Origin of the sequence: Hymenobacter glacialis, assembly GCF_001816165.1 — a bacterium.
In the GTDB taxonomy this organism is placed as follows: domain Bacteria; phylum Bacteroidota; class Bacteroidia; order Cytophagales; family Hymenobacteraceae; genus Hymenobacter; species Hymenobacter glacialis.
Map to the genome: position 1 here is coordinate 56,494 of NZ_MDZC01000046.1, position 113,947 is coordinate 170,440.

101 protein-coding genes (2 of these 101 running past the window's edge) are annotated in these 113,947 nt (G+C 60.4%); 48 read left to right on the top strand and 53 right to left on the bottom strand.

The annotated features are described in order from the left end of the window. Positions 1 to 387, top strand: the 3' portion of a protein-coding gene (locus tag BEN48_RS04785; RefSeq protein WP_070733438.1) for a carboxypeptidase-like regulatory domain-containing protein. The gene continues 348 nt to the left of window position 1, outside the view; only the last 387 of its 735 coding nucleotides appear in the window; the start codon falls outside the window, past its left edge; its stop codon occupies positions 385 to 387. Between the two features lie 113 nt (positions 388 to 500). Here BEN48_RS04785 and BEN48_RS04790 read toward each other — a convergent pair whose 3' ends face one another. After that, positions 501 to 1,973, bottom strand: coding sequence for an APC family permease (locus tag BEN48_RS04790; protein ID WP_070733440.1), 1,473 nt, complete (start codon positions 1,971 to 1,973; stop codon positions 501 to 503). A 247-nt stretch (positions 1,974 to 2,220) separates the two neighbouring features. Here BEN48_RS04790 and BEN48_RS04795 point away from each other — a divergent pair, with 247 nt between their 5' ends. The 3 genes from BEN48_RS04795 to BEN48_RS04805 all read left to right on the top strand — a co-directional run bounded on the left by BEN48_RS04795 (position 2,221) and on the right by BEN48_RS04805 (position 7,044). Next, entirely contained in the window at positions 2,221 to 3,033 is an 813-nt protein-coding gene (locus tag BEN48_RS04795) for a hypothetical protein (RefSeq protein ID WP_070733442.1), read from the top strand. Between the two features lie 120 nt (positions 3,034 to 3,153). Continuing rightward, positions 3,154 to 5,925, top strand: coding sequence for a hypothetical protein (locus tag BEN48_RS04800; RefSeq protein ID WP_070733444.1), 2,772 nt, complete (start codon positions 3,154 to 3,156; stop codon positions 5,923 to 5,925). Between the two features lie 54 nt (positions 5,926 to 5,979). After that, positions 5,980 to 7,044: an AAA family ATPase gene (locus BEN48_RS04805; protein WP_070733446.1), complete on the top strand. Its 1,065-nt coding sequence runs from the start codon at positions 5,980 to 5,982 to the stop codon at positions 7,042 to 7,044. A gap of 115 nt (positions 7,045 to 7,159) precedes the next feature. Here the strand turns inward: BEN48_RS04805 and corA are convergent, their stop codons facing one another. Next, positions 7,160 to 8,368, bottom strand: coding sequence for a magnesium/cobalt transporter CorA (gene corA / locus BEN48_RS04810; protein WP_083320765.1), 1,209 nt, complete (start codon positions 8,366 to 8,368; stop codon positions 7,160 to 7,162). A 183-nt stretch (positions 8,369 to 8,551) separates the two neighbouring features. Here corA and BEN48_RS04815 point away from each other — a divergent pair, with 183 nt between their 5' ends. The 5 genes from BEN48_RS04815 to BEN48_RS04835 all read left to right on the top strand — a co-directional run bounded on the left by BEN48_RS04815 (position 8,552) and on the right by BEN48_RS04835 (position 14,865). Further along, on the top strand, positions 8,552 to 9,547 hold the full coding sequence (locus BEN48_RS04815) for a GNAT family N-acetyltransferase (protein WP_125932480.1): 996 nt from the start codon (positions 8,552 to 8,554) through the stop codon (positions 9,545 to 9,547). Between the two features lie 27 nt (positions 9,548 to 9,574). Then, complete coding sequence (locus BEN48_RS04820) at positions 9,575 to 10,945, top strand: MATE family efflux transporter (protein WP_158010100.1); 1,371 nt, start codon at positions 9,575 to 9,577, stop codon at positions 10,943 to 10,945. Positions 10,946 to 10,982: 37 nt separating this feature from the next. Next, complete coding sequence (locus BEN48_RS04825; protein WP_070733452.1) at positions 10,983 to 11,933, top strand: glycosyltransferase; 951 nt, start codon at positions 10,983 to 10,985, stop codon at positions 11,931 to 11,933. Between the two features lie 87 nt (positions 11,934 to 12,020). Beyond that, positions 12,021 to 13,715, top strand: coding sequence for a hypothetical protein (locus BEN48_RS04830; protein WP_125932481.1), 1,695 nt, complete (start codon positions 12,021 to 12,023; stop codon positions 13,713 to 13,715). A 184-nt stretch (positions 13,716 to 13,899) separates the two neighbouring features. Beyond that, entirely contained in the window at positions 13,900 to 14,865 is a 966-nt protein-coding gene (locus tag BEN48_RS04835; RefSeq protein WP_206599820.1) for an acyl-ACP desaturase, read from the top strand. Between the two features lie 116 nt (positions 14,866 to 14,981). On the opposite strand, the gene BEN48_RS04840 is transcribed toward BEN48_RS04835, so the two are convergent. Further along, a complete protein-coding gene (locus BEN48_RS04840) occupies positions 14,982 to 15,263 on the bottom strand; it encodes a DUF427 domain-containing protein (protein ID WP_070733455.1) in 282 nt (93 codons plus the stop codon). 163 nt (positions 15,264 to 15,426) lie between these two features. On the opposite strand from BEN48_RS04840, the gene BEN48_RS04845 reads away from it, so the two are divergent. Next, on the top strand, positions 15,427 to 16,533 hold the full coding sequence (locus BEN48_RS04845; RefSeq protein ID WP_070733458.1) for a vWA domain-containing protein: 1,107 nt from the start codon (positions 15,427 to 15,429) through the stop codon (positions 16,531 to 16,533). Positions 16,534 to 16,606: 73 nt separating this feature from the next. On the opposite strand, the gene BEN48_RS04850 is transcribed toward BEN48_RS04845, so the two are convergent. Further along, positions 16,607 to 17,566 carry a c-type cytochrome gene (locus tag BEN48_RS04850; protein WP_158010101.1) on the bottom strand — a complete coding sequence of 320 codons (960 nt, stop codon included), beginning with the start codon at positions 17,564 to 17,566 and terminating at the stop codon, positions 16,607 to 16,609. 287 nt (positions 17,567 to 17,853) lie between these two features. Here BEN48_RS04850 and BEN48_RS04855 point away from each other — a divergent pair, with 287 nt between their 5' ends. From BEN48_RS04855 to BEN48_RS04865, 3 genes are all read left to right on the top strand, one after another. Beyond that, positions 17,854 to 19,407, top strand: a complete 1,554-nt coding sequence (locus BEN48_RS04855) for a sigma 54-interacting transcriptional regulator (RefSeq protein ID WP_070733464.1) — start codon at positions 17,854 to 17,856, stop codon at positions 19,405 to 19,407. Positions 19,408 to 19,528: 121 nt separating this feature from the next. Further along, positions 19,529 to 21,064, top strand: coding sequence for a DUF6056 family protein (locus tag BEN48_RS04860; protein WP_125932482.1), 1,536 nt, complete (start codon positions 19,529 to 19,531; stop codon positions 21,062 to 21,064). Continuing rightward, on the top strand, positions 21,061 to 21,354 hold the full coding sequence (locus BEN48_RS04865; protein ID WP_070733471.1) for a hypothetical protein: 294 nt from the start codon (positions 21,061 to 21,063) through the stop codon (positions 21,352 to 21,354). Before BEN48_RS04860 ends, BEN48_RS04865 begins: the two co-directional genes overlap by 4 nt. 158 nt (positions 21,355 to 21,512) lie before the next feature. On the opposite strand, the gene BEN48_RS04870 is transcribed toward BEN48_RS04865, so the two are convergent. Together BEN48_RS04870 and BEN48_RS04875 are read right to left on the bottom strand one after the other, a co-directional pair. Next, a complete protein-coding gene (locus BEN48_RS04870; RefSeq protein WP_070733472.1) occupies positions 21,513 to 23,264 on the bottom strand; it encodes a M14 family metallopeptidase in 1,752 nt (583 codons plus the stop codon). A 111-nt stretch (positions 23,265 to 23,375) separates the two neighbouring features. Continuing rightward, positions 23,376 to 23,801, bottom strand: a complete 426-nt coding sequence (locus tag BEN48_RS04875; protein WP_070733473.1) for a DoxX family protein — start codon at positions 23,799 to 23,801, stop codon at positions 23,376 to 23,378. 158 nt (positions 23,802 to 23,959) lie between these two features. Here BEN48_RS04875 and surE point away from each other — a divergent pair, with 158 nt between their 5' ends. From surE to ligA, 8 genes are all read left to right on the top strand, one after another. Then, the gene (gene surE, locus BEN48_RS04880; RefSeq protein WP_083320767.1) at positions 23,960 to 24,820 is read left to right on the top strand and encodes a 5'/3'-nucleotidase SurE; all 861 of its coding nucleotides are present in this window, start codon (positions 23,960 to 23,962) and stop codon (positions 24,818 to 24,820) included. Positions 24,821 to 24,937: 117 nt separating this feature from the next. Next, complete coding sequence (locus BEN48_RS04885; protein ID WP_158010102.1) at positions 24,938 to 25,510, top strand: histidine phosphatase family protein; 573 nt, start codon at positions 24,938 to 24,940, stop codon at positions 25,508 to 25,510. A gap of 65 nt (positions 25,511 to 25,575) precedes the next feature. Then, positions 25,576 to 27,045, top strand: coding sequence for a M20/M25/M40 family metallo-hydrolase (locus BEN48_RS04890; protein WP_083320769.1), 1,470 nt, complete (start codon positions 25,576 to 25,578; stop codon positions 27,043 to 27,045). Positions 27,046 to 27,214: 169 nt separating this feature from the next. Further along, on the top strand, positions 27,215 to 28,990 hold the full coding sequence (locus BEN48_RS04895) for a S8 family serine peptidase (protein WP_070733475.1): 1,776 nt from the start codon (positions 27,215 to 27,217) through the stop codon (positions 28,988 to 28,990). Beyond that, positions 28,987 to 29,757, top strand: coding sequence for a hypothetical protein (locus BEN48_RS04900; RefSeq protein WP_070733478.1), 771 nt, complete (start codon positions 28,987 to 28,989; stop codon positions 29,755 to 29,757). Before BEN48_RS04895 ends, BEN48_RS04900 begins: the two co-directional genes overlap by 4 nt. A 141-nt stretch (positions 29,758 to 29,898) precedes the next feature. After that, the gene (locus tag BEN48_RS04905) at positions 29,899 to 30,513 is read left to right on the top strand and encodes a hypothetical protein (protein WP_070733480.1); all 615 of its coding nucleotides are present in this window, start codon (positions 29,899 to 29,901) and stop codon (positions 30,511 to 30,513) included. A 94-nt stretch (positions 30,514 to 30,607) separates the two neighbouring features. Continuing rightward, entirely contained in the window at positions 30,608 to 31,210 is a 603-nt protein-coding gene (locus BEN48_RS04910; RefSeq protein ID WP_083320770.1) for a DUF4920 domain-containing protein, read from the top strand. Positions 31,211 to 31,472: 262 nt separating this feature from the next. Then, positions 31,473 to 33,566 (top strand): NAD-dependent DNA ligase LigA, encoded by a 2,094-nt coding sequence (gene ligA, locus BEN48_RS04915; protein WP_070733482.1) that lies wholly within the window; start codon positions 31,473 to 31,475, stop codon positions 33,564 to 33,566. Between the two features lie 224 nt (positions 33,567 to 33,790). Here ligA and BEN48_RS04920 read toward each other — a convergent pair whose 3' ends face one another. Further along, a complete protein-coding gene (locus BEN48_RS04920; protein ID WP_070733484.1) occupies positions 33,791 to 34,705 on the bottom strand; it encodes a polysaccharide deacetylase family protein in 915 nt (304 codons plus the stop codon). A gap of 130 nt (positions 34,706 to 34,835) precedes the next feature. Between BEN48_RS04920 and dapA the strand changes: the two genes are divergently transcribed. Then, complete coding sequence (gene dapA / locus BEN48_RS04925) at positions 34,836 to 35,720, top strand: 4-hydroxy-tetrahydrodipicolinate synthase (protein ID WP_070733485.1); 885 nt, start codon at positions 34,836 to 34,838, stop codon at positions 35,718 to 35,720. Positions 35,721 to 35,869: 149 nt separating this feature from the next. Here dapA and BEN48_RS04930 read toward each other — a convergent pair whose 3' ends face one another. The 3 genes from BEN48_RS04930 to BEN48_RS04940 form a co-directional block, all read right to left on the bottom strand. Continuing rightward, the gene (locus tag BEN48_RS04930) at positions 35,870 to 37,147 is read right to left on the bottom strand and encodes an O-antigen ligase family protein (RefSeq protein WP_158010103.1); all 1,278 of its coding nucleotides are present in this window, start codon (positions 37,145 to 37,147) and stop codon (positions 35,870 to 35,872) included. Between the two features lie 103 nt (positions 37,148 to 37,250). Then, complete coding sequence (locus BEN48_RS04935) at positions 37,251 to 38,003, bottom strand: (Fe-S)-binding protein (RefSeq protein WP_070733487.1); 753 nt, start codon at positions 38,001 to 38,003, stop codon at positions 37,251 to 37,253. Between the two features lie 253 nt (positions 38,004 to 38,256). Next, on the bottom strand, positions 38,257 to 39,102 hold the full coding sequence (locus BEN48_RS04940) for a hydroxymethylglutaryl-CoA lyase (protein WP_070733488.1): 846 nt from the start codon (positions 39,100 to 39,102) through the stop codon (positions 38,257 to 38,259). Between the two features lie 230 nt (positions 39,103 to 39,332). Between BEN48_RS04940 and BEN48_RS04945 the strand changes: the two genes are divergently transcribed. Further along, a complete protein-coding gene (locus tag BEN48_RS04945) occupies positions 39,333 to 40,649 on the top strand; it encodes a M23 family metallopeptidase (protein WP_206599821.1) in 1,317 nt (438 codons plus the stop codon). Positions 40,650 to 40,747: 98 nt separating this feature from the next. Here BEN48_RS04945 and BEN48_RS04950 read toward each other — a convergent pair whose 3' ends face one another. Beyond that, complete coding sequence (locus BEN48_RS04950) at positions 40,748 to 41,563, bottom strand: TapB family protein (protein ID WP_125932483.1); 816 nt, start codon at positions 41,561 to 41,563, stop codon at positions 40,748 to 40,750. A gap of 186 nt (positions 41,564 to 41,749) precedes the next feature. On the opposite strand from BEN48_RS04950, the gene BEN48_RS04955 reads away from it, so the two are divergent. The 3 genes from BEN48_RS04955 to BEN48_RS04965 all read left to right on the top strand — a co-directional run bounded on the left by BEN48_RS04955 (position 41,750) and on the right by BEN48_RS04965 (position 43,064). Next, a complete protein-coding gene (locus BEN48_RS04955) occupies positions 41,750 to 41,998 on the top strand; it encodes a hypothetical protein (protein WP_125932484.1) in 249 nt (82 codons plus the stop codon). Beyond that, on the top strand, positions 41,991 to 42,329 hold the full coding sequence (locus tag BEN48_RS04960) for a hypothetical protein (RefSeq protein ID WP_070733492.1): 339 nt from the start codon (positions 41,991 to 41,993) through the stop codon (positions 42,327 to 42,329). Before BEN48_RS04955 ends, BEN48_RS04960 begins: the two co-directional genes overlap by 8 nt. Before the next feature lie 81 nt (positions 42,330 to 42,410). Then, positions 42,411 to 43,064, top strand: coding sequence for a cytochrome c oxidase subunit 3 (locus BEN48_RS04965; RefSeq protein WP_070733493.1), 654 nt, complete (start codon positions 42,411 to 42,413; stop codon positions 43,062 to 43,064). A 185-nt stretch (positions 43,065 to 43,249) separates the two neighbouring features. Here BEN48_RS04965 and BEN48_RS04970 read toward each other — a convergent pair whose 3' ends face one another. Further along, complete coding sequence (locus BEN48_RS04970; RefSeq protein WP_070733495.1) at positions 43,250 to 45,523, bottom strand: T9SS type B sorting domain-containing protein; 2,274 nt, start codon at positions 45,521 to 45,523, stop codon at positions 43,250 to 43,252. A 199-nt stretch (positions 45,524 to 45,722) separates the two neighbouring features. Between BEN48_RS04970 and BEN48_RS04975 the strand changes: the two genes are divergently transcribed. Continuing rightward, the gene (locus tag BEN48_RS04975; RefSeq protein ID WP_070733496.1) at positions 45,723 to 47,804 is read left to right on the top strand and encodes a M1 family aminopeptidase; all 2,082 of its coding nucleotides are present in this window, start codon (positions 45,723 to 45,725) and stop codon (positions 47,802 to 47,804) included. A 169-nt stretch (positions 47,805 to 47,973) separates the two neighbouring features. Here BEN48_RS04975 and BEN48_RS04980 read toward each other — a convergent pair whose 3' ends face one another. From BEN48_RS04980 to BEN48_RS04990, 3 genes are all read right to left on the bottom strand, one after another. After that, positions 47,974 to 48,459 (bottom strand): hypothetical protein, encoded by a 486-nt coding sequence (locus tag BEN48_RS04980; protein ID WP_070733497.1) that lies wholly within the window; start codon positions 48,457 to 48,459, stop codon positions 47,974 to 47,976. Positions 48,460 to 48,703: 244 nt separating this feature from the next. Continuing rightward, positions 48,704 to 49,144 (bottom strand): DUF2147 domain-containing protein, encoded by a 441-nt coding sequence (locus BEN48_RS04985; protein WP_070733498.1) that lies wholly within the window; start codon positions 49,142 to 49,144, stop codon positions 48,704 to 48,706. Positions 49,145 to 49,834: 690 nt separating this feature from the next. Then, positions 49,835 to 50,428, bottom strand: a complete 594-nt coding sequence (locus BEN48_RS04990; protein WP_070733499.1) for a C40 family peptidase — start codon at positions 50,426 to 50,428, stop codon at positions 49,835 to 49,837. A gap of 130 nt (positions 50,429 to 50,558) precedes the next feature. Here BEN48_RS04990 and BEN48_RS04995 point away from each other — a divergent pair, with 130 nt between their 5' ends. Then, positions 50,559 to 52,379 carry a M61 family metallopeptidase gene (locus BEN48_RS04995; RefSeq protein ID WP_070733500.1) on the top strand — a complete coding sequence of 607 codons (1,821 nt, stop codon included), beginning with the start codon at positions 50,559 to 50,561 and terminating at the stop codon, positions 52,377 to 52,379. Between the two features lie 125 nt (positions 52,380 to 52,504). Here BEN48_RS04995 and BEN48_RS05000 read toward each other — a convergent pair whose 3' ends face one another. The 10 genes from BEN48_RS05000 to BEN48_RS05040 form a co-directional block, all read right to left on the bottom strand. Beyond that, entirely contained in the window at positions 52,505 to 54,463 is a 1,959-nt protein-coding gene (locus BEN48_RS05000; RefSeq protein ID WP_070733632.1) for a KUP/HAK/KT family potassium transporter, read from the bottom strand. Between the two features lie 103 nt (positions 54,464 to 54,566). Then, positions 54,567 to 55,331 carry a hypothetical protein gene (locus tag BEN48_RS19035; RefSeq protein ID WP_158010105.1) on the bottom strand — a complete coding sequence of 255 codons (765 nt, stop codon included), beginning with the start codon at positions 55,329 to 55,331 and terminating at the stop codon, positions 54,567 to 54,569. A gap of 6 nt (positions 55,332 to 55,337) precedes the next feature. Continuing rightward, the gene (locus tag BEN48_RS05010) at positions 55,338 to 55,967 is read right to left on the bottom strand and encodes an FKBP-type peptidyl-prolyl cis-trans isomerase (RefSeq protein ID WP_070733502.1); all 630 of its coding nucleotides are present in this window, start codon (positions 55,965 to 55,967) and stop codon (positions 55,338 to 55,340) included. A 229-nt stretch (positions 55,968 to 56,196) separates the two neighbouring features. Then, positions 56,197 to 56,331 carry a hypothetical protein gene (locus BEN48_RS19935; protein WP_262490079.1) on the bottom strand — a complete coding sequence of 45 codons (135 nt, stop codon included), beginning with the start codon at positions 56,329 to 56,331 and terminating at the stop codon, positions 56,197 to 56,199. Positions 56,332 to 56,423: 92 nt separating this feature from the next. Further along, the gene (locus BEN48_RS05015) at positions 56,424 to 57,008 is read right to left on the bottom strand and encodes a pseudouridine synthase (protein WP_070733503.1); all 585 of its coding nucleotides are present in this window, start codon (positions 57,006 to 57,008) and stop codon (positions 56,424 to 56,426) included. A 28-nt stretch (positions 57,009 to 57,036) separates the two neighbouring features. Next, positions 57,037 to 58,125 (bottom strand): OmpA family protein, encoded by a 1,089-nt coding sequence (locus tag BEN48_RS05020; protein ID WP_070733504.1) that lies wholly within the window; start codon positions 58,123 to 58,125, stop codon positions 57,037 to 57,039. A 203-nt stretch (positions 58,126 to 58,328) separates the two neighbouring features. After that, positions 58,329 to 58,961: a chloramphenicol acetyltransferase gene (locus BEN48_RS05025; RefSeq protein ID WP_070733505.1), complete on the bottom strand. Its 633-nt coding sequence runs from the start codon at positions 58,959 to 58,961 to the stop codon at positions 58,329 to 58,331. 180 nt (positions 58,962 to 59,141) lie between these two features. Next, positions 59,142 to 59,930 carry an SDR family NAD(P)-dependent oxidoreductase gene (locus BEN48_RS05030; protein WP_070733506.1) on the bottom strand — a complete coding sequence of 263 codons (789 nt, stop codon included), beginning with the start codon at positions 59,928 to 59,930 and terminating at the stop codon, positions 59,142 to 59,144. A 135-nt stretch (positions 59,931 to 60,065) separates the two neighbouring features. Continuing rightward, entirely contained in the window at positions 60,066 to 60,491 is a 426-nt protein-coding gene (locus BEN48_RS05035; RefSeq protein WP_070733507.1) for a BLUF domain-containing protein, read from the bottom strand. Between the two features lie 225 nt (positions 60,492 to 60,716). Further along, the gene (locus tag BEN48_RS05040) at positions 60,717 to 61,346 is read right to left on the bottom strand and encodes a hypothetical protein (protein WP_070733508.1); all 630 of its coding nucleotides are present in this window, start codon (positions 61,344 to 61,346) and stop codon (positions 60,717 to 60,719) included. Between the two features lie 436 nt (positions 61,347 to 61,782). Here BEN48_RS05040 and BEN48_RS05045 point away from each other — a divergent pair, with 436 nt between their 5' ends. Beyond that, positions 61,783 to 62,079: an HPF/RaiA family ribosome-associated protein gene (locus BEN48_RS05045; RefSeq protein WP_070733509.1), complete on the top strand. Its 297-nt coding sequence runs from the start codon at positions 61,783 to 61,785 to the stop codon at positions 62,077 to 62,079. A 401-nt stretch (positions 62,080 to 62,480) separates the two neighbouring features. Here the strand turns inward: BEN48_RS05045 and BEN48_RS05050 are convergent, their stop codons facing one another. The 4 genes from BEN48_RS05050 to BEN48_RS05060 form a co-directional block, all read right to left on the bottom strand. Beyond that, positions 62,481 to 63,329, bottom strand: coding sequence for a M12 family metallopeptidase (locus tag BEN48_RS05050; protein ID WP_083320773.1), 849 nt, complete (start codon positions 63,327 to 63,329; stop codon positions 62,481 to 62,483). A 664-nt stretch (positions 63,330 to 63,993) separates the two neighbouring features. Next, on the bottom strand, positions 63,994 to 65,277 hold the full coding sequence (locus BEN48_RS05055; RefSeq protein ID WP_070733510.1) for a M20/M25/M40 family metallo-hydrolase: 1,284 nt from the start codon (positions 65,275 to 65,277) through the stop codon (positions 63,994 to 63,996). A 388-nt stretch (positions 65,278 to 65,665) separates the two neighbouring features. Next, positions 65,666 to 66,523: a hypothetical protein gene (locus BEN48_RS18635; protein WP_125932485.1), complete on the bottom strand. Its 858-nt coding sequence runs from the start codon at positions 66,521 to 66,523 to the stop codon at positions 65,666 to 65,668. 242 nt (positions 66,524 to 66,765) lie between these two features. Further along, positions 66,766 to 70,185 (bottom strand): methylmalonyl-CoA mutase family protein, encoded by a 3,420-nt coding sequence (locus BEN48_RS05060; protein WP_070733511.1) that lies wholly within the window; start codon positions 70,183 to 70,185, stop codon positions 66,766 to 66,768. A gap of 175 nt (positions 70,186 to 70,360) precedes the next feature. Between BEN48_RS05060 and BEN48_RS05065 the strand changes: the two genes are divergently transcribed. Beyond that, positions 70,361 to 70,645 (top strand): TIGR03643 family protein, encoded by a 285-nt coding sequence (locus tag BEN48_RS05065; protein ID WP_070733512.1) that lies wholly within the window; start codon positions 70,361 to 70,363, stop codon positions 70,643 to 70,645. A 112-nt stretch (positions 70,646 to 70,757) separates the two neighbouring features. On the opposite strand, the gene BEN48_RS20255 is transcribed toward BEN48_RS05065, so the two are convergent. The 4 genes from BEN48_RS20255 to BEN48_RS05080 all read right to left on the bottom strand — a co-directional run bounded on the left by BEN48_RS20255 (position 70,758) and on the right by BEN48_RS05080 (position 73,432). Beyond that, positions 70,758 to 71,084: an MDR/zinc-dependent alcohol dehydrogenase-like family protein gene (locus tag BEN48_RS20255; RefSeq protein ID WP_241502180.1), complete on the bottom strand. Its 327-nt coding sequence runs from the start codon at positions 71,082 to 71,084 to the stop codon at positions 70,758 to 70,760. Further along, positions 71,081 to 71,989: an alcohol dehydrogenase catalytic domain-containing protein gene (locus tag BEN48_RS05070; RefSeq protein WP_241502181.1), complete on the bottom strand. Its 909-nt coding sequence runs from the start codon at positions 71,987 to 71,989 to the stop codon at positions 71,081 to 71,083. The genes BEN48_RS20255 and BEN48_RS05070 overlap by 4 nt, the downstream gene beginning before the upstream one ends. A 90-nt stretch (positions 71,990 to 72,079) precedes the next feature. Then, complete coding sequence (locus BEN48_RS05075) at positions 72,080 to 72,487, bottom strand: GlcG/HbpS family heme-binding protein (protein ID WP_070733513.1); 408 nt, start codon at positions 72,485 to 72,487, stop codon at positions 72,080 to 72,082. A gap of 153 nt (positions 72,488 to 72,640) precedes the next feature. After that, entirely contained in the window at positions 72,641 to 73,432 is a 792-nt protein-coding gene (locus BEN48_RS05080) for a hypothetical protein (RefSeq protein ID WP_070733514.1), read from the bottom strand. 210 nt (positions 73,433 to 73,642) lie between these two features. Between BEN48_RS05080 and lepA the strand changes: the two genes are divergently transcribed. The 5 genes from lepA to BEN48_RS05105 all read left to right on the top strand — a co-directional run bounded on the left by lepA (position 73,643) and on the right by BEN48_RS05105 (position 79,998). After that, a complete protein-coding gene (gene lepA, locus BEN48_RS05085; protein WP_070733515.1) occupies positions 73,643 to 75,430 on the top strand; it encodes a translation elongation factor 4 in 1,788 nt (595 codons plus the stop codon). A 160-nt stretch (positions 75,431 to 75,590) separates the two neighbouring features. Then, complete coding sequence (locus BEN48_RS05090; RefSeq protein ID WP_070733516.1) at positions 75,591 to 76,502, top strand: bifunctional 5,10-methylenetetrahydrofolate dehydrogenase/5,10-methenyltetrahydrofolate cyclohydrolase; 912 nt, start codon at positions 75,591 to 75,593, stop codon at positions 76,500 to 76,502. 201 nt (positions 76,503 to 76,703) lie between these two features. After that, positions 76,704 to 77,285, top strand: coding sequence for a 7-carboxy-7-deazaguanine synthase QueE (locus BEN48_RS05095; protein WP_193408653.1), 582 nt, complete (start codon positions 76,704 to 76,706; stop codon positions 77,283 to 77,285). A gap of 8 nt (positions 77,286 to 77,293) precedes the next feature. Beyond that, positions 77,294 to 79,270, top strand: coding sequence for an OmpA family protein (locus BEN48_RS05100; RefSeq protein WP_070733518.1), 1,977 nt, complete (start codon positions 77,294 to 77,296; stop codon positions 79,268 to 79,270). Between the two features lie 449 nt (positions 79,271 to 79,719). Continuing rightward, entirely contained in the window at positions 79,720 to 79,998 is a 279-nt protein-coding gene (locus BEN48_RS05105; RefSeq protein ID WP_070733519.1) for a hypothetical protein, read from the top strand. A 128-nt stretch (positions 79,999 to 80,126) separates the two neighbouring features. Here the strand turns inward: BEN48_RS05105 and BEN48_RS05110 are convergent, their stop codons facing one another. The 5 genes from BEN48_RS05110 to BEN48_RS05130 all read right to left on the bottom strand — a co-directional run bounded on the left by BEN48_RS05110 (position 80,127) and on the right by BEN48_RS05130 (position 86,071). Next, a complete protein-coding gene (locus tag BEN48_RS05110; protein ID WP_070733520.1) occupies positions 80,127 to 81,416 on the bottom strand; it encodes a citrate synthase in 1,290 nt (429 codons plus the stop codon). Between the two features lie 144 nt (positions 81,417 to 81,560). Beyond that, positions 81,561 to 82,973, bottom strand: a complete 1,413-nt coding sequence (gene mnmE / locus BEN48_RS05115; protein WP_070733521.1) for a tRNA uridine-5-carboxymethylaminomethyl(34) synthesis GTPase MnmE — start codon at positions 82,971 to 82,973, stop codon at positions 81,561 to 81,563. Positions 82,974 to 83,029: 56 nt separating this feature from the next. Further along, a complete protein-coding gene (locus tag BEN48_RS05120) occupies positions 83,030 to 83,692 on the bottom strand; it encodes a metal-dependent transcriptional regulator (RefSeq protein WP_070733522.1) in 663 nt (220 codons plus the stop codon). A gap of 117 nt (positions 83,693 to 83,809) precedes the next feature. Further along, positions 83,810 to 84,811, bottom strand: a complete 1,002-nt coding sequence (locus tag BEN48_RS05125; RefSeq protein WP_094122932.1) for a 3-oxoacyl-ACP synthase III family protein — start codon at positions 84,809 to 84,811, stop codon at positions 83,810 to 83,812. A gap of 120 nt (positions 84,812 to 84,931) precedes the next feature. Continuing rightward, the gene (locus BEN48_RS05130) at positions 84,932 to 86,071 is read right to left on the bottom strand and encodes a glycosyltransferase (protein WP_158010106.1); all 1,140 of its coding nucleotides are present in this window, start codon (positions 86,069 to 86,071) and stop codon (positions 84,932 to 84,934) included. Positions 86,072 to 86,197: 126 nt separating this feature from the next. Here BEN48_RS05130 and BEN48_RS05135 point away from each other — a divergent pair, with 126 nt between their 5' ends. After that, positions 86,198 to 87,022 carry a 2,3,4,5-tetrahydropyridine-2,6-dicarboxylate N-succinyltransferase gene (locus tag BEN48_RS05135; RefSeq protein ID WP_070733524.1) on the top strand — a complete coding sequence of 275 codons (825 nt, stop codon included), beginning with the start codon at positions 86,198 to 86,200 and terminating at the stop codon, positions 87,020 to 87,022. 185 nt (positions 87,023 to 87,207) lie between these two features. Here the strand turns inward: BEN48_RS05135 and msrA are convergent, their stop codons facing one another. Next, entirely contained in the window at positions 87,208 to 87,744 is a 537-nt protein-coding gene (gene msrA / locus BEN48_RS05140; RefSeq protein WP_070733525.1) for a peptide-methionine (S)-S-oxide reductase MsrA, read from the bottom strand. Between the two features lie 204 nt (positions 87,745 to 87,948). Next, entirely contained in the window at positions 87,949 to 88,839 is an 891-nt protein-coding gene (locus BEN48_RS05145; protein WP_070733526.1) for a 3-hydroxybutyryl-CoA dehydrogenase, read from the bottom strand. A 188-nt stretch (positions 88,840 to 89,027) separates the two neighbouring features. On the opposite strand from BEN48_RS05145, the gene BEN48_RS18640 reads away from it, so the two are divergent. Beyond that, positions 89,028 to 89,186 (top strand): lmo0937 family membrane protein, encoded by a 159-nt coding sequence (locus BEN48_RS18640; RefSeq protein WP_125921607.1) that lies wholly within the window; start codon positions 89,028 to 89,030, stop codon positions 89,184 to 89,186. 119 nt (positions 89,187 to 89,305) lie between these two features. Here BEN48_RS18640 and BEN48_RS05150 read toward each other — a convergent pair whose 3' ends face one another. Together BEN48_RS05150 and BEN48_RS05155 are read right to left on the bottom strand one after the other, a co-directional pair. After that, positions 89,306 to 90,082: a porin family protein gene (locus tag BEN48_RS05150; RefSeq protein ID WP_070733527.1), complete on the bottom strand. Its 777-nt coding sequence runs from the start codon at positions 90,080 to 90,082 to the stop codon at positions 89,306 to 89,308. A gap of 92 nt (positions 90,083 to 90,174) precedes the next feature. Next, positions 90,175 to 91,797 carry an ABC-F family ATP-binding cassette domain-containing protein gene (locus tag BEN48_RS05155; RefSeq protein ID WP_070733528.1) on the bottom strand — a complete coding sequence of 541 codons (1,623 nt, stop codon included), beginning with the start codon at positions 91,795 to 91,797 and terminating at the stop codon, positions 90,175 to 90,177. A 290-nt stretch (positions 91,798 to 92,087) separates the two neighbouring features. Here BEN48_RS05155 and BEN48_RS05160 point away from each other — a divergent pair, with 290 nt between their 5' ends. Both BEN48_RS05160 and BEN48_RS05165 read left to right on the top strand, forming a co-directional pair. Continuing rightward, complete coding sequence (locus BEN48_RS05160) at positions 92,088 to 92,567, top strand: DUF4199 domain-containing protein (RefSeq protein WP_070733529.1); 480 nt, start codon at positions 92,088 to 92,090, stop codon at positions 92,565 to 92,567. 253 nt (positions 92,568 to 92,820) lie between these two features. Continuing rightward, positions 92,821 to 93,165 (top strand): hypothetical protein, encoded by a 345-nt coding sequence (locus tag BEN48_RS05165; protein WP_125932486.1) that lies wholly within the window; start codon positions 92,821 to 92,823, stop codon positions 93,163 to 93,165. A gap of 49 nt (positions 93,166 to 93,214) precedes the next feature. Here BEN48_RS05165 and BEN48_RS05170 read toward each other — a convergent pair whose 3' ends face one another. Beyond that, positions 93,215 to 93,637: a hypothetical protein gene (locus tag BEN48_RS05170; RefSeq protein WP_070733531.1), complete on the bottom strand. Its 423-nt coding sequence runs from the start codon at positions 93,635 to 93,637 to the stop codon at positions 93,215 to 93,217. Positions 93,638 to 93,755: 118 nt separating this feature from the next. Here BEN48_RS05170 and BEN48_RS05175 point away from each other — a divergent pair, with 118 nt between their 5' ends. Both BEN48_RS05175 and BEN48_RS05180 read left to right on the top strand, forming a co-directional pair. Next, a complete protein-coding gene (locus BEN48_RS05175) occupies positions 93,756 to 94,541 on the top strand; it encodes a murein L,D-transpeptidase catalytic domain family protein (RefSeq protein WP_083320775.1) in 786 nt (261 codons plus the stop codon). A 220-nt stretch (positions 94,542 to 94,761) separates the two neighbouring features. Next, positions 94,762 to 95,574 carry a M48 family metalloprotease gene (locus tag BEN48_RS05180; RefSeq protein ID WP_070733532.1) on the top strand — a complete coding sequence of 271 codons (813 nt, stop codon included), beginning with the start codon at positions 94,762 to 94,764 and terminating at the stop codon, positions 95,572 to 95,574. Positions 95,575 to 95,728: 154 nt separating this feature from the next. Here BEN48_RS05180 and BEN48_RS05185 read toward each other — a convergent pair whose 3' ends face one another. Then, entirely contained in the window at positions 95,729 to 96,364 is a 636-nt protein-coding gene (locus BEN48_RS05185) for an LON peptidase substrate-binding domain-containing protein (RefSeq protein ID WP_070733533.1), read from the bottom strand. Between the two features lie 155 nt (positions 96,365 to 96,519). On the opposite strand from BEN48_RS05185, the gene mtgA reads away from it, so the two are divergent. Both mtgA and BEN48_RS05195 read left to right on the top strand, forming a co-directional pair. After that, positions 96,520 to 97,284 (top strand): monofunctional biosynthetic peptidoglycan transglycosylase, encoded by a 765-nt coding sequence (mtgA, locus tag BEN48_RS05190; protein WP_070733534.1) that lies wholly within the window; start codon positions 96,520 to 96,522, stop codon positions 97,282 to 97,284. A gap of 2 nt (positions 97,285 to 97,286) precedes the next feature. Next, the gene (locus BEN48_RS05195; protein ID WP_083320776.1) at positions 97,287 to 97,772 is read left to right on the top strand and encodes a YybH family protein; all 486 of its coding nucleotides are present in this window, start codon (positions 97,287 to 97,289) and stop codon (positions 97,770 to 97,772) included. Between the two features lie 3 nt (positions 97,773 to 97,775). Here the strand turns inward: BEN48_RS05195 and BEN48_RS05200 are convergent, their stop codons facing one another. Then, a complete protein-coding gene (locus BEN48_RS05200) occupies positions 97,776 to 98,915 on the bottom strand; it encodes an App1 family protein (RefSeq protein ID WP_070733535.1) in 1,140 nt (379 codons plus the stop codon). A gap of 111 nt (positions 98,916 to 99,026) precedes the next feature. On the opposite strand from BEN48_RS05200, the gene BEN48_RS05205 reads away from it, so the two are divergent. Continuing rightward, on the top strand, positions 99,027 to 100,139 hold the full coding sequence (locus BEN48_RS05205; protein WP_070733536.1) for a DNA topoisomerase IB: 1,113 nt from the start codon (positions 99,027 to 99,029) through the stop codon (positions 100,137 to 100,139). Positions 100,140 to 100,486: 347 nt separating this feature from the next. Here BEN48_RS05205 and BEN48_RS05210 read toward each other — a convergent pair whose 3' ends face one another. Beyond that, positions 100,487 to 102,097 (bottom strand): hypothetical protein, encoded by a 1,611-nt coding sequence (locus tag BEN48_RS05210; protein WP_125932487.1) that lies wholly within the window; start codon positions 102,095 to 102,097, stop codon positions 100,487 to 100,489. A 317-nt stretch (positions 102,098 to 102,414) separates the two neighbouring features. Between BEN48_RS05210 and BEN48_RS05215 the strand changes: the two genes are divergently transcribed. Beyond that, positions 102,415 to 103,950 (top strand): hypothetical protein, encoded by a 1,536-nt coding sequence (locus BEN48_RS05215; protein ID WP_070733538.1) that lies wholly within the window; start codon positions 102,415 to 102,417, stop codon positions 103,948 to 103,950. Here the strand turns inward: BEN48_RS05215 and BEN48_RS05220 are convergent. After that, positions 103,947 to 104,663 (bottom strand): spheroidene monooxygenase, encoded by a 717-nt coding sequence (locus BEN48_RS05220; protein WP_241502182.1) that lies wholly within the window; start codon positions 104,661 to 104,663, stop codon positions 103,947 to 103,949. The genes BEN48_RS05215 and BEN48_RS05220 overlap by 4 nt on opposite strands. A gap of 171 nt (positions 104,664 to 104,834) precedes the next feature. Continuing rightward, entirely contained in the window at positions 104,835 to 105,347 is a 513-nt protein-coding gene (locus tag BEN48_RS05225) for a pyridoxamine 5'-phosphate oxidase family protein (RefSeq protein WP_070733539.1), read from the bottom strand. Between the two features lie 127 nt (positions 105,348 to 105,474). On the opposite strand from BEN48_RS05225, the gene BEN48_RS05230 reads away from it, so the two are divergent. Continuing rightward, positions 105,475 to 106,080 (top strand): acyl carrier protein phosphodiesterase, encoded by a 606-nt coding sequence (locus BEN48_RS05230; protein ID WP_070733540.1) that lies wholly within the window; start codon positions 105,475 to 105,477, stop codon positions 106,078 to 106,080. A gap of 115 nt (positions 106,081 to 106,195) precedes the next feature. On the opposite strand, the gene BEN48_RS05235 is transcribed toward BEN48_RS05230, so the two are convergent. The 5 genes from BEN48_RS05235 to BEN48_RS05255 form a co-directional block, all read right to left on the bottom strand. Next, complete coding sequence (locus tag BEN48_RS05235) at positions 106,196 to 106,708, bottom strand: FKBP-type peptidyl-prolyl cis-trans isomerase (protein WP_070733541.1); 513 nt, start codon at positions 106,706 to 106,708, stop codon at positions 106,196 to 106,198. Continuing rightward, positions 106,692 to 107,162, bottom strand: a complete 471-nt coding sequence (locus tag BEN48_RS05240) for a GxxExxY protein (RefSeq protein WP_070733542.1) — start codon at positions 107,160 to 107,162, stop codon at positions 106,692 to 106,694. The genes BEN48_RS05235 and BEN48_RS05240 overlap by 17 nt, the downstream gene beginning before the upstream one ends. An 81-nt stretch (positions 107,163 to 107,243) precedes the next feature. Then, on the bottom strand, positions 107,244 to 109,235 hold the full coding sequence (locus tag BEN48_RS05245) for an AAA domain-containing protein (protein ID WP_241502183.1): 1,992 nt from the start codon (positions 109,233 to 109,235) through the stop codon (positions 107,244 to 107,246). A 110-nt stretch (positions 109,236 to 109,345) separates the two neighbouring features. Continuing rightward, the gene (locus BEN48_RS05250) at positions 109,346 to 109,705 is read right to left on the bottom strand and encodes an Imm51 family immunity protein (protein WP_070733543.1); all 360 of its coding nucleotides are present in this window, start codon (positions 109,703 to 109,705) and stop codon (positions 109,346 to 109,348) included. Between the two features lie 61 nt (positions 109,706 to 109,766). Next, positions 109,767 to 110,348 carry a hypothetical protein gene (locus BEN48_RS05255; protein ID WP_070733544.1) on the bottom strand — a complete coding sequence of 194 codons (582 nt, stop codon included), beginning with the start codon at positions 110,346 to 110,348 and terminating at the stop codon, positions 109,767 to 109,769. A 157-nt stretch (positions 110,349 to 110,505) separates the two neighbouring features. Here BEN48_RS05255 and BEN48_RS19040 point away from each other — a divergent pair, with 157 nt between their 5' ends. Together BEN48_RS19040 and BEN48_RS05265 are read left to right on the top strand one after the other, a co-directional pair. Next, complete coding sequence (locus tag BEN48_RS19040) at positions 110,506 to 110,664, top strand: hypothetical protein (protein WP_206599822.1); 159 nt, start codon at positions 110,506 to 110,508, stop codon at positions 110,662 to 110,664. A gap of 288 nt (positions 110,665 to 110,952) precedes the next feature. Next, on the top strand, positions 110,953 to 113,947 hold the 5' portion of the coding sequence (locus BEN48_RS05265) for a DEAD/DEAH box helicase (RefSeq protein WP_070733546.1). The gene runs 527 nt beyond the window's last position; only the first 2,995 of its 3,522 coding nucleotides appear in the window; it begins with the start codon at positions 110,953 to 110,955; its stop codon lies off the right edge, out of view.

Sequence of the window (113,947 nt, forward strand, 5' to 3'; positions counted from 1 at the left end):
GCGGCCGCCACGCCCGGGGCCGCGCCCACAAGTGAGGTAGCAGCAGCACCAGCGCCCGCCGCCGCCGAAGAAGAAGAAGCCCCGGCTCCGGCTGCCCCAGCCCCCGTTGTCGCGCCTGCCGCCCCCGCCTCCATAACGCTTTCGGGCCGCATTGAGGACGAGAACGGCCGCCCCATGGTGGGCGCTACCGTGTTGCTGCGCGGCAGCACCAAAGGCACCAGCACCGATGGCAACGGCAATTACACCCTGGAAGTACCCGGCGGCAACGACCGCACCCTTATCTACGGCTACGGTGGCTACGAAGACGAACTGGTTCGCGTCAACGGTTCCAAGCCCGTGAACGTAACCCTAACGCCCCGTGCCAAGGCGGGCCGGAAGCGCCGCTAATGGTGCCGCGCCGTGCGGGTAGCCTCAAACGCCTGCTCGTGTAATTGCCACCAAAAAAGGCTTCCCCGTACGGGGAGGCCTTTTTTGGTGCAGCTGGTACGTCCAGACTGATGCTACGTGTGGCTGCCGAACCGGCGGCCGAAGAGGAAATACACGGGTATGCCAAAGGCCGTAAGGGCCAGGCCGCGACGTGAGAATTCGGCTGTATCAGGAGCAAAGAGCAGGATGATGCAGAAGGCGGAAGCCAGCAGCACGTACAGGCCCGGCACCAGGGGATAGCCCCAGGCGCGGTAGGGGCGGGGTGCCTCGGGGCGCGTGCGGCGCAGCACAAAAATGCCGATGATGGTGACCACGTAAAACAGGATAACCGAGAACATGACGTAGTCGAGGAGCTGCCCGTACTTGCCGCTCAAACACAGCAGGCAGGCCCACAGGCACTGGGCCCACAGCGCCCGGCTGGGTACGCCCGCGCCGTTGAGGCGGGCCAGGCCGGGGAAAAACAGGCCGTCTTTGGCCATGGCGAAGTAGGCACGGGCGCCGCTCAGAATGATGCCGTTGTTGGCCCCGAAGGTGCTCAGCATGATGAGCACGGCCATGACGTAGGCGCCGGCCCGGCCGAGCACCGATTCGGCCACGGCGGTGGCTACACGGTCGTCGGTGGCGTACATAATGCCCCGGCCGGCCAGCGTGGTGGCATCGGGCGTGCCTTCCAGCGGCAGCACCAGTAAGTATACCACGTTGATGAGAATGTAGAGCACCGTGACAATGGCCGTGCCAATGGCCATGCTGCGAACCAGGGTACGCTCGGGGTTCTGAATTTCTTCGCCGGCAAAGCCGATGTTGTTCCACGAGTCGGAGGAGAACAGCGACCCGGTCATGGCCATGCCAATGGCCACCACCAGCGTGGTGCCGCTGATGGGCACCGTGGGCAGCGAGAGGCCCGGTGCCGCGTGCCGGCTAGCCGACCACAGGTCGGTGAAGTTGGCAGCAATGGCGTCGGAGTTGAGGCCCAGCGCCACGCCGAGGATTATGAGCAGGCCCAGCGCCACCAGCTTGGTACTGCCCAGCACGTTCTGAATGAGCTTGCCGGTGCGCACGCCCTGCGCGTTGAGGGCGGTGATGCCCACAATGAGGGCAATGGCCAGCATCTGCACCGTGCTAAACTCAAACGAGCCCACCGAAAACAGGATGTTGCTCACGCTGAAATACGGCAGCAGCACCCCCGTAAACTTGGCGAAGGCCACGGCCACGGCCGCAATCACGCCGGTCTGAATCACGAGGAAGAGCGTCCAGCCGTAGAGGAACGCGGTGAGGCGCCCGAAAGCCTCGCGCAGGTACACGTACTGGCCGCCCACTTTGGGAAACATGCTGGCCAGCTCGCCGTAGCTGATGGCGCCGGCCATGGTGATGACGCCCGTGAGCAGCCACACTACCAGCAGCCAGCCCGCCGAGCCCACCTTGCGGGAAATGTCGGCCGAGACGATGAAAATGCCCGAGCCAATCATGCTGCCCGTGACGAGCATGATGGCATCGAAGAGGGTGATGGCCCGTTGGAAATGGGGTTGTGAGGGTTGAGATTCGGTCATATAAAACAGAGATTTTTGTCAAAGAAAAGCAAAAGACCCGCTGTAGGAGGCAGGTCCGGGTTAGCGGAGCCGTGATTAGGTCGGATTTCGGTCGGCAAGGCCCCAAGGTGCAAGCGTCTGCATTGAGCAGTTTTGGCGAGTCAGCCTCAATGTGGCGCTCCCCGAGAGAAAAGGCTGTCCGCTGTTGCACAGTACAATAAGGAGAAACCAAGCACGTTCTCCATACTTACAATAACTATTGTTATCTATGCGTATCCAGCTACTGCTGCTGCTTGTGGTGCTCGGCCTGCCAAAAGCCGGCCACGCGCAAAGCAAGCTCTACCTCGACCTGCGGGCGGGCATCAACCATAATTCTGCCGAAGGGGCTTATTTCGGCAAGGGAGAAGCTCCCTTCAAAGCCTACAGTAAACTAAGTTTTGGGGTGCAGGGCGTCGGAATGTTGCGGCTGCAACTGAGCGAAAAGCTGGGACTCGCAGCCGGGTACAGCGGAAGCGAATTGGGCTGGGCCTACAGCATCGAGCTTCCGAAGCAGTACAGGCCCAATCCGCCTTATACCGGATGGCGGGGCGCTGGCTCGGGGGTGTACATGCACCAGTTTCCACTTCTGCTTAGTAAAACAATCAAGGAATACAACATTAAAGAAATTGACACCGTCCGGCACACCTACCTGGCCAGCTTCCGGCTTGATGCAATATTCGGGGGCGGCCTGAACCGCATCGGTAATAACTGCCTGGACTGCGGCAGGCTCAGCAGCGGCGGATTCAACGATGAAATCGACTTTCTGGAAACCACTAGCGTGCGCCGCCAGTGGGGGCAGTTCCTCATCGGCGGCGTCACGGCGCGCTTCTACCGCCGGGGCAAGGAGCGGCTGAACCTGAGCCTCTACTACACCCAAGGCCTGACCGATATGCTACTCGTGCCGGTGGATTACCGCTACGGTCCGCAGCGCGGCGCTACCACACTGCATGTGCGCGGCTCGGGCTTCAGCGCCACGCTGGGCTACCCGCTACGCCTGGCCACCTTCGGGCGGGCCACGCCGCCGGGTAAGCCGCGCCCCTAACCCCGGTGGAGGCAGGCCCGAAAACCTGCGGGCCGGGCCGGCCGGGTGCTAGTAACATTGACAGCGGCACTAAACCGGCTTCGGCCGTACTTTCGTCGCCCGTCATCCGCTTTCTTTCGCATGTCCCGTAAGCTCCTGGCGCTACTCATCGCCCTGCTGCTCCTGCTGTCGCTGGCCACGTTCGTGTACTACCGGCGCACGCTGGCGGCGGCACCCGTCGACCCCTACAGCCTCGTGCCCGACGATGCGGTACTGGTGCTGAGCACGCACGACCACCCCGCGCTGGTGCGCCACCTGCAGGAAACCGAGCTGTGGGACAATCTTACCTCGGTGCGCTACTTTCAGCAGGCGGCCGGGCACCTGGCCTTGGCCGACAGCCTGACCGGCGGTGGCAGCCGGCGCCGCAACGGCGGCCTGCTGGCCCTGCTGGGCCGCAAGCTGGTCATCACCTCGGTGCACGTCACGTCGGCCCGGGAGTTTGATGTGCTTTACCAGGTGCCGCTGAGCCGGGTGAGCGAGCTCCGGCAAGTGCGGAGCCTGCTCGAAACCCTGGGCCGCGACAACCGCTACCGCCTTACTACCCGCGACTACGAGGACCATGAGCTGACCGTGCTCACCGAGCGCAGCAGTGAAAGCAGCATCACGGTATTCAATCACCGCAACCGGTTGCTCATCAGTGCCAATCCGGCGCTGGTAGAGGCCGTGGTGAGGCGGCTGGCCCACCCCAAAGCGCCCACGGTAGTGGCTGCCTTTGGCTCGGTCGATGTGCTCAAGCTGCGCGGCATGGACGCTTCCCTGTTGGTAAATTATCGCCGCCTGCCGCAGTTTCTGGACGTCATGTTTCGGCGTGATGCGCACGGACCCTTCGACCAGCTCACCGGCCTGGTGTCCAAGGGCCTGCTGGGCCTGAAGCTAGCTGGCAGCCGGGCCCAGCTGCAGGGCTTTTCCAATCCCGAAACGGCCCGGGGCACGCTCCAGCAGCGCATGCGCGGCCAGCAGCCCCAGGCCATGGGCCTGGCTTCCTTGCTGAGCAATCGCACGGCCCTGCTCATTCATTTGGCGGCCAATCCAGCCCGCACCTGGCCGGCCCCCGGCTTGGCAGTGGCCGACTCCTTGGGCCGCGGCGCGGCACTGGACAGCCTGCGGGCGGGTTTTGACGGGGAAATGGCCATCGGCTACCTGGCTACTACCACGGCCCGGGGCCAGCCGGGGCGGCTGGCGTTTGTGCGCTGCGTGGCGCCGGCCCGCACCGCGCAGTGGCTGGCCCGCCTGCGGCGCCTCTACGGCACCTCGCCGGCCTTCACCAAAGTGGGGCCCTACCAGATACACCCCGTGAGCTTTTCCGAGGCCGCGGCGCTGGGGCCTTTGCTCAATCCCTCGCAGCCCTACGAGGTAGAGGCCCGGGCCGGAGCTGCCGTGTTGGTGGGGGAATACCTGGTTTTTTCCGACCAGCTTACCCTCAACGGCTACCTGGCCGATGTGGTGGCCGGTCTCACCTGGGCCCAGACGCCTTCACAGGTTTCTTTTCTGCAGGAAACCCTGCCGCGTGCTCGCCTGAGCGTGTTCGTGGACACGCGCAATAGTTGGAACGCCTTGCTGGGCGTGCTCACCGAGGAGCGCCGGGCTGGCCTGCTGCGCAACGAAGGCCTGTTCAAGCGGTTCCCGCAAATAGCCTGGCAGCTGGCGCCCCCCACCAACGAAGGCGGCCCCGAAGCCCAGTACTTTACCCAAATGCTGCTGCGCCACCCGGACCTGGGCCCGGCCTCCGCCCAAACGGCCGGAGCAACCTCCAACGGCCGGGTTATCACCTTCAAGTACCCGCTCACGGGCTCGCCTACGCTGCTGCCGGCCGCTGGCACGCGCATTCCCGCCGTGGTGGTGCAGGACTCTGCCCGCGCGCTGCACTACGTGAGTGCCGATAACACCCTGCTCTGGTCTGATACCCTGACCGGGCCGGCCGTGGGGGCGCGGTTGGTGGCCGCGGGCAGTGGTGGCCCCAGCGGCCTGCTGGTGGGGGCGGGTCACCGGCTACACCTGTTTGGCAGCGACGGGGAGAATTTGTTGCCATTTCCGCTGAACCTGCCGGATACCGTGCGCGTGGCCGCGCTGGTGGCGGCGCCGGGCGCCACGCCGGCCACCGCCACCCGGCTGCTCGCCGTCACGGCCGGCAACGACTTGCTGCTGCTCGACGCCAAAGGCCGGCTCTTTCCCGGCTGGCAGCCCAAGCGACCCGATTTCCCGTTGGCCGGGCGGCCCGCTATGTTCAATGTGAACGGCCGCGACGCGGTGGTGGTGCCCCTGCAAAACGGATACGTATATGCCTTCGACGGGCTGGGAAGCCTGTTTCCGGGCTTTCCGGTGAGCATGGGCGCGCGCCTGGCCGGCGATGTGCTGGTGCAGGCCGCCAGCACGCTGGGGCGCACCCAACTCAAGGTGGTGAACCAGCACGGCGAGCTGGTGACCTTCACCCTGAGCGGCGACATTCTGACCCGGCGCCGGGTGGCTACCTGGAGCCGCACCGCGCGCTTCCACCTGGTGCCCGACGCGCAGGGCCGGACCTACGCGGTAACTCGGGAAGATGGCAACCGCCTCGATTTTTACCTTCCCGACCGAACCGCGCCGCTCATCACCCAGCGCTTCGTAACGTCGGGTGAGAAGCCGGTGCAGTACTTTGATTTTGGAAAAGGCCGCCGCGTGGTGGCCATCACCGAGCCCGGTCCCGGCCAGGTATTTTTGTACGACGGTCAGGGCCGGCTGCTGGGCGGAGCATCGCTACCCAGCACGGGCACGGGGGTTGGCCTGAACTACGACGCCACCACCGACACCTACCATCTGGTGCGTGTGGTGGGCCGCGAGTTGCGCCGCACCGAGCTTAAAGTGACGCTGCCGTAGCGTCGCCTATCCATTTCCGCCGGCGGGCCCTCACCAGCCTGCTTACAGCCGTTTATGACGCACTCCTTTGAGACGGGCCTTGTGGTAGGAAAATTCTGGCCGCCCCACCGGGGCCACCAGCTGCTGCTCGAAACCGCCGCGGCTCAGGTAACTGAGCTGCTGGTATTGGTGTACGCCAACCCCGATTCGGCCACCACGCCGGCCGCCGTGCGCGCCGGCTGGCTCCGGGAGCTGTATCGTGGGGATGATGTTGCAGACGGTCCCCGCATTGGCACCACGCCGCTCCGGATTGTAGCCCTTTCTGCCGATGCCGACGGGGTGCCGCCGGATGCGGCTGAAGTCGCCGTGCAGCGAGATTTTGTGCGCGAGTGGCTGGGCCGGCAGGGGCTGCGGGTGGGGGTGGTTTTCAGCAGTGAGGACTACGGCCCGGGCTTCGCGGCGCACCTGGGAGTGCCCCATGTGGCCGTGAACGTGGCCCGGGTGCAGGTGCCAGAGTCGGGCACCGCCACCCGCCAAAATGCGACGGCGGCCCGCTACCTGCATCCGCTGGTGGCGGCGCAGCTGGGCACGGTGCCGCCCGCCCGGGTGCCGCGCGTGGTGTTGCTGGGGGCCGAAAGCAGCGGGAAATCAACCGTGTGCCAAGCACTGGCTGAGGCGTACCACACGGCGTGGGTACCGGAATACGGCCGCACCCTGCACGAGCAGAAAAACGGCCACCTAGAATACGAGGACCTGCTCTACATTGCGCGCCGCCACGCCGAGCTGGAGGACGAAGCCGCCGCCACCGCCCGGGGCGTGCTGTTTTGTGACACCAACGCCGCGACCACCGCGCTGTATTCCTACTACTATTTCCATGCCTGTGACCCCGCCCTGCAAGCCATGGCGGCGGTGTGCGGCCAGCGCTACGCCCACACGTTTGTGTGCGCGCCCACTGTGCCTTTTGAGCACGACGGCTGGCGCGGTCCTGAGGCCCTGCGTAGCTTTCAGCACGGCATGGTGCTCATGCAGCTCGACCACTTCCACATTCCCTACACGCTGCTGCAGGGCACGGTAGCAGAGCGGGTGGCCCAGGTAAGGCAGCAGCTGGGGCAATGGGGTATGATGAAGGGTATTATTTAAAGACGTCATGCTGAGCTTGCCGAAGCATCTCTACCGCTTCGTTGGTTCGATTGAATTACTACTGCGGTTGAGATGCTTGGCAAGCTCAGCATGACGTTCTTCTAAATAGATTTTTTTACCGTTGCTTCGTCATCCAGCCTTTGCGCCAAAAATAGAAGAGCTGGCCTATCACCATGAGGGCCATGAGACTGAGCACGGCAGGATAGCCCCAGGGCTGGTAGAGCTCCGGCATGTTCAGCGGATTGGCGCCCGCGGGCGGGGCTTCGCGCTGGAAGTTCATGCCGTAGACACCGGCCACAAAGCTCAGGGGGATGAAAATGGCGCTGATGATGGTCAGCACCTTCATCACCTCGTTCATGCGGTTGCTTTGGTCCGAAAGGAACAGTTCGGTGAGGCTGGTGATGTTTTCCCGGTAGCTTTCGGCCAGGTCCAGCGCCTGCATGGCGTGGTCGTAGGCATCCTTGAAAAACACTTTTATGTCCTCCGGCATTACTTCATCCGGCATGCGCAGGATTTCACTGATTTTGTCCCGCTCCGGGTACACCAGCCGCCTAAAGCGCACAATGTCCTTTTTGATGCGCAGAATGCGGTTGAGCATGCGGCGCTCGCGGCGCTCCGAAAAAATCCGTTCCTCCAGGCCTTCCAGGTAGTCGCCGATGGCGGCCATGGTGGGGAAGTAGTGGTCGATGACCACGTCGGTGAGGGCATAGGCCAGGTAGAGCGAGGGCTTGCGCTTCATCTGGCTGAAGTTGCTGCGCAGGCGGTTGCGCAGCGAGTCGAGGCAATCTTCGTAGTCGTCCTGAAAGCTGAGCACGTAGTTTGGCCCGGTGAAAAGCGAGAGCTGGTCGTCGTCGATTTCGAGGCTGGAGGTAAAATCGGTCATGCGCGAGACCATAAACAAGCGGTTGTCGTCGAAAACGTCCACTTTAGCGCGTTGGTAGTCGCCAAGCACGTCTTCCATTTGCAGCGGGTGCAGGCCGAAATCCCGCATGATGCGTTCCATCAATTCCAGGTTGCCATAGCCGCGCACGTCCACCCAGTGGCGCAGGTCGGGACGCCCCTGGAAGCTGTCCCACAGCTCGTCGTAAGTAGCGTATTCCTTTTCGATGAGCGTGTTGGCATCGTAGGAAATCATGAACAGCCGCGGCTGAAGGGCGCCCTCCCGAATGACCAGGGCCCCCGGCCGCTTGCCCAGCGTTTCCGTCTGGTGCCGGGCCTGCAGAATGGCTTCGCGGTCGCTGATGCCAAATGCGGGCTCGTGCTCCTCGTTGGGGGGCGGCGGCAGGGCAGGTGCAGCTTTGGCAGCGGGGTTGGTGGGGTTCATGGGAAGAAAAAACAAGAAAGCCGGGCGGGCCACTGCGGCCTCCTATGCCCGTTGGCACCCCGAAGATGGTAACCGGAACGCAGGTTTACGTGCCGAGCGCCCCCCAAAGCTGGCTTTGCGTGGAAGCAGTGCCGTACTTTGCCCGCAGAGCGACGAAAATCAGGTTTGAAAATAACGCATTCTTTGGGCACAGCAATCCCGGGCGGCTCCGCCGCACCCGCCGGCTTGCGCGTGTGGACGGCCGAAAGCGCCGACGCCCCGGCCGCCCCCCGGCTGCCGCTGGCCTTCGAGTCGTTCCTGTACCTGCGCCCCGCTCACCAGGCCCTGGCCACCAGCCCCGATGTGGTGCTGAGCTTTTATCTGGAAGATGCCGCGGCCGGCCGCACTGTGGCGCAGCTGCACGTAACGCTTGCCCCCGGCAGCACTGTGGCGCGCAGCCCCGCCCAGGCGCCGTTTGGTGCCGTGCAGCTCGCGCCGGGCGTCAGGGGCCCGGCCCTGCACCAGCTGCTGGACGTGGCCGAAGCAACGCTACGCCAGCGCGGGCTGCAGGCACTGGCCATGCGCAGCTACCCCTTTGCCTACGACCCCACCGGAGCAGCCCTGCTGGCCGAAGCCCTGCGGCAGCGCGGCTATCGGGTGGTGCTGGCCGAGCAGAACTACCACCTCGACCCGGCCTGGGACTACGAAGCGCACCTGCACCCCTCGGAGCGGCGGCGGCTGCACAAGTGCCGGCGCCACGGCCTGCACGTGGAGCAGGAGCCGCCGTTTTTGCTGCCCGCTGCCTATGCCTTCATTGAGGCCTGTAGGCAGGAGCGGGGCCAGCAGCTTTCGCTGTCCCTGGCGCGGGTGCAGGAACTGTTTAGGCGCTTCCCCCAGGAGCATTTCCTGTTTTCCGTGCGCCAGCCCGATGGGGCGTGGGCCGCGCTCACGGTGGCCATTCGCGTAAGCGAAACAGTTCTCTACAACTTCTATCCGGCCAGTCCGCTGCGCTACAATGCCCTTAGCCCCGTGGTGCTCCTGAACGAGGGCCTGCACGCCTTTGCCCGGGCCAGCGGCCTGACGGTGCTGGACCTGGGCACGTCTACGCTCGACTCCGGGCCCAATGCCTCGCTGCTGCGCTTCAAGCGCCACCTGGGAGGTGTGGCCGGTTTGCGCCTGAGCTGGGAGAAGCAGCTCTGACCGCGGGTTCGGCTTCTAGAAAAACCAATGCTGCCGCTGCGACCGCGGGGACGTGCCGATATTTGCCGGGCCCATTCGCCTGACCCCGCGCCGCCCGTGCCCCAAGCCGCTACCACCACCCGTGCCGCCCAACTCACCATTTGGCGCGGCTTCGTGCGCAATTCCCTGGGCACGGGCGTGGCCGTAGTAGCCCGCGCGGCCGGGGCGCTGTTGCTCAATAAGCTCTTCGCGACCTATGCCCCAGCCGGTGGTCTCACGCTGCTCGCGCAGTTTCAGAACTTAATGGCCCTGTTCACCACCCTGCCCAACGACGGCGTGCACGTGGGCGTGGTGAAGTACCTGGCGCCGCTACGGCCTGGTAGCCCGCGCTACCGCCTGTGGCTGGGAGCCGCGGCCGGCCTCAACGCGGCGGCGCTGCTTGTGGGCACAATTGTGCTGGCTGTGCAGGGCCTGCTGGGGTGGGGGTGGGCCAGCTTGGGCGCTTTTGTATTGGGCATAGCTCTGCTCACGGCGCAGGGCCTGTTGGGCGCTGCCCTGCTGGCCGCTGGGCGGTTGCGGGCCTACATCATGCTGTCGGTAGCCCTGGCGGCGCTGGGCGCTGGCGCAGCCAGCATCACGCTGTTGCGGGGCTATTCGCTGGAGCTTGTGCTCCTGGCTTATTTGCTGGCCCAGGGCGCTACGGTGCTGCCGGCGCTTGCGCTCGCGGCCCGGGCGGGCGTGTTGCAGCACCTGCGTTGGCCGGCCCCAATCAGCCGCGTGGCGGTGCGTGGCCTCAGCCAGTTCCTGCTGATGGCGGTGAGCACCCTCGTCTTTGGCAAAGCCGTGGAATACGTGCTGCGCGACCACCTGATGGCCACGTATGGTGCCGCCCGCACAGACCTGTGGCAGGTGGTGGCCAAGCTCTCGGATAATTATACTATGGTGTTTGCGGCCGTGATGAGCAGCGTGTTCTACCCGCGGCTGGCGGCCCTGGGCGCGCAGCCGCGAGCGGCCCGCACCTACCTGCAAAGCGTGCTCCTGCTGCTGGCGCCGGTGTTGGCGCTGGGCTTAGGGGTAGTGTTTGCCTGTCGGAGCTGGCTGCTGCCGTTGCTGTTTGCCCCGCATCTGGCGCGCGCCGGCGAGCTGCTGGGGCCCCAGCTGGTGGGCGACTGGGCCAAGTTTCTGAGCTGGCTTTTTATCTTTCAACTGGTGGCTAAGGCGCGGACGGGGGCCTACGTGGCGGTTCAGGCGGCCTCGGCGGCCGGGTTTGCGGTGCTGCTGGTTTTGCTGCTGCCGCGCTACGGCTTGCCGGGCGCAGTGCTGGCCCATGCGGCCCGCTACGGGCTGGTATTGGCGGCTTGCCTGGGATTCTATTGGCGGGCAAAAGGTGCTTCGATGAGGCATGAAAACGCTGCATAAGCAATGTTTCTTAGTTTTAATTTGCGGCTTCAGTCTCATGTCTGTTTCTTCATCCCATCCTGCGCTATCGGTTTCTGGCACTGCGTCCCTGGTCACCATTGTGGCGCTGTGTCACAACCATGCATCCTTTCTACGGGAGGCTCTGGATTCAATACGTAGCCAAACTTACCCCAACCTGGAAGTGTGGCTCGTGGACGATGCCAGCACCGATGGCAGCGCCGCCATCCTGCGCGAGTATGCTGCGCGGCAGCCCGGCTGGCAGCTGCTGCTGATTCCCGAGAACGTGGGCAACTGCCGCGCCTTCAACCAGGCTTTCTTTCAGAGCCGGGGTGAGTTTGTGATTGATTTTGCGACCGATGACGTCCTGCTGCCCACGCGGGTTGCGCAGCAATTGGCCGCGTTTGCCGCCGCAGCCCCCGAAGTGGGCGTAGTATATTCTAATGCCGAGCTGGTGGCCGAAGACGGCAAGCTTCTGGGCCTGCACCACCGCCCCGATGCGCAAGGCAACCTGCTGCCGGCCCCCGCCAGTGGCTGGGTATTTGGGGAGGTATTGCGGCGCTACTTCATCAGCACGCCCACCATGATGATGCGCCGCGCCTGCCTGCAACAGGTAGGCGGCTACGACGAAACTCTGGCCTACGAGGACTTCGATTTCTGGGTGCGGGCCAGCCGGCAATGGCAGTTTCTGTACCTGAACGAGGTGACCACGCGCAAACGCATTCACCCGCGCAGCATGAGCAGCCGCGCTTACCGGCGCCACGACCCTTATCTGTCCTCCACTATCCAGGTGTGCCACAAGGCCCTGGCCCTGGCCACCGGCCCCACCGAACGCGCAGCGCTGGCCACCCGGCTCCGTTGGGAAATGCGCCAGGCCGCCTGGCGCGGCCGCCACGCCGAGGCGCGGGAGCTGTTTGCGCTGCTGCGCCGCACGGCCCGGCCCAGTGCGCTCGACGCGGCCCTGGCGGTATGGTGCCGCCTGCGCTCGTGAAATAGCAGCTAATTTTAGCCCGGCTAGCCGGGCCTGAACGCTGGACTTTTGCTGGTGCTTTTTTCGCAATTTCTATTCCTGACTCTTTTGCCTAACCAAACCCGTCGCGCCATTTTTCTTCGGGTGGTGCTGCTGCCGCTGGCGCTGGTGCTGGGCACGGTGGCAGGGCTGGGGAGTTACTATGAATCCAGCGACGACTCCACTCTGGCGTGGCTCTTTTCCGGGGTGCTGGCCCTGCAGCCTGTGCCCTCGGTGCCACTGTATTTCCATGGCTACGGGCACGTGTTGGCGGGCGCTTACACGGCCCTGCCGGGGGTGTCGTGGTTTGGGTGGCTGACAGGCGGCCTGTTGATTTGGGCCACAGTACTCACTTTTGCCGTGCTCGACAGATGGCTGCGGCCCCGGCTGCCACCGCGGCGGTTAGTGCTGGCGCTGCTAGCGTTTTTCCTGCTGGCCTGGCTGGAGCACGTGCTCTGGTTCAGCTTTGTGCGGGTGGCGTTACTGTTGGCAGGGGCTTCGGTGCTGTATGCTGCCCAACGGGCGGGGCGCCGGGGCGCGCTGCTGGTTGGGCTGCTGGGAGTGGGCGCGGCGTGGCTGATGCGGCCCAGCCTGGCCCTGGTGGCGGTGGGCGCGGTGCTGCCGGCGGCGGTGCTGCTGGCCGGCGGGTGGCGCCGGGCCGCCCCGCTGCTTGGGGGCACATTCCTGGGCCTGGCGTTGGCCGCGGCCCTGCTTTACTGGCAGCAAACGCCCACGGAAACGCGCATGCAGGTGCGCGACACCTACTTCGCTCAAATCCTGGATTTTGACCAACTGCGCCCACAGCCCTATACCCCCGCCGACAGCCTGGGCACCGCCGCCCTGAGCCTGTGGCTGATGGGCGACACCACCGTGGTAAACGCCGGCCTGCGCCAGCGGGCCTACCGCTTCGACGCGGCGTATTTCCTGCAGCGCGAAGTGCCGGCCAAATTGCTGACACGCGCCGAGCTGCTGGTGCGCGACTATTTTCCGCTCCTGCTTGCCCTTTTGCTCAGTGGAATAGTGGTGGTGCGGCGCGGGGAGGGGCGCGGGTGGTTCTGGCTGGTGCAGCTGGGGTTTGCGGCCGGGCTGATGGGGTTGGCCGGCTTCTACAAATTGCCGGCGCGCCTGGCCATGCCCTTGCTCGATTTCTGGTTGCTCACTAACCTGGCTTTTCTATTCAAAGCATCCAGCTTTTCCCAGGCTGAACCTTTCTCGGTACCACTTGCCGCCGTGCCAGCGTTAGGTGTCAATTTTTCCTTATCCGTTAGAGAACGGCGTGCGACACTGATGCTGGGAATGCTTGCGGTAGTCCTGTACGGTGCTAAAACGCTGCACCGCTACCAGGTGCTGAGCCGGGAGCAGTACCGGCACGAGCGGGCTTGGGTGCAGCTGGCGCAGCGCACGGCCGGCACCACGCGGGTATTGGCCGGCACCAACGACTTACTCAAAAGTCTGTCGCCGTTTCGCGTGTATACTCCTGGTCCTGGTCTGGTACTGGAGCTGTCCGGGTGGCAGTCGCACGACCCCTCGCAAGCCACGCTGCGAAGGCACCTCACCGGCGCGCCGGGGCAGGCCGAGTGCCTGCGCCGGCTGGCGCAGGCGGCGCCCGCTACAAGGTGGCTGTTGTCGGCCGAAACGGCGCAGTGGCTCAATCGGCGTTTTAGGTTTGAGGCTGCGGGGCAGCCGCCGGTTGTTACATTGGAAACGGTTGAGGTTTTTCCGGCCGATACTTCTCTGCATTATTATCGGCCGGTAGCGCGGTAAATTGGGGCTGAACTCGTATAAAGGCACGATATGCTCGTATTTCGGTTCGATTTATGCCAATGCATTTCAGTAATGCCATAATTTTATACCCGCCTCCGTGCCGCCTCAGCGGACCTTTGCTTCGCCAAAAGCGTTTCCTACTTAATTACTCACGCTATTGCGTCCTACTATGCTCTCTTCCACTATGACTTCCCGCTCAGAAGTCCTCCAGCACATGGAGGGTTTTCTGAAAGCCAACATGAACACCTTCCTCAAGAGCGTGGAGGAGAGCTGGCAGCCCGCCGACTTTTTGCCGGACTCGCGGCACGACACGTTTTTTGACGAGGTAAAAGAACTGCGCGAAAAGGCCGGCAACCTCAGCTACGACCTGCTTGCCGTGCTCATCGGCGACACCATCACCGAGGAAGCCCTTCCCAACTACGAGGCGTGGTTCCACGAGCTCGACCACCTGAACCGCGACCCCAACAACGGCTGGGCCGAGTGGATTCGGGGCTGGACCGCCGAGGAAAACCGCCACGGCGACCTGCTCAACCGCTACCTCTACCTCTCGGGCCGCGTCAACATGCGCGAGTTTGAAGTATCTACCCAGTACCTCATCAACGACGGATTCGACCTGGGCACTGCCCACGACCCGTACCGCGCCTTTGTGTACACCAGCTACCAGGAGCAGGCCACCAATATTTCGCACCGTCGCGTGGGCCAGCTCGCCCGCACCGCCGGCGACGACCAGCTTTCGAAAATATGCGGCATGATTGCCGGTGACGAAAACCGCCACGCCCGCGTGTACAAGACCTTTGTGGAGAAAATCTTCGAAGTGGACCCCAGCGAAATGATGCTGGCCTTTGAGGACATGATGCGCAAGAAAATTGTGATGCCTGCCCACTACATGCGCGAAATGGGCATCGAGATGGGCAAGACCTTCGGCCACTTCACCGATGCCGCCCAACGCCTGGGCGTGTACACCAGCGCCGACTACACCGATATTCTGGACTCACTCATTCACGACTGGAAAATCGAGCACATCACCGACCTCAACGGCCCCGCCGAAAAGGCCCGCGACTACATCATGGCCCTGCCCAACCGCCTGCGCCGCGTAGCCGACCGCATGCCCGTGCCCAAGCTGGAATACAAATTCAAGTGGATTTCGTAAGCACTGCGTGGAAATGAAAAAACGGCCGGCCTTCGTAATGAGGGTCGGCCGTTTTTCTATTGAGTTGTGCCGTAATGTAAGGCGTCGGTGCTCTTGGCTGTTTGCCAGCCTGCGCCTTATTTCTCCACTTTCACGCCTTTCCAGAACGCCACACGGCCCTTAACTTCCTTGGCGGCTTCCTTGGGCTCGGGGTAATACCAGGCGGCGTCTTTGTTCTTCTCGCCGTTCACGCTCAGGGAGTAGTAGCTGGCGCGGCCCTTCCAGGGGCAGGAAGTCTGGGCTATGCTGTCCTCAAAAAACTCTTTTTTGATGGCATCGGCGGGGAAGTAATGGTTGTTCTCAACGACTACGGTATCATTGCTTTCGGCGATGACGGTGTTGTTCCAGATGGCTTTCATTTTAGTGATTAATGGTTAGGGATTAAAGGGCAGTGACTCCGGAGAGAATGGCTGGGGGTGAACATTGAACCTGCGGCTCATGTTTGCCAGAGTGCGATTCAATTCCAGGTTGACTTCAACCCAGTCATTAACCACTAATCGTTAACCACTAACCACTACTTTTATGGCCGTTGGCTTCCGCTTCCGCGATTTTGTGCCCGAAGACCAGCCCGAGAAGGGCTTCGAATCGTTGTTTAAGCTGTTCATGCAGCTCGTTACCATTACTTCGGGCGACGTGGGCGAGGCCCTGCAGTGGCTCAATGAGCTCGATAAGCAGTACGGCCTCACCGACGATAATTACGGCATGGGCAACTTCATTGATGACCTGAAGAAAAAGGGTTACATCGATGAGAACGAGCAGCAAAAGGGCGAGTTCAAGATTACGCCCAAAACCGAGCAGGGCATCCGCAAAAGTGCGCTGGAGGAAATTTTTGGCAAGCTGAAGAAAAGCAGCACCGGCAACCACCGCACCCCCCACACCGGCCAGGGCGACGAGCAGAGCACCGACCTGCGCGAATTCCGTTTCGGCGACTCGATGGAGTCCATCCAGATGACCGAGTCCATCCGCAATGCCCAGCTCAACCACGGCATGGAAAGCGGCGAATTTATGCTGACCGAGGGCGACCTGGAAGTGCGCGAAAACGAGCACAAGTCGCAAACCAGCACCGTGCTGATGATTGACATCTCGCACTCCATGATTCTCTACGGCGAAGACCGCATCACGCCGGCGAAGAAAGTGGCCATGGCCCTGGCCGAGCTGGTGAAGCAGAAGTACCCGAAGGATTTTCTCGACGTCATCGTGTTCGGTAACGATGCCTGGCAGATTGAAATAAAGGACTTGCCCTACCTGCAAGTCGGCCCGTACCACACCAACACCGTGGCTGGCCTGGAACTGGCCATGGACCTGCTGCGCAAGCGCAAGACGCCCAACAAGCAGATTTTCATGATTACTGACGGCAAACCAACCTGCCTCAAGGAGGGCAACGGCTACTACAAAAACGCTTTCGGCCTCGACCGCAAAGTGGTGAATAAGACCTTGAACCTGGCTGCCGCCGCTCGCCGCGTTCACATCCCCATCACCACCTTCATGATTACCTCCGACCCGTACCTGCAAAAATTCGTGGAGGAATTCACGGAAGTGAACCAGGGCAAAGCCTACTATTCGGGCTTGAAGGGCCTGGGCCATTTGGTGTTCGAGGACTACAAGAAAAACCGCCGCAAGACGCTTTAAAATCCGTCGATGCGGCTTAACTAGGACTATTATCCTGTTTCAACTCTCTTCCACTACGAGCCACACTCCCGAATTACTTGGGGCTCCCGGCACCATCTTCGGGGGTGGCGTTCTTGATTTTGGGGACCGTTTTCAGGTAAGTCCACAGGGCGTGTACCTCGTCATCGGTTAGGGTAGAGAATTTGGGCATCGGCGCGTGGAGGATGCCGCCAGGAGCCATTCCAAACTTCACCGCCTTGCCGAATTGTGCTTCGGTCCACTTGCCGAGGCCGGTTTCGGGGTCCATGGTCAGGTTCCGGCTAACGCGGACCTTCAGGTCGTCGTCAAGCATTTTTTCGCCGCCACCCATAAAGCCCTTGGACAGTTCGGGCTGGGCTTCGTTGTTGGTGCCAATGCTCTGGGAGTGACAGAAATAACACTGGTAGCGCCCTATCGCCAGGTAGCGGCCCAACGCCACGGGCTGAGACGCGGGGGGCGCCTCGGCGAGGTGCTTCACCAGTGGGGTTGGTTGTAGCGCGGTGCCCATGAGGGATTTGGCCAGGGGCGAGAGTTCCTGCGGTGGGGTGGGCAGGGCCGTGGCTCGCGTCAAGGGATTGTCGGACCGCAGAAATGCTACCAAACTGGCCGCGTCCTCGTCGCTTAGGTATGCGAAGCGTGGCATGCCTAAGTGCAGGCGGCCGTCACGACCTGTGCCCGTGCGCATTAGGGTCACTACCTGCTGGTCGGTCCACTTTCCAATGCCGTACACTGGGTCTCGGGTGATGTTGGCAGAATACAGGTTGCCCAAATCAGTGCCCAGGTCGGGCATGGGCCGGCCGGCCAGGGTTTTAATGGACGGGTCGCGGTGGCAATGCACACACATGAGGGCCACTATCTTTTCGCCCTGGAGCACACGCTTTGGGGTGCTGGGCCTCACCGCTGCTCCGCCCGGCGCTTGTTGGGGGGGCACGTTTGGCTTGGCTGCAAATTCGGCAAAGCCAGCCACAGCCAGCAACAACAGCCCCATTACCATACTCAGGACGCGCAGGGACATTTTCATAGGAGTACCGAATAGGACGCGTGAGAAAATGGCATTTATTTATTAAAAAACAGAATAATTATCGATAAAAACAATGGACGAGCTTATGTTATTGTGTAGTTCCGGGCCCTGACTCTTTGGTGTATTGCAGCTGGCGGCCTTGCTGCTGCTGCGTGGTGCCAGGCCCAAGGCGAAGCAGCTAATGGGCTTGCTGCGTGGGGAGGCACGGGAACCGGCCTGAACCTCTGCCCGCCTAACACGGTTAAAGGAACCGGGAAGCCTGTTTCCCCTTACCAGTCTCCATGAAGCACGAAACCATCAATACCCTGGGCCAACTCCGCGCCAGTGGTTACAAGCCCCGTAGCGTGAAAGCCGAGTTGCGGGAAAACCTGATTAAGAAGCTCAAAAACAAAGAGGACGTATTCCCCGGCATCTTCGGCTACGAAGAAACCGTTATTCCGGAGCTGCAGCGCGCCGTTCTGGCCGGGCACCACATCAACCTGCTGGGCTTGCGCGGGCAGGCCAAGACCCGCATCGCGCGCCTGCTTATCAATTTACTTGATGAGTACATGCCGGTGGTAGCCGGCTCCGAGCTCAACGACGACCCCCTGCAGCCGTTATCGGTGTTCGCCAAAAACCTGATTGGTGAGCACGGCGACGACACGCCCGTGACCTGGATGCACCGCGACAGCCGCTACACCGAGAAGCTGGCCACCCCCGATGTGTCGGTAGCCGACCTCATCGGCGACGCCGACCCCATCAAAGCCGCCACGCTAAAACTGCCGTACTCCGACGAGCGGGTGATTCACTTCGGGCTGATTCCGCGGGCGCACCGGGGCATTTTCGTGATAAACGAGCTGCCCGACCTGCAGGCGCGCATCCAGGTGTCGCTGTTCAACATCCTGCAGGAAGGCGACATTCAGATTCGTGGTTTCAAGGTGCGGCTGCCGCTGGATATCCAGTTCGTGTTCACGGCCAACCCCGAGGACTACACCAACCGTGGCAGCATCGTGACGCCGCTCAAGGACCGGATTGACGCGCAGATTATCACGCACTACCCCAAGTCCATCGAAATCGGCAAGCGCATTACCAAGCAGGAAGCACGCATCAAAGACGAGCAAAAGGGTATGGTGACCAGCAACGAGGTTATCCATGACTTGGTGGAGCAGGTAGCCATCGAAGCCCGCGGCTCCGAGTTCGTGGATGCCAAGTCGGGTGTGTCGGCCCGCCTCACCATCTCGGCCTACGAGCAGGTGATAGCCGGCGCCGAGCGGCGCGCGCTGGTGAACGGCGAAGCCACCACCTACGTGCGCCTGGGCGACTTTATTTCGGCCGTGCCCGCCGTGACCGGCAAGGTGGAGCTGGTGTATGAGGGCGAGCAGGAGGGAGCCGGCATCGTAGCCGAGAAGCTGATGGGCAAGGCCATTCGCACGCTGTTCCTGAACTACTTCCCTGACCCTGACAAGAGCAAGAAGCTCAAAAACCGCCCCTCGCCCTACAAGGCCATTCAGGAGTGGTTCGGCAACGGCAACACCCTGGACCTGCTGCACGACTCCAGCGGCGCCGACTACCAAAAGGCCCTCGACCAAGTGCCCGGCCTGCGCGACATCGTGACCGAGCTGCACCCCAACGAAACGCCCGAGCACACCTACTTCCTCATGGAATTCCTGCTCCACGGCCTGAGCGAGCACAGCCTGATTTCGCGCAACCGCCTCACGGCCGGCGCGCAGTTCAAGGACCTGCTCTCCTCCATGTTCACCATGCCCAGCTTTGGGGAGGACGACGACGAGGACGAAGAGGAAAAGCCGCGCGCCGGCGGTAGCGCAATACAGCCTGGACTTTTTGTCCGCGAATAAAAACATAAATGCCCCGCGTGCCGAATGGTGCGCGGGGCATTTATGATACTGATAGGAAGTAGTGGCTGACCCCTGCCTCAAGAAATTACAAGCCTGCCACTAATGCATCTTTGTACCACTTATGTTGAACAATCAACGGTTCGTATATGCCCGCCCACTTTTGGTGGGATTATTATTGCTGGCAGTGGTGCCTTTTGTTGGGCTTCTGCTATTTGCCCAGCCAGCCATTGACGATTACGATAATGCAGCTACCGTGTCCCGGCTGGGCTACTGGGGAGCCCAATGGTACTGGTACACACAGTGGTCTGGGCGATTTGTAGCCATTACCTGCTCTACATTGTGCAATCCGTTGTCATGGGGACCACGCACGGGTGACGCGCCCACGGGGTTGTGGGTTTTGCGGGGAATGCTGGTGTTACTATTTGCCGCCTTTGCAAGTGTCGTTTATCTCCTGCTGCGTGTATTGCTGATAATGCTTCCTAAAGCAACAGACTCCTTGGGCCCTGATAACCGCCTAGCTTGGGGCCTCACCTTGGCAATTACTGCGCTGGGTATCAATGCACTGTCGGAACCGTTCACGCTGCTGTACTGGTACAGCGGTGCGGTTAATTATATGTTGCCGCTGATATTCACGGTGGCTTTTGCAGCGGCAGCATTGCGTGTGCTGGCCATGCCCAGAGCCACGTGGAGCCGCTACGGATGGGCTGGGGCCGCAACAGCGAGCTTAGCCTGTGCCGTAGGTAGTGGTGAAATAGCGTTTCTCTCTTGCCTAGGTATTCTGGCAGCACTAGGCACTTGGATGTACACCACGCCTCACCGGGGGGGCAATTATCGGATTTGGCTACTGTGGCTGGGTGTTACCGTTGTCGTTGGGGGAATATTGTTAGCCGCGCCCGGCAACTGGCAGCGGCTGGAAATGGCCGACCCCGATGTGGCTGGGCGCTATCATCGCTGGGTGCTGCTGCTGCCTCGCACGCTGCTCACGGCTGCACGTATGGCAGCGCGGCCTCCGGTGCTGGGAGCAATACTGGTGCTGGCCGTGGGCGTGGCGCTGACTGTCTCCGGCCCAGTGTTACCACGGCCTGCGGGCCAAAAGATATTATTAGTGCTGGCTAGTTATGCCGCGTTCAACTGCTTGGGAGTAGCTTTTCTCAAAGCAGCATTTATGCGCGACCTGTGGGTAGAAGCAATGCCTGCCCGTGTGGTAAATGTCCTGGTGCTACAATTATTAATGTCCACGGTAGTAGTGGCGCTATGGGTGCGACACTGGCTACCTAGTAGTAGGGGATTAAATTGGTTGCGGCAGCGTCCGTTGATAATGGTAGCGGCAGTTGCGGGAGTACTATTCAGCGGGCAGGCGCGGTGGGCGTGGCCTGAGTTGCTCCTAATGGCTCCCGCTTATGAAACCCAAATGGGGGCCCGCTACAAACTGCTGGCCGCCGCCTACCGGCAGGGGAGCCCGGAAGCAGTGGTGCCACCGCTGCATCTGAAGTACGCTGCTGGCTTGCTCGCTCCCATCCCATCAGCCCAGCAGCGGGCTGATGTGAATTTGGAATTGCATATTGACTGCCGCCAGAAAAATAATGAGTTACTGGCAAATTACTACAGCATACCTTGTGTGCGTCTGACGGAACCGCCTGTAACTCGGCAGCAATGATAAGGTCGTTTTTCGATGCCAGTATCGCCGACTACCGCAAGGCCCTCGACCAGGTGCCCGGCCTGCGCGACATCGTGACCGAGCTGCACCCCAACGAAACGCCCGAGCACACCTACTTCCTCATGGAATTCCTGCTCCACGGCCTGAGCGAGCACAGCCTGATTTCGCGCAACCGGCTCACGGCCGGCGCGCAGTTCAAGGACCTGCTCTCCTCCATGTTCACCATGCCCACTTTTGGGGATGACGAGGACGACGAGGACGACGAGGAAAAGCCGCGCCGCCGGCGGTAAATAGCGTGACCTGTTAGTCCGCTACCAAAAAAGCAGAACGCCCCGCATACCGATTGGTGCGCGGGGCGTTTTTGCGTGGTGGTCAACCTCGGCGTTCGCCTCACCCCCTGACCCGTGCCCGGCAGGAGGCAGGGGGTGAGGCAAACTATTGCTACGCCCTATAACTGCCCCGTGCCCAGCCAGCGCGCCACCGGGTAGCGGTTGAACCCTTTTTCGTGGTAGGGCGAATTGAGATACACCCACTCCAGCTGCGCGGCGCCGTTGCTGGCGAAGGCAGGGTTTTGTTTTTTCAACGCTTCCAGCCGTTCGCGCAGCGCGGGGGCGCGGCGGAGCAGGTCGGCGGCAAGGTCCTCGAACACGTAGTCGGAGAAATGCTCCTTCTGCTGCAACACGCTGTCAAAGAAGCCCCAGGCGAAGAAGGAGTCCGTTGCCTGGGGCTCCAGGGTTTCCATAAGGTAGCGGACGGGTGCACCGGCACGCAGGTACACCACGTAGTCGCCCCGACGGAAAGCCACCGATTCGGTGGCAGTGCGCAACTTCACCTGGCTGTGCAGGTAGTGGCCTTCGTAGGCCCGCGGACTGGTTTTGTAGTCTTCCAGATACTGCACTTCCACGGGCAGGGTCATGTCGGCGGCCAAGGGTTCCAGCGTCGCGCCGTTGCGCCGCAGAATTTCCACCACTTCGCCCCAGGCCTGGGGGATGAGGTAGGCCGTGGGACGGGTGGCGGTAGCGGTGGGCTGGTAGGTGTTGTAGTGTTTCACGGGCCGGGTAAAGGGCGCCGTACGGTCGTAGTAGAGGCGGGGCTGGCCGCTCACGTCGCTGGGTTTCATACGACCCTCGTAGCCGCGGAACTGCACAGTTTCGTGCTGGCTCTCGTCCAGGGTCCAGGCCAGGGGGAAGGTGGTTTGGGCAGCTTGGTCGGCGGTGGCCTGGGCGCGGGCAGCGGCCAGTAGGTCCGCCTGCTGGCCCACGGTTTCGAGCATGGTTTTCAGAAAGTCATAGGTGGCGTGCACCCGCGGCGCAAAGGCCTTCAGCATGTGGGTTTCGGGCATGAACCCAATGGTGTTGAACAGCGCCGCGTAGCCGGTGGAGTAGCGCGGCGTTTCCAGAAAAGCCCGCAGGCCGCTTTCCGGCGTCTGGCCATTGAAGTCCACATAAGGAGTCATGGGCCACTTCTTCTTGTCCATGCCCTTGTAGAGAGCCGGCAGGAGCTGTTGCTGTAAGTAGCGGCTCAGCGCCGGCGCCAGCTTGCTGTGCTGGGTGGGAATGAGCGTCATGGTATACTGGTAGTCAGCGCCATTGGACGTATGCGTTTCCACAAATACGTCAGGTTGCCATTTCTGAAACAGCGCCGCAAACGAGCGGGCATTGCGCGAGTCCTGCTTGATGTAGTCGCGGTTCAGGTCGAGGTGGCGGGCGTTGCCCCGGAAGCCGTATTCGGCGGGGCCGTTCTGGTTGGCGCGGGTGGTGCTGTTGCGGTTTAGGGCGCCGCCCACGTTGTAGATGGGCACAATGACCACCGTCACCGTGGCCAGCAGCTTTTGCAGCTTGGGCTGCTGCATAAGGTCGCGGGCCAGCATCATGCTGGCGTCGATGCCCTCGGGCTCGCCGGGGTGAATGCCGTTTTGAATGAACAGGATGCGGCGGTTTTTCCGGCGCACGCTGGCCGGGTCGGTGTCGCCGTCGGGCGAAAGCACCACCTCATGCAGGGGCAGGCCGGAGTCGGTGGGGCCGGCCTCGCCCAGGTGCAGCCGCGTGGGGTAGGCCGTAGCCAGTTTTTGGTAGTACGCAATGCACTCGGCGTGGGTGGCCGTGGTATTGCCCCCGCCGGTTTCAAAGGGGGTGCGCCATTCCGGCGCCGGAGCGGTGGGAGAAGTCATCAGCAGGGCAGCGAGAAGTAACGTGAGCATGGACGAAAGTAGCGCGCAGCCGTGCTTCGCGTCTGCCACCGGCCCGAACCTACTTCCCGATTACAACGGCGTGGCCGGTGCGGCCCTGCCCCGTTTCCTGGTGCCTGCCAACTACCGCAGGCGGTTGCCCGAGAGCCGCGCATCGAGGCTGTACTTGCCCGGCCCGGCAAACAGCAGCCCCAGAAACACAAACGCCGACTCCAGCGCGTGGGAATAGCCGCCGAAGCCGTCGCCCTTGCTCACGTGCATCACCGTGGCCATCACCATGGTCAGCAACAAAACCACGCACGCAGCCCGGAACCACAGCCCCACCGCCAGCAGCAGCCCGCCGCCAAACTCGGCAATAGCCGCCATAAAGCCCCAAAAAGTGGGCGCGAAGCCCAGTCCTACCTTGCCCATGACTCCGCCCAGCCCCGCCCAGGCTTCCGGCCCGCCCGCTAGCTTCGGAAACCCGTGTACCATAAACATGACGCCCAGCCCCACGCGGAGCAGCAGCAAACCCAGGTCGTGAAAGCGGTAGCGGTTGGTGAGATTCATAAGATGAAGGCGCAAACGGAATGGTTTCGGGACGCTAGTTACGATTGCGCCACGAGAAACACCCCGGCCGGGCCCCAAAACAATTTCCTGCGGCCCACAGTAGGAGGGAGCCTACCTTTGTGTCCGGTGCCGGCTCGCACCTGTTTTTTCCTTGCCCCATGACCCCAACGCGTCCCCTTATTCTGGTATCAAACGACGACGGCATCACCGCCCCCGGCATTCGCTGCCTGGTTGAAACCGTGCTGGCCCTCGGCGCCGAAGTAGTGGTAGTGGCGCCCGATGCCCCGCAGTCCGGCATGGGCCACGCCATCACCATCGGCCACCCCCTGCGCTTGTCTAAAAACCCGATTTTCGGCCCCGACGTCGAATCCTACGAGTGCTCTGGCACTCCGGCCGACTGCGTGAAAATCGCCAAGCATTACGTGCTGAAAGACCGCACCCCCGACCTTGTGGTGTCCGGCATCAACCACGGCTCCAATGCCTCGGTGAACGTGCTGTACTCCGGCACCATGTCGGCCGCCATCGAAGCCGCCATTGAAGGCCTGCCTGCCGTGGGATTTTCGCTGTGCGAATACGGGCCCAACGCCGACTTCTCGCACGCGGCCGAGTGGGTGAGCCAGGTGTGCCGCCACGCGCTGGAGCACGGCATTCCCGCCGGCACGGCCCTGAACGTTAACATTCCCAAAAACTCGGATACGCCCATTGCCGGCCTTCGCCTGGCCCGCCAGGCCCGGGCCAAGTGGCAGGAGGAATTCGACCGCCGCCTCGACCCCTACCAGCGGCCGTACTACTGGCTTATCGGTTCCTTCATCAACCTCGACCACGGCACCGATACCGACGAGTGGGCCCTGGCCAACAACTATGTTTCCGTAGTGCCCTGCCAGTTCGACCTTACGGCCTACGCCGGCCTGAAGCAGCTCAGCGCCGACTGGCAGCTGCCCATGCCCGTGGCCGCCGAAGTGGCTGCCCCGCCACAACCAGTGCCCTCCGGCGACTACGGTCCTGCCTCACTGGGCTAGACCAAATATATTCATCGCCCCGGCCCTTTCCCTACAAGTTCGTACTTTGCTATAGCATCGACTCACTACTTTCCATTCTGAATAAATATGTCTGCTCGTATATCTTTTTGGTTGTTTTTGCTGACTGGGTTAGCCGTGTTGATGGGCAGCTCGGCCTGCCAGGCGCAGATGCCGGCTGCTGCCGGCAAGGGCAGGGCTAAAGCCAGCCTGACCACCATTTATCTGATGCGTCACGGCGAAAAGGACACCATCGGCAATCCCGCCGACCCGGCCCTGACGGCCGTGGGGCAGGCGCGGGCCCAGGCCCTGCGGCAGCTGCTGGCACGCAAGCGCCCAACCGCCATTTTTACCACCGATACCAAGCGCACCCGCGCTACCGTGGCGCCGCTGGCGGCCGCCGTTAAAGTAGAGCCCGAGGTGTACAACGCCCGCGAAACCACGGCCCTGGCCCAGCGCCTGCGCCGCGACTACCTGGGCAAAACGGTGGTCGTGGTGGGCCACTCCAACACCTTGCTGCCCCTCATCGAGTCGCTGGGCGGCACGCCGCCGGTGGAAGAAATCGGCGACAACGAGTACGACTACCTGTTCACGGTGCGCATTGCCGAAGGCGTGCTGCCCGTGGTGGAAGTGCGCGGCTACGGCCCCGAGCGCAAGGTAGAGGTTGCGCCCAAAGCCTCGCGCCTGCGCTAGCCACGGCCGGCCACGTACTTTCGCAGCATTGTCTTCGTATTCCGAGGCAACTATTAACGACTTATATGATTGATTTTCGTTCCGGGGCCTGGGGCCGCCGCACCGCTTTGGCTGCCGCTACTGTGCTGGTAGGCCTGGCGCCCGCCCACGCGCAGCGCGCTTCCAAAGCCAGCAAAAACAAGGCTGCTGTGGCCGTTGCGGCCACCTCTTCCCGGGTAGACCCCACGGACTCCGTGGCCCTGCGCAAAATTTACGACGAAGCCCTGCTGCGCGGCCAGAGCTACGAAAACCTGCGCTACCTTACCGGCACCATTGGGGCACGGCTTTCGGGCTCACCCCAGGCCCAGCAGGCCGTGGAGTGGGGCAAGCTCACCATGGAAAAAGCGGGCTTCGACCGCGTGTACCTGCAGGAGGTGATGGTGCCCCATTGGGTGCGCGGGAAAAAGGAGCGCGGCGAAATCGTGGGCAATAAGGGCAAGGAAGTGAAAGTGGCGGTATGCGCCCTGGGCGGTTCGGTGGGCACGGGCGGCAAGCTCAAGGCCGGTGTGGTGGAAGTTCGCAGCTTCGAGGAGCTGCGGGCCCTGCCTGAGGCGGCAGTGAAGGGCAAATTCGTGTTCTTCAACCGACCCTTCGACGATGCCCTTATTGAGCCTGGCACTGCCTACGGCCGCGCCGGCGACCAGCGCCGCAGCGGCGCCATTGAGGCCGCCAAGCGCGGTGCCGTGGGCGCCCTGGTGCGCTCCCTTACCAGTGCCCGCGACGACAACCCGCACACGGGCACCATGAGCTACGACCCGGCCGTGACCAAAGTGCCGGCCGCCGCTCTCAGCACCAATGCTGCCGACCGGCTCAGCCTCCTGCTCAAGGCCAATTCCCAGCTGGAGTTTGAGCTGGAAATGGCGTGCGAAACCCTACCCGACGTGAAAAGCTACAATGTGGTCGGCGAAATCAAGGGCAGCAAGCTGCCAGAAGAAATCATCACCGTGGGCGGCCACCTCGATTCCTGGGACCTGGGCCAGGGCGCTCACGACGACGGCACGGGCGTGGTGCAGAGCATAGAAGCCCTGCGCCTGCTAAAAGCCACCGGCTACCGGCCCGAGCGCACGGTGCGCGCTGTGCTGTTTATGAACGAGGAAAACGGAAACCGCGGCGGCATGGAGTACGCCCGCCTGGCTGCTCAGAACAAGGAAAACCACCTGGCCGCCATCGAGTCCGATGGGGGAGGATTCACGCCCCGCGGCTTCAATATTGAAGCGGACCCCGCCACCGTGGCAAAGTTCAACAAGTGGAGCCCCCTGCTCGAGCCTTACCACGCCGGCGGCGTGAAGGCCGGCCATGGTGGCACCGACATTGGCCCGCTCAAGGACGCCGTGAAGCCCAAAGCCCTCATCGGCTTCGACGGCGACTCCCAGCGCTACTTCGACATTCACCACACGTCGGAAGACACCTTCGACAAGGTGAACCGCCGCGAGCTGGAGCTGGGCGGGGCCGCTATGGCGTCGCTCATTTATCTGCTGAGCAAGTACGGGCTCTAAGCCAGGCACGCCCCGGGCCGAATGGGTCCGGGGCCTGCCATCTCGGGCTTAGAGCATAATCCCTGTATCGTTACCATTCGGGCCGTCCGTTTTCCTGCCCTTCGCTACCACGCAACAGATTTTGACCAGATTTTGGGGCCGTTTTTGGGGCGCAACGGGAATCTTTCTCGTGCTGGGGCACCACGCCCCGGCCCAAACCCGGCCTGCTGCCCCATTGGAGCGCTACGTGGTGTTGCTCCGTGATAAAACTGGCGTTCGCTTCAACGCTGCACTATACTTTTCGCCTGCGGCCCAGGCCCGTCGCCAGCGCCAGCACCTGCCCGCCTACGACGCCACCGACCTGCCAGTTCGGCTTGATTATCAGCAGGCCATCAGTGCACAGGTCGATACGGTGACGCTGGTGAGCCGCTGGCTCAATGCCGTGGTATGCCGGGCCACGCCCGCGCAGGCTGCTGCAGTGCGCTGCCTGCCGGGGGTGTTGAGCGTGGCCGCGTGGCCAGTGCCTACTGGTGGCGTGGCCCGGCGTGGCAAACCCCTGCCAGAGCGTAAAGAAATAATAGAACAGCCGCCCAAGCCCATATCGGCCAACGACTATCTGCTGGCCCGCCGCCAAACTGCCCACCTCGACGGTGCGGCCCTGCGCAACGCCTCCCTGGATGGCATGGGCCTGCGCATTGCGGTGTTCGACGTCGGTTTTCGAGGCCTGCCTTCGCACCCAGCTTTTAAGGAGCTGGTGGCCAATAAGCGCATTGTTGCCACCCACGATTTTCTCCGCAACACTCCCGACGTGTACCGCGGCGGCAGCCACGGCACCGAGGTAATGGGCTGCCTGGCCGGCCGCCTGCCCGCCGGGCCGGGCAGCACATCGGGTCCCGCCCTGGGCCTGGCTCCCGGGGCCGAGTTCCTATTGGCGCGTACCGAGCAATCGGCCCGGGAGCGGTATGCTGAAGAGGAAGCGTGGTTGGCGGCCGTGGAATGGGCCGACCGGCTGGGCGCCGATATCATCAACTCCTCGCTGGCTTACACCGAGCAACGGTATTTTCCGGAGCAAATGAACGGGCGCCTGAGCCTGATTTCGCGGGCCGCCAACATGGCAGCCCGCAAGGGCATGCTGGTGGTGAGTGCCGCCGGCAACGACGGCGACAACGACTGGGTCCGCATAGGCACCCCAGCCGATGCCGATTCGGTGCTGGCCGTGGGGGGGCTCGACCCTGAAACCGGCCTGCACGTCGACTTTAGCTCCTACGGACCCACCGCCGACCGCCGGGCCAAGCCCAACCTGGCCGCTTTTGGCGTGGTTCTCACCACTACCACCAACAGCTACGAGCGGCTGGAGGGCACCTCGTTCTCGGCACCACTGGTGGCAGGATTTGCCGCCTGCATGTGGCAGCAAAACCGCCAGCTCACGGCCATGCAGGTTTTTGGCCGCCTCGAAAAATCAGCAGAGCTCTACCCTTATTTCGACTATGCGCACGGCTACGGCCGGCCCCGGTTCCAGCAGTTTGCCGGGTCGGCACAGTCTCCGGCAGCTGTGGCGGCCACTTTCGATTTTGTGCCGCACGATAGTTTGGTGGCGGTTGTAATTCGCACCGAAGCCGCCACCCGGCCCGCCGAAGTGCTACCGCTGATGCTTGACCAGAGCGAGGTAGGGCTTTATTTTTCTTCGGCGGAAGCCGATGCCAACATGCCTGCCGCAGGCGCGGTGCCGCTGGTGGGCCGCCAGCAGGCCCTGTCCGCCAGGCCGGAGCCCTTGGCGCCCATGCCAGCGCCGCATTACCCCGATTACTTATACTGGAGCCTGGCCGACCGCCGGGGCGTGCTGCGCCGCTACGAAACCCGCGCCGTGACCCAGCGCCTGGTGGTGCAGGTACCACGCCGCCTGCTGCGCGGGGGCGATGTGCTGCGGGTCCATTTTAAGGGATACACAGGTTCTTATTCAGAATGATGCACCGTCCCGCGCCCGAGGCTGGCCGTGGCCTACCGCCCCATTTTCAGAACCCAAAGGTTCTGTGGAAGACAGCGCTGGTGCTGGCAGGGCTGGCTAGTGGGCCAGCGGCCCATGCCCAACAGGTGCTGGTGCAAGCCAATGTGGCCAATGATACCCTGAAAGCATCTCTGGGACCCAACCGGCGCTATTTTGGCCATTTGTACGCCGGCTACGGGCTGGTGGCGGGCCGGAGCGAAGAAGGCGCGGCCCTGCGCCACGGCCACGCGTCTTCGGAACTGCGGGCAGGAGGGCGGCTCAAGTTTCGCATCAACCAGGCGCTGGCCCTGAACCTGGACCTGGGGTACGCGTATCTGCGCTACGACCTGCGACAAGACAACAGGAAAGTGGTGCCGGCACCCGTGCAGCACCGCCGCGAAAGTCTGGGCCTTCACCAGCTGTACTCGGAGGCCAGCCTGCGGCTGAACGTGGGGCGGCGCGGCAATTCCGTGGGCAGCTACCTCGACTTGCTGGGCGGCGGCGGCTGGGTAGCTGCCACCAGCCACGTGACGGAAGACGTGCCCAGTGCCGGGGTGCGCTCTGTAGAAACCACCGAACGGGGCTTGCCCTACCTGCGCCGCTGGACCGGTGCCACCGGCGCCCGCCTCGGCATGGACCGCTATGCGCTGGTGGGTCGCTACCGACTCACCCGGGCCTTCGAGCCGGAACTTCGAGCCTGGCCCGAACTGCCCCGTTGGGTGGTTGGACTGGAAATAGGCCTCTTTTAACTGGCTTACCCAAATAATCTAAACCTATAGTTAAGCCTTTGCCGTAAAATCCGCAAAACTGCCGGCTCTGGAAATAATACCGGCATCCTTTCCTTCCCGCCTTACCTTTGGGTGGCAATTACTTATTGTCGCTTACCTACTATGAAAACCTCTTCGCTTAAACTTGTTGCCCTTGCTTCTGCCGCTGCCGTGCTGCAGCTCACTTCTTGCGTAAGTACCGAACGCGAGGTGAGCACCTCCACCGTAGACCCGCGGTCTACTTATACGCCGCCACCCGCCGGCAGCCGCAGCCGCGTGACCAGCAAAACGGTGCTCAACACCGTGAGCGTGACACATTCCTTTTCGAGCCCCGATACCAAGGATAATTTTATTCTGCAGCTGCGCGGTCCGCGTGTGCTCACGGCCCAGGCCCACCTCATTGTGACTAGCAGCACCGGCGATACCCTGCGCCACGAGGTGCTGCCGGCCCGGGCCCTTATCAACGATAAGTCTCTGATTGACCCGCAGGCATCCACCTCCAGGGCCCAGGAGATTGCCATCTTGGAAGGCATGAATAACTTCTTTGCCGATGGCCGTTTCAGTCAGCCTGCGGTGCCCGTCGGGGCTGCACAGCCCGCCGAGATGGACACCAAAACCTGGGCTGCTTTGCGTGAAGACGCCAGTGCCGTGGGTTTCGACTACATCGGAGCCGGTGGCGAAGAGCGCCGCATGACCTATGCTCGCAAGCTAGGTAAAGCAGTTGTAATCAACCAATAAATATGGTTTGCTTTAAGTAGCAAAGCAAGTTAAGCGTAGTATCCCAAACAGGTATTTTGCTTGCCTTTATTCACTAATTCTCTCCTCCTGAAATATGAAATACATACTCTCTTTTGCGGTTGTACTCGTTGCCATTTTGCTTTACATCCGCTTTGTGCCCTCGGCCCCAATCAACCCGGTGCTGCCCGTGGAAGGTTCGCAGAAGGAGGTGAACGGCCACAATGCCGAAGTGCCCCCCGGCGACGAGAGTAATACCACCGAGAGCGTGGAAGAAGGCCCCAGCACCCTAGTGGCCCCGGCCGCCGCCGGCCAGACGTTCGGCACCGTTATCACGGCCGATGGCGCCCTGCCCATCAGCGCGCTCAGCGTGGCCTTGGGCTCGCGCGACTCGGCGCAGGTGAAACTGGTGGGCAAGGCCAAGGCCGTGTGCCAGGCCAAAGGCTGCTGGATGACCCTGCCCACTGCCGATGGCAAGGAAATGCGCGTCCGCTTCCGGGACTATGCGTTTTTTGTGCCCAAAGACCTCAGCGGCCGCACGGTGGTGGTGAGTGGTTGGGCGCACCGCAGCACGGTGCCCAAAGCCGACCTGCAGCACTACGCCAAAGACGCCGGCAAATCCGGCCAGGAAATAGCGGCCATCACCCGGGATGAGCAGCAGCTCACGTTCATGGCCGACGGCGTGCTGGTGCGGGACTAGTTTCCAAGACCTTATTCAAGCTGTTGCCGTCTTGGCGAAATTCTTCAGCGGCAGCGAATTGAATGATATAATTTTCTAGCGATAAAAGCCACCCGTCCAGGTGGCTTTTTCTGTTTTTAAACTCGTTTTAGCCGGCAGGTGTAGCTTGCGGTATAAGTTTAAATCGGGTTCTTTGGTAGCTGTTCTGCCAACGCCTCCCTGATTGCTTCCTCCATTATTTTGACCGGGCCCTCAGCGGCCCGATACGCCTGCCAATCAACCCATGCCTGAAACTTCTGCCGTTCAGCAACGCATTCTGGCCCTCACCGAGCGGCTGCATCACCTCAACCACCAGTACTACCAGCTCGATGTGTCGGAGGTGCCAGACCAGGAGTTCGACCAGTTGCTGGCCGAGCTCACCCAACTGGAAGCCGAGCATCCTGGCCTGGCGCTGGCCAACTCGCCCACGCGCCGCGTGGGGGGCACCATCACCAAGCAGTTTCCCACGGCGGTGCACCGCTACCCCATGCTGAGCCTGGGCAATACCTACTCCGAAGACGACCTGCGCGAGTTTGACGAGCGGGTGCAGCGCGGCCTGGAGGGCGCCCCGTACTCGTATGTGTGCGAGCTGAAAATTGACGGCGTGGCCATGAGCCTGCGCTACGAGCACGGCGAGCTCACGCAGGGCGTGACTCGCGGCGACGGCACCCAGGGCGATGTGGTGACGGCCAACGTGCGCACCATTCGCACCGTGCCACTGGCCCTGCGCGCCGCCCCCGACCAGCCCCAGGAATTTGAGGTGCGGGGCGAAGTATTCCTGCCCCTGCCGGTGTTTGCGGAGCTAAATGCCGAGCGCGAGCAAAACGGCGAAGCCCTGCTGGCCAACCCCCGCAACGCCGCCAGCGGCACCCTCAAGCTGCAGAATTCGGCCCAGGTAGCGGCCCGCAAGCTGCGCTTCTTCGCCTACTCGCTGCTCACGCCCGCCCGGCACTTCTCCAGCCACAGCGCCGCTCTGGAGGCATTGGCCCAATACGGCCTGCCCGTGTCGGATACGTGGCGCCGCGCGGCCACCATCAGCGAAGTGCTGGATTTTGTGCATTATTGGGCCAAGAAGCGCTATGACCTGCCGGTGGCTACCGACGGCATTGTGATTAAAGTAGATGACTTGCGGCAGCAGGACCAGCTGGGCTACACCGCCAAAAGCCCGCGTTGGGCCATTGCCTACAAGTACCCCGCCGAAGCCGCCCGCACCCGCCTCAACGAGGTGATTTACAACGTGGGCCGCACCGGGGCCGTGACGCCTGTGGCCCTGCTCACGCCCGTGCCCCTGGCCGGCACCGTGGTGAAGCGCGCCACTCTGCACAACGCCAACCAGATTGAGCTGCTGGACCTGCGCCTGGGCGACCTGGTGTACGTGGAAAAGGGTGGCGAAATTATTCCCAAAATCACGGGCGTGGACTTGTCGGCGCGTCCCGCTACGGCTGTGCCCATTCGCTACCCCACCGAATGCCCGGCGTGCGGCACCGCCCTGGTGCGCCCCGAGGGCGAGGCCCATTTCCGCTGCCCCAACGAGCGCGGCTGCCCGCCCCAGCTCAAAGCCCGCCTGGAGCATTACGTCTCGCGCAAAGCCCTGAACATCGACGGGCTGGGAGCCGAAACCGTGGGCCGGTTCTCAGACCTGGGACTGGTGGCCACGCCGGCCGATATCTACGACCTGCCCGCCCGCCGCGCCGAGCTGGTGACGCTGGAGCGCCTGGGTGAAAAAAGCATTGATAACCTGCTTGCGGGCATTGAGGCCAGTAAGCAGGTGCCCTTCCCCCGCGTGCTGTTCGGCCTGGGCATTCGCTACGTGGGCGAAACCGTGGCCCAAAAGCTCGCGGCCCACTACCGCACCGTTGATGCGTTGATGGCGGCATCGGCCGAGGAAATGGCCGCCGTGCCCGAAGTAGGCACTGTGATTGCCGAGGCCGCCGCGCACTGGTTCCGCCAGCCCGAAAACCTGCTGCTCATTGAGCGGCTACGCCAGGCCGGCGTGGCGCTCACCGTGACCGGGGAAGCGCCAGTACCGGCTTCGGACCGCCTGGCGGGGCTCACCTTCGTTCTTTCGGGGGTGTTTGAGCAGCACAGCCGCGACGAGCTGCAGCAGCTCATTACTTCCAACGGCGGGAAAATAACCGGTTCCATCAGCAAGAAACTCAGCTACCTGGTGGCCGGCGACAACATGGGCCCCGCCAAACGCGAGAAAGCCCTCACCTTCAAAGTGCCCATTATTTCAGAAACCGAGTTAATGAACATGCTGCCTGATACGGCCCCGGTGCCGGAAGCGGAAAACGGAACGCCACCCCCTGCATCGGGCCAACAGATACCGCTGTTCTAACGAGCGGATACAGCCTCCAATGGCCTAAAAACTTGTACAGTTGAATACAAAAATAGCTCCCGGCCAATCAAGGCCAGGAGCTATTTTTTGTAAGTGGTTGTCATGATAACGGAGGAACTACACTATCAAAGAGCAGTAAGTTCTTCGGCGAGAAACAGGCAGTTCTGCGGGGTAAGATGCCCCCTTCTTCAGCATGACAGGTTTCATGACAGACTGTTCCTGGTTTAGAACGACTGCTTGATGTTGTTGTGCAGGGTGCGCGGCGTCCAGTAGCCGCTGGCGATGATGCGGCGAATGGTGAACATGGGGTCGTTCTGGTCGCGCTTTTCGGCCAGCGAGAAGGCGGCCACGAAGCCGCGCTTTTTTAGCTCGGGGAAAGCCTGGGGGTTCCACAGGCCGAAGGGGTAGGCGAAGTAGGTGATTTTCTTGCCGGTGATTTCCTCCAAAGTTTTAGTGGGCTTTTCGATTTGAATTTCCCAGTCCTTGCCCTGGTATTTCTTCACGTTGTGGTGGTCCCAGGTGTGCGAGCCGATGACGTTGCCCTCGTCGGAGAGCTGCTTCACCATGGCCTTGGTCATGTAGCGGGGGCGGCCCAGGCTCACGGTCATCACGAAGTACATGGCCTTGAAACCGTGTTTCGCCAGAGTGGGGCGCGCCACGGTGTACTGGTCCAGGTCGGTGTCGTCGAAGGTGAGCATGATGGGCTTGCTGGGCAGCTTGGCCCCCGTGGTCATGTAGGCGTAGAGCTGGTCGGGCGAGATGGTGTGGTAGCCCGAATCGGCCAGCATCTGCATTTGGGCCTTGAACTGGGCCACCGGGATAATGTAGTCTTTAGCGCCTTTGGAGTCGCGCGCGGTCCAGTCCCGGATTTGGTGGTAGCAGAGAATGGGCACCTGCGGCCGGGCCAGAATAGCGGCGGCATTGCCGGAGCTGGCGGCCGGAATGGTGCTGGGGTCGGGTGCGGGGGCCGCGTTGGCCTCGGCAGTGGCAGTAGCCTGGGTGCCCGAAGTGCCCGCGGCGGCGGGAGCAGCCTCCAGGGTGGCGCTGCTGGTGGCAGTTTCGCCCAGAGTGGCGGTTTTGGATTCGCAGGCAGCCATGGCAAGGGCGCCCAGCAGGAGGGAAGCAGAAGAAAATTTCATAAGAACTGAGCCGCGTCGCACGCGTCTGCCGGAAAGGTCAGCTATAAAATGGGGTGGAGGCCTACGGCGGCGAACCGGGCGCGTGCGACGCGCCCCTACCTTTACACAAAACTAACCCTTAACCAACTGCATGAACAACTCTGGCTCACATCTTCCGGCGTTTCACGGCACGGGCGTCGCACTGGTCACGCCGTTTTCTTCAGATTTTTCGGTGGATTACGCTGGCTGGCGCCGCCTGCTCGACCACTGCCTCGACGGCGGCGTGGAATACCTGGTGGTGAACGGCACCACCGGCGAATCGCCGACCACGACCGCGGCCGAGAAGGCCGAGCTGCTGCGCGTGGCCAAGGAGCACGTGGCCGGGCGCGTGCCGCTGGTGTACGGCATTGGCAGCAACGACACGGTGGCGGCTGAGGAGCTGTTCCGCAGCACCGACCTCAGCGGCATTTCGGCCGTACTGTCGGCCAGCCCAGCCTACAACAAGCCCACCCAGGCCGGCCTGGTGGCGCATTACCAGCGCCTAGCCGATGCCAGCCCGGTGCCCGTAATCCTCTACAACGTGCCCGGCCGCACGGCCTCCAACGTCACTGCCGACACCACGCTGCGTTTGGCGCAGCACCCCAATATTATCGGCATCAAAGAAGCCAGCGGCAACATGGACCAGTGCCTGGCCATCGCGGCCCGCAAGCCCGCCGACTTCCTGCTGCTTTCCGGCGAAGATGTGCTCACGCCGGCCCTGGTGGCCTGCGGGGCCGAAGGCATTATTTCCGTCATGGCCAATGCCTATCCCAAGCGCTTTGCCGAGATGACCCGCGCCGCCCTAACCGGCGACTTTGCGGCCTCGCGCGCGGAGTTGTTTCACCTGTTGCCACTCAACCCTCTCATGTACGAAGAAGCCAATCCCGTAGGCGTGAAGGCCGCGCTGGAAGCTCTGGGCGTGTGCGGGCCCGCTGTTCGGCTTCCGCTGCTGGAAGCTACTCCGGGGCTGAAAGAACGGATTCGCAAGCTGCTGTAATCCGTTATTTGCGGGTCAATAAACTGTTGAACAATATGGCAGTAATGGACAGACAATCAATTTTTTATTACAAGAAAAAATTGATTGTCTTGTGCTGATAGATTTATAATTCGCAGGGGCTCTCAGCTTTTCTTAATGGGTAATAAAACCTACTGAGAACCGTTGAGAGTCCGCTGCTTTTGCTGGTGTGCTGCTTCTGCCGCCACCACCAAAAAGGAGTAGCCGAAGATGAGCAGGTGGCGTCCGATGTGCAGGGCCGTCACCGAATCGACCAGCATGGCGGTGGCTTCCACCAGTAGAAAAAAGCACACGTACGGGTTGCGTCGCAGGTGTGCCTGCGTCAGGGGCCACACCAGCAGGGCCAGCAGCAGCCCCAGGCCCACCACCCCGCCCCCCAGCAAGGCCAGCACGTACTGGTTGTGCACCTCCACCCGATTGGCGGGGCGGAGGCCAAAATCCTGCCATTGGTACTGCTCCCGCATGGCGTCCTGTGTGTCGGCCGGACCTACGCCCACCAGCCAGTGCTGCTCAATAATGGCCCCGGCCGTTTCGAAGGCTGCCAGGCGGCGGGCCAGCGAATAGTCGTTGATGTCGTGCCCGAGGGTGTATTGCTGCACGTCCCAGATGGAGGAGCTGACCCGTTCCCGCACAGTGGGCAAGGCAACGTAGGCAGCCAAGGGAGTTGCCACCACCAGCACCAACAGCGCCATTCCCAGGGCCATGTGTTTCTGAAAAATTAGTCGCAGAGCATACGCCAGCAGGCCCGTGTAGAGCACCAGCAGCCCCGTGCGATACGCCAGAATATGAAGCGTGGCGGCTGCCGCGATTGCGGCGGCAAGCAGCACACGGCGCAGCCACTTTGGCGCCTGCGCCGTGCGCCGCAGCAGCAGGGCTCCGAAAAAGGTCAGGGCCAGCATCGCGCCGAACGTGATGTGGAAAATGGGCGTTACCGGAGCCATGTTCTGGCCCATGCGAATGGCTTCGGTTGCGCTGCCAATGTCCAGAAAATACTTGCTGAGTGTAGCCACTCCCAGTACGGCCGTGCCAAGCACAAAAAAAGCTCCCACCGATAGTCGTTGGCGTGGGGCTAGCGGCACGGCCACGGCAAACGCCAGCGGCACGGTCACCCAGGGCAGGTACCGCACCAACTCGTGCCGCCAGCCGCCCAGGTCACTGGTGTACAGACCCGTAATCAACAAAAAGATGAACGTAGCCGCGGGCCAGAGCGCGGCCCTGTTGCGAAAATAATTGCCGATATCGCGCTTCAGGTGGGGGTTGGCGAGAACGGCCAGTACCCCGATAATGGGGGCAAAAGACACAAATACCCGCACAGCCAGCAGCCCCAGCACTCCCGCCAGGCAGGCTCCCCACAACAGGGCCTGAGAAAGGCGACCGGATAAATAATACTGCTCAAACAAGGGCGTCAAATAGGAAGTGTAAGTGGCTTGAAAACTCAGTGCGAACAGAAGCGCGCTCACAGCTTGGGCGTAGGAGCCGGGTGCTGCCTGTGTACGGAAGCTCTCCGCGTTGCTACCAGCCGCTGGCCAGGGCATCGGCCACGTGCAGGCAGCGCAGGGGCAGCTTTTCCTTCTTGATGTAGGCTTCCAGATGCATCAGGCAGCTCACATCGGTGCTGATGATGTACTGTGCCCCGGTGTCGAGGGCATGTTCCACTTTTTGCTGGGCCATGGCTACTGAAATGGCTTCAAACTTTACCGCAAAGGTGCCGCCAAAGCCGCAGCAAGTGGTGGTTTCGGCCATTTCAACACGTTCCAGGCCCGCCACACCATCAAGCAACTGGCGTGGGGCGGCCCGAATACCGCACTCGCGCAGTGCCGCACAGGAGTCGTGGTAGGTGTATTTGCCGGCCAGTCTGGCGCCCGGAATGGCCGTAATGCCCAGCACGTCCACCAGAAATTCGGTCAGCTCGTAGGTGCGGCCTTGCACCGCCTGGCAGGCAGGGGCTTGCGGCGCACCGGCAAAAAGCTCGGAGTAGCTGTTGCGCACCATGCCCACGCAGGACGCCGAAGGACTCACAATGTAGCGCGGGCGGGCGCTGGCCTGCGCCGCTGGGGTCTCAAAGTCCTGCAGAAATTTCTCGGCCACGGCCCGGCTTTGCGGGTGGTAGCCGGCGTTATAGGCCGGCTGGCCGCAGCAGGTTTGGCTGGGGTTGTAGTGCACCCGCACACCCACCCGCTCCAGCACCTTCACCATGCTCATAGCAGTGGCCGGGTAAAGCTGGTCAACGAAGCAGGGGATGAAGATGTCGGCGGTAGGAGACATGATTGGATGGTGCTGGCGGTGTTGGCAAATTCTATGAGGGTCAATAAAACGTCGTGCTGAGCTTGCCGAAGCATCTCCACCGTGTCACTAACCGTCCTCACGTCAACCTCACCCCCTAACCCCCTCTTGTGCGGAGAGGGGGGACTAGAAGTTAGTCTTAGCATTTATGCGCTAGCTTTTCAGGTTTGAAGCTAGTTCCCCCTCTCCGCACAAGAGGGGGGTTAGGGGTGAGGTGAACGTAGGGGAGTGACTTCTACCGGAAAATGGCGTGGTTCAGCGCGCTGGCTTCTCCGAGCGCCTCCAGGTTCAGGCCCAGCTCTACGCCGGCTTGCGCAGCAAAATCGAGCAGGTTTTCGGTAGCCATGTTGCCGGTCAGCTCATCGGCGGCCATGGGGCAGCCGCCGTAGCCGCCCAGGGCCCCGTCGAAACGCCGGCAGCCGGCCTGGTAGGCAGCGGCCACTTTCTCGTGCCAGGTGGAGGGCGTGGTGTGCAGATGCGCGCCAAACTCGATGCCGGGAAACGCCGGAATCAGGGCCGAAAACAACGGCGTGATGGTGGCCGCCGTGCTGGCACCAACGGTGTCGGACAGCGCCACTACCCGAACACCCATAGCTGCCAGCTGCTGGGTAAAGTCGGTCACAATTTCGGGGCTCCAGGCATCGCCGTAGGGGTTGCCGAAGCCCATGGAGAGGTATACGACCAGCACTTTGCCGTTGCGCTCACATAGCTCGTGCATGGCAGCCACGTCGGCCAGGGCCTCGGGCGTGCTCTGGTTGGTGTTGCGGCGCTGGAACGTTTCGGATACGGAGAGCGGAAACCCCAGGTACTTGATTTCGGGATAGCTCGCCGCCGTTTCAGCCCCCCGCAGGTTGGCCACAATGGCCAACAGCTTGGTTTGGGTAGCACTCAAATCGAGGCCGGCCAGCACCTCGGCCGTGTCGCGCAGCTGCGGAATGGCTTTGGGCGAAACGAACGAGCCGAAATCCAGCGTGTCGAAGCCCACGCGCAGCAGGGCGTTGAGGTAGTCAATTTTGGTGGCAGTGGGAATGAAATCAGTTAGGCCCTGCATGGCATCGCGGGGGCATTCAATCAGCTTCATGGCGGGGAGGCAAGTAGTGAGACGGGGCATAAAGGTAGCAGCCCCGGCCACGCGGGAACCAAATCCACCGGCTCCCCACCAAGGCAAGCCGCGCCCTGCCGCCGTGGGCCGTGCCTGCACCCAGGGTCGAACTACCCGGTACCAACCGGTGTTTCAGAGGCATGCATTTTAGTAAGGATGAAGTGAGGCAGCGGCCGGGAACCTGGCGGCTGAAAAATGGTTTTTTGCCCGTGCTGCTGGCGGTTGGGCTCGCGCTTGCCGGCTGTGGCAAGCAACAAGCCCTGCAGGCGTTGTTTCAAAAGGCTACCCCCCACGAAGCCTACGCACGCCAGCTCCGGCAAGCGGGCCTCGACCGCCGCGCGGCTGGCCGGGCCTGGCTGGCTGCAGCAGAGCAAGCTTTCCGCGATTCGCTGGTCGTGCCCCTGCCTTTTGCCGAAACCGGGTTTTTTCAGGCCGATAAGCCCAGCGCCGCCAGCTACCGCTACGCGGTGCGTGCCGGCGAGCAGGTGCACGTGAGCCTCACGCTGGGCACCGGGGCCGCTGCGCGCATTTTTCTCGATGCCTACGAGGTAGTGCCTGGCCGCACGCCCGCGCCCCTGGCCAGCGCCGACACGCTGGTGCTGGACTTCCGTTACCGCGCCGAGGCCGATGGGCAGCACCTGCTGCGCGTGCAGCCCGAACTGCTGGCTACCGGGCGCTACACCCTGCGCGTGGCCCGCGAGCCCAGCCTGGGCGTGTTTCCGGTGCTGGGCCGGACCGATGCCGCGGTGGGGAGCTTCTGGGGAGCCGCGCGCGACGCCGGTGCCCGCCAGCACGAGGGCATCGATATTTTTGCCGCGCGGGGCACGCCCGTGGTGGCCGCTACTGATGGCCTGATTTCCCGTACCGGCGAAACGCCTATTGGAGGCCGCGTGGTGTGGCTGGCTGATGCCGAAGCCGGCAACCACATCTACTACGCGCACCTTGATAAGCAGCTGGTGACAGCCGGCCAGCGCGTGCGGGCCGGCGACACGCTGGGCCTGGTGGGCAACACGGGCAACGCCCGGTCCACGATGCCGCACCTGCATTTTGGCATATATCGCAGCGGGCAGGGAGCCGTGGACCCGTTTCCGTTTGTGCGGCGGCCGGCGGCGGTCACGGCTGCTCCCAGTGGCCCGGACCGCCGCGGGGAATTTGTTCGCCTGCGCACCGCCGCTACCCTTTGCCCGGCTACCGGCCAGGACAAACCGGTAAATCCCCGCTCCATTGTCCGGCTCCCTGCGCAATTGCCACTGCTGGTAGTAGGGCAGCAGGGCGCTGACCTGCGCGTGCAAACCCCCAGTGGTCAAATAGGCTACGTGGTGGCCCAGGCCGTAGTGCCTGCTGCTGGCGCGCCGCTCCGCAAGCTGGTGCTGGCTGCCATTACCGAGCTGCTCACGCTGCCCGCTCGCAACGCGCCAGCAGCGGCGGCGCTGCCAGCTCAGAGTGCGGTGCTGGTGCTGGGCCAGGCAAATGGCTACAGCCTGCTCCGCGGCCGGCAAGGGGAGATTGGCTGGGCCGTAATTTAAGCAAAGTGGTGAGCCCGGAAAATCAGAACGTCATGCTGCGGCTGGCATTAAAGCAACCGTAGCATGACGTTCTGATAAAGGCAACTTTGGGGAAGCTCCTAGCGCTTCGACAGCAGCCGGCTTTGCACCAGTTTGCCGCGGCTGTCGTACTGCTCGGTTTTTACGATGCCCACGGCAGGGTCGTAGTAATCAATCTGACGGCCTGTGTTTTTAAGCACCAAGTCGGCGCGGGCGGCGGTCGACACTTCGCGCTGGCTTTCCACGGGGTAGCAGCTGAACGTGCCAGCCGGCACCGTTACCGATACCCGCTCGCCGCTCACCTTGCGCGCGCGCTGAGTGGTTTCCACTTTGGCAATGGCCACCGACGGGCTGCTCACTTGCACCAGCACGCCGCCATTGGGCAATGCGCTGGCCGCAGTGGGATGGTTGGGCCAGGCAATGGGCGTGGCCTGGTAGCTGAGGCGCCGGTTCTTAAAAGACTTAAGGGCGTCGTAGTTAATGATGCCCAGCCCGTCGGTGAAGGTGGTGTCGTTGCGGCAGAAGAAGGTGAGGTCCTGCTGGGCCAGTACGTTGTTACCAGTATCGTAAAGGCCGCTTTTTACCTGCACACTGGCGACGGACGTCGTCTTGCCTTTCTTGCTGGCCACCGAGTCCACGCCGACATTGACTACGCGGTAGCGCCACGTGCCCAGCGCTTTGCCCTTGCCGTCCAGGAGCTGGTACTCCAGGTTTTGGCCGGGGCTCATGTTGAATGCGGTGGTGCAGGTCGCAGATTTCTCTTTTGCGGATTGCGAAGCACCCTCGGCGCGCGTGGTGCGAGCCGTAGCCTGGGAGGCTACCTGGCCCCAGCCGGGAGTGTGGAGTAGAAGGAAGCAGGCAGTGGCGCACACGGGCCAGATTCGAAGGAGTGACATACAGTAAATTTTAACGAAATAAGGACAACTCAACCGAAGTTGGGGAAGGACCTTCCCACCGCAATTCGGCAACCCAGGCCTTTTCGTTGCGTTATGCAAGTGCAAGGTCGTACTTTGCGGCCATCTCACGCGGTGGCGGCTACCACAGCTTTTCGACCGCTTTTACTTTATTCCCTAACAGCAACCATGCCTGATTCTTCATCTACTAACTGGGCCGACATGGCCGCCTCCCTGCTCGGTAAGCTTTCGGGGGGATTGGAACTAAGCTGCGCATTCGACCAGATAGAGCTGCAAGTACCCAACCCGCAAAACCCAACTGCCCCCGCCGCTACCTGGAAGCTGAACGGCTCGTTGCGCATCCGCACCCGTGGCGACCAGCCTGCCGCCCCCGCCACGCCCCAGCTGCCCGCCAGCGCTGCCCAGCCCGGTGCCTAGTTCGCTGGAGATAGAGGCCCAGCTCGTCATCACCTGGAACGGCCACGACCTGCAGCTTGTAGCTGCCGGTACCTACCTCATTCTCAATGTTCCCAGCCAGCAGGTGCTCGACCTGCTCACCGCGGGTCCTCCCAAGCCACCCGGCGCGCCCAAAAAGGCAAAATCAGACGGCCCGGACCCTCTGCAGCAAATCAACGATTTGGCCCGCCAGCTGGGCTGGGTGCTCGATTTGCGGGTGGGGGGCAAAACCTACGTGACATTTGGGGTGCAGCGCACGCCCAAAATCACGCTGAATGCCGTGCTGGGTAAAATCGGCTCGTTTTTCAAGTAGCAAGCTTTGCCCAGCAAAATTGGTCGCGGCTGCAACTAATTTGACTGCAAGTAGTTTGGGAGGAATAGTTCTTTCCACCCGATGAAATCCGAACACGATTCCCGCAACCGAGTGGGTGCCTCGCAGCGGCCGTCTGCCTTTGGCCGCATCGAACGCCTGCCGCCATTGGTGGTGGCCCTTTACCTCGCCCTGCTTGGCATCACTGTCATGTTTGCCATGCTGCTGGTGGCGTACGTGAGCGCGCGGCTGCGCAGCGGTGTCCCAACGGGGCTGCACGCGCTACCCCGCTATTTTTCCGTTAGCACCATTGCGCTGGTTATAAGCGGCTTCACTGTTGGGCAGGCGCGGCGCCTCTATGCCCAGGACGACCTGCCTACGCTGGCCCGCTGCCTGGGCGGCACACTGATTTTAGGCGCTGTGTTTGCGGGCCTGCAGGTGCTGGGCTGGCGCGAATTATTGGGCAACGGGGTGCTCTTTCAGGGCGAGACCAGCAACAGCAGCGGCCAGTTCATCTACCTGATTTCGGCGCTGCACGTGGCGCACTTGCTCGGTGGCATGCTGTTTTTACTCGTCATGATGCTGCGCGTTATCCATGCCAATCGGGATGCCGTGCGCACCCTGGTTTTCATTCGCAACCCCTACCAGGCCCAGCAGCTGCGGCTGATGGCCACCTACTGGCATTTTGTCGACGTGCTGTGGGTCGTGTTATTTGCCGTCTTTCTGTTCCTGTATTAGCCAGTGCTGGTGTGGTTGGCTGGCGCGCGTCTGCGACGCGTGACCGACTGGGCTCGAGCCTGTGGCTCGCTATTGGACAATAGGTATATGACGTACAAGTTCAATGCCCGAGCCGCAGGCTCGAACCCAGCGGGCAACGCGTCGCAGACGCGCGCCAGCCAGCTATACCCGCTGCAGTTTAAATTTTACGGAATTACTTCCAGCCAGCCGCGGTACTTGCGGCCGTCGGTGTAGGTCACGTAGTAATAGTACACGCCGCCCGTGCCCTGGCCGGGCCAGCGAAATTCCCGGTCCGTTGACTCGTAAACCTGCTGGCCCCAGCGGGTGTATATTTTGAGGCTGCCAAAGCGGGCATCGCAGAAGTTGGGCGGCAGGTCGGGCAGGCGGAAATAGTCGTTTTGCCCGTCGCGGTTGGGGGTGATGACGTTGTAAAGCTTTACGGCCAGCGTGTCGGGGCTTTTCACCTGCAGCTGCACTCTCTGCACCTGCGGCAGGGGCTTGCAGGTGGCATCCACCAGCTGGAAGGTCACGATGAGGCTGCGGTGCAGATTGGCGGCGGCGCAGCTCACGTCCCAGGTAAACGTGCCACTGGCGGTGCCAGTGCCGTTTTTGGCCTCGAAACGCATGCCCACCGCAGCCAGGTCGAATCCTTCTTTTCCATCAATTGAACTGCCGGTAGCCGTCAGGGTCAGTCCGTCGCGGTCCAGGTCTATGCCGCTGAAGGTGGCCGTGTAGCGCTGGCCCAGCGGCAGCTCCACCAGCGGTATCTCGGCCGCTTTAGCCGGCGGCAGCGTCGAGGCCAGGGTCGGTGCCTGGTTGCGGTAGCTCACTATAATGGGCACGGTCACGCTGGCCGCCTGCCGCTCGTTGCAGGGCGAAGTGACCGCCGAGAACGTAAAGTTGAAAACGGAGTCAGGCCTCACCACGGCACGGCAATCTACGCGCCACGTGAAGCGCCCGCGCCGCTCGGCCCCTTGTGTGCCCTGCGAGAGCGTGGCCCCCAGGTCGGCGGGGTTGAAGCCCTGGCCCGTCATTTCCAGTTGCACCGCGTCATCATCAGGGTCGGTGCCAATGACGTCGAAGCTAAGCAAATCGCCGATGCGGGCGCGTATGGGCAGGGCCGGGCCGGCAGTGGTCGACAGGCGCGGTGGGGAATTGGGTGGCCGCATGGCCGTAAATGCCACCCGCACGGTGTCGCGTTTGGGCAGGCTGCAGCCATCATCGCCCACCACCACGTCCAGAAAAAACACCTTGCCCTTGGTGTCAATGCATTCCGGAAAGCAGAGGGTGGCCGTGAGGGTATCGGGGGCGCCGGGACTGCGCACCGCGCCACTAGTGGCCGTGGTAAAATTGGGCAGCAGCCCCGAAAAATTGACCGCCTTCAACGACAGGGAGAGGCGGGAGTTCCGGTCGGCATCGGTGAAAGCCACGCGCACGCAGCGGTTGCCACCGGGCACCAGGCGCAGGGTGTCGCGGCCCGGGCGGTAGGCTACCCGGCCCGTGGGCGCGGGCAGCAGCGCCAGGCTGGGTTTGGTGTTGGTGGCGCAGTCCGAGCGCACCATCAGCTGGAAGTCGCGCCGGGTTTCGCCAATTTTCTCGCCGCCGCGGTACTCCGTGCAGCGCACCCCAAACACAAACAGGCCCTGGTCGGTGGGCCGCACCGTGAGCCGACCCGTTTGCGCGTTGATGGCCAGCGTGGGGGCACCCGGAATCTGATTGGTGGCACTCAAGCCCGGCTTCCAGGTAATAAGCGGGTAGGGGGCCGGGTTGGCCGCGGCGGGCTTGGGCAGGTCTGAAAACGAATTGCCATTGAGGGGCGTCACCATGTCGTAAACCAGCGAGTCGCCGTCGGCATCCTGGCCTCCAAAGTCGTAGTAAAACAACTCGTTGATGCACGCGTAGTCGGCCAGCGGCGGGAAGATGCGGGGCGTGGAGTCAATGAACGGCTGCCCGCGCCGCACCACGGCCGGAAACTCAAGGTAGAAAGCCTGCGCCGCGGTGTTGGGCGACTGAATGTTGCTGATGCTGTTGTTGCGGCAGCAGCGCTCCACGGCCACGTAGTAGCCCTGCGGGCTGTTGTAAATGGCAGGCAGCAGCTGAATAGCCCGGCTGTACACCAGCCGCCGCGTGCTCAGCGTGGATTTCACGCAGGCCGGGTTGGTGTAGTTCACGAACGTGTTGCTCACCAACGGCAAGAGCACATTGGCCATCCGCCGGTTGGTGCTTTTCTCGAAGATGCTGGCGGTCAACTCCCCGTCCAGGGCGCTGGGGCTGCCGTTGGCGGCATCAAAATACAGGTTGAGCTGCAGCGTATAGGTATCGCCCGTGCCGTGCACCAGCTCCATTTCGCCGCCCACAATATGCGTACCCCATGCCTGGCCCACGAGCACAAGCCAGCTGCATAAGAACAGCAGGATGGCTGACCGTGCCGGGCCGGACAAACGGAAGTTGAAGGGCATCGAACGAGGAAAAGGAGCGAACCAAATGCGGTGAGAGCCGAAATATACGGCCTCAAAACCCAACTCTTCAAGGCTGGAAACGGTTTGGAAACCGGCGCGGGCCCCTTACTTTGGCGGCTTGGCCAGCGGCCTCCCTGGCAGTGTATTATATTACGCTGCCATTGGGTTGTTTCCTTTGGTTCATCTTCTTGTTTGCGGCATGCGTCTGTCTTTCTACTGGTTTACTCTGAGTATTTTAATTGCTGTAACAGGGGTGGCGCAAGGCCAGGCCCTGGCGCCTGGAATGCTGCCCCGGGCCGTGAGTCAGGAGCTAATCACCAGCGGGCAGGTATGCGCCACGGGCCGCGTGAAATCAGCTCTGCGTTCCACTACGAGTTCGGTGGCCCACCGCCGTAAAATGGACCGGTACGATGTGAAGTACTACAAGCTGGACCTTGCCCTGGAAAACACCTCGCTCAACGTGGCCGGGTCGGTGCTCATGCGCTTCCGGGTAGGCAGCCAGCCACTTGATTCGCTGGCTTTCGAACTCTATCAGGCACCTGCCGGCTCGTCTGCCAGCGCCGCCAGCCTGCTTATAGATTCCGTAGTGGTGGACGGGCGCAAATCGCCCGGCATTCGGCGCAAGGGCCCCGACGCCACCGCCAAACTCGCGGTAGTAGCAGCGGCCAACGCCCTGGTCGATGCCCGCATTTACTACCACGGCACGGCGCCGAGCGGGCAGTCGGCGGCCATTGGCAACGGGCTCAGCAACCGCAAAGAAGTACACCTGGAGCCCGTCAACGGGTCCCCCAACTTCCCATACAATGTTACCTGGTCGCTGTCGGAGCCGTTTTCGGCGCACGAGTGGTTTCCCTGCAAGCAGGTGCTCACCGACAAAGCCGACTCGGTGGACGTGTGGGTGACCACCGCGGCCACCAACAAAGTGGGTTCCAACGGTGTGCTGGTGCGCACCGTGCCCGTGGCCGGCAACAAGGTGCGCTACGAGTGGAAATCGCGCCATCCCATTGCCTACTACCTCGTTTCGGTGGCCGTAGCACCCTATTTGGAGTACGTAAACTACGCCAACCCCGTGGGCGGCCCGCGCATTGCCATCGTCAACTACGTCTACAACCAGGATTACCTCGACTTCTGGAAAAGCCGCATCGACCTGACGCCGGGATTCATCGAAAACTTCTCGGCCCTGGCCGGGCCGTATCCTTTTGCCAATGAGAAATACGGGCACGCCACGGCGCCCATTTACGGCGGCATGGAGCACCAGACCATGACCACACAGGACGGTTTTCCCTTCACTCTCACGGCCCACGAGCTGTTTCACCAGTGGTTCGGCAACAACGTGACCTGTGCCAGCTGGGAAGACATCTGGTTGAATGAAGGCTTCGCTTCCTACGGCGAATACCTGTCGTTGCAGGCCTTCAGCACTCCTGAAAATGCCCGCGGCTGGATGAACGAGGCCCACCGCCTCGCGCAGTTCAGCAGCGGCAGCCTTTACGTGACCGACACCACATCGGTGGCCCGCATTTTCGACTATTACCTGAGCTACAAAAAGGGCGCGGGCGTGATACACATGCTGCGCTACCTGCTAAATGACGATGCCAAGTTCTTCCGGGCGCTGCGCACCTACCAGAGCCAGTTTGGAGGGGGCACGGCCCGTACCGCCGACCTGCAGCGGGTGTTTGAGGCCGAAGCGGGCCGGTCGCTGGACTATTTCTTTCAGCAATGGTACCGTGGCCGGGGCTACCCCACCTTCACCGGGCGCTGGAATCAGGGCGGCAGCCGCTTTGTGCTGCGGGTAGATGAATCGGTTTCGCAACCGGCCGTGACGCCGTTCTTTGAAACCGATGTCGATTACCTGCTCACCTTCACCAACGGCACCACCCAAACCGTGCGTCTGCGCCAGCAGCAGCCCCGCGAAACCTTTGAGTTAACAGTTTCTGGCGAAGTAGCCAGCGTTGTAGTAGACCCCGCCCAGTGGCTGATGGACTTGCCCGCCGCCGCCCCAACCCGCGACAACACCCTGCTGGCCACCCGCCCCAACGCCGCCCTGCCAGCCCTGGGCCTGTACCCCAACCCCTGCCACCACGAGCTGACCCTGCAGGGCCTGGCCGCTGCGACCGCTGCTGTCCAGGTGCGGGACGCTACCGGCCGGCTGGTGCTGCGTCAATCCGTGAGTGCCAGCCAGCCCCAGCTCGACACGCGGGCCCTGCGGCCGGGCCTGTACTACCTGCTCCTCACGAGTGCCCAGGGCCAGCCCGCTGGGCACGGTCAGTTTGTGAAGGAGTAGCGCTCTGACGTTTGCTTTGAAACCGAAAAGAGCGCCTTTCAACATTGTTGAAAGGCGCTCTTTTGACGTAAAAGGCGGTAGCGCCTAAAAAGAGGAGTGATACACCGGAATCAGTGCCTCCGTAGTTTCATTGGGGGGAGGCGCATCGAGCAAGGCTTGCAGCAACTCATCAAAGGTACAGGCCGGCGTAAACCAGGGCTCGAGAACGGGATTGTTCGCGATGCGAATAAATACGGGTTGGCGGTCCACATCCACCAAGTCGATGGTGACCAAGCCGAACCGCTGGTTGCAGTGCCCGGTTTGGGCAGTCGGTGGGATTGGGCTTGAAAAACTGCTTGAGCGTGGTCTCGGTGTGGTGCTCGTGCTGGTTGGCCAATTTGTCGGCGCAGGCGCGGTGGTAGCCCAGGTCCACCAGCCGCTCGCCCAGGTGCTCAAAGAAGTGCCGGAAATTGCCCGGCCCAATGCTGGCATGATACAGCAGCAGGGCTCCCTGGCTACCCTGTTCCTGCACCAGCTGCACCTGAAAACCCCGGGTGCCCGCCGCGCCGCCCTTGCGCAGGTGGTACGCTTTGAAGTACGGGGCCAGCCAGTTCAGGTACACGCGCTGCGCTACCCAGCGGGCATGGCGCTTCGCCTGAGCGGGCGAAAGCACCACGCCTGCCAGGCTGCCGGAGCAGCCGCCTGGGGGCGAAACAGATTATGAATGAAGTTGAACAAAGTGTGGGGGAGAACTGCTGACGAAACACCCTCTTGGGCAAATAGTTTAGGTCAGATGCGGCGAATGCCCGGTTTGGGGCAGCCCGTAATACCCATTTTGGCAAGGTGGTGCCACAAACAAAGGCCGGCCCTTCGCGAAAAAGGCCGGCCTTGGCAGCTGCGTTTTGCGAGCCGGTCAGGGGTTATTTAACCCGCGTCCAAGTCTGGGATTTGCCGATGAGCGAGAAGCCAATGTAGCCCTTCACCTCCATGGTGTTGGCGTTCTCCATCTTCATGTAGCACGAATAGGACTTGCCGCTTTCCGGGTCGTAGATTTTGCCATCGTCCCATTTGTTGTCTTCATCGTACTCGAAACCCTGCATGAACACCATGCCCAACCGAGGACGGCTCCGGAGCGTGGCGTTGGGGTTTTGGGTGTCGGTTTTGGGCTTGCCCGTGGCCGGGTCGTTGGGCACGGTCAGGCTCACGATTTTACCGCAGAGCTTATTGCCGCACTTGTAAATCTCGAACGTGGCTTTCTTCTCCGAATTGGTCCAAATCCCGAGGGGCGACATGGTCTGGGCGGAGGCCATGCTCGTCAGGCCCAGTACGAGGGCGAATACGAAGAGCAGTGTTTTTTTCATTTGTTGATGAACTTTTGGGTGGAGTTGAGGGGAAAAGATAAGGCGAAATATTCAGTAGGTCCGCTGGAACAGCTCACTAGCCTTGGGCAAGTTTACTGCCAACTTCATGCTTTCTTGAAAAAGGGGCGATATTGGTGCCCAAATGCAAAAAAAAGAAACCTGTAAATCAGCGCTAAAGCTATAATTGGGGCGGTTTTAACGAAAAAAAACGCCACAAATTTTGAACCTTAGTCCCTGCTATTAACTTTACCGCTCAGTAGTGAGTACTACGGCCTTACCCAAGCAACCCTAAGGTGCTGGGCCGCGCGGGTGAGGTTATGTCGAACGTAAAGAAAGGAGGTACAAAATGTCTGGTAGTCCCAAACAAATCCTGCCAAGCCTGTCGAATGTCGTACGCTTCACCGCAGTACGCGCCTAACAACAGCTTCGTGGGGTAGCTCCTAAGGCTGCCCACATTCGGCCAGGTCTTATCTCTAAGGAGTGGACGCCGGAGCTGTACCCCAGTTTCGCCGCTCGGTAAGATTTGAAGGATTAGATGCCCGGTTTGCCCAGTCGCCCTTTAGTGGGACGGCAGAGGCAGGCCGGGCATCGCTGCGTTTCCGGAGGGTTGAATGTTGAGGATTGCGTTTTTTGCTGATTATGTGCGTCAGCCCAGCGAACTCAACTTGCAACCCTCAAAACCCAACCCCTCTACAGCACTCGCCGCACCTGCATGAAGCGCCGCTCGTAGTCGGTGCCCTCCACCTGACTGATTTTTACGCCGGACTCGCGGCGGGCCGATGATGAGTGCACAAAGCGCATGGGCACCTCGCCCGGCCGCGTTATTACGATGCCCGCGTGGCCCGGCACGGTGCTGGTGGCCGCAGTACCGGTAAAAACCACGATGTCGCCGCGCTGGGCTGCTGTGCGCGCCACGGGCCGGCCCACCCCAATGAGCAGCGCCGTGGAGTGCGGCACCGCCACTCCAAACCGCGCAAAAGAGAACATGATAAACCCCGAGCAGTCGAACCCCGTGAGCGGGGAGATGCCGGCGTATAGGTACGGAGTTCCCCGCTGCGCAAGACCAAAGGCCACAATGCTATCGGCGAGGCCCACCGGGGGTGTGGCCGGAATTTTGCGCACCACCGCTAACGCCGAGGGCTGGTCCGCCGCGCGCGGAGCCAGGGTTTCGGTGGTGGCCCATATCGCGCGCTTGGCTGGCCCCTCCGTGGGGCTGTTTAGCCGGGGCAGCAGGAACACCATGGCCGCAATCAATCCCACAAATACCAACCAGACGTACCGCATAAATATGTAATGAGCAAAAGCAGCGCCAGGAGTAAGCGCGGCCTTTGTTATTAACGGTCCCGGCGCTGGCTAGGTTAAAGCAAGCGCTGGGGATTTACTTTGTAGTCCTGCTTTACCTCATAACCGTCTAATGTTTCAAAATACAAAACAACTCCTTTGCCAGGCCGTGCTGGCTGGCCTGCTGGCTCTGAGCTTGCCGGCAACTGCCGCCCCCGTCGCGGCCGTACCTACTCTGAAGTACACGCTGGCCATGCCCGCGCCCCAAACGCACTACTTTGAAGTGAAGATGGAGTTGGGCGGCTTTCCGGCCGACTACACCGATATCAAGATGCCCGTGTGGACCCCAGGGTCGTACCTGGTGCGCGAATACGCCAAAAACGTGGAAGGCTTTGAGGCCCGCACTGCCAGCGGCCAGGCCCTTGGCTTCGAGAAGATAAACAAGAACACCTGGCGCGTGCGGCACCCCAAGCAGGGGGCTTTCCAGGTGAGCTACCGGGTGTATGCCTTCGACCTCACCGTGCGCACGTCTTTCATCGACGGCGAGCACGGCTACCTCAACGGCGCCAGCGTATTCATGTACCCCGCCGATAATAAGGCCCTGGCCAGCACCGTACAGGTGCAGCCCGCCGCCGGCTGGGCCCAGGTAAGCACGTCGCTACGGCCTGCTCCAGGCAAGTTCACTTACAAGTCGAGCAGCTACGACGAGCTGGTGGACTCGCCCATGGAAATTGGCAACCACAAGGTGCTGGAGTTCAGCGCCAACGGTACGCCCCACCTGGTGGCCATGTTTGGCAGCTCCAATGCCGACGAAACCAAGCTGCTGGCCGACATGAAAAAGGTGTGCGAGGAAGCGCACCGTGTGGTGGGCCAGAACCCGCTCGACCGCTACCTCTTCATTGTGCACAACCTGGAGCGCGGCGGCGGCGGCCTTGAGCACCTGTTTTCCACTACCCTCGAAGTGGCCCGCAACAGCTACGGCACCGAGGCCGGCTACAAGTCTTTTCTGGGCCTGGTGGCGCACGAATACTTCCACCTCTGGAACGTGAAGCGCATTCGTCCGGTGGCCCTGGGGCCGTTCAACTACGACCAGGAAAACTATACCAATATGCTGTGGGTGAGCGAGGGCATCACCACCTATTACTCCAAAATGATTACCCTGCGGGCCGGCTACACCACCCGCGAGGATTTTCTAAACGGGCTGGCCAACGACATCAGCAGCGTGGAGAACACGCCCGGCAACCGCGTGCAGTCGGCTGCCGAATCCAGCTTCGATGCCTGGATTAAATCGTACCGGCAGAACGAAAACTCCCGGAACAGCGAAATCAACTACTACGCCAAAGGCGACCTCATTGGCACCCTGCTCGACCTGAACATCGTTGAGGCCACCAAGGGTGAAAAACACCTCGACGACGTATTCCGCCTGCTCTACGACACCTACTACAAAAAAGCCAACCGCGGCTTCACCGACAAGGAGTTTCAGGACGCCGTGGCGCAGGTGGCCGGCCGCCGCTACGACGAATTCTTCAGCAACAGCGTGTACGGCACCAAAACGCTTGACTATGCCACGGCGCTGGGCTATGCCGGCCTTGCCATCACGAGTGCGCCCGTTGCCAGCACCGGAACGCTGGGGGCGAATTTTAGCAATCGTACCGGCAAGCTGCTTGTTGCCAGCGTGATACGCGGCGGTTCAGCCTGGAACGGCGGCCTTAGCCCCAACGACGAAGTATTGCTCATCAATGGCGTAGCGCCCACTAATGAATCGGCACAAACGCTCATTACCAGTCCCGTGGGCACCGAGATGAAGCTGCAGATTCGCCGCGACGGCCTCACCCGCGACCTCACGCTCAAAACCCTGGCCAACCCCGACCGGAAATATCAGATTCAGCCGGTAGCGGCGCCCACCGCTGCGCAGCAGCGCGTGTTGGCCCGGTGGCTCGGTTCCGCTAAATAAGGGTAATTGCGGCACGTCTGCTCCTTACACAGAAGGCCCCTTGCTCGTTGCAAGGGGCTTCTGTGTGAATAAGGGTTGTGGACTTTTTGCGTCTCTACTTGTTCTTGCGGCGAGCCGCTCTGTCATTAGTTAATCCGTTTCAGCGCTACTTCACGGACGGGCGCAATCACCATGGGTACCTTCTCCACTTTCACCGACGATGTGTCCAGGCCGAAGTACTGGGCTTCGGAGGCGATGAACTGGCGGATGTAGAAGTACGACTGCATCACGAGCTTCTCCAAGGTGGGGAAGTCGTTTTCCACGCTCAGAAACTTCTCGAGTACCACAAAGCGGAAGTCGCCGGTTACGTGCTGCTTGCTCAGCGACTCGTAGCGCGAGGTGATGTCCACTTCCTTGTTGCGCACCAGGTCTTCAATCACCTTGCGGAAGTAGAGGTTGATGCGCTGCTGCACCCGGAAGCCCAGCCGGAAGTTGATGCGAAACACGTCGTCGGGCGCTACTTCCGTCACTTTGTACTCCATGGTGTAGGGCTGGTCGGTGGTTTCTACGTGGATGAACCAGTAGATATCCGCCCGCTTGGGCCGCTTCTGGAAGATGGAATAAATGATTTTCTGCTCAATCTCCGAGCTGCGCTCCGCCGAAGTCAGGAACACGAGGTGGGTGGCGTATTTGGGAATGGAATCGTCGTCGCTCAGCTGCTTGAGAGCCTCCACGTAAGGCTCAAGCCGCACAAATTCCGTCAGGCGGCGCTTGATGTAGAAGGCCTTCAGCCAGACGTACATCACGGCCATGAGCGCCCCGCCAATGGCCAGCGACACCCAGCCGCCGTGCGGAAACTTTTTCATGTTGGCGATGAGAAAGGAGCCCTCGATGAGGCCGTACAGGGTAGCAAAGCCAATGACCAGCGGCAGCGCCACCTTCTTGGAGCGCAGCCACACCGTGAGCAAAATGGTGGTCATGAGCATGGTGAGCGTAATGGCCAACCCGTAGGCCGCCTCCATGTTTTCCGACTTGCGGAAGTAAAGCACCACGCCAATGCAGCCCAGCAGCAGCAGCCGGTTCATGCTGGGCACGTAGAGCTGGCCCTTCACGTCGGTGGGGTAGTTCAGCTTCACCTTGGGCCACATGTTCAGGCGAATGGCCTCGGCCACCAGCGTAAACGAGCCCGTGATAAGCGCCTGCGAAGCAATGATGGCCGCAATAGTAGCAATGCAGATGCCAATGAGCAGGAACCACTGCGGCATGAGCGCGAAGAACGGGTTGCGGTCGCCCAGCATCCTGCCTTCCTGCGTGAGGAGCCACGCGCCCTGGCCCAGGTAGTTGAGGAGCAGGGCACTCTTCACAAAAGTCCAGCTGATGCGAATGTTGCCTTTGCCGCAGTGGCCCAGGTCCGAATACAGCGCCTCGGCCCCGGTAGTACACAGAAACACCGAACCCAGCAGCCAGAACCCTCCCGGGTAGCGCACCAGCAGGTCGTAGGCATAGTACGGGTTGAACGCCTTGAGAATGACCGGATTCTTAATGACCCAACTGATACCCAGCACGGCCAGCATGGAAAACCACAGCAGCATAATGGGCCCGAATGCTTTGCCCACAATCTGGGTGCCAAAGCTTTGCATTAAAAAAAGCCCGGCAATGATGCCAATAACGATGTACACCACCATATCCTCCGTCAGGCTGGGGTACACGTTTTTGAGCCCTTCAATGGCCGAGGATACCGAAATGGGCGGCGTAATCACGCCATCGGCCAGCAGGGCCGCTCCGCCGATAATGGCCACCGCCGAGAGCCACGGCCCGCGCCGCCGCACCAGGGCGTAGAGCGAGAATATGCCGCCCTCGCCGTTGTTGTCCGCATTCAGGGTGAGCAGCACGTACTTCACCGTGGTTTGCAGCGTCAGGGTCCAGATAACGCAGGAAATGCCGCCCAGCACCAAATGCGAATCAATCAGGCCCGGCACCGTACCGCTCTTAAGAATGGAGGCCATCACATAAAGCGGTGAGGTGCCGATATCCCCATAAATAATGCCTAAGGCAATCAGCAATCCAGCGCCGGATATGGCGCTGTGCGAGTGTTTGGAATCCATAAAAAAGGGGGGCTGGCAGGCGGTAACAGCCAATTAATAAAGGCGTGCGAAAGTAACAGGCAAGCGACCGACGTGGCTGGCAGCCGGCACGGAGGCTGCCGCTTTATACCTCGTCTGGCGCAATAGGTCCTGTATTGCCAGGCTGCTCCTGAGCGGCTTCTGCAATGGCCTGGGCAGCCTGGGCGGCTTGGGCGGCTAGCCGGGTAGCTTCGTCGGCGGCGGCGAGCAGGGCGGCGGCTTCGCGCGCGGCGTGGTCGTGCACCCGAAAAATGCGGCGGTTGATTTCAGCCGTGAGGCGCTGCCAGGGGGCGGTTTCGCCGGGCAGGGCCACGTTCACCACCTCGCGGCCCAGCCTGAACAGGCGCAGGCGATTGGTGCCCCGGTGACCATAGATAAGCAGCAGCGTGGTGAGCGTCATGCCCAGCATGGCGGGCCCGGTTTTCAGCCAGTTCTCCAAAAAGGCAATCATGACAGCGGCCAGGCCCAAAGCACCCAGCAGGTACCACAGTAACCAGCGTACGTGCATCACATCAGCGCGCTCCAGCTCCCGCAAGAGGTAAAGATGGCCGCGCACCAGGAGCGTGGTGCCGGTGAGTTCCACACGGCCGTCGGGGCTAGCTACGGGGGGCAACGGCGCCAGTGGCTCGGGAGCGGCAGGCGGCGCGAAGTATGGCCCTGGCCCGGCTGAAGCCAAAGAAGCCCCGGAAAGTTGTTCCGGGGCTTCTGGCAGGATTGGTTCAGCGGCGGGCTGAGCTTCGGGGTCGGTCATGGGCTCAGCAGCAGCAGCCAAGGTGGGGGTGGGGCGCGTCCAGGTGGGCGCGATGGGGCCGGTGGGGGTAGCTGCCGTAAAACCGCGTGCTGCCCCCACGGCGCCTTAGTTTACTTTGATGAGCTCCACGTCGAAAATCAGGGCCGTATCGCCGGGTATGTCGCGGCCGGCGCCCCGCTTGCCGTAGGCCAGGTCCGATGGAATGTAGAGGCGGTACTTCGAGCCTTCGGGCATAAGCTGCAGGGCTTCTGTCCAGCCGGCAATCACGCCGTTGACGGGGAAGGTAGCGGGCTGGCCGCGCTGGTAGCTGCTGTCGAACACAGTGCCGTCGATGAGGGTGCCGTGGTAGTGCGTGGTCACGGAAGAGCCCAGCGAAGGCTTCTTGCCGGTGCCCTGGGTCAGCACTTCGTACTGCAGGCCGCTGGGCAGGGTGGTCACGCCCGACTTGCTGGCGTTTTGGGCGAGGAAGGCTTCGCCTTCTGCTTTGTTGTTGTTCATGGCGTTGGGGTCTTGGTCTTGTTGGTCGTCATCGGCGCCGCCCATTGTCTCTTGCAATTGCTGCATGGCGGCCTGCATTTCTTCCTGGGAAAGGCGGCTGGGCAGGCCCTGCAGGCCTTCTTTGAGCGCGCCGGCCAGGGTGTCTACGTCCAGGTCCAGGCCCTGCTGGGCGAAGTTGCGGGCCAGGTCGCGGCCAATGATGTAGCTCACCTGAGCTTGGTGGGAATCGAGGTTCATGGGCAGGAAAGGGGGGAAGTGAAGCAACGGGCTTTCGTGCCAAAAGCACCGCCACCAGTGAAAGTGGGTCCGAACGGGTTACGCCGCTCACGGACCAAAGTTCCAAAAGCCGCGCCGAACCGTCTTACCCGGCCGAATTGGCTGTATCCACAACAAAAAAGCCCGGCCATCGGGCCGGGCTTTTTGCCTTTTTTATTGCAGGGGGCAGCGCAAACCCATAATGCGGCGCTTAGCAGTAGTGCTGCGGGTCGTCGTCGCCGTGGAAGAAGAACGTCAGGTCCAGGTCGGCCAGTTTGGCAGCCAAGTAGCTAACGCCACCCAGCAACAGCAGCGAGGAGAACGATAATGCGGTGGTCTTTTTCATAAATAAGCGTGAAATAGCCTAGTGGTAATTCCTGCGCAAAGATACGAAAAATTGGAAGAAATGTTATGCATGCAGCATATATTTTCTTTGTGTTACCCCTCCAGGCTGGCCACTTCTACCACCGCGCCCACCGGCATGGTGCCCAGTAGCACGCCGCCCACCCGCACCCGCACCAGCCGCAGCGTGGGAAACCCCACGGCGGCGGTCATTTTCCGCACCTGCCGGTACTTGCCTTCGGTGAGGGTGATGGAAACCCAGGAGGTAGGGCCGTGCCGGTCGTCCCGGATTTTGCGGGAGCGGGGGGCAAAGTCGGGGGGCGCCTCCAGCCGGAAGGCTACGCAGGGACTGGTGAGGTAGCGCACGTTGTGAATGCCGATTTCCACGCCGGCCTGCATGCGCGCCACGGCGTCGTCGTCGATGAGCCCATCCAGCTGGGCATAGTACTCCTTCTCTACCTTCTTGCTGCGGATGTGTTCGCTCATGCGCCCGTCGGTGGTGAGCAGGAGCAGGCCTTCGCTGTCCTCGTCGAGGCGGCCAATGGCCATGATGCCGGCGGGAAAATCGTGAAATTCGCCCAGCTTTTTCTTCTTGGCTTCGCCCACAAACTGGCTGAGGTAGCCGTAGGGTTTGTGAATAAGAAAATGGCGGTGGGCAGGAGTTTCTACGCTGGGCAACATGTTATTGGTAATGCGTTAATTGATAAGATTACTGCACACCCTGCACTTCTACGCGGCGGTTGCGGGCATCGGGCGAGGGATGCAGCGGCTGGGAGTCGCCGTAGCCCACGGTGCTGATGCGCTCCGGGGCAATGCCCGTTTTCACTAGGTGGGCTTTCACCGCTTGGGCGCGCTGCTCCGATAGCACCTGGTTCTTGTTGGACTCCCCAACTTTATCGGTGTGCCCCGCCACCCTTATGCGTAGGTTGGGACGAGCCAGCAATTCAGCGGCAAGGCGGCTTAGGGCCGGAATGCCGGCGGGCAGCAACTCCGCAGTGCCCAGCCCGAACAATACGGTGGGCAGCACCACCGGCGTGGGCGCCACAATGAGGGCCGGGGGCCGCCGCCTGCTATTGGGTGGCGCAGGAGCCGGCGCAGTGGGCTTGCGGGCCGCCAGTGGTGGCACCGAAGCCGGCTGCCTGGGCGCAGTACCCGCTACCTGAATGGTGATGGCCACCACGGGGCTTTCGCTGGTGGGGTAGTAATTCTGGGTGAGGTAGAAGGTGGTGGTTTTAGTAAGAATGTCGCGGTGGGTGTTGCCGATGGCCACGGGCTGCGTAAGGGCCGCGTCGGCAAACCAGCGCACGTTGCGGCCCGTAACGCGGTGCGTGGCCGGGGTGCCGGCTGCTACCGTGCCCGCCGATTTGAGCTTGACGCGGTAGAAGGTGAAGGCGCCGTGGTCGCACTCGTTGATGGGGCGGTAGGTGGCGCGGCCGGTGAGCTTTTCCTGCGCGGCGTCGTAGGTGAGGCTCAGAGCTCCTTCGCACCAGTAGCTGGTTCGGGTCTGGCCGGTCTCGGTGAGCTTGCGCTGGTGTACCAGCCGCATTTCGGGGCCGGTTTGGGTTCCCTGCACCTGGAACGTGACCGATATGCCGGGGGTATCGCCCACTTCCTGGTAGAGCACGCCAAACAGGCCCTGCGACTGGCTTTTTTGCAGCCGAAGCACCGCGGGCCAGGTGCCGCCGTCGCCGCGCATGTCGGTTTCCACGCCCTGCCAGGTGCCCGTCAGGTTTTGGGCGTGGGTGGGTGCGGCTCCGTGCAACAGGAAGACGATGCCGTAGCAGAGGCTGCGTTTCATGGGTGCGAAAATAAAACCTGGAGTGCGGCGGTAGCGAGATGCGGATACCAACGCTTAATGTAAGGCGTTGTTCGGCTGCGCCTAGGCGGTGTTGTTCCTTTAAAAAGCGCTGACGGTAATGCGGCTCTGGTAAGTGAGTTTACCCAAATTTGGGTAAACTACACCGGGGTGTTATTCAAAAAAGCAGCTGGGCCACCGCCGTGCTACCGCTGGCCTAGCTGCTCCTGAAAGGCTGTCAGAAATAGCCCAACGTGGTAGCCGTCGGCCAGCCCGTGGTGAATGTTGATAGACACGGGCATGAGCGTGGCCGCGCCTTCCGCGTAGGTCTGGCCCACCGAAATCTTGGGGCAGCTGTCGGGATAAGTGAAGCTGCGGGCGTGGCTCAGGCCAGAAAAGCGCACCCACGGCAGCGCCGAAAAATGGATAACATCGGGTCGGCTGGTTGTTTCGCTCAGACGCAGGCCTTGGCTGGCTTGCACGGCCGCAATTTCGGCGTTAGCCGTTGGCAGAAACTCAGCAAGCTCGTGGTGGTGCTCAATAAAGGAAAAGGCAAACGTGTGGTCGGGCCGACCGATGGTGGCCGAGGCGTGAATGCGGTCGTAGCAATACACCTGGCCATCTTCGATGCGGTAGCGAAAGGCTTCCACCTGATTCACCGCTCGCAACGCCGCGTGCAGGTAATACAGAAAAAACGGCACCTTCAGCCGCCTGGCTTCGGCCAGGGCGTGGGTGCAATCAACGGTGGCCACCAGGCCGAAAAAAGGCTCCTCAATCGCGGAGAAGAAAGCAAAATGCTCGCGCCGGTTCCAGCTGGCTTGGTCAATAAGGTGCTTCATGAGCCGGCAAAGGTCGGGCTTTAATGCCGGGGTTGAGCGGTAGTACGCGGCCCGACCTGCACGTTGGGTGCCGGTTTAAATAAAACCACGACTTACGCCTGCCGTTCGGGCGAGGAAATGGCTGGCAGTGGTAGCACTCCCGGCTTATCGACCAATTCGCGCTACTCCGAGGCCGGCGGGCTACATGGAGCGATGCCGGGCCGTGCGTTCGCGTAGGGCTTCGTAGTTGGAGGCAGCTACGGCGTCGATTTTGCGGGGCTCCAAAAAATTGGTTTTGATTTGGGCCTCGCGCTCGGCCCCGCCCATGATGACGTTGATTTGCCCGGCCAGCAGGCCTTCTACCGACGCTCTGGCCACTTCTTCGGCCGAGTCCATGCCCTTTACCACGGCGGTTTTCATCATGTCGGTATCGGTGGCGGAGGGGTACACCGTCATCACGCGCAGCGGGTGCTGGTAGTGCTCGCGGCGCATGGCATCGGAAAACTGGCGGATGGCGGCCTTGGTGGCGGCGTACACGCTATAGAAGGGCATGGCCAGGTAGCCGTAGCCGGAAGAAATGTTTATCAGCGCCCCATCGGTGCTTTGCAGCAGCAGGGGCAGGGCTTTTTTGGTGAGCAGAATGAGGCCGGTGAGGTTGATGTTGATTTGGCTGATGATGTCGTCGTCGGACTGGTCGGCGAGCAGGCCGGCGCTCACCACCCCGGCGTTGTTCACCAAAACATCGAGCCCGCCCCATTCCTCAGCAATGGTGGCCACGGCGCGGTCGAGGTCGGCGGGCTGGCCTACATCGCCGGCAATGAGCAGCAGCCGGGCCTCGGGGAATTCCTGCTTCAGGGCATCAAGGGCAGCCTGCTTGCGGCCCATCACGGCAAAGTCGCGCACACCGTGCCGGATAAATTCGGCCAGCAGCGCCTTGCCAATGCCGGCGCTGCCGCCGGTTATGAATACTTTCTTGTTGGCTAGTTCCATCGGGAAAAGGCTGACGGAGAAGTGAGCGTGCAGCCTACCTGGGTGTACCAGTCCCGCTACCGAAAGGTTGGGGCGCAGGAGCTGAGCACAAGCGTCGGCGCAGCCGTAACTCCTGGCATTTCAAGAGCCGTTTTCTCACGCCTTTCCCGGGATATGGTTTTGTAGCAGCTGCTGCAACGCTGGCGCGGCCCGCATGGTGCGCACCATAAAGGCCACCGAAGAGTTTGGATTGAGGTAGCCAACTACTTCGTCGAAATCCGACTCACCCATCGGGACAAACCCCATGCTCCAGTCAGGGAACTGGCGGCCTGAAACTTCTCCCTGGCTCACCAAGAATACATTGTTGTGCCGGGGGTCGGCGGCGATAATGGCGAAAAGTGCCTCCACGCGTTCCGCATCACCCTCCAGTACCTGCATGAATTTTCCATCGTGGTGGAGTAGCAAGCCAGTAATACTCTGCTGCTGATTGTTGAGCCGGGCCTTGTCGAGTAAATCAACCAGGGCCAGCTCTGTAAATGGCGCAGTCGCCGTGCTGGTGTACAGAAGTTGATAAATGCTCATAAGGGGAATATCAGCAATTTGGCTGCCAATGTTATGCTAAAATAAAAACATTCGACCAGGCGCAAGCAACCTCGGTTATAACCGTAAACAGGCAGCATTAGATTGTGAGCCACTAATTCCAGAAGGGTAGAAGTGGCCATTATCAAGGATACTGCAGTGTGCGGCTTCGGGTAAGGGCTGCGGTTTTGGGAGCAGTCCTAAGTTGCACTCGTGCCTAAATTCCCGTCAGAATGGGAGCGCAACTGGTTCGGTAGCCGTACCTGGCCAAACAGCCACCGGCCGAATGCCTTGTTGGGTTTTGGTGAAGACCGGCAGTTTGGCTTTGCCCTTGGCCCGGCCTTTCTTAAAGGTGATGGTCCAGATGCTGTCATAATCATCGTCGGGCCATGCCTGGGGTTCCTCGATGCCCAGGGCCTCGGCAATTTTCACAATGTTGTGGTGCTCCCAAACCAGCAGCACGGTGCCGCGGTGGTGCCGAAGCTCCTTCACGAGGCCCTTGATTTCGTCGGGGGCGTAGTCGCTGTTGATGGTCAGGTTGTGCTGCACGGCGTAGGGCAGCACGGTTTGCATCATGCGCACCCGGGTGGTGTCCTCCTTGTCGGTGCCGATGCACGGCACGTAGGTGAAGTGGGGTGGCCGGGGCAGCAGGCTGTTAAGCACCGCGGGCAGGGCCAGGGCGCGTTCCAGGCCCTCGGGAGAAAGGTTGTCGCCCTCAGTGGGCTTTTCGCCGTGCCGAATGATGATAATCTGCAGCAAAGGGCCTTTGGGGACGGGCGGGGCCTGGGGGTGTACGGGGTTGAGGTGGTAGAGCAGGAAAAGTTTGGTCCTGTCCAGTTCGGTGAAATGGGTAATCATGAAATGAAAGCGGTGATTAAAAGTCGGAATCGGGCAAAGTACGCCTCCCGGCAACCGACCAGGTGCGGCATACTAGCCCGGCCCACGCAGGGTTACAAACAGGGGCGGGCCAAATGATTTTAGCTGTACAGAATAGATGGGGCGGAGTAGTGGAGTTCGAAAAAAATGAACCGGCCATGTGGCGCGCCACCAGAGCAGCTTCCGTGTTTGGGTTGAACCGTCCAATATCGTGGTATATCGGCCTGCGAACCAGCCACACTGCTCACCGCCGCCGCCCTGCTACCACCTTGCGCAGCACCTGCTGCAATAGCAAAACCCACCGCAGTAACTGCGCAGCAGGCGAGCTCCAGATAACCGCCTGCCGCTATTCCCGTACTTAAAATACCAGCTTCAGCTAGTGCTGCCAGTTGGTTTCCCCCCTTTTTCCTTTTGTCTTATGAACTACAACATCGATAACGTCAAAATGGACCTGCAAACCGTGGGCTTTTCCGAGAGCCCTGCCTTGCTGGAACACGTAGAAAAGGAGCTGCGCCGTGTGATGCACTTCCGCAATGATATAGTGGCCGCCGACGTCTATTTGCGCGAGGAAGGTTCGGACCCCGAAAACAACAAAACCGTGCGCTGGCGCCTGGGTATTCCCGGCAAAGACCTGTTTGCAGAAGGCAGCGGCTCGTCGTGGGCTGCCGGCCTGCGCGACGCCAGCGAAAAGCTGAAGCGGCAGTTTATAGACTAGTTGCTGCTCCAGCTCTTGCGCCAATAAATAGGTCCGTTGGTACTTCCAACGGGCTTTTTATTTGCGCAGGCAGCAGCTGCCGCCATCTCTTCGTGCGCATCATGCTGAGCTCGCCGAAGCTTCTCTACCGCGTTAGGTAATCAAACAACGTTAGTCCTGCGGACGCAGAAAACAGCCTCTCAAGTCAGAATAGGTCGTGCTCTGGCGACAGGGATGCTTCCTGCGTCAGCAGGACAGGCGTTGTTTGATTACCGAGCCAACAAACAAAAAGGGCACCCGGTGTGGATGCCCTTTTTTTAGCGAAGTGTAAATGCTGCAAACGCAAGCCCTTGAAAAAGTCATTCAGCGAGGTTCCCGAACAGCATGCGCAATGCATCGCCAGCGACTATATCAAAGCGCTGTTAGTACATGATGTCAATGCCGCTCAGGTCGCCGGTAGAAAGGCCGTTGCGCTGAATGCTGAACGTGGAGCCATCTTTCTTGGTTATGGTGGGCTGGCCGTTCGAAGAGAAAGAGAACGAGCCGTACATCATAATGGAGCCAAAATCGAGGGCGCCGAAGTCAGACCCGCTGTAGCCCAGGGTAGAGTACCGAGCAAAGTTGTTTTCGTAGCCGGACTGGATGTTCTGCGTCAGGATGTCTACGTAGGTGTCGCGGTCGTTGCGGGTTTGCTCGTGGAACAGGCCCAGCGCGTGGCCGATTTCGTGAATATTGTTGCCGGTGGTGCAGCCCGAGGCCAGGTTGATGTACTGGCGGCCGCCTATCATGCCGATATTCGACGAGCATCCCGAGCCGACCCGGAAGGTCAGGTAGTTGGTTTGGTTAGTGCGCTTCAAGAACCGGATGGTCGTGTTGGCCTGCCAATGGGCAATGGCGTCGGTGACGCGCGCCTGGTTGGGCAGGGCCGCGTCGATGGTATAGTACACAATGGCGGAGGGCCACTTGCCCGTGGTACGGCCCGCACTCTCGGTGCGGGGGCCACTGGTGCTCACCTGCGCGTCGGTTAGCAGAATGTCGCCTTCGTACACGTTGTCGCCGTTGATTTTGCGGTACTCAATTGTCTCGCTGCCCAGTCTGCCGACCTGGCTTTGGCCTGTCTGGCTGGGATAGGCTTCTTCCACCTTGGCATCCTGGCTGCTGGCATTCACTTGCAGTGGTGCCGACTCCTGGTCTTTGCTGCAACCCGTCAACAAAGAGAATGTACTAATGCTTGCCGACAGTAGTAGGAGAGAAGTGATATTTTTGCTCATAGGTGAGATGATGATGGTTGGTGAGTTCTCAATAGGTTGGTACGAAGCAAATGTATCGAAATTTATCAGATTATTGATGAATGTTTCAATATATTGAATGTTTTTTTGCGAACATAGTTTTATTATGCTTAAATATAATAAATTTGATAAAAATAGCTAGGGTGCATTATGTGTTGCAAAAGTCCTATTTTTCGCCCATTGCCTGGCGGTAAGCCCGGCGGGGTTTATCCTGCAGCAGTGCCCTCTTTGCCGTACTCCCCGCTTTGGTTGACACGCTTTTTATCGAATGATTTTGCATCAACCCCGGCCTTATCGTGGCTAGTATTGGCCAGAACGGTAGGCGTAGCAGTATGTCACGCCTTGCATTGGAGCGAGGCAGTGCCTCGCGGCATAATGATTTGCAAAAGCCAGGCAACTACCCATCCCGCGAGCTTGCCACGTTGAGGCAGTTGTGGTACAACCTCCATATGACGGTCGATAATGAGTTGCATCTTGCCCAAACTCGCGCCAGTTTGAAGGCTATTGGTGGTTTGAACCCCGGCCCCCAGACTCCACCCAGCGCCTCAGCCCTCCTCTAGGAGTGGCTGGAGAGGCGAGTTATGCCACCTCATAACGGCGTAAGTTCGGGCGCCGTCTTAAGGTGTCCAGTTTTTTGAAGGAGGCCTTATCGGGTAAGCCGGTATATCATCAGCGCTGCCCGTTCTACCAGCATGGGAAACTCTCTTAAGTTGATGGTTTCGCCGGCGGCGTGGGCGCCCTTGCCCGAGGCTCCCAGCCCGTCGAGGCAGTCGAGGTACTGGGCCACGTAGGAAATATCGCCGGCGCCGCGCGAGCCGGGGTTGCCGGCCGCTACCGGCCCATGGCCCAGGTCGCGGCTAGTCTGGTCGGCCAGGGCGGCCAGCTTTTGGTTGCCGGGGGTGGGCGCCATGCCGGGCAAGCCGTCGGTGAAGGTGATTTCGGCCCGGGTGCCGGCCAAGTTCTGCGCCACGATGGCGCGCATCTTGGTGCGGGCAGCCTCCTTCTGGGCCTCGGTTAGAAAGCGCAAATCGCCGCTGACGGTGGCCGCGGCTGCGATGATGTTGGTTTTGCCCACCACTTCGGCGCGGGCTTTGGTTTCGTCGTAGTTCACCTCGGCGCCGCCCACCAGCAGGCCGGGGTTGAAGGTGAGGTACTGCTCCTGGCTCAGCGTTTCGCGGAAGTCGGTGAGGATGCGGGCGGCCTCGTAAATGGCGCCGTAGCTCACGCCCGGTTTGAAGATGCCGGAGGAATGCGAAGCCGTGCCAAACGTGTTGAGCTGCCAGGTGCTGGCGCCGCGCCGCGCCGTGGCCACGGTGTGCAGGTTGGTAGCGGTTTCAAAAGCCAGGGCAACGTCCGCCTGTTTGGCCCGGGCAATGAAATCGGCGCGGGCTTCGGGCCCTTTGCCGCCGCGTTCTTCGTCGCCGGTGAAATACGCCGTGATGCTGGCGTTCTTGAGCAGGCCGTTGGCTTGCAGGGCCTGCAGCGCTGCCAACATCACCACGTTGCCGCCCTTCATGTCGTTCACGCCCTGGCCGGTGGCCGTGGAGTCGTTCAGCCGGGTAAATTTGCCCGCGGGCATGTCCAGCTCAAACACGGTGTCGAGGTGCCCAATCAGAAAGAGCCGCTTGCCCTTGCTGCCTTTGCGTTCGGCTACCAGGTGGCCGGCCCGCTGCATGCCGACGGGCATGGCCACCCACTCCGTTTTGAACCCCAGCGCTTCGAATTCCTTCTGAAACACAGTGCCCACCTCGCGCACGCCCTTCACGTTGAGCGTGCCGCTGTTAATATTCACCACCTGCTCCAGGAGCTGCTCGCTATTGGGCATGTTCCGTTGCACCGAAGCCACAATTTTGCGTTCGGTCGCGGTGAGCTTTTGCGCCTGGGCGGCGTGGCCAAGGAATAACGCGGAGGCTAGTAGGAGTTTTTTCACGGGGCAGGGTTGGGGTGACACCTTAAACCTACACAAGCTTTGCCCGAATTTACGGGCGGCGTGGGCCTGAGTTCAAAGGGCCACGCCTTTAGGATGCCCCCTGAGCATCTGCCGCCACTTGGTGTTGCAGAAAATGCCGCTGCTTGAAATAATATTAATGTAGCAATGTAGGCAGTTCCCCTCTCTGTCATGCTGACGCAGGAAGCATCCTATCAGGTCAGAACCGGTCGTGCGGCAGCGATAGGATGCTTCCTGCGTCAGCATGACAGGCGTTGTGTAGCTCCCCACCCCCCCAGCGCCCCCGCCGCCTCTTGCCATGGCGGAAGAGGCAGCGAAGCAGTTGTTGCAAACGATACTCTCAAATCTAGAATAGTTGGTGAGGTGGCATTCAGAGCCTTAATTCCAATAACAGAGCACGGTAATTATCTATTCGGCCTTTGACCTCATAAAACAGCAAATTTTTGATGCCACCATCTCCCTCAATTGGGCTACGAGGGTGCCATGAATCCCAAGCTTTTGATGATTCGCCAACAGCTAAGATTCCATAGTCGTATTCGTAAATTCTGTAATTGGTTGATAATATTTCTATTATAATTGAACGTAAATACAATGACTCAGGTAAATTTTTTATCTCAAATTCTGCCCAGAAAGTATTGTCTTTGCCGACATTATTCATTGATTTAGCAAATCCATTTATTTCTAATAAATTAATGGAATGTATTACGCTATGATTTCTCAAAGCATAATTATCGAATGAATCAAGTCTTAATTTCATTAAATTTAATGAGTCAACGCTTCCAAATTCATCGATTACTCTATTTATAAAGGTGATTAAATTTTGAATAAAAAGTACGCTTTGTTCAAGACTAGGAATACTATCGATATCAAAATCAATATTGTGATGATTCCAATTTGAAAAACCTTGTGTAAATAATTTGAATTGAATACAAGCCGATTTTGAAAATTGCGCAGATATTAATTCGGTATTACCTATGCACAGGGGTTGTCTATAAAATTTGCAGTCTCTATACAATCTTCCTGGAACGTATAATACATTGGTTTCTGGATTGTGGAACAGCAGGCGTTTAAAGACAAGTAGAAAATTGGAGGAAAATTCTATGCGTTCTACATTAGATAAGTCAGTCGAATGCGTATTTCCTCTTAATACAGTTACTTCTCTTCCCATCAAAGAGAATCCAATCCTAGAAGTGTCTCCAATTGCAATAAAAGACTTAAAGGGTTTCATAGAGGCTGTAATGAAATGCGAATAGTTCTGCGAAATTTAAAAAACAGAATTTTGCTAAAAGAGGATTGATGACTCTGAAGTCGTAAACTGCATACTTTAAAGCAGAAGTTGTTTCAGAATTTCTACAAATGAGAATTTGCCCAGATTTCTTCAAAATACTAATTGTTTCGTCAGAAATTTTCGAATAAGGTTGTTCTATTAATTGATACTCCATTTTCTTCAGAGCTAACGGTGAGTCAATATTACATATTCCGCCGGTACTGCCCGCCGACCTCAAACAGCGCGTTCGTAATCTGACCCAGCGAGCAGTATTTCACCGTTTCCATCAGCTCCGCGAACAGGTTGCCATTAGCCACCGCTATTTGCTGGAGCTGCTTGAGCCGCGCCGGGGCCTCGGCGGCGTTGCGCTGGTGCAGCAGGATGAGCATGTCGATTTGGTACTGCTTTTCCTCTTCCGTGGCGCGGATGACTTCTGCCGGTACCACCGTGGGCGAGCCTTTGGACGAGAGAAAGGTATTCACTCCTATTATGGGGTACTCGCCGGTGTGCTTCAGCATCTCGTAGTGCATGCTTTCCTCCTGGATTTTGCCGCGCTGGTACATGGTTTCCATGGCCCCGAGCACGCCACCGCGCTCCGTGATGCGGTCAAATTCGAGCAGCACCGCCTCTTCCACCAGCTCGGTCAGCTCCTCGATGATGAAGGAGCCTTGCAGCGGGTTTTCGTTCTTAGCCAGGCCCAGCTCGCGGTTGATGATGAGCTGAATGGCCATGGCTCGGCGCACCGATTCCTCGGTGGGCGTGGTGATGGCCTCGTCGTAGGCGTTGGTGTGCAGGGAGTTGCAGTTGTCGTAGATGGCATACAGCGCCTGCAGCGTGGTGCGGATGTCGTTGAAGTCGATTTCCTGGGCGTGCAGGCTGCGGCCCGACGTCTGGATGTGGTACTTCAGCATCTGGCTGCGGGCGTCGGCGCCGTACTTCAGCTTCATGGCCTTGGCCCAGATGCGGCGCGCCACCCGCCCAATCACGGCGTACTCCGGGTCGATGCCGTTGGAGAAGAAGAAGCTCAGGTTGGGCGCGAAGTCGTTCACGCTCATGCCCCGGCTCACGTAGTATTCCACGAACGTGAAGCCGTTGCTCAGCGTCAGGGCCAGCTGCGTAATCGGGTTGGCGCCCGCCTCGGCAATGTGGTAGCCCGAAATCGAGACGGAGTAGAAATTCCGCACCTTCTCTGTGATGAAGTACTGCTGCACGTCGCCCATCAGGCGCAGCGCAAACTCGGTGCTGAAAATGCAGGTGTTCTGGGCCTGGTCTTCTTTCAGAATGTCGGCCTGCACGGTGCCGCGCACCTGCGTCAGCGTGCGGGCTTTGATGCTGGCGTACACATCGGCGGGCAGCACCTGGTCGCCGGTCACGCCCAGCAGGCGCAGGCCCAGGCCGTCGTTGCCGGCCGGCAATTCGCCCTGGTAGCGGGGGCGGGGCTGGCCCAGCGCCGCATAGATGGCGTCGATTTTAGCGTCCGTTTCCGCTTCCAGGCCGTTTTCCTGGATGTAGAACTCGCACTGCTGGTCGATGGCCGCGTTCATGAAAAACGCCGCCAGCGTAGCCGCCGGGCCGTTGATGGTCATCGAAACCGACGTGCTGGGGTTGGCCAGGTTGAAGCCCGAGTACAGCTTCTTGGCATCGTCGAGGCAGGCGATGCTCACGCCCGCGTTGCCGATTTTGCCATAGATGTCGGGCCGGTGGTCGGGGTCCTCGCCGTAGAGCGTCACCGAGTCGAAGGCCGTGCTCAGGCGCTTGGCGGGCAGGCCCATGCTCACGTAGTGGAAGCGGCGGTTGGTGCGCTCCGGCCCACCTTCACCCGCAAACATGCGGGTAGGGTCTTCGCCCTCGCGCTTGAACGGGAACACGCCCGCCGTGTACGGAAACTCGCCGGGAAAATTCTCCTGCATGGCCCAGCGCAGCCGGTCGCCCCAGCCGGTGTAGCGCGGCACCGACACCTTCGGAATCATATTGCCCGACAGCGACTTAGTGTGCGTCTGTACCCTGATTTCCTTGCCGCGCACCGAGTACACGTACTCCGGGTCGCGGTAGTTTTGCAGGGTGCTTTCCCAGTTTTCCAAAATGGCTTGGCTGTCGGCATCGAGCCGGCGCAGCTGCGTCTGCTTGTTCTTGCTGAACTCCTCCACGGTGCCGGCCGCGCTGGCTTTGTCGGCGCCATAATGCTCTTCGAGCTTGGCAAATGCCCCGGCTACCTCCGCAATGTTGGCCTGCTCACGCACGCGCTGGTCGTAGGCGCGGTTGCTTTCGGCAATCTCCGAGAGGTAGCGCGTGCGGTGCGGCGGGATGATGTAAATCTTCTCCGAATCCGACGTGCTGGTTTCCAACTGCGAGTTGAACGTGGCACCGGTCTTGGTTTCCAGCATCTTCAGCACCGCGCGATACAGCCGGTTCATGCCCGGGTCGTTGAACTGCGAGGCTATCGTGCCGAACACCGGCATCTGGTCGGTGGCCGTGTCCCAGAGGCCGTGGTTGCGTTGGTACTGCTTGCGCACGTCGCGCAGCGCATCCAGCGCCCCGCGCTTGTCAAACTTGTTCAGCGCAATCACATCGGCGAAATCGAGCATGTCGATTTTCTCCAGCTGCGTGGCCGCGCCGTACTCCGGCGTCATCACGTACAGGCTGGCGTCGGAGTGCTCGATGATTTCGGTGTCGGACTGGCCGATGCCGCTGGTTTCCAGGATAATGAGGTCGTAGTTGGCGGCCTTCACCACATCCACAGCATCCTGCACGTACTTGCTCAGGGCCAGGTTGCTCTGGCGCGTGGCCAGGCTGCGCATGTACACCCGCGGCGAGTTGATGGCATTCATCCGAATCCGGTCGCCGAGCAGCGCGCCGCCCGTTTTGCGCTTGCTGGGGTCTACGGAGATAATGGCGATGGTCTTGTCGGGGAAGTCCATCAAAAAGCGCCGCACCAGCTCATCTACCAGTGAGGACTTGCCCGCGCCGCCCGTGCCGGTAATGCCGAGAATAGGAGCGGAGTGGCTGGACTGTAATGACTGGTTCTGGCTTTTCTCATCCAGCTGGAAGTCAGCCACCAACTGGCCTTTTACCCGCTCAAACTCCTCAGGGAAGTTCTCAGCAGCCGAAATCAGCCGGCCGATGCTGCGGGCATCTTTCTCTTTTACGTGGTCGACTTCACCGTTAAGGTTCTGGCCGGTTGGGAAGTCAGCTCTTTCCAGCAAATCGTTAATCATGCCCTGCAGGCCCATGGCGCGGCCATCGTCGGGCGAGTAGATGCGGGTGATGCCGTAGCCCTGCAACTCCGCGATTTCCGTGGGCAAAATTACGCCGCCGCCGCCGCCGAAAATTTTGATGTGGCCCGCGCCGCGCTCTTTCAACAGGTCAAAAATGTACTTGAAATACTCGTTGTGCCCGCCCTGGTAACTGGTAATGGCAATGGCCTGGGCATCTTCCTGAATGGCGCAATCCACGATTTCCTGCGCCGAACGGTTGTGGCCGAGGTGAATAACCTCCGCGCCGCTGCTCTGAATGATGCGGCGCATGATGTTGATAGCCGCGTCGTGCCCGTCGAACAAAGCGGCGGCGGTAACGATGCGAACGTGGTTCTTCGGTTTGTAGGGCGCGGTGGGAGCAGGGTGCATAGCGGAGGAGTAGCGCAGACTTTCAGTCCACGACCATGAGGATAAAAAACGTGCACGAAGGTACGGAATACGCCCCGGTGACGCAGGCGGCGCGCTTCGTGTTGCCATCACAAATTCCGGGCTTGCTTGTTAAGTACCGAAAGATTCCACAGCCAAACGCGCTTGCCTTAGCAGTATGACAACTCCCGAACTAACGCCCGAAGACATTGACCGCATTATCGAAATGGCCTGGGAAGACCGCACGCCGTTCGAAGCCATTGAGGCCCAATTCGGCCTGGCCGAAACGGAAGTTATCAAGCTGATGCGGCGGGAAATGAAGGCTTCGTCGTGGCGCATGTGGCGGGCCCGCGTGCAGGGCCGCGCCACTAAACACCGCGTAAAAAGCGCCGTCGATGACGCCCGTTTTAAATCCACGCTGCAGAAGAATATTACCTTCAATAAGGTTTCCAAACGCAGGTAGCGTAGGCTTACCTTGTGTTTTTATGGGGCACCCTGGTTTCAAAACTCCGAAACCAAAACAGCCGGACTGCCTCAAAAGGCTGTCCGGCTGTTTTGGTTTTAATGATAGTCGACTAAGCGTCGGCCGTTTCCTTTTTGGCTTTGGCTTTCTTCACATCGGGAATCATATTGTGGGGGTTAATCACAAACTTCTTTGCCACGCCGCTATCAAATTCGGCGTAGCCTTCGGGCGCCTGGTCCAGGCTGATGATTTCCACATTCACGGCTTTCGCAATCTGCACTTTGTCGTACAGAATAGCCTGCATGAGCTGGCGGTTGTAGCTCATCACGGGCGTCTGGCCGGTGTGGAAGGAGTGGCTCTTGGCCCAACCCAGTCCGAAGCGGATGGACAGGTTGCCGGTTTTGGCGGCTTTGTCTTCGGCGCCGGGGTCTTCGGTCACGTACAGGCCGGGAATGCCAATGGAGCCGCCCGCGCGGTGATTTCCATGAGCGAGTTGAGTACGGCAGCGGGCACTTCCTTTTTCGAATCGGTGCCGTGGCCGCTGGCCTCAAAGCCCACGCAGTCGATGGCGCAATCAATTTCGGGCACACCCAGAATCAGGGTGATTTGCTCGGTAAGGGTGGCGTCCAGGGTAAGGTCCACGGTTTCGCAGCCAAAGGAGCGGGCATGCGCCAGGCGCGCCTTGTTCATGTCGCCTACTATTACCACGGCCGCGCCCAGCAGCTGCGCCGAAGCCGCCGCTGCCAGACCCACGGGCCCTGCGCCGGCCACGTACACCGTGGTTCCGGGCCCTACGCCCGCTTTCACCGCGCCGTGGAAGCCGGTAGGGAAAATATCGCTCAGCATGGTCAGGTCGCGGATTTTCTCCATGGCCTGCTCCTTGTTCGGAAATTTCAGCAGGTTGAAATCGGCGTAGGGCACCATCACGTACTCGGCCTGGCCGCCCACCCAGCCGCCCATGTCCACGTAGCCGTAGGCGCCACCGGCGCGGCCTTCGTTCACGGTCAGGCAGATGCCGGTTTTCATCTCTTTGCAAGTGCGGCAGCGGCCGCAGGCCACGTTAAACGGCACCGACACCAGGTCGCCCTTCTTGAGAAATTCCACATCGGCTCCGGCTTCAATCACCTCTCCCGTGATTTCGTGGCCCAGTACCAGCCCGGCCGGGGCCGTGGTCCGGCCGCGCACCATGTGCTGGTCGGAGCCGCAGATGTTGGTAGACACAACCTTTAGAATAACGCCGTGGGTAATTTTCTTGCCCTTGGGATTTTTCAGCTCGGGGAAATCAATGCTCTGAACCTCGACTTTGCCGGGACTCAGGTAAACGACGCCTCTGTTACTTGCCATGGTGGTGGGGTTTAGTAATGAAAAGGATAAAAAAGGAACGTCATGTCAGGTAGTGCCCAACATGACGTTTTTACTGCCAGTTAGGACAGCTTATTTGCCTTCCAGGGCCTGCACGCCGGCTTCGGCCACGGCGTGGTCGTCTTCCACGGTGCTGCCCGAAACGCCAATGGCGCCCATTACCCCCCCGCTACGCCCCTTAATGGGGATGCCGCCGGGGAAGGTGATGAGGCCGCCGTTAGAGTGCTCAATATTGAAAAGCGGGCCGCCGGGCTGCGACAAACCGCCGATGGCACCGGTGGGCATGTCGAAGAAACGGGCCGTTTTGGCTTTTTTAATGGAAATATCCAGCGAACCAAGCCAGGCGTCATCCATGCGAATGAACGCGACGAGGTTGGCCCCGGCGTCAACCACGGCAATGTTCATCTTGACGTTCATGTCAACCGCTTTCTGGTGGGCGGCTTGGAGGGCCGTCTGTGCTTGTGCTAAGGTAATTCCCATGGTGCTGTTGGATTTGTAAGAGAAAATATTCTCTATTACAACGGCTATCAGCCCAGCATGTTCAGCAGCGACCCCACCTTGCGACGATACCCGGCACGTATTGCGACGATTGCACAAGTTCAATTACCCGCCCTGCGCTCGCCCCGGCAGCTATTAAAAAATCATGGGCGGATTGAGCAGCGCGCGCCAGGCAATGGCCATCACCAGGGCCAGCCCCACCAATCCCCACGCCACGTAGGTGGGTTGTGGACGCCGCACTGTATTAGAAAACAGTTCGTTGAGGCAGGCCGCCGCCAGGGGGACCACTAGCAGCCCCATGCCCACCAGGTGCAGCCCTTCCTGCATACTCAAATACGGGAGCTTGAGCAGGGCGATTAACGCCCCTCCCATAACCCAGGGAATAACCAGGGTGGCCACCACCATCAGCCGGCGGTTGGTGAATTGCATCACCGTGCGCGAGTCGTGGGCCTGCAAAAAGGCCAAGGCGCCGAAGTAGCCCAGCGCTACCTGCACCAGTCCGGCTAGAATGGCCAGCAGGGTATTTACCACGTTACCGGCCTGAAACAGCCAGTCGGGCACATACCAGAAGCCCGATTGAACAAAGGTGTCTGTGAGCAAGGCGCCAAACACGGTATTGCAGCAGTGGAACGCCGTCCACAGCAACAGCAGCTTGAAAAGGCCGCGCTGGGCCCGCTCGCTGCGCCAGTACCAGGCAAAGGCGACCACGCCCAGTAGCAGGCTCACCAGGGGCCCAATGCCGTGAGCCGCAATAATGGCCGCGGGCCACCATTCCGCGTCGGCCATGCGATAAGCTATGCGGCTGGGTCCCCAGGTGCCGTGCAGCTCGTAGAACCAGGCCACGCCTACTTCGGCGGCCTGCTGGAGCCCCCACACCACGTAATACGTGAGCACGTAAATGGCGAGGCCGTTGGCTGCCGCAATCAAAAATTTCCCCTTTTCTGCTTGAAGAGTGGCGGAGGGTATGGTATCAGTTTCCGGTTGCATAGGTGGCCCAACAATGCAGGCAAGAATGGGTAATCGCCAAATCTAAGCAGGCAGCGAGAATGTTAGGAGAGGCGGCCTACCAGATGGCTGGCCGCCGGCTGGGTTTTGCGCCAGGCCTTCGTACCTTCGCGAACTGAAAAACTGCCCTCTGTGAAGAATATTCGTAACTTTTGCATAATTGCCCACATCGACCACGGTAAGAGTACCCTGGCCGACCGCCTGTTGGAGTTCACCAGCACCGTGGCCAAGCGCGACATGCAGGCCCAGTTGCTAGACAACATGGACCTGGAGCGCGAGCGCGGCATCACCATCAAGAGCCACGCCATTCAGATGCAGTACCCCTACAAGGGGGAAATCTACACGCTGAACCTGATTGACACGCCTGGCCACGTCGACTTTAGCTACGAAGTAAGCCGCAGCATTGCCGCCTGCGAAGGTGCTTTGCTGATTGTGGATGCCTCGCAGGGCATCGAAGCCCAGACAATTTCCAACCTCTACCTCGCCATTGGGGCCGATTTGGAAATCATTCCGGTGCTCAACAAAATCGACCTGCCGCACGCCATGCCGGAGGAAGTGACCGACGAAATTGTGGACCTCATCGGCTGCGAACCCGGCGACATCCTCCACGCCTCGGGCAAAACCGGCATCGGCATCGAAGCCATTCTCAACGCCATCTGTGACCGGATTCCGGCCCCCAAAGGCGACCCTGAAGCCCCCCTGCAGGCGCTGATTTTTGATTCGGTTTTCAACTCCTATCGCGGCATCGAAGTCCTGTTTCGCATCAAGAACGGCACCATGCGCAAAGGCGACAAGGTGAAGTTTATGGCCACGGGCAAGGAATACGGCGCCGATGAAATTGGCATTCTGGGCCTCAACCAGGAGCCGCGCCAGGAAATGAGCGCCGGCAACGTGGGCTACCTCATCTCAGGCATCAAAGAAGCCCGCGAGGTGAAGGTGGGCGACACGATTACGCACGTGGCGCGGCCTACCACCGAAGCTATTCAGGGCTTTGCCGATGTGAAGCCGATGGTATTCGCCGGCATCTACCCTGTGGAGACAACCGAGTACGAAGAGCTGCGCTCCTGCATGGAAAAGCTGCAGCTCAACGACGCCTCGCTGGTGTGGGAGCCCGAAACGTCGGTGGCCCTGGGCTTCGGCTTTCGCTGTGGCTTCCTGGGTATGCTGCACATGGAAATTGTGCAGGAGCGCCTGGAACGCGAGTTCAACATGACGGTTATCACCACGGTGCCCAGTGTGCAGTTCCACGCCATTGGCACCAAGGACCAGATGCTGACCATCAACGCGCCGAGTGAGATGCCGGACCCGAACATGATTAAGCTCATCGAAGAGCCTTTCATCAAGGCCCAGATTATCACGGCGGCCGAGTACGTGGGCCCCATCATCACGCTGTGCATGGACAAGCGCGGCATCATCAAGGGCCAGTCCTACCTCACGTCCGAGCGGGTGGAAATGACCTTTGAGCTGCCGCTGTCCGAAATCGTATTCGACTTCTTCGACAAGCTCAAAACCATCAGCCGCGGCTACGCCTCGCTCGACTACGAGCTAATTGGCTTCCGCGAAGCCGACATGGTGAAGCTGGACGTGATGCTAAACGGCGAGAAGGTGGATGCCCTCTCGGCCATTGTGCACCGCTCCAAGAGCTACCAGTGGGGCAGCCGCCTCTGCGAGAAGCTGCGCGAACTGCTGCCCCGCCAGATGTTCGACATTGCCATTCAGGCGTCCATCGGGCAGAAAATCATTGCCCGTGAAACCGTGAAGGCCCTACGCAAAAACGTAATTGCCAAGTGCTACGGCGGCGACATCAGCCGGAAGCGCAAGCTGCTCGAAAAGCAGAAAGAAGGCAAGAAGCGGATGCGCTCCGTGGGCTCCGTCGAAATTCCTCAGGAAGCTTTCCTGGCCGTTCTGAAAATTGATTAATAATTGAAAATGCGGCTTTCAGGCCGCATTTTTTTTGCGTTTATGTCATGCTGACGGAGCAAGCATCTTATCACGGCTTCCTTTGTCAGATTTGCCAACCACATGCAGCGCGAGGCGTGAAAAGGTCCTTCGTTGTGCTCAGGATATCACCTATTATCTTATGACTTCTGTAACCACCAACAACCTCATTGACGGCAAGCAAACCGCCGAGGATATCAAAGTTGAAATCGCGGCCGAAGTAGCCATCCTCAAAGCTGAGGGCAAAAAGGTGCCGCACCTGGCCGCCATCCTCGTGGGGCACGACGGTGGTTCCGAAACCTACGTGCGCAACAAAGTGCTGGCCTGCGAGCGGGTGGGGTTTCAGTCCACGCTGCTGCGCTACGAGGACGACATTACTGAGGCCGACCTGCTGGCCAAAGTAGCCGAATTGAACCACGACCCCGAAATTGACGGATTCATCGTGCAGCTCCCGTTGCCGGCTCACATCAACCCCGAAAAGGTGATTGAAGCCATCCGGCCCGAAAAGGACGTCGACGGTTTTCATCCCATGAACATTGGCCGGATGGTGGCCGGCCTGCCCGCGCTATTACCTGCTACGCCCTCGGGCATCGTGGAACTGCTCAGCCGGCAGGGCATCAAAACAAGTGGCAAGCACGCCGTGGTAATTGGCCGCTCCAACATTGTGGGAACACCGGTTAGTATACTATTGGCTAAGAATTTGGATACGGCCAACTGCACCGTTACTTTATGCCATTCGCGAACTGAAAACCTGGCCGAAATTTGTCGCACCGCCGACATTGTAGTGGCGGCTATTGGCCGGCCCGAGTTCGTAACGGCCGACATGGTGCAGCCCGGTGCCGTAGTTATCGACGTGGGCACGACCCGCGTACCGGACGCCTCCAAGAAGAGTGGCTATACACTGAAAGGCGACGTCAACTTTGCCGAAGTTGCGCCTCTGGCGTCGGCCATTACGCCGGTGCCGGGAGGCGTGGGTCCCATGACCATCGCCATGCTACTCCTCAACACCCTGCGGGCTGCCAAGGGAGATATTTATCCGAAGGCAAGCGCCTGAATTTAGGAATATTTGGTTAACCTTACACCGCGACGTACTTTTAAAGTTCGGCTCTGGGAACGGTGTGTTCCTTAGCCTGCGTTCAGGAGGCTTAGCTTTCCGACGCATTACGTTATGATTTCCGTGAATATACTTTCCTCTGAAATAGTTGCACCCATTGGTGCTGTGCCGGCTAGTCCGGCAGGCGTTATGCTCCCCGTGATGGAGCAGTTCTACACCATTCAGGGCGAGGGCTACAACACTGGCCGGGCTGCTTATTTCATCCGCCTCGGCGGCTGCGACGTGGGTTGCGTGTGGTGCGACGTGAAAGAGTCCTGGGATGCCGACGCGCACCCGCGGCAAGCGGTGGCGGAGCTGGTGGCGGCCGTGCTGGCCTACCCCGGCCGCGATGTGGTCATTACCGGGGGCGAGCCCCTGATGCACGAACTGGGACCGCTCACGGCCGCTCTGCACGCAGCAGGCTGCCGCACCTGGCTCGAAACCTCGGGGGCTCATCCGCTCTCCGGCACCTGGGACTGGATATGCCTATCGCCCAAAAAATTCAAGGCCCCGCTGCCCGAAGTGCTGGCCACGGCTCATGAGTTGAAAGTGGTTGTTTTTAATGGGCATGATTTTGTATGGGCAGAGGAGCATGCGGCGTTAGTGCCCGCCACCACCCGCCTGTACCTGCAACCCGAGTGGAGCCGGGCCGCCCGCATGACGCCAGAATTAGTAGAATACGTGAAGCAGCACCCGCGCTGGCAGGTGTCGCTTCAAACGCATAAATACCTCGATATCCCGTAGCTAACTCTATGCACCGTCTTTTCGTGTTGGGGGCGTTCCGCCTCGGAATTGTATTTCTACTGTGGTTGACCGCTACAGGCGCGGCCTGGAGCCAGCTTCCTGTCCGGGTCCAGACCCCCACCAACACCAAGGCGCGCACCCTGCTCGAAAAGGCCCAGCAGCAGGTTAAGGCCCGGGATTTTATTAAGGCCATTGAAACGCTTAACCAGCTCAACCAGAAGTTTCCATCGTTTGGTGAGGCCTACTTGTTGAAGGGGTCGCTGCTGAAAGCCATTGGTGACAACCGCGGCGCCCTGGCTGCCTACCGCGACGGTCTGACCAAGGTGCCAGTAGAGGCCACCCATGCCTCGGAGTACCAGCTACTGGGCGACCTGGCCCTGAGCTATGGCGAGTACCAAACGGCGCTCGATGCCTATAAGCAGTTGATGAAAGTGGCGCCCAAAACCCAGCGCAACTTGGCCAAGTCGCAGCGCCAGATGCTGACCTGCGAGTTTGCGCTCAAGGCCATGCAGGAGCCCGTGGGCGAGGCTCCGGTGCCGCTGCCCGCGCCCCTCAATAGCTTTAAGTTTCAGTATTTTCCAGCCCTCACCGCCGATAACCGCTTTCTGCTGTTTACGGGCCGCCCGGCGGCAAGCAGCGGCGAAGACCTGTTTGTGAGCCGCCAGAATAAGGACGGTACCCTGGGGGTGCCGGTACCTATTTCGCCGGCCATCAATACGAGCTACAACGAGGGGGCGGGCTCGATATCCGGCGATGGCAAGACCCTGGTTTTTGCATCGTGCGACCGGCCCAAAGCCATCGGCAACTGCGACCTGTATATTTCGCGGCGAACCGGCAACAACTGGAGCGCGCCGGTCAACCTCGGCATCAACGTCAACTCCACGGAGTGGGACTCGCAGCCTACGCTCTCGGCCGATGGCCGCACCCTGTACTTTACCTCCACGCGCCGGGGCGGCCAGGGGCAGGAAGATATATACGTGACCACCCTGCAGCCCGATGGCAAATGGAGCCCCGCCAAGAACCTGGGCACGCCGGTAAACACGGCGGGCAAGGACATGGCCCCCTTCATCCACGCCAGCGGCACCACGCTCTATTATGTCACCGATGGGCTGGTGGGCATGGGCGGCCTCGACGTATTTCGATGCGAAAAGACAGCAGCCGGCACCTGGAGCGAGCCCCGCAACCTGGGTTACCCGCTCAATACCTTCGAAAACGAAGCGTCCCTTTTTATCACCTCTGACAACCAGCGGGGTTTTTGCTCGCGTAGCCGCGCCACCGATGAGCCCGCCGCAGGCTCGCGCCTGGTGCGGGAGCGCCCTGTGGAACTGTTTGGCTTTGCCGTGGCGCAACCCGTGAAGGCCCGCGAAACCAGCACCTACACGCAGGGGCGGGTATTTGATGCCAACACCAAAAAGCCGCTCAAGGCCGAAGTAAAGCTGTACGACCTTGAAACCGATGAGCTCATTCAGTTTGTGACGTCGGACCCGGAATACGGCGACTACACCGTGGTACTCAACGAGGGCCACCACTACGCCATGTACGCTGCCGCCGACAAGTACCTGCTCAAAAGCCTAAGCTTTGACTACTCCAGCCAGCGCACCTTCGACCCGCTCACGCTGGATATTTACCTGGAGCCCGTGCGCTCGGGCCGTAGCGTGGTGCTGAATAATCTGTTTTTCGATACCAATAAGTACGAGCTCAAACCCCGGTCTCGCACCGAGCTCAACCGTCTTATTGAGTTCCTGCGCCAGTACCGCGACGTGCAGATTGAAGTATCCGGCTACACCGACAACGTGGGCACGCCGGAAGATAATTTGCAACTCTCGCAGCGCCGCGCCCAATCGGTAGTGGAGTATTTGTCGGCGCACGGAATTTCGGTAAACCGGCTGCGCTCGAAAGGATACGGCGCAAAATCTCCTTTGGCAGCCAATGATACGGAAGCCCATCGGCAGCTAAACCGCCGCATTGAGCTTCATATTCTGTAATAACTAGGGTCGACTTGGGTTTGAGAGCGGAACCGGTCTGAGCACTAAAAACGTGTTTTTACTTAAAGCAAGGCTTTAAAAAGAGTAAAATATAATTGCATTCTGTTAATAAAAATATATGGCTCGCCGGTTGGCGAGCCTTTTTTTTGTTTAATTGACTCATTGGCCGAATATTATTTAAGCATCTATGAATGAGGATTATATATCATTTCACAGAAATAAATAGGTCACAAAAGTGACAAAAAAAAGATTGTCCGTTTGAGAAATTATTTCCCTTACGTTTGGACCAGTCAAACACACCGGTTTGGCTTTGTCACTCATTCTCTCACCCAATCTTTCTTAATCCCATGAAAAATTTATTCTTGGCTACTTGCATTGCAGCGGGCGTATCAGTTGCTTCACCTGTCTGGGCAACTGGCGGCCCCGGACACGGTGCTTACTCACCTGCCATGATGAGCCGCGCTACAACGCTAACCCGCGCCCTGGCCGAGCGCATCCAATTCAACGAAGCCCAGTTCATTGCTGTGAAGCAGCTTCACCTGAACATGCTCACAGAGCGCCGCGACCTTGAAATCCTACTTAACGGCGCCAGCGCCGAAGAGCGGGACACCCAACTCTCCTGGGCGCAGCAGCGCTACGAGAGCGAGTTGATGTTCCTGCTAAAACCCCAGCAGCTGGTGGCTTACCAAGCCCTTCGCACCAACCTCACCGCTCACCGGGTGAAGTAGGGGAGGCCCCTGCTGGACACAAAAAAAGCCCGCTTTGCAGAGCGGGCTTTTTTGTGTGCCAATAGTTACCAATTGTCGGTTGCCAGTTGGTTGATTAACCAGAAACCTGCTCAACTAACCAGTAGCAGCTAGCGGGCGCTAATTTCCTTGTAGTCGCGCTCCAATTCGCCGGTGTAAATCTGGCGGGGACGGCCGATGGGCTCTTTGTTCTCGCGCATTTCCTTCCACTGGGCAATCCAGCCGGGCAGGCGGCCCAGGGCAAACATCACCGTGAACATCTCCGTGGGAATGCCCAGGGCTTTGTAAATAATGCCCGAGTAGAAGTCCACGTTCGGGTAAAGCTTGCGCTCGATGAAGTACTGGTCGGTGAGAGCGGCTTGCTCCAGCTCCTGCGCAATTTTCAGCAGGGGGCTGTCTTGCAGGCCCAGTGCTTGAAGCACTTCGTCGGCAGCCTTCTTGATGATGGTGGCGCGGGGGTCGAAGTTCTTGTACACGCGGTGGCCAAAGCCCATGAGACGGAACGAGTCGTTCTTGTCTTTGGCTTTGTCAATCCACTTGCTGGTGTCGCCGCCATCAGCCTCGATTGATTCCAGCATCTCGATAACTTCCTGGTTGGCACCGCCGTGCAAGGGACCCCACAAGGCGTTGATGCCCGCCGAAACCGAGCCGTAGAGGCTGGCGTTGGCCGAGCCCACGAGGCGCACGGTGCTGGTGGAGCAGTTTTGCTCGTGGTCGGCGTGCAGGATGAGCAGCTTGTTGAGGGCGCGCACCACAATGGGGTTGACTTCGTACTTCTCCGTGGGGAAGCTGAACATCATGTACAGGAAGTTGGCGCAGTAGTCGAGGTCGTTGCGCGGGTAGATGAGCGGATGGCCCACCGAATTCTTGTAGCTCCAGGCGGCAATGGTCGAAATCTTGGCCATGAGGCGCACGATGTTCAGGTCCAGCTCCTCTTTGCTGATTTCGGGCGCAATGCTCTTGGGATAAAAAGCCGTGAGCGAGCAGATAAGCGACGACAAGATGCCCATGGGGTGGGCCGACGACGGGAAGCCGTCGAGAATCTTGCGGATGTCTTCGTGCACCAGGGTGTGCTGCGTGATTTCGTGGTTGAAGTCAGTAAACTCCTTTTCCGTGGGCAAAGCGCCGTAAATCAGCAGGTAGGCGACTTCCAGAAAGCTCGACTTTTCGGCCAGCTGCTCAATTGGGTAGCCGCGGTAGCGCAAAATGCCTTCTTCGCCGTCGAGGAAAGTAATGGCGCTTTTGGTGGCGCCGGTGTTCTTGTAACCCGAATCGAGGGTAACATAACCGGTTTGGTCGCGCAGCTTGCCGATATCAAACGCTTTTTCGTGTTCGGAGCCTTCAATGACGGGCAAGGTGATGGATTTGCCGTCGAGGATAAGTTCAGCAGATTCTGCCATGGGCGGGAGGGATGAGAAAGAAATTACGGTGCGAAACTAACGCATAAGCCGTAAGCCGGGAAATTTCCCGGCCTCGGAGTCAGGGTAAATACAGGATAAACGGGTTAGATGTTCGATAATAAATGCGACCAAGCCGGCCCTGAGCTACTTGCCGATGCAGAATTCGGTGAAAATACTGGTGAGCAGGTCCTCCGATGAAATTTCTCCGGTAATCTCTCCCAAGGCTGCCAGCGCGTGGCGCAAGTCGGCAGCCAGCAGCTCGGTGCCGCGATTAGTGTCGAGGCCGGCTTGCACCGCCGCCAGGTGCGCCGCTGCCGTTTCCAGGGCGCGGGCATGCCGCACGTTGGTGACAATGGTTGCCGAGGCCGTGTTTTCCAGGTCGGAGCCCCGCACCTGAGCCAGCAAGGTCGTCTGCAGCGCGTCCAGGCCCTGTTTGGGGCCGGCTGCCACCAACACCAGCGGTACCGGCTGAGCAGCCCTCCCAAACGCAGCCATAAAGCTGGCCTGGGTTTCCGGCGATGCCAGGTCGGTTTTGTTGCCCACGGCTACTACCGGCAGGTGCAGCCCCTCGGTAAGTGCCTCAATCTCACTCCGCACTTCGGCAGGCGTTACCTCGGTCAGGTCGAACAGGTAAAGCAGCAAAGCTGCCTGGCGCACCCGCTGCCGTGTGCGGCTCACCCCAATGGCTTCAATCTCATCGGCCGGGTTGTCGCGCAGACCGGCCGTATCCACAAACCGAAAACGGATGCCCTCCAGGCTCACTTCGTCTTCAATGAAGTCCCGGGTGGTGCCCGGAATGGCGGACACAATTGCGCGCTCTTCGCGCAATAATGCGTTGAGCAGGGTAGATTTGCCGGCATTGGGACGGCCGGCTATCACGGCGGTGATGCCATTTTTAATAACGTTGCCCAGCTCAAAAGAGCGCAGCAGGCCGCCCACCACGCCCCGCACTTCGGCCAACAGCAGCGCCAGGCCGCTGCGGTCAGCAAATTCCACGTCTTCCTCACCAAAATCAAGTTCCAGCTCCAGCAGGGCCGCAAACTTGATGAGCCGGGCCCGAAGCGCGCGCAACTCCTGCGAGAAGCCGCCACGCAGCTGGTTGAGGGCCACGCGGTGGCTAATGGCGGAGTCGGAGGCGATGAGGTCGGCCACGGCCTCAGCCTGAGCCAGGTCCATGGCACCGTGCAGGAACGCGCGCTTGGTGAACTCGCCGGCTTCGGCCAGGCGGGCTCCCTTCCGGAGCAGCAGGGCCAGCACCTGGCGCACTACATAGTCGGAGCCATGGCAGCTGATTTCCACCACGTCTTCCCGGGTGAAGGACCGTGGGTTGCGGTACAGGGCCACTACTACTTCATCTAGCAGCTGGCTGGTTTCGGGGTCGCGCAGAGTGCCGTAGTGCAGGGAGTGGCCGGGGGCTGTGAGCAGGCCTTTCTTGCTGAAAACAGTGGCGGTAATTTCTATTGCGGCGGGGCCGGAGAGCCTAATTACTGCCAATGCCCCGGCACCCGGAGGGGTAGACAATGCGACGATGGTGTCGGAAAAAATTGTCTGAACCACTGGTTTTTTGGGTTAAGCGGATGGGGCGGTTTTGGCTACCGTACCCCGATAAATGGCTATTCGGTGACGAACAAATTGCAGCTTACTTCAGCTGAAATCAATGCGGTGCGTTCGCCGTTTACTCTGATTTCAAATGAGTTGTCGTAAGTAACCTTATCAAGTACTTCAACCAACGCGCCCAACTGCAGGCCTACTTTGTCGAGGTACTGCAGGAAGGGCGCTGTGGTGTTTTTGACGGCGGCCAGGGTACCTTGTTCGCCAACCACCAGGTCGGCCAACAGGCGGTGGGTGGGGCGACGCATGGCCCCGTCTTCGGCGGGAATAGGGTCACCGTGGGGGTCCAGAGCGGGGTGACCCAGAAAGGCATCGAGCCGGCGCATGAGCAGCGGCGACTGCACGTGCTCCAGCTCCTCGGCTACATCGTGCACCTCATCCCAGTTAAAGCCCAGCTGCTGCACCAGGAAAACCTCCCAAAGGCGGTGCTTCCGGATGGTGAGCAGGGCCAAGCGCTGGCCTTCGGGCGTGAGTTGCACGCCACGGTACTTTTCGTAGGCTAAGAGACCCTTATCGGCCAAACGGCGGAGCATATCCGTAACGGAGGCCGCGCGCGTGTCGAGGGCAGCGGCTATGCGGTTGGTGCTCACACCGGCGGCGTCCGGCGCGTCCTCGGCCAGCTTGTAAACGGCTTTTAGGTAATTCTCTTCGGTGTGGCTGGGCATGCAATCGAATTAAAAATCAAAAATGAAGAATTAAAAATCAGGCTGAATGAATAGACCTATGCCTTACTCATTCAGCCTTTTTTACAATTTTTAACTCTCAATTCTTAACCAGCTTCTCTAGAACTTCAGCAGAGCCGAAGCCCAGGTAAAGCCGCTACCAAAGGCGGCCATGCACACCAGGTCGCCGCGCTTGATTTTGCCTTCCTGCACGGCTTCGCTCAGGGCAATGGGAACTGAGGCCGCGGTGGTATTGCCGTAGCGCTGAATGTTGCTGTATACTTTATCGTCGGACAAGCCCATTTTCTGCTGCACAAACTGCGTGATGCGCAGGTTGGCCTGGTGCGGAATGAGCATATCGATGTCGGAGGCCTCCATTCCGTTTTGGTCCAGGGCTTCCTTGATGACCTGGGGAAAGCGCACCACAGCGTTTTTGAACACAGTTTGTCCGTTCATGTAGGGGTACAGGTCCTGCGGGTTGTCCAGCACGTATTGCAGGCGGTCGGCCCGGTTCGAGCCAGGCTCCTTCACAATAAGCTCTTCGGCGTGCTCGCCCTGCGAGTACAGGTGCGTACTCAGGATGCCCTGGCCTTCCTGGGTGCTATTGCGCAACAGCACAGAGCCGGCGCCATCGCCAAAAATAACCGAAACCGTGCGGCCTTCCGGGGACTTGTCGAGGCCCGAAGAATGAATCTCAGAGCCCACCACCAGCACGGTGTCGTACATGCCGGTGCGAATGAACTGGTCGGCTACGGACAGGGCGTAGATAAAGCCGGAGCACTGGTTGCGCACGTCCAGCGCGGGGCAGTTATTGGTGATGCCCAGCTCGCGCTGCATGAGCACGCCCGAGCCGGGAAAAAAATAATCGGGTGAGAGCGTGGCGAAGACAATCATCTGCACGTCGTTGGGAGCCACGCCGGCCATCTCCATGGCTTTGCGGGCGGCATTGGCGCCCATATTGGCGGTGGTGTCGGTGCCTTCTTCAAACCAGCGGCGCTCCTTAATGCCGGTACGCTCCTGAATCCAGGCATCGGAGGTGTTCATAACCGGCTCCAGTTCCGCGTTGGTAACCACCCGGGTAGGCACGTAGTGGCCGACGCCGGCAATGTAAGATTGACGCAATGTTGCCATGGGGAGCGGGAATTGTGGTGGGATTTCTAGTGAAATGAAGTGTGGAGCAAACGAAACCGCCGCTAAAAGTAACGGCTTTGAGCACGCAAATCGGGGGGCAAAGGTGGCAGGTTAAACGAGAGAATCCAGCAAACGCCACAATTTTTTGCCTTCTTCCGTCCACAGTACGTCAATTGGAACGCCTTGGGGATAGAAATTTGTCCCACGCAGCACATTTACCAGCTCGGGCGCATCAAACGGTTGGCTGAAGTCCAGTTGCAGGCCTGCGCCGTGCTGCTGCAGCACCAGCTGCCATAGGGCGTTGGGCGAGGTGACAACCGGCAGACCATGGGCCAGGTATTCAAAGAGCTTGGTGGGCCGGCAGCGCGCCGTGCTGGTGTGGGGCCGGTAGGGCAGTAGGCCCAGGTGGCTGCGTTCGATTGCGGCCACTACCTGTGCGTGCGGCACCAGCTCCTGGCCGCCGATGAGGGTGAGCCACTCGGCATGCTCGGCCGCTTGCTCCTGCAATTGCCGCAATAGCTGCGGCTGCTGGCAAAACCCGATAATGGTAAGATGCACGCCCCCGGGCCAGGCCTGGTGCAGCAGCCGGGCAAAGGCCAAAGCTTCCCAAATGCCGTTGAGCTCCGAAATGGTGCCCGAGTACAGCAGGCGCAGGGGTTCGCCTGGCGGCGGGAGCTTCACGGGTTGTTGCGGCAGTACCTGGCCGGGCAGGGGCTGGTACTTGTTCTCCAGTACCAACACACGGTGGGGGGGCAGCATGCGCAGAAAAGGCAGCTCGTCGGCGTAGCTGGCTTCGGCCAGGATGATGGCGGCGGCCCGGCTGGCGGCCAGGCCCTGCACCCAGCGCAGGGCCGCGGCTACCCCGCGCCGAACCAGCCCGCGGTACACGCGCTGGGTGGATACGTTAAGTGCGTAGTTTTCCTGAATGTCGTAGACAAACCGGCGGCCTTTGCCCAGCCACTGCCACAGGAGCGTGAGCGGCAGGAGCTCGGGGGCGTGTACGATGACCACCGCCGGCTGCAGCACGCGTAGCAGCCGCCAGTAGCGCCCCTGGGCCAGCAGGCGGTTGAAGCTCAAGCGGGAGCCCCGGAAAATGTCGTGGTGGCAAATCCGGGGAAAGGCTTCCACCAGGCGGTAATCCAAATCATCGGCCGTGGCCCGGCCCGCCACGTGCACTTGCACCTGCGGCCGGCGGAGCAGTGTTTCGGCAAACTTTCCGCGCATACGGGTGTCGTCTACGGGTTTCAACACCGAAGCCAGCAACACCAACAAACGGGGGGGACCGGAGCCAAGCACGCCCCAAAGATGCTATTTTTGCTACTTCCAAACGGGGCGGGCATTTTCCGGCTCCCATTTGCAAGCACATTTTCTTACCTCATGGCTGAATTCCAAACCATAATCGAGCAGGCCTGGGCCGACCGCTCCCTGCTCCAAACCCCCGAAACCAAAGCTGCCATCGAGCACGTCATCGAGGAGCTCGACAAAGGCCGCCTGCGCGTGGCCACGCCCCCTGCCGAAGACGGCGGCGAGTGGACCATCAACGAATGGGTGAAAAAAGCGGTTATCCTCTACTTCCCCATCCGCCAGATGAGCACCCAGGAAGTCGGCCCTTTTGAGTTCCACGATAAAATGGCCCTCAAAACCGACTACGCCGGCCAGCAGGTGCGCGTGGTGCCGCCCGCCGTGGCCCGCTACGGCGCGTTTCTGGCCCCCGGCGTTATCCTCATGCCCAGCTACACCAACATCGGCGCCTACGTGGGCGAGGGTACCATGGTGGATACCTGGGCCACCGTGGGCAGCTGCGCGCAGGTAGGCAAAGGCGTGCACCTGAGCGGCGGCGTAGGCCTGGGCGGCGTGCTGGAGCCCGTGCAGGCGGCCCCCGTCATCATCGAAGACGGCGCGTTTATCGGCTCGCGCTGCATTCTGGTAGAAGGCTGCCGCATCGGCAAGGAAGCCGTCATTGGCGCGGGCGTCACCATCACCGGCAGCACCAAAATCATCGACGTGACCGGCCCCGAGCCCAAAGAGTACCGCGGCTACGTGCCGCCCCGCTCGGTGGTCATTCCCGGCTCCATTCCCAAGCAGTTCCCGGCCGGCGAGTACCAGGTGCCGTGCGCCCTCATCATCGGCCAGCGCAAGCCCAGCACGGACTTGAAAACGAGCCTTAATGACGCGCTGCGGGACTTTGGCGTAAGTGTCTAGACCACGGATGGGCTCGGATTCTTCCGGATTTCACGGATTTTGTGGACGACTACAAACCCAACTGCTTTCTCGATACAAAAATACCAACCACAAAAAAGGCCGATCAATCGAGCGGCCTTTTTTGCTAATTCTGAACTCGTGTACAAAATCCGTGCAATCTGGAAAAATCCGAATCCATCCGTGGTCTAGATGCCCGCTTTTAGTTTATCGCCGAACAGCGCCTTCACTTTATCCACCTTGGGGCGGGCCACAAACTGGCAATAGGGCTCGTGGCCGTGCTGGTTGTAATAGTTCTGGTGGTAGTCCTCGGCGGGGTAGAAAGTTGGGGCTGCCATGATTTCCGTCACCACGGGATTGGGGAAGGCCTGGTTGTCGTTGAGCTTCTGCTTGTAGCCTTCGGCCAACTGCTTTTGCTGCTCGTTGTGGTAGTAGATGCCCGAGCGGTACTGGGTGCCCGAGTCATTGCCCTGGCGGTTGAGGGTGGTGGGGTCGTGAGTTTTCCAGAATATTTCCAGTAGCTCTTCGAAGGTGATAACGGCCGGGTCGAAGGTGATGTCGATGACTTCGTTGTGGCCCGTGAGGCCGCTGCATACTTCCTTGTAGGTGGGGTTGGCGATGCGGCCACCGGCGTAGCCGGATACCACTTTTTCCACGCCCTTCAGGTTTTGGAATACGGCTTCGACGCACCAAAAACAGCCTGCTCCAAATGTTGCTTTTTCCATGTAATGGGGAGATTTATTAAGATGTGAGTACAACGCGCTGCCACCAGCCTTGGTTATTACGAACCCGCTGGTACTGGGCCGCGCATCGTGCAGCCATAACAACCACTACTCCCATATTGTGCCGCAAACAGGCCGCGAAAGCAGAAAAGGCCACCGCAATAAAGCAGTGGCCTTTTTTGCAGAGCCGGTTGTGGCTCCTGCTGACTAGCGGCGGAACCGCTCCGCTACCACCAGCTCCTTCGAGCCGGCCGTGTATTGGTAGAAGCCTTCGCCGGACTTAGCACCCAGGCGGCCAGCCATTACCATGTTTACCAGCAGGGGGCAGGGGGCGTATTTGGGGTTGCCCAGGCCCTCGTGCAGCACCCGCAGAATGGCCAGGCATACATCCAGCCCAATGAAGTCAGCCAACTGCAGCGGCCCCATGGGGTGGGCCATGCCCAGCTTCATCACGGTGTCAATCTCCTCCACGCCGGCCACGCCTTCAAACAGCGAAATGATGGCCTCGTTAATCATGGGCAGCAGAATGCGGTTGGCCACAAAACCGGGGTAGTCGTTTACCTCGGTGGGCGTTTTGCCCAATTGGCGCGACAGCGCCATCACTTGCTCGGTCACGGCATCGGAGGTGGCGTAGCCCCGAATTACTTCCACCAGCTTCATCACTGGCACAGGGTTCATGAAGTGCATGCCAATTACCTGCTGCGGGCGCTTGGTAACGGCCGCAATCTTGGTGATGGAGATGGACGAGGTGTTGGATGCCAGAATGGCATCGGCCGGCGCGAACTGGTCGAGGTCGCGGAAGATTTGCAGCTTCAGGTCCACGTTTTCGGTGGCGGCTTCTACTACCAGGCCCGCGTTGGCCACGCCTTCCTGTAGCGAGGTGAACGTGCGCAGGCGCCCCAGCGTGGTGGTTTTATCTTCCTCGCTCAGGGTGGCTTTGCTTACCTGGCGGTCCAGGTTTTTGGTAATGGTGCCCAGCGCGCGGTCCAGCGCGGGCTGGCTGATGTCGATGAGGGCCACGGTAAAACCGTGCTGTGCGAATACGTGGGCAATGCCATTGCCCATGGTGCCGGACCCAATAACGGCTACGTTCATAATTAGCGGGAAAAGAAGGTAAACAGCTGAGTAAAAAAGTGCAACAAAGCTACACTTGTATTGGCTGCCATCGATTTTGTTTTAATTCTAGAAAATATTTTTTCACTTATTATATCTTTTTAGCAAGTGCCGCGTACAATGCCCCAGAGACACTTCTTTTTTCTTTCACCTCCTTCAATCTCTCTCTTGTCATGGGCAATCTCCTGTACATCATCGCCGTCATTCTTGTTATCATCTGGGCAATTAGCTACTTCGGTGGTTTTTTCACCGGTGGCATCATTCACACCCTGCTCGTGATTGCGATTATCGCCATCCTGCTGCGTGTGATTAGCGGCCGAAGCGCGGTATAGCTAGCCCTCTTAGGGTAACCAACGCGGTATAGCTAGCCCTCTTAGGGTAACCAAAAAGCATAAAAAAGCCTGGCTGTTAATTCAGCCAGGCTTTTTTTGTGTCTGCGAAATGCGAAAAGCTACTTCCCTATGTTGAACAGGAAATTAAACCGAATGACCGGGTTGGGGTACAGGCTCTCAAACGAGTCGTTGAAATTATAGAGCACCAGAATATCGGCCGCTGCCCGGTCGCTGAACTGCTGGCGGTAGCCCGCCCCCAGCAGGGGGCTTTCTATGCTGCGCGAAAGCCCGCGGCCGGTGGGATTTTTGTTGGAGTCGTATTCCAGCACCTTGGCCCGGGTCACTTCGTATTCGCCGTGAACAAAAAACTGTTGGTAAACCCGGAATTGGGCGAAAGCCTTCACGCCAAAGTTGTTGCTCTTTAGCGTCTGGCCCGGAGCCCTGTTTCCATAGTCCACCGAGTTGTTGCTGTAGGAGTAGGTAATGCCGGGGCCGATGGCCAGCCGGTCGTTTACGCGGTAACCCAGGGCGGGCGACGCTCCAATCACAAACTGGCTAACCTGGGCCGCACCCGCGAAATAGCTGTTGTAGCCCAGGCTAAAGCCCGAATACACAAAAAACTTGGTAGGGGGCGGGGTGTTGGCCGCCTCGCGCGACTCCCGCGTGCCCGGCAGGTCCAGGCCGGAGGGCCGGTCGGGCGTGGGCTGGGGCGCTGGCGCCTGGGTGGGCTGCGGGGCAGGCACCGGCTGGGCAACGGGCGGTGCAGCCGGCTCTACCGGCCGCGGCGGTGCGGGCGGCGCCGTCTGGAGCACGGGCTTTTCCTGAGCCAGCGCCCGGTGCGTCGGCAGGCAGGCGGCCGCGGTGACGAGCAGCAGGGGAAGCAAATGGCGTTTCATGGGAAGGGAGTAAAATGGGAAGAGCAAAGTGCCGGGCAGACAACTGCGTCGCACCCAAAATAGTATCCGGGTGCGGCATTCTCCGGCCGTGTTTAGGCCATTTTGTACATTTTTTGCCGCTGCGCCTTAAGGTTCTCGTCGGCCAGGTATTCCTCGTAGTTCATGCGCCGGTCGATGATGCCATCGGGCGTGAGCTCGATGATGCGATTGGCTACGGTGTCGATGAACTGCAGGTCGTGCGAGGCAAACAGCAGCGAGCCGGGGTAATCACGCAGTGCGTTGTTGAGCGCGGTGATGCTTTCCAGGTCCAGGTGGTTGGTAGGGTCGTCCAGCACCTGCACGTTGCCGCCTTCCAGCATCATTTTGGAAAGCATGCAGCGCACTTTTTCGCCACCGCTCAGCACGTTGCTTTTCTTCTGCGACTCCTCGCCCGAAAACAGCATCCGGCCCAGCCAGCCACGCACAAAGCTCTCGTCTTTGTCGGTGGAGTACTGCCGCAGCCAGTCCACGAGGTTGAGCTCACCCGACTGGAAAAAGCTGTTGTTCTCCTTAGGAAAATAGCTGGGGGTGATGGTGGTGCCCCACTTCACCTCGCCGGTGGCTGCCGTGGCTTCGCCGAACATGATGTCGAAGAGCAGGGAGGCGGTGCGGTCGTCGCGGCCCACAATGGCTACCTTGTCTTTCTTATCCAGGGTGAAGCTAACGTTCTTGAAAATCGTCTGGCCGTCTACCTTGGCGCTCAGGTTTTCCACGGTCAGCAGCTGGTTGCCGGGCTCGCGGTCGCTCTTGAAGGCGATGTACGGATAGCGGCGCGAGCTGGGCTTGATGTCTTCCAGCGTCAGCTTCTGCAGCAGCTTTTGGCGGCTGGTGGCCTGCTTGGATTTCGAGGCGTTGGCCGAAAAGCGGCGCACAAATTCTTCCAGCTCTTTGCGGCGGTCTTCGGTCTTTTTGTTGGCATCCTGGCGCTGGCGCAGCACCATTTGGCTGCTTTCGTACCAGAAAGAGTAATTGCCGGGGTACATCTGAATCTTGCCGAAGTCCAGGTCGGCCATGTAGTTGCACACGGCGTCGAGGAAGTGGCGGTCGTGGCTCACCACAATCACCGTGTTCTGAAACGAGTCCAGAAAGTTTTCCAGCCACAGCACGCTCTCGGCGTCCAGGTTGTTAGTAGGTTCGTCGAGCAGCAACACGTCGGGGTTGCCAAACAGTGCCTGTGCCAACAGCACGCGCACTTTTTCGCTGGCGCCGAGGTCGGCCATCAGCGCCTGGTGCTTGCTTTCCACAATGCCGAGGCCGGAGAGTAGCTCGGCGGCTTCGTACTCCGCGTTCCAGCCTTCGAGGTCGGCAAACTCGCCTTCCAGCTCGGCGGCACGCTCACCGTCGGCGTCCGAGAAATCGGCCTTGGCATACAGGGCATCCTTCTCGGTCATCACCGCGTGCAGGCGCTGGTGGCCCTGAATCACGGTTTGCAGCACGGGCTGGTCGTCGTAAGCAAACTGGTTCTGCTTGAGCACGGCAAGGCGCTGGCCGGCGGGCATTTCCACCGAGCCGGTGTTGGGCTCCAGCTCACCCGACAGGATTTTAAGAAACGTCGATTTGCCGGCGCCGTTGGCCCCAATCAGGCCGTAGCAGTTGCCCGGCAGGAACTTAGCCGTAACGTCTTCAAATAAAATGCGCTTACCATAGCGCAGGCTGACATTGGAGGTCGAAATCATTCAATCAGAAAATAGTAACACACAAAAGCCGCGCAGGTGCGCACGGCAGGCTGCAAAATTACACACCAACGCCCGGGCTAAAAGTCAACCCGGCCACGGAGGGCGCAAACCTATAGGAAATAACTGTTCAGCAAGCGAATTAGTGCCCATGAAAAACACGCCCCCTCCTTTCGGGAATCGCAGAAATTTCAGTTCAGCATAACTTCTATACATTAGTGCAAGTATAAAAACCCAAATAGCCGGCTTCGGCAATAATCTCTCATCCACTACTAATTCAAACACCCCCGGGTATGGCTGACCATTCTATTACTTCCGAAAACAATGGCCTGCGCATTGGCATTATCACGGCCCTAGCGCTGATGGCATACACCGGAATTGCCGCGTTGGCGGGGTTTCTGGATAAAATTGAGGCCGGCACGCTCGATATATTTATACTCATTGCTGGCGTAGTGATGGCCATTAAGCGCATGAAAAAGGCGCGGGGCAACCGCCTCTCGTACTTTCAGGGCTTCGGCACCGGCATCATTACCGCGCTGGTTGCTTCGGTGATGCTGGCAGCCTTCTTCTGGCTATTGGGCGGTTTAAGCCAAGGTGTAGTGGGCTCGGTGGAGCGCATTCAGGCCCGCGACCTATTTGGCGCCGACTTGGGCATTCTTATCGGCGGCCTCGGCATCATTTTGCTGGGAACCATGACGGGGGTTATCACCTCGCTGGTGGCCATGCAATACTTCAAGAGCCCCGACCACCAGCCGGTGACCAGTCTCGACTAGTTCTACTTATATATTGGTAATGTTTCATAAAAAGAGGCCCTAAAGGGCCTCTTTTTATGAATAGTAAATCAAGTCATTACCACTATATGTATAAAAAAAAGTAGAGAAAACAGAAACTATCCGTTATCTTGCCAGCGTTAAACAGAAACACCCTTCAGGTGCTCTTACTAATGTTTTGCTCGATATGCTCAAAGCCATATTTACGTCCCTAACGCTCCTCTTCGCTTTAAGCTCATTTTCCGCCCACGCGCAAATGGCCGACCGGCTGTCGGAGCACCCCACTTTCAACAGCGGTGCCAAGCACAAAAAAGGCGGCGACGACGCGGTGGCCATGACCCGGGAAATGACCAACCGCCTGCACCTGAATGAAGGCCAGTTTCTTAACCTACTCCCCCTGAATCGCACCAAGCTGGTTGGGCTCAAAAGCATCAACCGCGAGTACCGGAACGACGGGGCTACCCGCGCCGCCAAGATTGCGGAGCTGGAAGCCCAGTATGAGCAGGAATGCAGCCGCATTCTGACGCCCTCGCAGCTTAGTCAGCTGCAAAGCGAGCAGCCGGGCAGTACCCCCACCGGTTCCGGTAACGGACTTGGCTAAACAAATACAACGTAATAAAAAGGCCCGTCATTTACTTGAGGGGCCTTTTTTATTTGCCAATGCCCAGCGTGAGCGGGTCGGACAGGACTTCTGTGACGGTGCCGATGGGGCCAAAGCGCAGGCTGAGGCTGGGGGAGCCGGAGCGGGTCCGGCGGCCCTGGCAATGGGTACCCGGTTCCAGGTAGTAATAATATACTTTCTCGGTGCCGGCGCGCAGCTCTTCTTCGTCTGGCGGGCCCAGTAGGGCGGTTACGTCGTTGGCGCGGGCTTCATAAAGCAGTTCTTTGTGGAGGAGCAGGGCCGGCAGCACCGTGCGGCGCTGGTTGCGGCAGGCGTGGGGGTCGTTGCGCCACGTTTCAGCATCAAAGCCCGGTACCTCCTTTAGGGCATGGCCGCAGCCGCCCAGCAGCGCACCCAGCGAAAAGAACAGCGCCAGGCGCCAGGTGGAAGCAGGTAATAACGGATTTGACATTAGATTAAGGAAAAAATAGCACCGGGCAGGTGACGAGCCGACGAAGCTAAGCACTAATTTTGTCCCACTTGTGTATACAGCTGAACTCCGATTTGCTCAAAGCACGCATTAGATAAATATGTCCTTTTCCCCTGTCAAGGTTTTTCTGCTGGGCTTGTTGGTTATCGGCTTGTTGCCCAGCCAGCAGGCGGCCGCCCAGAACGTGCCTTCCCAAGCCCTGCCTACGTTGCCGCCCGCGGCACGCCGGGCATATTTCCAAGCTGCGTTTGAGCAGCGGGCCGCCCAGCTATATGCCAAACTGGGCCTCGCAGCGGCAGGGCTGTCGCTGGACGTGTTCCGAAAGGGGCTGGTGGGGTACTACAACCTGCGCCCGGCAGGCCAGGGCGCCGCTGCGCCGCCCGTGCTCACCCTCATCGACTTTAGCCGCCCCAGCAGCCTCAAAAGGCTGTGGGTAATAAACGTGGAGCAGGGCAAGGTCTTGTTTCATACCCTGGTGGCGCACGGCAAAGCCAGTGGCGCCAATGTTCCGATGACGTTTTCAAACAAAAACGGGTCGGAGATGAGCAGCCTGGGTTTTTACCTCACCGCGCCCACCACTTATACCGGCAAGCACGGCCTTTCGCTACGCCTTGAGGGCATGGACCCCGGCTATAACACCAACGCCGAGAGCCGCGCCGTGGTAGTGCACGGGGCCGACTACGTGTGCCAGGACTTTGTGGAGGCCCATGGGCGCCTGGGCCGCAGCCAGGGCTGTCCGGCCCTGCCGCTGGCCGAAACCACAGCCATTGTAAAAGCCATTAAGGGCGGGAGCGTGCTCTTTCTGCACGGGCCCAAAGGGGTGAAGTACAGTTCTCAGTGGCTGAATGTGGACACGGCAGTATCGTCATTTGCCGGGATGCACTAGCCTGTCAGTCGCTGGCTGTCAGTAGTTAGTAGGTATGCTGCGCCTCTTTTGATGATAGTAAAGGGGTGACGGACTACCTGTGCACTCGTCAACGACCACGTAAAAAGTAGCGTCAGGAGAATAACCAGACCGCAGGGCGCGCGTTAAAAGCCGTAGAGCCCGAGCGGGTGACAGTTGTCACGACGCGGGGGCTTGCTCACTCATATTATTCTCCTTTCCCATGCGACTCAATCTCCGTTTCATCATTGCCATAGTCGTGGCGGCGGTGTCTCTGTTCGGTTACTATTTCAACACCTCCAAAAACGAAGTGACCGGCGAAACCCAGCACGTCAGCATGACGGCTGAACAGGAAATAGCCCTCGGCTTGCAAGCCGCGCCTTCTATGGCGGCCCAGTATGGCGGCCTCAGTCCCAATGCCCAGGCCCGGGCCGCGGTGCAGCAGGTGGGCGATAAGATTATTGCGAGCACCAAAGCCAGCCAGTCGCCCTACAAATTTCAGTTTCACCTGCTGGCCGATGACCAGACCGTGAACGCGTTTGCGCTGCCCGGCGGGCAGGTGTTCATCACCCAGGGCCTGCTGAAAAACCTGAAAACCGAAGCCCAGCTGGCTGGCGTGCTGGCCCACGAAATAGGCCACGTAGTGGGCCGCCACTCGGCCGCGCAGGTGGCCAAATCCAACCTGACGCAAGGGCTGGCCGGGGCCGCCACCATTGCTTCCTATGACCCCAACAGCCCCGGCAGTTCGGTGGCCAAAGCCGCTGTTGCGGCGGCTATTGCCAAGGTAATCGGCATGCGCTTTAGCCGCAACGACGAGCTGGAAGCCGACAAGATAGCCGTGGACTTTACCCCGCAGGCTGGCTACGACCCCCGCGCCATGATTGAGGTGATGAACATTCTGGCCCGCGCCGGTGGCAGGAGCTCAACCCCCGAATTTCTGAGCACTCACCCCGACCCAGGCAACCGCATCGGAGAGCTTGAAAAAGAAATTGCGGCCGATTTCCCGCAAGGCGTTCCAGCAGGGCTCAAGCAGTAAGCCCACCGATTTTGTTTACGTGTTTCAAGTCAGCAAAAAAAGGCCGCTCGATGGAGCGGCCTTTTTTTGCTGATTGTTATTTGGAGTCAAAAGAACTGCTCCGGAATCGTGCACAAAATCCGTGAAATCCGGATGAGTCCGAGCCAATCCGTGGTCAAAAGTTGGGAGGGGTCAGGTTTTTAAAGTGGCCATTGAGCCGCACCCGCTCCTTTAGACGCTCGGTTTCGAGCACAACGGGCAGGATGGTGTCGAGGTGGTCGCGGACCATTTCCTGGCGTTCCTGCTCGCTGGTAGTGGCCAGTAGCTGGTATTCCTGTTCGGTGCTGAAGCCGATGTGATGCGCTACGTCGAAAATGCAGTAGTCGGGCGCCAGCTCCAGCAGCAGCTTGCGCAGGCCCAGTGCTTCGTAGAGCTGCCGTACTTGCTTGGTGATAATTACGCGCAGCACGGGGTCGGCCTCGTCGTCCTGCACCACGTCTTCAATCTGCCCGCCCGCGTAAAGCTTGCCAGGGGCCTGGCGGTAAAATTTATTGATACGGAACACCCCCACGGCTTTGCTGCGAATGTCCAGCTCGCCGCTGGAATACGTTTGCTCCACGCTCAGCAGACGCATTTCGGTGCCCAGCTCACTGAGCGTATTGTCGAGGAAGGGCGGGATGCCGAAGGTGGTATTTTGTTCGATGCACTCGCGCACGAGCTGGCGGTAGCGGGGCTCAAAGATGTGAAGATTAAGCTTTTCGCCGGGAAAAACCACCAAGTTGAGTGGAAACAGCGGTAACATGCGCGGCATAGTAAATGACTTAGAGAATATAGCACTTAGGGTAGCAACAAGTTGGGGGCCCGGTTGGGTTTGGCGCCGCCGGGCCGCCGGGCCGCCGGGCAGGAAACCTGCCGAAAGGTAGGAGTGAATGGCCAAACCCCGCCCATCGCGCTACTTTTGCCCCAATGGCCGCTGCTCCCCTTATTCCCTCCCTATCTGAACTGCTCAAAAAAGCCAGCCGGTTGTTGCTGCAAGTCTCAGCCGCGCTGTTTTTGACTTCCGTGGCTTGGGTGCTGGCCTACCGGTGGGTGCCGCCGCCCGCTACCTGGCTTATGCTGGAGCGCCGTGCACACGCGCCCGTGGGCAATGGCTACTCGGGCATTCAGCAGGACAGCCGGCACATCCGTTACCAGTTCCGCACCCTCGACGAAGTGGCCCCCGCCGTGCCCCTGGCCCTGGTAGCGGCCGAAGACCAGCGCTTTCTGCTCCACCGCGGGTTCGACTTTGATGCCATGGCCAAGGCGGCCAGGCGCAACTGGAACGGCGACGGCACCCACATTGTGGGCGGCAGCACCATCTCCCAGCAGGTGGCCAAAAACGTGTTTTTGTGGCACGGCCGCAGCTACGTGCGCAAAGCGGCCGAAGCCTACTTCACAGTGCTCATTGAGTTCATGTGGAACAAGCGCCGCATCATGGAAATGTACCTCAACGTAGCCGAGATGGGCGACTGCACCTTTGGCGTGGAAGCGGCCAGCCAGCGCTATTTCGGTAAGTCGGCCAGCAAGGTGACCCCGGCCGAAGCGGCGTTGCTGGCGGGCGTGCTGCCCAACCCGCTCCGGTTCCGGGCCTCCAATCCGGGGCCAGTGGCGCGGGCCAAGCAGCGGCGCGTGCTGCGCAACATGCGCCGCCTGGGGGGCACCACTTACGTTAATACGTTATTAAAAAACTAACCATGCGTAGTATCCAGCAAGTTGGAAGTAAAGCAGCGCTCCTGGGGCTGTTGGTTGGGGCACAGGCCTGTGCGGTAGCTACAGGACCGGGCACTGGCGCCTCAGCCCGCGACCAGGCCGCAGTAGCCGGCATCCGCACGGTACTCACCACTCAAACCGCCGCCTGGAACCGGGGCGATATTCCTGGCTTCATGCAGGGGTACTGGAAGTCCGACTCGCTCGTTTTTATCGGCAGGAAGGGCCCGACCTACGGCTGGCAGCAAACCCTGGACAACTACCAAAAAAGCTACCCCGACGCGGCCACCATGGGTCAGCTCGATTTTAGCGGGTTGCGCATCAGCCTGCTGGCTCCCAACGCGGCCCAGGTAGTGGGGCGGTGGCATCTGGCCCGGCCTAGTGCGGGCGACGTACAGGGCCATTTCCTGCTGGTAATGCGCCAGATTGGCGGCCAATGGGTGGTAGCGGCCGACCACACCAATAGTGATTAACGGCTAAACCGGCTCTTCCTCGGGGGCTTCTGTTTTCTGGTTGATAATCAACCCGAGGCTGGCTGCATGGGCCGCGGCGGTGGCGTAGTCCGGCACCAACAGCATGGGCACGCCCTCGGTTTTAAGCTCTTCGGTGACGGGGCCCACCAGGAGGGCGCGGGCGGGCACCTGCACATCGCGGATGTAGATGGCGTGAATGCGCCCGGGATGGCGACGCACCACCTCGCGGTAGATGCGGGCATCCTCCTGGCCGCTGTCGCCGAGTAGCACGAAGGGCAGGGCAGGGTACGTGTTAAGCACGTTGTCGATTTCGTGCAGCTTGTGCGCAAAGTGGATGGCGGCCGCGGCCGTGACGCCCGTGAGCGTGGGCGTTTTGGGGCGGGCAATGCCCAGGTCGCGCAGCAGCAGCGGGCCGGGCGGCATCTCGTGGATGCTCATAAACTCTTCCAGCACGTCGTACAGGTTCCAGGGGCTGCTGCTGACGTAGAAAAACGGGTTGTCGGGCTCGCCGGTGCGGCCGCGCTGCAGGCGCCGGTAGAAGTCGGCCACGCCCACAAAGGGCAGTTTGGAATGCGCGTTGCTGAGCAGGGTGCGGGCCAGCATTTTGATGATGTTAGTTGCGCTGGTTTCAAAGACCGTGTCGTCGATGTCGCTGATGATGCCGAATTCGGCACCAAAGGGCGGTACCAGCACCTTGGCCGTGGCCTGCACCAGCAGCTGCGGCACTTGGAAGGCCCGCGGCAGCCGCGACACCCGCACCGGCACCGGATACCAGAGATAGGCCACGGGTGGGGGCAGGGCATGGGGCTCGATGATGAGGGTAAAGTAGCCTTCGTCATCGGTGGTGACGAGGTGCTGGCTGCCATCGGGAAGCTCGGCCACGAGGTCGGCCCCGGCCACTTCGCGGCTGTTGAAGCGCCGCACCATGCTCCGGAAGTTCTGCCAACGCGTGTCGGTTGCGGTTTGGGTGGGCAAGCCACGGTCGGCTAGCAGGCGGCCTTTAATGTAGAATTTCGTGCTGGTGCCGTAGCTGCGGTACGCGTCGAGCTGCAGGGGCCGCAACTGGCCGGCGCGGGCCCGGAAGCGGGTGAGCAAGTGGTCAGACCATTCGTTGATAGTGGAAAGGGCATCGAGCAGCTTCATGCCGCAAACCTACGGCTGAGCGGCCGCACTGCGTAAAAATGGCCGTTTAAGCGCGCCTTCCGTAGAATGCGCTCGCCCGCTGAAGCCGATGCGGGACCATTTGCCCTACCCATGCCTGCTGCCACCGCTCCGCGCCCCAAAACCCGCAAAAAAACCCTCGTTCCGCAGGATGAGGCCCACATTGTCTATAAAGACCCCGCCCGCCAGGCCCAGATGGCCGGCCTGCGCTACGCCACCGACGCCGGCACCGGCATCAGTCGAAAAGCCACCAGAACCGGCAGTTACGTGTTTCACGATGCGCACGGGGAAAAAATTGCAGACGAAAAAACGCTGGCTCGCATCAAGAGCTACGTCATTCCGCCGGCCTGGACCGAGGTGTGGATTTCGCCCTCGGACACGGCTCACTTGCAGGTGACCGGGCGCGACACCCTGGGCCGCAAGCAGTACCGCTACCACCCGGCCTGGGACGAAATGCGCAGCCTCACCAAGTTCTCGCGGCTGCGCACCTTCGGCGAAAAGCTGGCCGAGCTGCGGGCCCAACTTCAAAAAGACCTGCGCCGCCCGGCCCTGGACCGGGAAAAAGTGGTGGCGCTGGTGCTCACCCTCATGGACCAGTCGTTTATTCGGGTGGGCAACAAGGAGTACGCCAAGAAGAACAAGAGCTACGGCCTCACCACGTTGCGCGATAGCCACGTGGCCATAGACGGCGCCGATGTTAACTTCTCCTTCGTGGGGAAAAAAGGGGTGGCGCACGATGTGACCCTGAGTGATGCCCGCTTGGCCCGGCTGGTGCGCAAGTGCAAGGAAATTCCCGGCCAGCACCTGTTTCAATACTACTCCACTGACGGGCAGCGCCATGCCCTGGAATCGGGCGATGTGAACGAGTATTTGCAGCGCCACAGTGGCATGGCCCTCTCGGCCAAAGACTTCCGTACCTGGGGAGGCACTGTGAAAATGGTGGAATGCCTGGAAAGCGTGCTGCGGGAAGAGCCCGAGCTGGCTCCCGATAAAGTGGTTAAGAAAGCCGTGAAAGGGGTAGCCAGCGGGCTGGGAAACACGCCCACGGTCTGCTCGAAATACTACATTCACCCGCAAGTGGTGGAGCTATTCAAATCGGGCCAACTAGTTGATTACCTGCGCGAGCACGACGCCGAACCAGGCACCGCCCACATGCTTTCGCCAACGGAGCGCCTGGTGCTAAAGATGCTGAATAAGGCAGCTTAAGTACTCGTGCAGAAGTAAGCGTACTGAATTTAGAACGTCATGCTCATCTGGCGTCCGCGCAGCCGAAGCATCTCTACCGCATTAGTAAACTGATTGCTTACGCGGTAGAGATGCTTCGGCAAGCGGACGCCAGATGAGCATGACCGCCTTTTTTGCTACGGTTAAGTACGAATGCAGAAGTAAGCGTATGCTCTGGTCTGACCGCCCTAGGCGGTCTGACCGGTCGTCGTCAGACCGAAATTGCTGGTGCTTCAACCGGTCAGACCGCCCAGGGCGGTCAGACCAGTAGGCCCGAATCGAATACGGCTACTTATGCGCCAGTACTTAAATTCGCTCTCCCGGTCCTTTTACTCTTCCTCTGTCCGGTCATAGGCCAGGCGCTTTTTTGGAGGCAGGGAAGGGCGCGGCGCACCAGCAGCCTGTAGGTCCGAGGCGACATCAAAAAGCTTCAGGCCACGCTTGCTGCCGGCAAGCTGAAGGCGGTCGGTTCCTTCACCGCCATAAATAAGCAGTGGAATGAGGTTGCGGCCGTCGCCACTGATTTCAAAAACATCCGCTCCGCCTAGGCTTTCCAGCGTCAGATTCTTGGTTTCGGCGGAATAGTAGGTGTGCTGAAAATGCAGGGAGTCGCCACCCGTGATTTTGGCCCGGGCTGCGGAAAATATTTGCACCGTGGTTGAGTCCGGGTAGCGCTGCACCACAAACCGCTCGGGCAGGGCTGTGCCGCCCAGCACGGGCTTGCGGGCCAGTTCTAGGTAGTAGGCTTCGGCAAACTGAGGCAGCGTCTGGCGGCGGGCCTTGAGCCTGGCAACTATGCCGCGGCCTTCCAAGGCATACACCGCCGGGGGCAGGCGGCGTATGGCCCGCTCAATGGTCGTATCGGATAACCGGCGCTGCAAGTCCGCGGCTACGCGCCTAAAGTCGGCGCGGGTGAGGCGTGCCAGACCGCGCTGGTCAATGAAGTGGGCCTGGTTCAGCAGGCCGGGCACGTAGCCGAATTCGCGCTTAAAGGTGTGAAACTGGGGCGCTATGAAGGGCCGGCTGGCCAGCCACGGCACCAGCCCGTCATCGAAACGGAAATAAACCTGGTCCCGGTCTTTGGGAATGGCCTGGTAGCGCACCCGGCCATCGGGCTGCTTGAATTCGGCCCAGTCCCATTGCCCTTCGTGCCGGTCCCAATCGCCGAGCCACGCATCGAGCAGGCGCGCACGTAAAAACGAGGGCTGGTCGATGCGATGCGCCGGGGACGCGTATACCGCTGCCAGCATCTCCTCACTGGAAACAAAGCCGCTGGCCCCGGACAGGTCCGGTGTGCGGGAGGATAGCGCCACAAACTTCTCCTCTAGCAGCGCCAGTTTGCCCTGAAAACGCTCCGACATGCTGCCCAAGCCGGTTTCGTCCGGGCGCACGTACACCAGGCGGGGACGGGTGTGGGGCACGCCCGCAGCGCGGGCAAGCGGAGGCACGGTAAACGCGCCGTAGGGCATCGCCGCCGAGGTAGCATCGCGCACCACGTTCAGCACAATCGTGTGCCGCAGGGCTTTGGGAAGGGTTTTGCTGGGCTCTTTGTCTAGGGCACGAAGGGCGTATTCGCGCTCCTGCGGGCCCTCCAGGGTCATGCTGATGCTTTGGTAGCCGCCACCGGGCTTGCCGGCTTTAAGGCCGCCGGGCACGACGGTGGCCAGGTGCAGCACCGGCGCCGTGACGGGAGCTGCCCATACACCGCGGTAGTGCTTGCCCCAAAACAGGTGGTGGAATTTAGAACGGTCGTTGTATTGGCGGCCTGCTACGCCCAATACGCTGTCGGTGGCTGGAGCCAAGGCCCCGTCACTGCCCGCTCCAACGCGCGCATCGGACTGAAAATAATTGCGCCGGACACAGCCGGTAGCCATCAAACCCAGCCCCAATACCACAAGGCAGGCGCGAAAAGTGGGTGGTTGAGCAGAAAATAGAGACATCCGAAGGAGCAGGTGAGCAAATTTGGGCTTTTAACGCAAATCACGACCAAAAGTCGACCAATGCCCAACCTAGCACCATAACCATTCGCCTTCCATTTGCGGTATAGGCAGGGCAATGCTTGCGGTAGCAACAATGTGTATGGTGCCAAAAATGGCTAAGTGCCAGCATCACATTCTCCAGAGCGGGGGGTGATATAGAAATGAATTGTCAGTTAATAGAAAATTAATTGACTAATAGGTAATTGATTATGTCAGGATTATTGCAAATAAAAGCTGGCCGTTGGGGTGGGTTGGTTTGCGCGCTCGCATTGCTCCCAATGGCTAGCAACGGCCAACAAACCACCCGAAGCGTACCAACCCAATGGGCGCCAGATTCGGCCACCGTGCGCCGCGCGGCCGGCCCCGAATACGACCGGGGTGCCGTGTGGCGTTTTTTCTGGGGCCAGCATTACCGGAATATCTGGGCCACGCCAGTTACGGCACCGGTGCTGCACCTGGCTACGGCCGTGCCCGGCGGAATGGTGCCGCTGCAAGCCGGGGGCAGCTACCAAACCCGCAGCCTGCGCCTGCGCGCGGCCAATGGGCAGGAGTACGTGCTACGGTCCGTCGACAAGGATGCCAGCGCCGCGTTCACCACCAATTGGCAGCGCAAGCTCCTGGGGGGCCTCATGAAGGACCAAACCAGCGTGGCCCTACCTTATGGGGCCTACGTGGCCGCCCAACTGGCAGAAGCTGCAGGGGTGTACCACACCAACCCCCGGCTGGTTTTCTTGGCCGATGACCCGGCACTGGGTGAGTTCCGGGCGGCATACGCCAACGACTTGTACTTGCTGGAAGAGCGGCCCGATGGTGACCAAACCGCCGTGGCCAGTTTCGGGCGTTCGCCCGCCGTGCAAAGCACCGGCAAGATGCTGGCCGCTGTTCATCAGCGCCCCAATGCCCAGGTAGACCCGCGGGCGTACCTGCGGGCGCGCCTGCTCGATGTGTGGCTGGGCGACTGGAGCCGCCGCGAAGACCAATGGCGCTGGGCCAGCTTCACCAAGGCAGACCAACTCACTTACCGCCCCATTCCACGCGACCGTGACCAGGCCTTTTTTCTCTTCAATGATGGGTTTATAACCCGCATCGTATCCTGGTTCGTGCCAAAGTACCAGAGTTTCAATGCGCGCATTCGACCCGGTGCCATTGATGGCCTCACTGCCACGGCGCGTGCCCTCGACCGCACTTTGCTGGGCACGCTTAGTGCCGAAGACTTCCGGCAGGTGGCCGACTCCATGCGGCTGCGGCTGACGGATGCGGCCATTTCCCGCGCCTTTACAGCGGGCCCGCCCGAAACCCGCGCCACCATCGCGGCCCATTTTGAGCCCTTGTTGCGCGCCCGCCGCGAGCAGCTGCCCGAAGTAGCGCGGAATTATTACCTGCTTCTGGCCCAGGATGCATGGGTAGTGGGTACCGACCAAGCCGAGCATTTTGTGCTCAGCGAGGATACCCAGGGCCATTTGCGTGTGAAGATGTTCGCGCAGCGGCCCAATCAGGCCGACAGTCTGGTAACCGAACGGGTCTATAACCGTCGTGAAACCTCCTCGGTGAGTTTGTTCGGGTTAGCGGGCGATGACATCTTCGAGTTTATTGCTCCAAATAAATCTGGCGTGGCGGTGCATGTTTTCGAAGGCGAGGGCCGCAACCAGCTGCGTAGTCCCAGTCAAATCAATGCCGGTGAAGCTGGCATTACCTGGCACAGCAGGCCCGGCGGAACCGCTATAAGTGCGAAAAAAGGTATCAAAGCAAAGGTCGATTCCGACACTTCTACAACCAGCAACGCCAAAAGTTGGTTGAAGCGCTTCGAGCTTTAGGCGCGGGCAGTGGCAAGCAACCCCGCCAGCGGGTCTTGGCCATCAAGCGTGCCCTGGCTGTCCAGGACCTGGAACCGCGCAAACAATTCTTCGCCGTACCATTTCTCGCTGCGCGTGAGTTTGATAACTTCCCGGTGGCGCACGTCGCGGTAAGCATATTCCTGCATGGCCTGCGCCGACTCCCACACGCTGAAAGTGGCCTGCCTCACCACCGGCAGCTCGCCCAGCCCAATAGCGGCGCGCACGCCTACGGCCTGCGCCAGCGCCGCGCTGGTGGGCTCCACAAACTGCCAGAAGCGCGGCGTTTTGCGCAGCCGAATGCTGGCGCGCGTGAGTACCGCCACGGGCGCATTCTCGGTGCCTGAACTGTCGTTGGGGTAGTCAAAAGGCGCTTTGCCGTCCCAGAGTCCGTGCGATTTCAGCGGGGCCAACTGAAGCGTCCACAGCTCGGTACTGCGCTGGCGGTAGGTGGCCCACAGCGGGTGCTGCACAAAAAAGGCGGCGGCCGCAGCGGCATCGTCCCACACGGCCATGAAGCCGTAGCGGTCCAGGTTGGGCCACAGGCCAAACCCATTGGCTGCTCCGCTGCCCAGCAGCTTAAAGAATTGCAGGCCCGGCACCCGCTTCAGAGCAGGCGGGGAGGTGCCCATCTGGGCGAGGCCCCAGCGTTTGTTGCCGGGCTTGAGGGTGAATACGGTGAGGGTAGTGAGCAACGTGAGAGTAGCTTTAACTGGAACGGCAGCGCCGTAAAGTGAGTAGATGCGGCCATAAACAAACCGAGCCAAAAGGCCGCTTGTTCAGGGCACCTTTCGGCTCGGCAATCTTAATCAGCAAGGCAAACCAGCTGCAGCCCTGCGGCGCCAGCTAACGTTTACCGCACCAACTTACTTGGGCTGCACTTGGGCGTGCTCGTTCACGTCGTCGTCCTTGCTGCGCTCTCCGGTTACCACGGCGCGAACGTAAGCATAGGCCTGGCTGAGGAGGCTGCTGGGCGAGTCCCAGTATTCGGCCTTGTCGATGGTGACTTTCAGAATGTTGATGCGCGGGTCGTCTTTGCCCTTAGGAAACCAGCCACGCATGGGCTCGCTCCACAGTTCGTCTATTTGGGCCTGGTCGCGGTAGGCGTTGGCCTTGCCCGATACCGAAACGTAGACGTTGCTGCCGGGGTCGGAGTAATTGAGGTTTACCTGGCTGTCCTTTCTGATTTCGTATACCTTAGCCGACTCCGAATCGGTGAAGAAGTACAGGGCCTGGTCCTTGCCGGGCTGTATGGTAGCCATGGGGCGGCTGTGCAGGCTGCCATGCTCGTCGGTGGTGGTGAGCATGGCCATGCGCACTTCTTTGATTTTTTCGAAGAGCTGGCTCAGGTCGTGGGTGACGGGTGTCTTATCGGACATGGGAAAGGGAATTGGGAAGTGAAATCATGGGCGGGGCCGGGGTTAGCCGGTGGCTTGTTTGCTTACGGCGGCCCGCGGGCGGGGGTTGGGCACAATGCCGGCCCCAGCCCGTACTTTGCCCTCAATAATGAACTTTCTGGCCCATCTTTTCCTCTCCGGCTCCCCAGGCGCGGCCCGCTATGCCGACGTGCTGCTCGGCAACTTCATCGCCGACTCGGTGCCCGGCAAACAGCTGGAAAAGTACCCGCCCAACGTGCAAATCGGTATTCGCCTGCACCGGGCCATCGACACCTATACCGACCAGCACCCCGTAGTGCGCCGCGCCACCCAGCGGCTACGCACCGCCGGCTACGGCAAGTACGCCGGCGTGATTTCCGACATGTTTCTCGACCATTTTCTGGCCCGGCACTTTGGGAACTACACTCCCGAAATTCTCGCCGACTTTGCCCAGCGCATCTACCGCCAGCTCACGGCCCGCCAGCAGGAAATGCCGCTCCGCGTGCAGCACTTCCTACCCTACATGGTCACGCACAACTGGCTGCTGAGCTACGCTGAACTGGAGAGCATCACCCGGGCCCTGGGTGGCCTGAGCCGCCGGGCATCGCCGGGCTCTGGCATGGAAACGGCCGTAGTAGAGCTGGGAGCTAATTATGCTGCTTACGAAGCCGATTTTCTGGAGTATTTCCCGCAGCTACAGCAGCACGTAACCGAGATGTTAACGGTAAATAATTAGTGGTTAGTAGTTAGTGGTTAATGGTAAACGGTTAGTAAATAGAGGCAAATTGGAGGTAAAACCATCCACTGCACGCTGACCACTAACCGTTTACCAGTAACCACTTATCACTAAACTAGTGTTGGTGGCCGCCTTCGCCGTGGGCGTGGCCGTGGGCCAGCTCTTCGGCGGTGGCTTCGCGCACCTCCTGCACCTTGCCGGTAAAGTGCATTACCATGCCCGCCAGGGGGTGGTTGAAGTCCATTTGCACGGCCGTGTCGCCGATGCTCACCACCTTGGCCTGCATGTGGTTGCCTTCGTTGTCGGCCATGGGCAGAAAGTTGCCCACCTGCAGCATTTCGTCGTCCAGCTTGCCGTCGATGAGGAACACCTCCTTGGGGATTTCGACCAGCGCCTGCTCGTCGTACTCGCCGTAGGCCTGCTCCGGCGTGAGGCTGAATTGAAATTCATCACCAGTATTCTTGCCGTCGAGCTGGGCCTCAAATTCCTCGGGCAGGCCGCTGTGGCCAAAGAGGAAGACCATTGGCGCGTCAGCTTCGGCGGATTCGACCAATACTTTTTCCTGGTTTTCGTCGGTCACACTCAGGTCGTAGGTGATGGTGACAACTTGTTTATCGCTGATTTGCATTGATTTTATTAATTACGTTGATTTCTCTCTGCTGCTGACTAGCGTTGATTCTTTGGTTCGCGAAATCGACTTTAATGGTTTTGATAAACCTTTTAAATTGAAGACTCCGCTGGCCAAAGTTAATAAGCAGGCCTGTTTGGAGGCGGTAGGCCGTGAGATAGTTGATTATTTGGGCAAAGTGGTGGTCATCAATAACAGTTGTCGCTTTCAATTCAACTAGAATGACACTCGCTACTAGAAAATCAACGCGACGCGTGCCAACCTGATGGTTTAAGTAGAAAACGGGTCGCTCTATTTCCCGCTCGAAAACCAACCCCGCATTTTCCATTTCCAAAGCCAAGCTACGCTGATAAACCACCTCCGGAAACCCAGGGCCCAGAGCGGAATGTACCCGCATGGCGCAACCAATTATTACTTCTGTCAACTCCGAATGAGCATAACGCTTGTCAATCATCCCGCAACAACACGAGCCTAAAAGGCCCCGCAATCAAAAAAATCCAACAGGAAAAAATCAGCGAAATCAATTAAATCAACGTCAATCAGCGATTTCCCAAGCCGTACGGTAGCCGCCGATGCGCTCCACATACTCCAGCAGTTGCTTGAAAAAAGGGTTGGAGCTGAGCGTAGACGAGTCGCCTACCAGCAGCAGCTTGCGGCGAGCGCGGGTCATGCCCACGTTCATGCGGCGGATGTCGGAGAGGAAGCCGATATCGCCGTGGTTGTTGCTGCGGGTGAGGGAAATGGCGATGATGTCGCGCTCTTGGCCCTGAAACGAGTCCACGGTGCCCACGCTCAGCATGCGGTGCGCCATGAGGCCGTTGAGCTCGTCGTTTTCCTCAATGGCGTCCTTCAAATAGTTGATTTGGGCGCGGTAGGGGGCAATTACGCCAATGGTGAGCAGGTCTTCCTCGTGCTCCACTTGGTCGTAGGGTTCGAGTAGCTGGGCGAGGCGCTTGAGGAGCAGGTCGGCTTCTTCGGGGTTGGCGGTGGAGCGGCTTTCGGGGATGGTGATTTCCTGAAAGCCGAAGCCGGCCGTGTCGAGAAACTCCACCGGCAGGTCGGGGGCGAAGCTCAGGTCGTAGGCATCCAAGCCGGCGTGGCGCACGGTGTCGTGGGCAATGAGCTGGCCATCGTAGAATTGCTCCGAGCTGAATTCCATAATCTGCTCGTGCATGCGGTACTGCACCATAAGCATGCGGGCCGTGGCCGGCTGGCGCTTGATGCACTTTTCAAACAGCGTTTCGCGCAGGCCCTCGCGGGCTGCTTTTTCACTTTTCACGGTGGGCGGCAGCTGGTGGTGGTCGCCGGCCAGCACCACGCGCTTGGCCTTGGAAATGGGAATCCAGCAGCCCGGCTCCAGCGCCTGGGCGGCTTCGTCAATAAACACCGTTTCGTAGGTGAGGTGGCGAATGTTGCGGTTGCTGGCGCCCACCAGCGTGCAGGTTATCACCTGCACCGACTCCAACAAATCCTCGGTGATGTAGCGCTCCAAATCGTCGGCCTGCTGAAACAGCATCTTGGCCTCCTCCTTCAGCATGCGGCGTTGCTGCTGCTCCTCGTAGCCGAAGTTGCGCACGTGCTTGCTGGCGGTTTCGCGGTACTGGTCGGCAGTCTGGCGCATGGAGCGCATCTCGTTGTAGCTCTTGTGGGCCATTACTTGGGCATCGAGGGTGTGCTCGAGCAGCAGGTCCGACACGCGGCTGGGGTTGCCCATGCGGATGACGTTGACGCCGCGCTCGGCCAGCTTTTCGGTGAGCAGATCCACGGCCGTGTTGCTGGGCGCGCACACCAGCACGCGCCGCTCGCGCCGGATGGTTTCCAGAATGGCCTGGACCAGCGTGGTGGTTTTGCCCGTGCCAGGCGGGCCGTGAATGATGGCCACGTCCTGCGCCGCCAGCACGTGGCGCACCGCTGCCAGTTGGCTCTCGTTGAGCGGGCTGGGGTAGAACAGGTCGTCAGCTTTCTCCTCGCGGAAACGGGCTTCTTTGGCGCCCAGCAGCACGTCGCGCAGCTCGGCCAGCCGGTCGCCGTAGGCGCCCATCACCTTGCCCAGGGCGTAGTCCATCTCCCGGTAGCTCACCTCGTCAAAGGTCAGGTCGATGCCCATCTTGCCGCCGTCCAGCACCCAGTCGGGCAGGTCTTCCTTGTTGGTGGCGAGCAGCAGCTTGTTGCGCCGGACGCTGGTAATCACGCCGCTCAGCGTGGGCCGGTCCGTGGCCGAGCGGCCGGGGACGTTGCCAAAGAGCGAAGCGTTTTTGCCCACCTGAAACAGGTGCAGGCCCTGCTGGCCCGCCGGGCGCTCCAGTTCCAGCACCACTTTGCCCCCAAAGCCAATGTCTTCCTTGGTGATGGTGACGGGGTACCAGGTCAGGCCGCGCTGCTGGCGCTCGGCAATGCTGGCCTTGGCGTTTTTCAGCTTGAACTGCTCCAGGTCTTCCTTTTGCTCGAGCTGCATGAGGGCCTGAACGCGGCGCAGCTCTTTTTCAATGGCGTAAGGGTCGGTGGGGGTGAAGGTGAGGTCGGACAAAAGAATGCGGGTTGATTTCGTTGACTCGGTAACAACGAAATGGGTAATTGTAGTTTGCTTTTTTTTCTCTGAGTCACCAAATAGGTAAGCCAGCGGCGGCAGTAGCTTTCTTACGCAAAAAAGTCGTCTGGGTCCGCTTGGTTTAGGTACTTCTGCAGTTGTGGCAGGGAGCCGAAAAAGGGGTGGACGCAGGCCAAAAACTGGTCGGCAATTGCCTGATTAGGAGCATAAGCTACAAAAGTGTGGCCTCCTTCTTCAAACTCCAGCTCGTCCAGCAGCTCCGGCTGGTGCTCTTCAATAATGGTCTGAATGTGCTCGACCCACGATTCGGCGGTGCCGCCAAACCCGTAGTTCTGAAATAGAACATAGTATTCTTCCAGGCCGCCAACGTCGGCGAAAATGGCTAACTGGCGCTCGGGGGAAGTGGGCGGCGGCAGGGGCGCTACTTCAAAGGGAAAAGATGGGGACATGGGCTGATAACAGGCCTGAGATGGAAGCCAGGCTGGCTGGCAAGTGAGCAAGGTGCGCGGCTTATTTCTTATTCTTGCGCCTCAGGGCTACCAGCAGGCCCACGCTCACCACTGCCAGCAGGGCAATCAGGGCGTCGCGCACAAATTGTCCTTCCTTAGCTTCGGCTACTTCGGCCTGCAGGTCGCGCTGTCGGTCCAGCTGCTGTTTTTCGCGTTGGCGCAGATTTTCGGACTCGTTTTGCAGCTCCGAGAGGCGCTGGGAGGTAAGGTTGCGGTCGTCGCGACCAGTGCTTTCGAGCGTGGTGGTGGTGGCCGCCAGTCGCACCGAAGTACTTTGTGCCTTGCGGGCCGTTTCGTTCAGCACGTCCACAATCTGCTGGTCTTTGTTAACGATGCCCTGCAGCGCATCTACCACTTCCTGCAGGTCTTTTTTGGAGGGCTTGTTGCCAAACAGGCTGTGGCGCTGGGCCGTAGCGGCAGCGTAGCGGCGGGTGAGCACGCTGCGCTCACGCAACAGGCCGGGCAGGTGGCTGTCGGCCGGAATGTTTTCGGGCTGCCCGAAAGCGGGCGAAACCAAGGCGCTGCCAAAAAAGGAAAGCAGGGCCAGCACGCCAATAATGGCCAATCTGGGCCAGGGCTGCATTCTTTGTGGCATCGGGCAGGTAGGGTTAAGAAAAAGAGTCATTAGAAATTTAGCGGTTATGAAGAACTATACGGGGCTCCTGTAGGGAATAGTTGGGGTGCTCGCAGTAGGGTGCACATCCAGTCAAAAAGTGCCAGCCTTGTACGGGACTGCCGCCATGCCAGGTGCCACCCACGACAACGCGAGCAGCACTATTCTGCCTTTTGTGGTGCGGGACGTGAGCAAAGATGAAACTTACGGCTACAGCGAGAAAAACCCCGTGGGCGTGGGCGGGCGCCGCTCGGCCGGCCTGCGCAACCAGCTGCGCTACCTCTAATGCCCTCAAAGGCCCGCAGGGCCAAGCCGTGACATATGAGCGCCAAACCCGTTGCTGTTCCTTTCAGATGCGGCGCGGCGCAGTAGACAATACGGCGATGATTGATGTGTATGCAGTGACGTGGGCCGGCAAAAATACGCCCGTCACGCTGTACATCAACATGTATCGGGGTGGAAAATTGCTGGCCCCGATGGGGTTCACCGGCGCCCGCTCGCAGGGGGCACGCGGCCGGGCGTTGGCCGCAAAACCGTTACTTTTATAGGTATTGCCGTTGCTATTCTACCCCCGATGCCCACTCGCTACTACCCTCGCCTGGCCGCTTTAGCGGCCGATGCTACGGCTGCCCCCGCCGACCAGCTCCCCAAGCTGCGCAAGCTGCTGGAAACGGTGCTGCGCGATGAATGCAAGCAGCAGGAAGCCCCATTTGTGAACCTGAGCCAGGCCATTGGCCTGGTGGCGTACGGCCGCAACCTGCCACTGCCGCTCCGCCAGGAGCTGCAGGCCCTGCGACTCTCGGCCAACCTGGTGGTACACGAAAGCTACGCCGGCACCGCCACCGAAGCGGCGCGCGGCTTCGCGGCCGTAGCTGCCCTGGTGCTCTACCTCACGGGCAAAGCTTACGTAGGCCCCGTCTGGCCCCAGCCACTGCCGGAACCCGAGCATTCGGCAACCTCCGCGCTTCCCGACGCCTTTGTGCCCGCGGATGGTGCCGCCGGCCGGCCCTGGCGGGTAAACGTGCTGCACGCCGACCTGCCCACCGGCGCCATTACCGTAGAAATGGCCACCCCCGCCGATGGCTGCCCCAGCGGCCCGTTCCAGCTGGAATTGCCGGCGGCTTATGAAAACATACTGCCGCTGGCCGCTGCCCTGCACCCCACGCTGCACCTAATCGGGCCGGTGCAGCTGCCTGGTGGCGGCGTGCGCGCCCGGCGCGTGGTGCTGGAGCCCGACTACCTGATAAACGTGACCACCGTGGCCGAATGCGCCCAGGCCACCGCCACCATTCCGGAGTGGGCCCTGCTGAATGCGTTTTTGCCCGATGAAACCTCGCGGCCGTTGGTGCTGGGAAACCTGGTCAACCTGCTGCTGGATGAGGAAGTAAGCCATGCGGCCCGACAGGTAGAAAAAGTGGCACTGGCCAAAGCGCTGGCCTTACAGCCCGTGAACGGGGAAGAAGCTGACACTGTCGAAAACGAAGATTTCAACGTCGATACCTATTTGCGGCGGCGCCTATTTCGAGCGGCGCCGCTGGCCCTGAGCACACTGCCCGAGTTCCAGACGCGCACCGGCGTGCCCGAATTGCTCAACGACCTGCGCCGCCACCACCGTACCCTGCGCGAAACCCGGTCGCAAGGCTTCGTAGCCCAGAGCAGAACCGGCTACCAGCAGGAGCCGCTTCGTCTGGCCGACTGCTTTCTGGAGCCTACGTTTCTCTCGGCCACCTACGGCCTACAGGGCCGGCTCGACTTGCTGCACGAAAGCGCCACGGGCTACGACTTGGTGGAATTGAAAAGCTCGACCAAAGTGCCCCACGCCGAGCCCTGGAGCAACCACGCCGCCCAGGCGCAGCTCTACCGCCTGCTACTCGAATCCGTGTTTGGAGCCGATGGCGAAACCGCCGGCCGGGGCCGTACCAGCATCCTGTACTCCAACGCCGCCAGCGGCCAGGCCGCCGTGCGCCGCGTCGACCAGGACCAGCCAATGATTGACCGGCTGCTGTCGGCCCGCAACCAGCTGGTGGGGGTGGAGCTGCAGCTGGCCCGCGCCACCGGCCCCCGCCAAACCGCCCAGCTGCTGGCCCCGGTTCTCAAGCCCAACCTCGCCGCGCTACCTTCCTTCGGCAAAGCCAAGGCCGAAAAAATAGCCAACGCCTGGGCCGCCGCCGACCCCGTGGAGCGGGCCTACTGCCTGGAGCTGGCCCGCTTCTCGGCCCGCGAAATGCGCCTGACTCTGCTCGGGGATGAAGCGCGGCCCGGCGATGCCGGCGGCCAGGCGGGCCTTTGGCTGCTGCCCCAGGCCCGCAAGCACCAAAACTTTAGTTTGCTCGATGACCTGGTGCTGCTGGAAGACCACAGCAATGCCGATGACGACGCCCGCGACGGGCTGGGGCCGCACCTCATTTTTCAGCGCCCCGCCGGTGGCCGGGAGGTGAACTTCCGCGCCGGCGACACGCTCATTCTGTACCCGCGCCGCCGCCACCGCAAGGATGCCGATGGTGCCGGCCAAACTGCCCCGCAACTCACGGTGCTCGATGCGCAGGTAGTGAAGGTGGTGCTGGCCGAAGACCTGGGTGCCACCGGGCAAGTTGTGTTGAGCGTGCGCAACCGGCGCATGGCCCCGCGCTACCTGCTGGGGCATTCGCACTGGGCGCTGGAGCCCGATACCTACGACACGTTTCGGCGGGAATGGGCCGGCCTGTCGGCGTTCCTGTGCCTGGCCCCGGAGCGCCGCCGTCGCCTGCTGGCCCGCACCGGCCCCCGCGAGCCGGAGGGTTGGGCTGTGGCCAACCCTCCGGCTACCACGGCGCCCGAAGTAGTAGCCCGCGCCCTGGCCGCGCCCGACTGGTTTGTGCTCTGCGGCCCGCCCGGCACCGGCAAGACCCGCGCCGTGCTGCGGGAATTGGCCGTTAATCTTTACCAACAGGATAAGCAGGTGCTGCTGGCGGCCTACACCAACCGCGCTGTGGACGAAATCTGCGAACAGCTGGTGGACGCGGGCCTGCCCTTTATTCGGGTGGGCTCGCGCCTGGGCACGGCGCCGCACTACCGGCCGTACTTGTTGGACAACATGCTGCGCGACTGTCCCAACCGCCAGGCCGTGCGCGGGCGGCTCACCAACTGCCCTTTCTACGTGGGCACGGTGGCCAGCCTGCTGGGCAAGCCAGAACTGTTCGTGCTCAAGCAGTTCGACGTGGCGGTGGTGGATGAGGCCAGCCAGGTGCTGGAGTCGCCCATGCTGGCATTGTTGGCCAAGGTGAAGAAGTTTATCCTCATCGGCGACCACCGGCAGCTGCCGGCCGTGGTGGCCCAGGAGCCCGAAACCAGCGCCATTGCCCCCGAAGTGACTGACCTGCTACGGCAGGAGCTGGGCCTCACCAACCTGCGCAATTCTTACTTCGAGCGCCTCTTCCGCCGCGCCGAGGCCCAGTGGCCCCACGCCCACGGCACCCTGGCCGACCAGTACCGCATGCACCAGGAACTGGCCGTGCTAGTGAACGAGGACTTCTACGAAAACCAGCTGCGTTGCCCCCAGCCGTGGCAGGCTGCCCCGCTGGACCGGGCCG

Excerpts from the sequence above, each read along its gene's own strand:
- BEN48_RS05035 (WP_070733507.1), bottom strand. The coding sequence starts at position 60,491 with ATGAGCATTTATCAACTTCTGTACACCAGCACGGCGACTGCGCCATTT.
- BEN48_RS05000 (WP_070733632.1), bottom strand. The coding sequence starts at position 54,463 with ATGGATTCCAAACACTCGCACAGCGCCATATCCGGCGCTGGATTGCTG.
- BEN48_RS04995 (WP_070733500.1), top strand. The coding sequence starts at position 50,559 with ATGTTTCAAAATACAAAACAACTCCTTTGCCAGGCCGTGCTGGCTGGC.
- mtgA (WP_070733534.1), top strand. The coding sequence starts at position 96,520 with ATGGCCGCTGCTCCCCTTATTCCCTCCCTATCTGAACTGCTCAAAAAA.
- BEN48_RS04825 (WP_070733452.1), top strand. The coding sequence starts at position 10,983 with ATGTCTGTTTCTTCATCCCATCCTGCGCTATCGGTTTCTGGCACTGCG.
- BEN48_RS04850 (WP_158010101.1), bottom strand. The coding sequence starts at position 17,566 with ATGTCCCTGCGCGTCCTGAGTATGGTAATGGGGCTGTTGTTGCTGGCT.
- BEN48_RS04900 (WP_070733478.1), top strand. The coding sequence starts at position 28,987 with ATGATGCACCGTCCCGCGCCCGAGGCTGGCCGTGGCCTACCGCCCCAT.
- BEN48_RS19935 (WP_262490079.1), bottom strand. The coding sequence starts at position 56,331 with ATGAAAAAGACCACCGCATTATCGTTCTCCTCGCTGCTGTTGCTGGGT.
- BEN48_RS05205 (WP_070733536.1), top strand. The coding sequence starts at position 99,027 with ATGCCTGCTGCCACCGCTCCGCGCCCCAAAACCCGCAAAAAAACCCTC.
- BEN48_RS05120 (WP_070733522.1), bottom strand. The coding sequence starts at position 83,692 with ATGCCCAGCCACACCGAAGAGAATTACCTAAAAGCCGTTTACAAGCTG.
- BEN48_RS05015 (WP_070733503.1), bottom strand. The coding sequence starts at position 57,008 with ATGTTGCCCAGCGTAGAAACTCCTGCCCACCGCCATTTTCTTATTCAC.
- BEN48_RS04835 (WP_206599820.1), top strand. The coding sequence starts at position 13,900 with ATGACTTCCCGCTCAGAAGTCCTCCAGCACATGGAGGGTTTTCTGAAA.
- ligA (WP_070733482.1), top strand. The coding sequence starts at position 31,473 with ATGCCTGAAACTTCTGCCGTTCAGCAACGCATTCTGGCCCTCACCGAG.
- BEN48_RS04950 (WP_125932483.1), bottom strand. The coding sequence starts at position 41,563 with ATGTCACTCCTTCGAATCTGGCCCGTGTGCGCCACTGCCTGCTTCCTT.
- BEN48_RS05195 (WP_083320776.1), top strand. The coding sequence starts at position 97,287 with ATGCGTAGTATCCAGCAAGTTGGAAGTAAAGCAGCGCTCCTGGGGCTG.
- BEN48_RS05110 (WP_070733520.1), bottom strand. The coding sequence starts at position 81,416 with ATGGCAGAATCTGCTGAACTTATCCTCGACGGCAAATCCATCACCTTG.
- BEN48_RS04990 (WP_070733499.1), bottom strand. The coding sequence starts at position 50,428 with ATGCGGTACGTCTGGTTGGTATTTGTGGGATTGATTGCGGCCATGGTG.
- BEN48_RS04935 (WP_070733487.1), bottom strand. The coding sequence starts at position 38,003 with ATGTCTCCTACCGCCGACATCTTCATCCCCTGCTTCGTTGACCAGCTT.
- BEN48_RS05020 (WP_070733504.1), bottom strand. The coding sequence starts at position 58,125 with ATGAAACGCAGCCTCTGCTACGGCATCGTCTTCCTGTTGCACGGAGCC.
- BEN48_RS04855 (WP_070733464.1), top strand. The coding sequence starts at position 17,854 with ATGAAGCACGAAACCATCAATACCCTGGGCCAACTCCGCGCCAGTGGT.
- BEN48_RS05040 (WP_070733508.1), bottom strand. The coding sequence starts at position 61,346 with ATGATTACCCATTTCACCGAACTGGACAGGACCAAACTTTTCCTGCTC.
- BEN48_RS05240 (WP_070733542.1), bottom strand. The coding sequence starts at position 107,162 with ATGATTGACAAGCGTTATGCTCATTCGGAGTTGACAGAAGTAATAATT.
- BEN48_RS04795 (WP_070733442.1), top strand. The coding sequence starts at position 2,221 with ATGCGTATCCAGCTACTGCTGCTGCTTGTGGTGCTCGGCCTGCCAAAA.
- BEN48_RS05030 (WP_070733506.1), bottom strand. The coding sequence starts at position 59,930 with ATGGAACTAGCCAACAAGAAAGTATTCATAACCGGCGGCAGCGCCGGC.
- BEN48_RS04800 (WP_070733444.1), top strand. The coding sequence starts at position 3,154 with ATGTCCCGTAAGCTCCTGGCGCTACTCATCGCCCTGCTGCTCCTGCTG.
- BEN48_RS05200 (WP_070733535.1), bottom strand. The coding sequence starts at position 98,915 with ATGAAGCTGCTCGATGCCCTTTCCACTATCAACGAATGGTCTGACCAC.
- BEN48_RS05210 (WP_125932487.1), bottom strand. The coding sequence starts at position 102,097 with ATGTCTCTATTTTCTGCTCAACCACCCACTTTTCGCGCCTGCCTTGTG.
- BEN48_RS05075 (WP_070733513.1), bottom strand. The coding sequence starts at position 72,487 with ATGGGAATTACCTTAGCACAAGCACAGACGGCCCTCCAAGCCGCCCAC.
- BEN48_RS05010 (WP_070733502.1), bottom strand. The coding sequence starts at position 55,967 with ATGAACCTCGATTCCCACCAAGCTCAGGTGAGCTACATCATTGGCCGC.
- BEN48_RS04955 (WP_125932484.1), top strand. The coding sequence starts at position 41,750 with ATGCCTGATTCTTCATCTACTAACTGGGCCGACATGGCCGCCTCCCTG.
- msrA (WP_070733525.1), bottom strand. The coding sequence starts at position 87,744 with ATGGAAAAAGCAACATTTGGAGCAGGCTGTTTTTGGTGCGTCGAAGCC.
- BEN48_RS04940 (WP_070733488.1), bottom strand. The coding sequence starts at position 39,102 with ATGAAGCTGATTGAATGCCCCCGCGATGCCATGCAGGGCCTAACTGAT.
- BEN48_RS04820 (WP_158010100.1), top strand. The coding sequence starts at position 9,575 with ATGCTGCCGCTGCGACCGCGGGGACGTGCCGATATTTGCCGGGCCCAT.
- BEN48_RS04860 (WP_125932482.1), top strand. The coding sequence starts at position 19,529 with ATGTTGAACAATCAACGGTTCGTATATGCCCGCCCACTTTTGGTGGGA.
- dapA (WP_070733485.1), top strand. The coding sequence starts at position 34,836 with ATGAACAACTCTGGCTCACATCTTCCGGCGTTTCACGGCACGGGCGTC.
- BEN48_RS05060 (WP_070733511.1), bottom strand. The coding sequence starts at position 70,185 with ATGCACCCTGCTCCCACCGCGCCCTACAAACCGAAGAACCACGTTCGC.
- BEN48_RS04845 (WP_070733458.1), top strand. The coding sequence starts at position 15,427 with ATGGCCGTTGGCTTCCGCTTCCGCGATTTTGTGCCCGAAGACCAGCCC.
- BEN48_RS04865 (WP_070733471.1), top strand. The coding sequence starts at position 21,061 with ATGATAAGGTCGTTTTTCGATGCCAGTATCGCCGACTACCGCAAGGCC.
- BEN48_RS05065 (WP_070733512.1), top strand. The coding sequence starts at position 70,361 with ATGACAACTCCCGAACTAACGCCCGAAGACATTGACCGCATTATCGAA.
- BEN48_RS05045 (WP_070733509.1), top strand. The coding sequence starts at position 61,783 with ATGAACTACAACATCGATAACGTCAAAATGGACCTGCAAACCGTGGGC.
- BEN48_RS19040 (WP_206599822.1), top strand. The coding sequence starts at position 110,506 with ATGCCAGGTGCCACCCACGACAACGCGAGCAGCACTATTCTGCCTTTT.
- BEN48_RS05215 (WP_070733538.1), top strand. The coding sequence starts at position 102,415 with ATGGCTAGCAACGGCCAACAAACCACCCGAAGCGTACCAACCCAATGG.
- BEN48_RS05230 (WP_070733540.1), top strand. The coding sequence starts at position 105,475 with ATGAACTTTCTGGCCCATCTTTTCCTCTCCGGCTCCCCAGGCGCGGCC.
- BEN48_RS04975 (WP_070733496.1), top strand. The coding sequence starts at position 45,723 with ATGCGTCTGTCTTTCTACTGGTTTACTCTGAGTATTTTAATTGCTGTA.
- BEN48_RS05095 (WP_193408653.1), top strand. The coding sequence starts at position 76,704 with ATGGAGCAGTTCTACACCATTCAGGGCGAGGGCTACAACACTGGCCGG.
- BEN48_RS04805 (WP_070733446.1), top strand. The coding sequence starts at position 5,980 with ATGACGCACTCCTTTGAGACGGGCCTTGTGGTAGGAAAATTCTGGCCG.
- BEN48_RS05170 (WP_070733531.1), bottom strand. The coding sequence starts at position 93,637 with ATGTCAAATCCGTTATTACCTGCTTCCACCTGGCGCCTGGCGCTGTTC.
- corA (WP_083320765.1), bottom strand. The coding sequence starts at position 8,368 with ATGAACCCCACCAACCCCGCTGCCAAAGCTGCACCTGCCCTGCCGCCG.
- BEN48_RS05135 (WP_070733524.1), top strand. The coding sequence starts at position 86,198 with ATGGCTGAATTCCAAACCATAATCGAGCAGGCCTGGGCCGACCGCTCC.
- BEN48_RS18640 (WP_125921607.1), top strand. The coding sequence starts at position 89,028 with ATGGGCAATCTCCTGTACATCATCGCCGTCATTCTTGTTATCATCTGG.
- BEN48_RS04790 (WP_070733440.1), bottom strand. The coding sequence starts at position 1,973 with ATGACCGAATCTCAACCCTCACAACCCCATTTCCAACGGGCCATCACC.
- BEN48_RS05175 (WP_083320775.1), top strand. The coding sequence starts at position 93,756 with ATGTCCTTTTCCCCTGTCAAGGTTTTTCTGCTGGGCTTGTTGGTTATC.
- BEN48_RS05070 (WP_241502181.1), bottom strand. The coding sequence starts at position 71,989 with ATGGCAAGTAACAGAGGCGTCGTTTACCTGAGTCCCGGCAAAGTCGAG.
- BEN48_RS04970 (WP_070733495.1), bottom strand. The coding sequence starts at position 45,523 with ATGCCCTTCAACTTCCGTTTGTCCGGCCCGGCACGGTCAGCCATCCTG.
- BEN48_RS04905 (WP_070733480.1), top strand. The coding sequence starts at position 29,899 with ATGAAAACCTCTTCGCTTAAACTTGTTGCCCTTGCTTCTGCCGCTGCC.
- BEN48_RS04875 (WP_070733473.1), bottom strand. The coding sequence starts at position 23,801 with ATGAATCTCACCAACCGCTACCGCTTTCACGACCTGGGTTTGCTGCTG.
- BEN48_RS05100 (WP_070733518.1), top strand. The coding sequence starts at position 77,294 with ATGCACCGTCTTTTCGTGTTGGGGGCGTTCCGCCTCGGAATTGTATTT.
- BEN48_RS05185 (WP_070733533.1), bottom strand. The coding sequence starts at position 96,364 with ATGCCGCGCATGTTACCGCTGTTTCCACTCAACTTGGTGGTTTTTCCC.
- BEN48_RS05225 (WP_070733539.1), bottom strand. The coding sequence starts at position 105,347 with ATGTCCGATAAGACACCCGTCACCCACGACCTGAGCCAGCTCTTCGAA.
- BEN48_RS05255 (WP_070733544.1), bottom strand. The coding sequence starts at position 110,348 with ATGCAGCCCTGGCCCAGATTGGCCATTATTGGCGTGCTGGCCCTGCTT.
- BEN48_RS04965 (WP_070733493.1), top strand. The coding sequence starts at position 42,411 with ATGAAATCCGAACACGATTCCCGCAACCGAGTGGGTGCCTCGCAGCGG.
- BEN48_RS05050 (WP_083320773.1), bottom strand. The coding sequence starts at position 63,329 with ATGAGCAAAAATATCACTTCTCTCCTACTACTGTCGGCAAGCATTAGT.
- BEN48_RS05165 (WP_125932486.1), top strand. The coding sequence starts at position 92,821 with ATGGCCGACCGGCTGTCGGAGCACCCCACTTTCAACAGCGGTGCCAAG.
- BEN48_RS04920 (WP_070733484.1), bottom strand. The coding sequence starts at position 34,705 with ATGAAATTTTCTTCTGCTTCCCTCCTGCTGGGCGCCCTTGCCATGGCT.
- BEN48_RS05150 (WP_070733527.1), bottom strand. The coding sequence starts at position 90,082 with ATGAAACGCCATTTGCTTCCCCTGCTGCTCGTCACCGCGGCCGCCTGC.
- BEN48_RS05025 (WP_070733505.1), bottom strand. The coding sequence starts at position 58,961 with ATGAAGCACCTTATTGACCAAGCCAGCTGGAACCGGCGCGAGCATTTT.
- BEN48_RS05235 (WP_070733541.1), bottom strand. The coding sequence starts at position 106,708 with ATGCAAATCAGCGATAAACAAGTTGTCACCATCACCTACGACCTGAGT.
- BEN48_RS04890 (WP_083320769.1), top strand. The coding sequence starts at position 25,576 with ATGATTGATTTTCGTTCCGGGGCCTGGGGCCGCCGCACCGCTTTGGCT.
- BEN48_RS04985 (WP_070733498.1), bottom strand. The coding sequence starts at position 49,144 with ATGAAAAAAACACTGCTCTTCGTATTCGCCCTCGTACTGGGCCTGACG.
- BEN48_RS05105 (WP_070733519.1), top strand. The coding sequence starts at position 79,720 with ATGATGAGCCGCGCTACAACGCTAACCCGCGCCCTGGCCGAGCGCATC.
- BEN48_RS04840 (WP_070733455.1), bottom strand. The coding sequence starts at position 15,263 with ATGAAAGCCATCTGGAACAACACCGTCATCGCCGAAAGCAATGATACC.
- BEN48_RS05180 (WP_070733532.1), top strand. The coding sequence starts at position 94,762 with ATGCGACTCAATCTCCGTTTCATCATTGCCATAGTCGTGGCGGCGGTG.
- BEN48_RS04870 (WP_070733472.1), bottom strand. The coding sequence starts at position 23,264 with ATGCTCACGTTACTTCTCGCTGCCCTGCTGATGACTTCTCCCACCGCT.
- BEN48_RS18635 (WP_125932485.1), bottom strand. The coding sequence starts at position 66,523 with ATGAAACCCTTTAAGTCTTTTATTGCAATTGGAGACACTTCTAGGATT.
- BEN48_RS05155 (WP_070733528.1), bottom strand. The coding sequence starts at position 91,797 with ATGATTTCGACCTCCAATGTCAGCCTGCGCTATGGTAAGCGCATTTTA.
- BEN48_RS05160 (WP_070733529.1), top strand. The coding sequence starts at position 92,088 with ATGGCTGACCATTCTATTACTTCCGAAAACAATGGCCTGCGCATTGGC.
- BEN48_RS05090 (WP_070733516.1), top strand. The coding sequence starts at position 75,591 with ATGACTTCTGTAACCACCAACAACCTCATTGACGGCAAGCAAACCGCC.
- BEN48_RS04910 (WP_083320770.1), top strand. The coding sequence starts at position 30,608 with ATGAAATACATACTCTCTTTTGCGGTTGTACTCGTTGCCATTTTGCTT.
- BEN48_RS05250 (WP_070733543.1), bottom strand. The coding sequence starts at position 109,705 with ATGTCCCCATCTTTTCCCTTTGAAGTAGCGCCCCTGCCGCCGCCCACT.
- surE (WP_083320767.1), top strand. The coding sequence starts at position 23,960 with ATGACCCCAACGCGTCCCCTTATTCTGGTATCAAACGACGACGGCATC.